The organism is Haladaptatus halobius, from assembly GCF_020618475.1.
GTDB classification, from domain to species: domain Archaea; phylum Halobacteriota; class Halobacteria; order Halobacteriales; family Haladaptataceae; genus Haladaptatus; species Haladaptatus halobius.
Genome location: NZ_CP085338.1, coordinates 403,700 through 517,578, shown reverse-complemented (window position 1 = coordinate 517,578; position 113,879 = coordinate 403,700). Strand labels below are relative to the sequence as shown.

The 113,879-nt window shown below is 54.8% G+C and carries 119 protein-coding genes and 4 pseudogenes (2 of these 123 running past the window's edge); 61 read left to right on the top strand and 62 right to left on the bottom strand.

Annotated elements, in window-relative coordinates; genetic code table 11:
* The 6 genes from LIW51_RS30035 to LIW51_RS30010 form a co-directional block, all read left to right on the top strand.
* Positions 1-699 carry the 3' portion of a Gfo/Idh/MocA family protein gene (locus LIW51_RS30035; protein WP_227379200.1) on the top strand. Its footprint begins 408 nt before the window's first position, so 699 of the gene's 1,107 nt are visible here — the last part of the coding sequence; its start codon lies beyond the left edge, outside the window; its stop codon occupies positions 697-699.
* Positions 699-1,451: a hydroxypyruvate isomerase family protein gene (locus LIW51_RS30030; RefSeq protein ID WP_227379199.1), complete on the top strand. Its 753-nt coding sequence runs from the start codon at positions 699-701 to the stop codon at positions 1,449-1,451. Before LIW51_RS30035 ends, LIW51_RS30030 begins: the two co-directional genes overlap by 1 nt.
* Positions 1,452-1,702: 251 nt before the next feature.
* The gene (locus LIW51_RS30025) at positions 1,703-2,896 is read left to right on the top strand and encodes an extracellular solute-binding protein (RefSeq protein ID WP_227379198.1); all 1,194 of its coding nucleotides are present in this window, start codon (positions 1,703-1,705) and stop codon (positions 2,894-2,896) included.
* Positions 2,897-3,398: 502 nt separating this feature from the next.
* On the top strand, positions 3,399-4,160 hold the full coding sequence (locus LIW51_RS30020) for a carbohydrate ABC transporter permease (RefSeq protein WP_438267449.1): 762 nt from the start codon (positions 3,399-3,401) through the stop codon (positions 4,158-4,160).
* Positions 4,160-4,996 (top strand): carbohydrate ABC transporter permease, encoded by an 837-nt coding sequence (locus tag LIW51_RS30015; protein ID WP_227379197.1) that lies wholly within the window; start codon positions 4,160-4,162, stop codon positions 4,994-4,996. The genes LIW51_RS30020 and LIW51_RS30015 overlap by 1 nt, the downstream gene beginning before the upstream one ends.
* A 10-nt stretch (positions 4,997-5,006) precedes the next feature.
* Complete coding sequence (locus tag LIW51_RS30010; protein WP_227379196.1) at positions 5,007-6,134, top strand: ABC transporter ATP-binding protein; 1,128 nt, start codon at positions 5,007-5,009, stop codon at positions 6,132-6,134.
* 75 nt (positions 6,135-6,209) lie between these two features.
* On the opposite strand, the gene LIW51_RS30005 is transcribed toward LIW51_RS30010, so the two are convergent.
* Positions 6,210-7,466: an RNA-guided endonuclease InsQ/TnpB family protein gene (locus LIW51_RS30005; protein ID WP_227379195.1), complete on the bottom strand. Its 1,257-nt coding sequence runs from the start codon at positions 7,464-7,466 to the stop codon at positions 6,210-6,212.
* A gap of 200 nt (positions 7,467-7,666) precedes the next feature.
* Here LIW51_RS30005 and LIW51_RS30000 point away from each other — a divergent pair, with 200 nt between their 5' ends.
* Positions 7,667-9,727: a beta-galactosidase gene (locus LIW51_RS30000; RefSeq protein ID WP_227379194.1), complete on the top strand. Its 2,061-nt coding sequence runs from the start codon at positions 7,667-7,669 to the stop codon at positions 9,725-9,727.
* Positions 9,728-9,751: 24 nt separating this feature from the next.
* On the opposite strand, the gene LIW51_RS29995 is transcribed toward LIW51_RS30000, so the two are convergent.
* Positions 9,752-9,955 (bottom strand): hypothetical protein, encoded by a 204-nt coding sequence (locus LIW51_RS29995; RefSeq protein ID WP_227379193.1) that lies wholly within the window; start codon positions 9,953-9,955, stop codon positions 9,752-9,754.
* Between the two features lie 342 nt (positions 9,956-10,297).
* On the opposite strand from LIW51_RS29995, the gene LIW51_RS39580 reads away from it, so the two are divergent.
* The 4 genes from LIW51_RS39580 to LIW51_RS29975 all read left to right on the top strand — a co-directional run bounded on the left by LIW51_RS39580 (position 10,298) and on the right by LIW51_RS29975 (position 12,701).
* Positions 10,298-10,393: a helix-turn-helix domain-containing protein gene (locus tag LIW51_RS39580; RefSeq protein ID WP_227379502.1), complete on the top strand. Its 96-nt coding sequence runs from the start codon at positions 10,298-10,300 to the stop codon at positions 10,391-10,393.
* A 39-nt stretch (positions 10,394-10,432) separates the two neighbouring features.
* A complete protein-coding gene (locus LIW51_RS39575) occupies positions 10,433-10,618 on the top strand; it encodes a helix-turn-helix domain-containing protein (protein ID WP_227379501.1) in 186 nt (61 codons plus the stop codon).
* A gap of 605 nt (positions 10,619-11,223) precedes the next feature.
* Positions 11,224-12,222, top strand: a complete 999-nt coding sequence (locus LIW51_RS29980) for a ParA family protein (protein WP_227379192.1) — start codon at positions 11,224-11,226, stop codon at positions 12,220-12,222.
* Complete coding sequence (locus LIW51_RS29975) at positions 12,219-12,701, top strand: DUF7970 domain-containing protein (protein ID WP_227379191.1); 483 nt, start codon at positions 12,219-12,221, stop codon at positions 12,699-12,701. The genes LIW51_RS29980 and LIW51_RS29975 overlap by 4 nt, the downstream gene beginning before the upstream one ends.
* A 219-nt stretch (positions 12,702-12,920) precedes the next feature.
* On the opposite strand, the gene LIW51_RS29970 is transcribed toward LIW51_RS29975, so the two are convergent.
* Positions 12,921-13,157, bottom strand: coding sequence for a helix-turn-helix domain-containing protein (locus tag LIW51_RS29970; RefSeq protein WP_227379190.1), 237 nt, complete (start codon positions 13,155-13,157; stop codon positions 12,921-12,923).
* Between the two features lie 11 nt (positions 13,158-13,168).
* Entirely contained in the window at positions 13,169-14,131 is a 963-nt protein-coding gene (locus LIW51_RS29965; RefSeq protein WP_227379189.1) for a transcription initiation factor IIB, read from the bottom strand.
* Between the two features lie 442 nt (positions 14,132-14,573).
* On the opposite strand from LIW51_RS29965, the gene LIW51_RS29960 reads away from it, so the two are divergent.
* Positions 14,574-14,963: a TRAM domain-containing protein gene (locus tag LIW51_RS29960; RefSeq protein ID WP_227379188.1), complete on the top strand. Its 390-nt coding sequence runs from the start codon at positions 14,574-14,576 to the stop codon at positions 14,961-14,963.
* A 215-nt stretch (positions 14,964-15,178) separates the two neighbouring features.
* On the top strand, positions 15,179-15,790 hold the full coding sequence (locus tag LIW51_RS29955) for a response regulator receiver protein (RefSeq protein WP_227379187.1): 612 nt from the start codon (positions 15,179-15,181) through the stop codon (positions 15,788-15,790).
* Between the two features lie 128 nt (positions 15,791-15,918).
* On the opposite strand, the gene LIW51_RS29950 is transcribed toward LIW51_RS29955, so the two are convergent.
* Entirely contained in the window at positions 15,919-16,107 is a 189-nt protein-coding gene (locus tag LIW51_RS29950; protein ID WP_227379186.1) for a hypothetical protein, read from the bottom strand.
* An 832-nt stretch (positions 16,108-16,939) separates the two neighbouring features.
* Positions 16,940-17,695, bottom strand: coding sequence for a DUF7260 family protein (locus LIW51_RS29945; RefSeq protein ID WP_227379185.1), 756 nt, complete (start codon positions 17,693-17,695; stop codon positions 16,940-16,942).
* A gap of 326 nt (positions 17,696-18,021) precedes the next feature.
* Here LIW51_RS29945 and LIW51_RS29940 point away from each other — a divergent pair, with 326 nt between their 5' ends.
* Positions 18,022-18,258, top strand: a complete 237-nt coding sequence (locus LIW51_RS29940; protein ID WP_227379184.1) for a hypothetical protein — start codon at positions 18,022-18,024, stop codon at positions 18,256-18,258.
* A 311-nt stretch (positions 18,259-18,569) separates the two neighbouring features.
* Here LIW51_RS29940 and LIW51_RS29935 read toward each other — a convergent pair whose 3' ends face one another.
* Positions 18,570-19,505, bottom strand: a complete 936-nt coding sequence (locus LIW51_RS29935) for an ArdC-like ssDNA-binding domain-containing protein (RefSeq protein WP_227379183.1) — start codon at positions 19,503-19,505, stop codon at positions 18,570-18,572.
* 573 nt (positions 19,506-20,078) lie between these two features.
* Positions 20,079-21,311, bottom strand: a complete 1,233-nt coding sequence (locus LIW51_RS29930) for an MFS transporter (RefSeq protein ID WP_227379182.1) — start codon at positions 21,309-21,311, stop codon at positions 20,079-20,081.
* A 222-nt stretch (positions 21,312-21,533) separates the two neighbouring features.
* Between LIW51_RS29930 and LIW51_RS29925 the strand changes: the two genes are divergently transcribed.
* The gene (locus LIW51_RS29925; protein ID WP_227379181.1) at positions 21,534-22,238 is read left to right on the top strand and encodes an SDR family oxidoreductase; all 705 of its coding nucleotides are present in this window, start codon (positions 21,534-21,536) and stop codon (positions 22,236-22,238) included.
* 44 nt (positions 22,239-22,282) lie between these two features.
* Here LIW51_RS29925 and LIW51_RS29920 read toward each other — a convergent pair whose 3' ends face one another.
* On the bottom strand, positions 22,283-22,774 hold the full coding sequence (locus LIW51_RS29920; RefSeq protein WP_227379180.1) for a DUF7995 family protein: 492 nt from the start codon (positions 22,772-22,774) through the stop codon (positions 22,283-22,285).
* Positions 22,775-23,250: 476 nt separating this feature from the next.
* On the opposite strand from LIW51_RS29920, the gene LIW51_RS29915 reads away from it, so the two are divergent.
* The 3 genes from LIW51_RS29915 (at position 23,251) to LIW51_RS29905 (ending at position 28,030) form a co-directional block, all read left to right on the top strand.
* Positions 23,251-23,835 carry a lamin tail domain-containing protein gene (locus tag LIW51_RS29915; protein WP_227379179.1) on the top strand — a complete coding sequence of 195 codons (585 nt, stop codon included), beginning with the start codon at positions 23,251-23,253 and terminating at the stop codon, positions 23,833-23,835.
* A 544-nt stretch (positions 23,836-24,379) separates the two neighbouring features.
* Positions 24,380-26,131, top strand: a complete 1,752-nt coding sequence (locus LIW51_RS29910) for an alkaline phosphatase D family protein (RefSeq protein ID WP_227379178.1) — start codon at positions 24,380-24,382, stop codon at positions 26,129-26,131.
* A gap of 231 nt (positions 26,132-26,362) precedes the next feature.
* Positions 26,363-28,030: an aldehyde ferredoxin oxidoreductase C-terminal domain-containing protein gene (locus tag LIW51_RS29905; RefSeq protein ID WP_227379177.1), complete on the top strand. Its 1,668-nt coding sequence runs from the start codon at positions 26,363-26,365 to the stop codon at positions 28,028-28,030.
* Here LIW51_RS29905 and LIW51_RS29900 read toward each other — a convergent pair whose 3' ends face one another.
* Positions 28,031-28,309 (bottom strand): ubiquitin-like small modifier protein 1, encoded by a 279-nt coding sequence (locus tag LIW51_RS29900; protein WP_227379176.1) that lies wholly within the window; start codon positions 28,307-28,309, stop codon positions 28,031-28,033.
* A gap of 84 nt (positions 28,310-28,393) precedes the next feature.
* Between LIW51_RS29900 and LIW51_RS29895 the strand changes: the two genes are divergently transcribed.
* Positions 28,394-28,639 (top strand): MoaD/ThiS family protein, encoded by a 246-nt coding sequence (locus LIW51_RS29895; RefSeq protein ID WP_227379175.1) that lies wholly within the window; start codon positions 28,394-28,396, stop codon positions 28,637-28,639.
* 165 nt (positions 28,640-28,804) lie between these two features.
* On the opposite strand, the gene LIW51_RS29890 is transcribed toward LIW51_RS29895, so the two are convergent.
* Entirely contained in the window at positions 28,805-29,242 is a 438-nt protein-coding gene (locus LIW51_RS29890) for an SWIM zinc finger family protein (protein WP_227379174.1), read from the bottom strand.
* Positions 29,243-29,509: 267 nt separating this feature from the next.
* Positions 29,510-30,316, bottom strand: a complete 807-nt coding sequence (dacZ, locus tag LIW51_RS29885; protein WP_227379173.1) for a diadenylate cyclase DacZ — start codon at positions 30,314-30,316, stop codon at positions 29,510-29,512.
* Between the two features lie 231 nt (positions 30,317-30,547).
* Here dacZ and LIW51_RS29880 point away from each other — a divergent pair, with 231 nt between their 5' ends.
* From LIW51_RS29880 to LIW51_RS29870, 3 genes are all read left to right on the top strand, one after another.
* Complete coding sequence (locus LIW51_RS29880) at positions 30,548-31,570, top strand: lysylphosphatidylglycerol synthase transmembrane domain-containing protein (protein ID WP_227379172.1); 1,023 nt, start codon at positions 30,548-30,550, stop codon at positions 31,568-31,570.
* 1,446 nt (positions 31,571-33,016) lie between these two features.
* Positions 33,017-33,244, top strand: coding sequence for a hypothetical protein (locus LIW51_RS29875; RefSeq protein WP_227379171.1), 228 nt, complete (start codon positions 33,017-33,019; stop codon positions 33,242-33,244).
* Positions 33,245-33,247: 3 nt separating this feature from the next.
* Positions 33,248-34,771 (top strand): flippase, encoded by a 1,524-nt coding sequence (locus tag LIW51_RS29870; protein WP_227379170.1) that lies wholly within the window; start codon positions 33,248-33,250, stop codon positions 34,769-34,771.
* Between the two features lie 673 nt (positions 34,772-35,444).
* Here the strand turns inward: LIW51_RS29870 and LIW51_RS29865 are convergent.
* The gene (locus LIW51_RS29865; protein ID WP_227379169.1) at positions 35,445-36,983 is read right to left on the bottom strand and encodes a flippase; all 1,539 of its coding nucleotides are present in this window, start codon (positions 36,981-36,983) and stop codon (positions 35,445-35,447) included.
* A 345-nt stretch (positions 36,984-37,328) separates the two neighbouring features.
* Between LIW51_RS29865 and LIW51_RS29860 the strand changes: the two genes are divergently transcribed.
* Entirely contained in the window at positions 37,329-37,637 is a 309-nt protein-coding gene (locus LIW51_RS29860) for a DUF1697 domain-containing protein (protein ID WP_255767602.1), read from the top strand.
* A 349-nt stretch (positions 37,638-37,986) separates the two neighbouring features.
* Here LIW51_RS29860 and LIW51_RS39570 read toward each other — a convergent pair whose 3' ends face one another.
* The 8 genes from LIW51_RS39570 to LIW51_RS29820 all read right to left on the bottom strand — a co-directional run bounded on the left by LIW51_RS39570 (position 37,987) and on the right by LIW51_RS29820 (position 45,820).
* On the bottom strand, positions 37,987-38,292 hold the full coding sequence (locus LIW51_RS39570; protein WP_227379168.1) for a HalOD1 output domain-containing protein: 306 nt from the start codon (positions 38,290-38,292) through the stop codon (positions 37,987-37,989).
* Positions 38,289-39,140: a DUF7344 domain-containing protein gene (locus tag LIW51_RS29850; protein WP_227379167.1), complete on the bottom strand. Its 852-nt coding sequence runs from the start codon at positions 39,138-39,140 to the stop codon at positions 38,289-38,291. Before LIW51_RS29850 ends, LIW51_RS39570 begins: the two co-directional genes overlap by 4 nt.
* 616 nt (positions 39,141-39,756) lie before the next feature.
* Positions 39,757-39,993: a DUF8158 family protein gene (locus LIW51_RS29845; protein WP_368411874.1), complete on the bottom strand. Its 237-nt coding sequence runs from the start codon at positions 39,991-39,993 to the stop codon at positions 39,757-39,759.
* 23 nt (positions 39,994-40,016) lie between these two features.
* Positions 40,017-40,175: a hypothetical protein gene (locus tag LIW51_RS29840; RefSeq protein WP_227379166.1), complete on the bottom strand. Its 159-nt coding sequence runs from the start codon at positions 40,173-40,175 to the stop codon at positions 40,017-40,019.
* 149 nt (positions 40,176-40,324) lie between these two features.
* A complete protein-coding gene (locus LIW51_RS29835) occupies positions 40,325-41,569 on the bottom strand; it encodes an RNA-guided endonuclease InsQ/TnpB family protein (protein ID WP_227379165.1) in 1,245 nt (414 codons plus the stop codon).
* A gap of 262 nt (positions 41,570-41,831) precedes the next feature.
* Positions 41,832-42,266, bottom strand: a complete 435-nt coding sequence (locus tag LIW51_RS29830; RefSeq protein ID WP_227379164.1) for a toxin-antitoxin system TumE family protein — start codon at positions 42,264-42,266, stop codon at positions 41,832-41,834.
* Positions 42,267-42,268: 2 nt separating this feature from the next.
* On the bottom strand, positions 42,269-42,805 hold the full coding sequence (locus tag LIW51_RS29825) for a DUF7342 family protein (RefSeq protein ID WP_227379163.1): 537 nt from the start codon (positions 42,803-42,805) through the stop codon (positions 42,269-42,271).
* A 207-nt stretch (positions 42,806-43,012) separates the two neighbouring features.
* Complete coding sequence (locus tag LIW51_RS29820) at positions 43,013-45,820, bottom strand: M14 family zinc carboxypeptidase (protein ID WP_227379162.1); 2,808 nt, start codon at positions 45,818-45,820, stop codon at positions 43,013-43,015.
* Between the two features lie 177 nt (positions 45,821-45,997).
* On the opposite strand from LIW51_RS29820, the gene LIW51_RS29815 reads away from it, so the two are divergent.
* The gene (locus LIW51_RS29815; RefSeq protein WP_227379161.1) at positions 45,998-46,405 is read left to right on the top strand and encodes a hypothetical protein; all 408 of its coding nucleotides are present in this window, start codon (positions 45,998-46,000) and stop codon (positions 46,403-46,405) included.
* Positions 46,406-47,349: 944 nt separating this feature from the next.
* Positions 47,350-47,655: a hypothetical protein gene (locus LIW51_RS29810; RefSeq protein WP_227379160.1), complete on the top strand. Its 306-nt coding sequence runs from the start codon at positions 47,350-47,352 to the stop codon at positions 47,653-47,655.
* 19 nt (positions 47,656-47,674) lie between these two features.
* Here LIW51_RS29810 and LIW51_RS29805 read toward each other — a convergent pair whose 3' ends face one another.
* Positions 47,675-47,908: a hypothetical protein gene (locus LIW51_RS29805; RefSeq protein ID WP_227379159.1), complete on the bottom strand. Its 234-nt coding sequence runs from the start codon at positions 47,906-47,908 to the stop codon at positions 47,675-47,677.
* 29 nt (positions 47,909-47,937) lie between these two features.
* On the opposite strand from LIW51_RS29805, the gene LIW51_RS29800 reads away from it, so the two are divergent.
* Both LIW51_RS29800 and LIW51_RS29795 read left to right on the top strand, forming a co-directional pair.
* On the top strand, positions 47,938-48,330 hold the full coding sequence (locus LIW51_RS29800; protein WP_227379158.1) for a cupin domain-containing protein: 393 nt from the start codon (positions 47,938-47,940) through the stop codon (positions 48,328-48,330).
* A gap of 49 nt (positions 48,331-48,379) precedes the next feature.
* A pseudogene (locus tag LIW51_RS29795) lies at positions 48,380-48,618 on the top strand (IS1595 family transposase); the annotation flags it as partial.
* A gap of 24 nt (positions 48,619-48,642) precedes the next feature.
* Here LIW51_RS29795 and LIW51_RS29790 read toward each other — a convergent pair.
* The 9 genes from LIW51_RS29790 to LIW51_RS29745 all read right to left on the bottom strand — a co-directional run bounded on the left by LIW51_RS29790 (position 48,643) and on the right by LIW51_RS29745 (position 55,464).
* Positions 48,643-49,077: a toxin-antitoxin system TumE family protein gene (locus LIW51_RS29790; RefSeq protein ID WP_227379157.1), complete on the bottom strand. Its 435-nt coding sequence runs from the start codon at positions 49,075-49,077 to the stop codon at positions 48,643-48,645.
* Positions 49,078-49,080: 3 nt separating this feature from the next.
* On the bottom strand, positions 49,081-49,608 hold the full coding sequence (locus tag LIW51_RS29785; protein WP_227379156.1) for a DUF7342 family protein: 528 nt from the start codon (positions 49,606-49,608) through the stop codon (positions 49,081-49,083).
* A 746-nt stretch (positions 49,609-50,354) separates the two neighbouring features.
* On the bottom strand, positions 50,355-51,713 hold the full coding sequence (locus LIW51_RS29775) for an MFS transporter (protein ID WP_227379155.1): 1,359 nt from the start codon (positions 51,711-51,713) through the stop codon (positions 50,355-50,357).
* A 16-nt stretch (positions 51,714-51,729) separates the two neighbouring features.
* Positions 51,730-52,128, bottom strand: a complete 399-nt coding sequence (locus tag LIW51_RS29770; protein WP_227379154.1) for a VOC family protein — start codon at positions 52,126-52,128, stop codon at positions 51,730-51,732.
* A gap of 151 nt (positions 52,129-52,279) precedes the next feature.
* Positions 52,280-52,993, bottom strand: coding sequence for a helix-turn-helix domain-containing protein (locus LIW51_RS29765; RefSeq protein WP_227379153.1), 714 nt, complete (start codon positions 52,991-52,993; stop codon positions 52,280-52,282).
* A 261-nt stretch (positions 52,994-53,254) separates the two neighbouring features.
* Positions 53,255-53,503: an SWIM zinc finger family protein gene (locus tag LIW51_RS29760; protein WP_368411873.1), complete on the bottom strand. Its 249-nt coding sequence runs from the start codon at positions 53,501-53,503 to the stop codon at positions 53,255-53,257.
* Positions 53,504-53,620: 117 nt separating this feature from the next.
* On the bottom strand, positions 53,621-53,767 hold the full coding sequence (locus tag LIW51_RS29755) for a hypothetical protein (protein WP_227379152.1): 147 nt from the start codon (positions 53,765-53,767) through the stop codon (positions 53,621-53,623).
* Between the two features lie 309 nt (positions 53,768-54,076).
* The gene (locus LIW51_RS29750; protein WP_227379151.1) at positions 54,077-55,318 is read right to left on the bottom strand and encodes an RNA-guided endonuclease InsQ/TnpB family protein; all 1,242 of its coding nucleotides are present in this window, start codon (positions 55,316-55,318) and stop codon (positions 54,077-54,079) included.
* A 5-nt stretch (positions 55,319-55,323) separates the two neighbouring features.
* Complete coding sequence (locus LIW51_RS29745; protein WP_227379150.1) at positions 55,324-55,464, bottom strand: DUF2080 family transposase-associated protein; 141 nt, start codon at positions 55,462-55,464, stop codon at positions 55,324-55,326.
* Positions 55,465-55,907: 443 nt separating this feature from the next.
* On the opposite strand from LIW51_RS29745, the gene LIW51_RS29740 reads away from it, so the two are divergent.
* The 6 genes from LIW51_RS29740 (at position 55,908) to LIW51_RS29715 (ending at position 58,980) form a co-directional block, all read left to right on the top strand.
* Entirely contained in the window at positions 55,908-56,177 is a 270-nt protein-coding gene (locus LIW51_RS29740) for a hypothetical protein (protein WP_227379149.1), read from the top strand.
* Between the two features lie 5 nt (positions 56,178-56,182).
* Positions 56,183-57,103, top strand: coding sequence for a DUF7551 domain-containing protein (locus LIW51_RS29735; protein WP_227379148.1), 921 nt, complete (start codon positions 56,183-56,185; stop codon positions 57,101-57,103).
* 1 nt (position 57,104) lies between these two features.
* On the top strand, positions 57,105-57,893 hold the full coding sequence (locus tag LIW51_RS29730; RefSeq protein ID WP_227379147.1) for a DUF7260 family protein: 789 nt from the start codon (positions 57,105-57,107) through the stop codon (positions 57,891-57,893).
* 7 nt (positions 57,894-57,900) lie between these two features.
* On the top strand, positions 57,901-58,086 hold the full coding sequence (locus LIW51_RS29725) for a hypothetical protein (protein ID WP_227379146.1): 186 nt from the start codon (positions 57,901-57,903) through the stop codon (positions 58,084-58,086).
* Between the two features lie 125 nt (positions 58,087-58,211).
* A complete protein-coding gene (locus LIW51_RS29720; protein WP_227379145.1) occupies positions 58,212-58,595 on the top strand; it encodes a metal-dependent transcriptional regulator in 384 nt (127 codons plus the stop codon).
* Positions 58,596-58,812: 217 nt separating this feature from the next.
* A complete protein-coding gene (locus LIW51_RS29715; protein ID WP_227379144.1) occupies positions 58,813-58,980 on the top strand; it encodes a hypothetical protein in 168 nt (55 codons plus the stop codon).
* Positions 58,981-59,044: 64 nt separating this feature from the next.
* Here the strand turns inward: LIW51_RS29715 and LIW51_RS29710 are convergent, their stop codons facing one another.
* From LIW51_RS29710 to dpsA, 4 genes are all read right to left on the bottom strand, one after another.
* A complete protein-coding gene (locus LIW51_RS29710; protein ID WP_227379143.1) occupies positions 59,045-60,142 on the bottom strand; it encodes an ABC transporter ATP-binding protein in 1,098 nt (365 codons plus the stop codon).
* A gap of 28 nt (positions 60,143-60,170) precedes the next feature.
* On the bottom strand, positions 60,171-61,805 hold the full coding sequence (locus tag LIW51_RS29705) for an ABC transporter permease (protein WP_438267447.1): 1,635 nt from the start codon (positions 61,803-61,805) through the stop codon (positions 60,171-60,173).
* A 12-nt stretch (positions 61,806-61,817) separates the two neighbouring features.
* Positions 61,818-63,002 carry an extracellular solute-binding protein gene (locus LIW51_RS29700; protein WP_227379142.1) on the bottom strand — a complete coding sequence of 395 codons (1,185 nt, stop codon included), beginning with the start codon at positions 63,000-63,002 and terminating at the stop codon, positions 61,818-61,820.
* A gap of 734 nt (positions 63,003-63,736) precedes the next feature.
* Positions 63,737-64,282, bottom strand: coding sequence for a DNA starvation/stationary phase protection protein DpsA (gene dpsA, locus LIW51_RS29695; protein ID WP_227379141.1), 546 nt, complete (start codon positions 64,280-64,282; stop codon positions 63,737-63,739).
* Positions 64,283-64,498: 216 nt separating this feature from the next.
* Here dpsA and LIW51_RS29690 point away from each other — a divergent pair, with 216 nt between their 5' ends.
* The 5 genes from LIW51_RS29690 to LIW51_RS29670 are packed head-to-tail and all read left to right on the top strand — an operon-like array spanning position 64,499 to position 66,863.
* Entirely contained in the window at positions 64,499-64,999 is a 501-nt protein-coding gene (locus tag LIW51_RS29690) for a ferritin-like domain-containing protein (protein ID WP_227379140.1), read from the top strand.
* On the top strand, positions 64,996-65,421 hold the full coding sequence (locus LIW51_RS29685; RefSeq protein WP_227379139.1) for a metal-dependent transcriptional regulator: 426 nt from the start codon (positions 64,996-64,998) through the stop codon (positions 65,419-65,421). Before LIW51_RS29690 ends, LIW51_RS29685 begins: the two co-directional genes overlap by 4 nt.
* 20 nt (positions 65,422-65,441) lie before the next feature.
* Positions 65,442-65,930 (top strand): hypothetical protein, encoded by a 489-nt coding sequence (locus LIW51_RS40135; RefSeq protein WP_438267463.1) that lies wholly within the window; start codon positions 65,442-65,444, stop codon positions 65,928-65,930.
* On the top strand, positions 65,930-66,604 hold the full coding sequence (locus tag LIW51_RS29675; RefSeq protein WP_227379137.1) for a P-loop NTPase family protein: 675 nt from the start codon (positions 65,930-65,932) through the stop codon (positions 66,602-66,604). Before LIW51_RS40135 ends, LIW51_RS29675 begins: the two co-directional genes overlap by 1 nt.
* On the top strand, positions 66,591-66,863 hold the full coding sequence (locus tag LIW51_RS29670; protein ID WP_227379136.1) for a DUF8156 family protein: 273 nt from the start codon (positions 66,591-66,593) through the stop codon (positions 66,861-66,863). Before LIW51_RS29675 ends, LIW51_RS29670 begins: the two co-directional genes overlap by 14 nt.
* Before the next feature lie 526 nt (positions 66,864-67,389).
* Here LIW51_RS29670 and LIW51_RS29665 read toward each other — a convergent pair.
* Positions 67,390-68,253, bottom strand: a complete 864-nt coding sequence (locus LIW51_RS29665) for a DNA-binding protein (protein WP_227379135.1) — start codon at positions 68,251-68,253, stop codon at positions 67,390-67,392.
* A 121-nt stretch (positions 68,254-68,374) separates the two neighbouring features.
* On the opposite strand from LIW51_RS29665, the gene LIW51_RS29660 reads away from it, so the two are divergent.
* The gene (locus LIW51_RS29660) at positions 68,375-68,617 is read left to right on the top strand and encodes a hypothetical protein (RefSeq protein WP_227379134.1); all 243 of its coding nucleotides are present in this window, start codon (positions 68,375-68,377) and stop codon (positions 68,615-68,617) included.
* Positions 68,618-68,853: 236 nt separating this feature from the next.
* Here LIW51_RS29660 and LIW51_RS29655 read toward each other — a convergent pair whose 3' ends face one another.
* Together LIW51_RS29655 and LIW51_RS29650 are read right to left on the bottom strand one after the other, a co-directional pair.
* Positions 68,854-69,816 carry a TackOD1 domain-containing metal-binding protein gene (locus LIW51_RS29655; protein WP_227379133.1) on the bottom strand — a complete coding sequence of 321 codons (963 nt, stop codon included), beginning with the start codon at positions 69,814-69,816 and terminating at the stop codon, positions 68,854-68,856.
* A 264-nt stretch (positions 69,817-70,080) separates the two neighbouring features.
* The gene (locus LIW51_RS29650; protein WP_227379132.1) at positions 70,081-70,488 is read right to left on the bottom strand and encodes a hypothetical protein; all 408 of its coding nucleotides are present in this window, start codon (positions 70,486-70,488) and stop codon (positions 70,081-70,083) included.
* A gap of 125 nt (positions 70,489-70,613) precedes the next feature.
* Here LIW51_RS29650 and LIW51_RS29645 point away from each other — a divergent pair, with 125 nt between their 5' ends.
* The gene (locus LIW51_RS29645; protein WP_227379131.1) at positions 70,614-71,045 is read left to right on the top strand and encodes a hypothetical protein; all 432 of its coding nucleotides are present in this window, start codon (positions 70,614-70,616) and stop codon (positions 71,043-71,045) included.
* 96 nt (positions 71,046-71,141) lie between these two features.
* Here LIW51_RS29645 and LIW51_RS29640 read toward each other — a convergent pair whose 3' ends face one another.
* Together LIW51_RS29640 and LIW51_RS29635 are read right to left on the bottom strand one after the other, a co-directional pair.
* Positions 71,142-71,672, bottom strand: coding sequence for a PIN domain-containing protein (locus tag LIW51_RS29640; RefSeq protein ID WP_227379130.1), 531 nt, complete (start codon positions 71,670-71,672; stop codon positions 71,142-71,144).
* Between the two features lie 9 nt (positions 71,673-71,681).
* Positions 71,682-72,410 carry a DUF7437 domain-containing protein gene (locus LIW51_RS29635; RefSeq protein WP_227379129.1) on the bottom strand — a complete coding sequence of 243 codons (729 nt, stop codon included), beginning with the start codon at positions 72,408-72,410 and terminating at the stop codon, positions 71,682-71,684.
* 534 nt (positions 72,411-72,944) lie between these two features.
* Between LIW51_RS29635 and LIW51_RS29630 the strand changes: the two genes are divergently transcribed.
* A complete protein-coding gene (locus LIW51_RS29630) occupies positions 72,945-73,490 on the top strand; it encodes a carboxymuconolactone decarboxylase family protein (RefSeq protein ID WP_227379128.1) in 546 nt (181 codons plus the stop codon).
* A gap of 363 nt (positions 73,491-73,853) precedes the next feature.
* Here LIW51_RS29630 and LIW51_RS29625 read toward each other — a convergent pair whose 3' ends face one another.
* Positions 73,854-74,192 (bottom strand): winged helix-turn-helix transcriptional regulator, encoded by a 339-nt coding sequence (locus LIW51_RS29625; RefSeq protein WP_227379127.1) that lies wholly within the window; start codon positions 74,190-74,192, stop codon positions 73,854-73,856.
* Between the two features lie 249 nt (positions 74,193-74,441).
* Here LIW51_RS29625 and LIW51_RS29620 point away from each other — a divergent pair, with 249 nt between their 5' ends.
* From LIW51_RS29620 to LIW51_RS29610, 3 genes are read left to right on the top strand one after another with little or no spacing between them, the layout of a single operon-like run.
* Positions 74,442-74,864, top strand: a complete 423-nt coding sequence (locus tag LIW51_RS29620; RefSeq protein ID WP_227379126.1) for a DoxX family protein — start codon at positions 74,442-74,444, stop codon at positions 74,862-74,864.
* 58 nt (positions 74,865-74,922) lie between these two features.
* The gene (locus tag LIW51_RS29615; protein ID WP_227379125.1) at positions 74,923-75,870 is read left to right on the top strand and encodes a ring-cleaving dioxygenase; all 948 of its coding nucleotides are present in this window, start codon (positions 74,923-74,925) and stop codon (positions 75,868-75,870) included.
* A gap of 1 nt (position 75,871) precedes the next feature.
* Positions 75,872-76,510 (top strand): alpha/beta hydrolase, encoded by a 639-nt coding sequence (locus LIW51_RS29610; protein WP_227379124.1) that lies wholly within the window; start codon positions 75,872-75,874, stop codon positions 76,508-76,510.
* 121 nt (positions 76,511-76,631) lie between these two features.
* Here LIW51_RS29610 and LIW51_RS29605 read toward each other — a convergent pair.
* Together LIW51_RS29605 and LIW51_RS29600 are read right to left on the bottom strand one after the other, a co-directional pair.
* Positions 76,632-77,243: pseudogene (locus LIW51_RS29605) on the bottom strand (dehydroquinate synthase/iron-containing alcohol dehydrogenase family protein); the annotation flags it as partial.
* A 137-nt stretch (positions 77,244-77,380) separates the two neighbouring features.
* Positions 77,381-78,430, bottom strand: a complete 1,050-nt coding sequence (locus LIW51_RS29600; RefSeq protein ID WP_227379123.1) for an enolase-like domain-containing protein — start codon at positions 78,428-78,430, stop codon at positions 77,381-77,383.
* Between the two features lie 225 nt (positions 78,431-78,655).
* Between LIW51_RS29600 and LIW51_RS29595 the strand changes: the two genes are divergently transcribed.
* Together LIW51_RS29595 and LIW51_RS29590 are read left to right on the top strand one after the other, a co-directional pair.
* Positions 78,656-78,850, top strand: a complete 195-nt coding sequence (locus LIW51_RS29595) for an NmrA family NAD(P)-binding protein (protein WP_227379122.1) — start codon at positions 78,656-78,658, stop codon at positions 78,848-78,850.
* 217 nt (positions 78,851-79,067) lie between these two features.
* Positions 79,068-80,015: a ring-cleaving dioxygenase gene (locus LIW51_RS29590; RefSeq protein ID WP_227379121.1), complete on the top strand. Its 948-nt coding sequence runs from the start codon at positions 79,068-79,070 to the stop codon at positions 80,013-80,015.
* A gap of 82 nt (positions 80,016-80,097) precedes the next feature.
* Here LIW51_RS29590 and LIW51_RS29585 read toward each other — a convergent pair.
* A pseudogene (locus LIW51_RS29585) lies at positions 80,098-80,746 on the bottom strand (SDR family oxidoreductase).
* Between the two features lie 143 nt (positions 80,747-80,889).
* Here LIW51_RS29585 and LIW51_RS29580 point away from each other — a divergent pair.
* Positions 80,890-81,312, top strand: a complete 423-nt coding sequence (locus LIW51_RS29580) for a CoA-binding protein (protein ID WP_227379120.1) — start codon at positions 80,890-80,892, stop codon at positions 81,310-81,312.
* Between the two features lie 403 nt (positions 81,313-81,715).
* Here LIW51_RS29580 and LIW51_RS29575 read toward each other — a convergent pair whose 3' ends face one another.
* The 6 genes and pseudogenes from LIW51_RS29575 to LIW51_RS29550 all read right to left on the bottom strand — a co-directional run bounded on the left by LIW51_RS29575 (position 81,716) and on the right by LIW51_RS29550 (position 87,595).
* Positions 81,716-82,315: an NUDIX hydrolase gene (locus LIW51_RS29575; protein WP_227379119.1), complete on the bottom strand. Its 600-nt coding sequence runs from the start codon at positions 82,313-82,315 to the stop codon at positions 81,716-81,718.
* Between the two features lie 656 nt (positions 82,316-82,971).
* The gene (locus tag LIW51_RS29570; protein ID WP_227379118.1) at positions 82,972-83,637 is read right to left on the bottom strand and encodes a winged helix-turn-helix domain-containing protein; all 666 of its coding nucleotides are present in this window, start codon (positions 83,635-83,637) and stop codon (positions 82,972-82,974) included.
* Between the two features lie 409 nt (positions 83,638-84,046).
* Positions 84,047-84,375 (bottom strand): annotated as a pseudogene (locus LIW51_RS29565) (DUF8158 family protein).
* A 554-nt stretch (positions 84,376-84,929) separates the two neighbouring features.
* Positions 84,930-85,436, bottom strand: a complete 507-nt coding sequence (locus LIW51_RS29560; RefSeq protein WP_227379117.1) for a DUF8154 family protein — start codon at positions 85,434-85,436, stop codon at positions 84,930-84,932.
* The gene (locus LIW51_RS29555) at positions 85,426-86,103 is read right to left on the bottom strand and encodes a nucleotidyltransferase domain-containing protein (protein ID WP_227379116.1); all 678 of its coding nucleotides are present in this window, start codon (positions 86,101-86,103) and stop codon (positions 85,426-85,428) included. The genes LIW51_RS29560 and LIW51_RS29555 overlap by 11 nt, the downstream gene beginning before the upstream one ends.
* A gap of 157 nt (positions 86,104-86,260) precedes the next feature.
* Positions 86,261-87,595, bottom strand: a complete 1,335-nt coding sequence (locus tag LIW51_RS29550) for a hypothetical protein (protein WP_227379115.1) — start codon at positions 87,593-87,595, stop codon at positions 86,261-86,263.
* 414 nt (positions 87,596-88,009) lie between these two features.
* Between LIW51_RS29550 and LIW51_RS29545 the strand changes: the two genes are divergently transcribed.
* Together LIW51_RS29545 and LIW51_RS29540 are read left to right on the top strand one after the other, a co-directional pair.
* On the top strand, positions 88,010-88,747 hold the full coding sequence (locus LIW51_RS29545) for a hypothetical protein (protein WP_227379114.1): 738 nt from the start codon (positions 88,010-88,012) through the stop codon (positions 88,745-88,747).
* A 266-nt stretch (positions 88,748-89,013) separates the two neighbouring features.
* A complete protein-coding gene (locus LIW51_RS29540; protein ID WP_227379498.1) occupies positions 89,014-89,388 on the top strand; it encodes a CBS domain-containing protein in 375 nt (124 codons plus the stop codon).
* Between the two features lie 611 nt (positions 89,389-89,999).
* Here LIW51_RS29540 and LIW51_RS29535 read toward each other — a convergent pair.
* The 4 genes from LIW51_RS29535 to LIW51_RS29520 all read right to left on the bottom strand — a co-directional run bounded on the left by LIW51_RS29535 (position 90,000) and on the right by LIW51_RS29520 (position 98,959).
* Positions 90,000-95,156 (bottom strand): TraM recognition domain-containing protein, encoded by a 5,157-nt coding sequence (locus LIW51_RS29535; RefSeq protein WP_227379113.1) that lies wholly within the window; start codon positions 95,154-95,156, stop codon positions 90,000-90,002.
* A gap of 129 nt (positions 95,157-95,285) precedes the next feature.
* Positions 95,286-97,487 (bottom strand): VirB4 family type IV secretion system protein, encoded by a 2,202-nt coding sequence (locus LIW51_RS29530; RefSeq protein WP_227379112.1) that lies wholly within the window; start codon positions 97,485-97,487, stop codon positions 95,286-95,288.
* A 2-nt stretch (positions 97,488-97,489) separates the two neighbouring features.
* Positions 97,490-98,380, bottom strand: coding sequence for a TraC-like domain-containing protein (locus LIW51_RS29525; protein WP_227379111.1), 891 nt, complete (start codon positions 98,378-98,380; stop codon positions 97,490-97,492).
* Between the two features lie 186 nt (positions 98,381-98,566).
* Positions 98,567-98,959, bottom strand: coding sequence for a hypothetical protein (locus LIW51_RS29520; RefSeq protein WP_227379110.1), 393 nt, complete (start codon positions 98,957-98,959; stop codon positions 98,567-98,569).
* Positions 98,960-99,206: 247 nt separating this feature from the next.
* On the opposite strand from LIW51_RS29520, the gene LIW51_RS29515 reads away from it, so the two are divergent.
* The 3 genes from LIW51_RS29515 (at position 99,207) to LIW51_RS29510 (ending at position 100,701) form a co-directional block, all read left to right on the top strand.
* Positions 99,207-99,743: a DUF7342 family protein gene (locus LIW51_RS29515; protein ID WP_227379109.1), complete on the top strand. Its 537-nt coding sequence runs from the start codon at positions 99,207-99,209 to the stop codon at positions 99,741-99,743.
* A gap of 5 nt (positions 99,744-99,748) precedes the next feature.
* Positions 99,749-100,171: a toxin-antitoxin system TumE family protein gene (locus LIW51_RS40520; RefSeq protein ID WP_497007407.1), complete on the top strand. Its 423-nt coding sequence runs from the start codon at positions 99,749-99,751 to the stop codon at positions 100,169-100,171.
* 98 nt (positions 100,172-100,269) lie between these two features.
* The gene (locus tag LIW51_RS29510) at positions 100,270-100,701 is read left to right on the top strand and encodes a hypothetical protein (protein WP_227379108.1); all 432 of its coding nucleotides are present in this window, start codon (positions 100,270-100,272) and stop codon (positions 100,699-100,701) included.
* Positions 100,702-100,844: 143 nt separating this feature from the next.
* On the opposite strand, the gene LIW51_RS29505 is transcribed toward LIW51_RS29510, so the two are convergent.
* Both LIW51_RS29505 and LIW51_RS29500 read right to left on the bottom strand, forming a co-directional pair.
* On the bottom strand, positions 100,845-101,138 hold the full coding sequence (locus LIW51_RS29505; RefSeq protein ID WP_227379107.1) for a hypothetical protein: 294 nt from the start codon (positions 101,136-101,138) through the stop codon (positions 100,845-100,847).
* 244 nt (positions 101,139-101,382) lie between these two features.
* The gene (locus tag LIW51_RS29500; protein WP_227379106.1) at positions 101,383-101,550 is read right to left on the bottom strand and encodes a DUF433 domain-containing protein; all 168 of its coding nucleotides are present in this window, start codon (positions 101,548-101,550) and stop codon (positions 101,383-101,385) included.
* 356 nt (positions 101,551-101,906) lie between these two features.
* Here LIW51_RS29500 and LIW51_RS29495 point away from each other — a divergent pair, with 356 nt between their 5' ends.
* From LIW51_RS29495 to LIW51_RS29475, 5 genes are all read left to right on the top strand, one after another.
* Complete coding sequence (locus LIW51_RS29495) at positions 101,907-102,458, top strand: DUF7342 family protein (RefSeq protein ID WP_227379105.1); 552 nt, start codon at positions 101,907-101,909, stop codon at positions 102,456-102,458.
* Positions 102,455-103,042 (top strand): hypothetical protein, encoded by a 588-nt coding sequence (locus LIW51_RS29490; RefSeq protein WP_227379104.1) that lies wholly within the window; start codon positions 102,455-102,457, stop codon positions 103,040-103,042. Before LIW51_RS29495 ends, LIW51_RS29490 begins: the two co-directional genes overlap by 4 nt.
* A gap of 107 nt (positions 103,043-103,149) precedes the next feature.
* On the top strand, positions 103,150-103,404 hold the full coding sequence (locus LIW51_RS29485) for a DUF7342 family protein (RefSeq protein ID WP_227379103.1): 255 nt from the start codon (positions 103,150-103,152) through the stop codon (positions 103,402-103,404).
* Positions 103,405-103,414: 10 nt separating this feature from the next.
* Positions 103,415-103,642: a DUF7342 family protein gene (locus LIW51_RS29480; RefSeq protein WP_438267445.1), complete on the top strand. Its 228-nt coding sequence runs from the start codon at positions 103,415-103,417 to the stop codon at positions 103,640-103,642.
* Positions 103,643-103,653: 11 nt separating this feature from the next.
* Positions 103,654-103,800 (top strand): hypothetical protein, encoded by a 147-nt coding sequence (locus LIW51_RS29475; protein ID WP_227379101.1) that lies wholly within the window; start codon positions 103,654-103,656, stop codon positions 103,798-103,800.
* 64 nt (positions 103,801-103,864) lie between these two features.
* On the opposite strand, the gene LIW51_RS29470 is transcribed toward LIW51_RS29475, so the two are convergent.
* Both LIW51_RS29470 and LIW51_RS29465 read right to left on the bottom strand, forming a co-directional pair.
* A complete protein-coding gene (locus tag LIW51_RS29470; protein WP_227379100.1) occupies positions 103,865-104,308 on the bottom strand; it encodes a toxin-antitoxin system TumE family protein in 444 nt (147 codons plus the stop codon).
* A gap of 2 nt (positions 104,309-104,310) precedes the next feature.
* Complete coding sequence (locus LIW51_RS29465; protein WP_227379099.1) at positions 104,311-104,844, bottom strand: DUF7342 family protein; 534 nt, start codon at positions 104,842-104,844, stop codon at positions 104,311-104,313.
* 820 nt (positions 104,845-105,664) lie between these two features.
* Here LIW51_RS29465 and LIW51_RS29460 point away from each other — a divergent pair.
* On the top strand, positions 105,665-107,452 hold the full coding sequence (locus LIW51_RS29460) for a S8 family serine peptidase (protein WP_227379098.1): 1,788 nt from the start codon (positions 105,665-105,667) through the stop codon (positions 107,450-107,452).
* 58 nt (positions 107,453-107,510) lie between these two features.
* Complete coding sequence (locus LIW51_RS29455) at positions 107,511-109,112, top strand: LVIVD repeat-containing protein (RefSeq protein WP_227379097.1); 1,602 nt, start codon at positions 107,511-107,513, stop codon at positions 109,110-109,112.
* Between the two features lie 242 nt (positions 109,113-109,354).
* Here the strand turns inward: LIW51_RS29455 and LIW51_RS29450 are convergent, their stop codons facing one another.
* On the bottom strand, positions 109,355-109,513 hold the full coding sequence (locus LIW51_RS29450; RefSeq protein WP_227379096.1) for a hypothetical protein: 159 nt from the start codon (positions 109,511-109,513) through the stop codon (positions 109,355-109,357).
* A gap of 194 nt (positions 109,514-109,707) precedes the next feature.
* A complete protein-coding gene (locus tag LIW51_RS29445; RefSeq protein ID WP_227379497.1) occupies positions 109,708-110,061 on the bottom strand; it encodes a type II toxin-antitoxin system PemK/MazF family toxin in 354 nt (117 codons plus the stop codon).
* Between the two features lie 77 nt (positions 110,062-110,138).
* Between LIW51_RS29445 and LIW51_RS29440 the strand changes: the two genes are divergently transcribed.
* The gene (locus LIW51_RS29440; RefSeq protein WP_368411872.1) at positions 110,139-111,344 is read left to right on the top strand and encodes an RNA-guided endonuclease InsQ/TnpB family protein; all 1,206 of its coding nucleotides are present in this window, start codon (positions 110,139-110,141) and stop codon (positions 111,342-111,344) included.
* A 92-nt stretch (positions 111,345-111,436) separates the two neighbouring features.
* On the opposite strand, the gene LIW51_RS29435 is transcribed toward LIW51_RS29440, so the two are convergent.
* Complete coding sequence (locus LIW51_RS29435; protein WP_227379095.1) at positions 111,437-111,808, bottom strand: MarR family transcriptional regulator; 372 nt, start codon at positions 111,806-111,808, stop codon at positions 111,437-111,439.
* A 338-nt stretch (positions 111,809-112,146) separates the two neighbouring features.
* On the opposite strand from LIW51_RS29435, the gene LIW51_RS29430 reads away from it, so the two are divergent.
* Positions 112,147-112,374, top strand: a complete 228-nt coding sequence (locus tag LIW51_RS29430) for a hypothetical protein (protein ID WP_227379094.1) — start codon at positions 112,147-112,149, stop codon at positions 112,372-112,374.
* Between the two features lie 472 nt (positions 112,375-112,846).
* On the opposite strand, the gene LIW51_RS29425 is transcribed toward LIW51_RS29430, so the two are convergent.
* Positions 112,847-113,879 carry the 3' portion of an ATP-binding protein gene (locus LIW51_RS29425; RefSeq protein ID WP_227379093.1) on the bottom strand. 386 nt of this gene lie beyond the right edge of the window, so the window shows 1,033 of its 1,419 coding nt (coding positions 387-1,419); the start codon falls outside the window, past its right edge; its stop codon occupies positions 112,847-112,849.

The following is a 113,879-nucleotide window of genomic DNA, read 5'->3' as shown; positions in this document are numbered from 1 at the left end:
CACCAGCGGCGGTTTAGCGACGCTGTCCGGACCGCGAAGGAATTACTCGACGCTGGTGAGATCGGAGATCTTCAACGCATTGAATTCTCCTCGCCAGTCGGTCTCTTTGACTATGGCAGCCACTCGTTCGACCTTTGTAACTACTTCAACGACGAGACGCCGGGCAAGTGGGTGCTTGGCCAGATCGACTACACCGAGGAGAACGTCGTCTTTGGCTCACACAACGAGAACCAGGCTATCGTCCATTGGGAGTACACAAACGGCGTCCACGGCATTGCAGCCTCGGATAGTACTGGCACGGGCGGACCGGTCAGCGCCTTCCACTCTCACAACCGCCTGATTGGGACGGACGGTGTCATCGTGGTCGGTCCTGAGAGCGAGGATGAGGAGAAGGAACCGCCGGCACTACGTATCCGTCGGGACGGCAAAGGCTGGGAGGCTGTCAATACTGAGGATGGCCTCCACGGTTGGGAATTTATTGACCGTGCAATTGCCGATAACGTGCGATGTTTGCGGGAGAATGAACCTCCTGAACTACGAGCAGAAAACGCGCTCAACGCGACGGAACTTATCTTCGCGACGTGGGAGTCGTCCCGGCGACATGGCCGGGTTGACCTCCCACTCACGATTGAGGACAACCCGCTGCAGTCAATGCTCAACTCAGGCGATCTCACGCCGGCACCAGTGGGTGAGAACTAATGGTCAATCTCTCAGTCTGTATCGAGATGGTGTACGACGACGATCCATTCCATGAGCGGATCCACCGCACTGCTGCGGCCGGCATCAACGCTGTCGAGTTCTGGGATTGGCGCGAAAAAGATTTAGACGCCATTACAACGGCCGCCACTGAGTCGGGCATCGAGATCGTCAGCTGTGTCGCTGGCGGCGTGTTAACTGATCCTAAGATGGCCGACAACGCCGTCGAGAAGATCAGTGAATCGATTCAAATCGCCGCAGAATTGGGGATTCCGACACTAATTGCGACCACCGGCCCTGATCAGGAGGGGTTAACTGGCGAGACACAACATGAGAACATCGTCGACGTACTCTCACGGGTTGCGGCCGACGCTGAGGCTGCCGGTGTGACAATTGCATTGGAGCCCTTGAACACTAAAGTCAATCACCCAGGTTATTTTCTAACGTCCAGTGACGAAGGATTTGCGATCGTTGATGCGGTCGATTCGCCGAACATCACGCTGCTGTACGATGTGTATCACCAGCAGATCACAGAGGGGAATATCATCCAGACGCTCACAGAAAACATCGATCGCATTGGACACGTTCACATCGCCGACGTTCCAGGCCGCCACGAACCCGGAACAGGTGAACTGAACTATTCGAACATTATCGAAGCAATCGACGATGCCGGCTACGACGGCTACATCGGGTGCGAGTTCTCGCCAACGAGTAATCCCGACGATGCAATCGCCGCAGTACTAGATCGGACTTAACTATATTTACGACGACAGCCACACCCAAACACCAAACAATCATTATTATTACCAATACTTTAATATACTCCTCTTCTCAATTGGGGTATTGTACTCCAATGACAGAGTCTTCAGACCCTAATGCTCGACGTAGGCAGCTATTGAACTCGCTCGGTGTTCTAGGTATTACAGGCCTCGCTGGGTGTATTAGCATAGGCGGTGACAATAATAATGGTAGCAGCGGTGGCGATGGTGCAGGAGCATCATCCAAAATGGCCAAATCCGCAACTGGTTGGGCCTGGAATATCGCGGCCAGATCACTACAGGGTGCAGCCAAGAGTTACAATAAGGAAAATAATGCGGATGTGTCGGTTGAAGAACTCGGTGGCGATGCCTGGGAGCAGCGGTTTCAGACCGCCATCACGAGCGGCAGTGGCGCACCGGCCTTCTCTGCTGTCCAGAACTACGATGTGACCAACTACGCCAGTATTGGCGGCCTAAAGGATCTCACATCTCGGATTAAGGAAGCTGACATTGAGAAAGACATCGTCAAAGGCAAATGGGAAACAGTCAGTCATAAGGATAGCTACTACGCGATTCCGTGGGACATTGGCCCGACTGGCATCTTCTATAAACGCGATATCTATGAGAACGCTGGCATCAACGTCGACGACATCAAAACCTGGGATGACTTCATCAAGGCTGGCAAGCAGCTTCCGAAAGGTGTCTCGATGGTCAACTTACCACCGCAGGAGATGGCCCAACTCTGGCGAATGCTCCTCCGCCAGCGTGGTGGCCAGGCATTCACCGAAGACGGTGCCATTGCTGTCGGCAGCGAGGATAGCGTCGCTGTCGCACAACTTATTAAGGACATGAAAGATGCAGGCATCACGACGCGCATTGAATTGTGGTCCGGTGGTTGGTTCACATCCTTCTCCGAGGGGTCACTTGCTTCCCTCCCCAGTGCAGCGTGGATGGACGGCACGCTTCGGGCAGAATTGCCGGACACGTCCGGTAACTGGGGCGTCTATAAGCTCCCGGCATTCGAAAAGGGAGGTAACCGTGCGTCGAACCGCGGTGGTTCGAACATGGCAATCCCGTCTCAGATCAAAGATCAAGGAACTGTCAACCGTGCTATTGACTTCTGTCTGTACGCGATGACTACTCCCAAGGTTCAAAATCAAATGCTCAAGGAATTCGGACTATTCCCGTCGCTGACAACAGCTTATGACGCCGACATCTATACGAAGAAACTCGACTTCTACGGCGGTCAGCCAGTCTTCAGTCTATTCGCCGAAGTGGCCCAGAAAATCGAGCCGTATCGGTACACGACGGACACACCGGTGGTCCAGGACGCTATCGAGACTGAACTCGGGAACATGCTCGACGGCAAAAAGTCGCCTAAAAAAGCAGTTGAGGCCGCTGCACAGACCGTTGCAGACCGAACTAACCGAAAACTGGCTTGATTAATACTCAAGTACATATTAATACCAGAATCCATGCAAACTGAAACATCGAGGTTGGGAAACAAGGTGACTCTACTGGCATCACATTTCCATCGCGACCGAAATGACTTCAGTCGACTACTCTCCACAGAAGCGAATGGTTTACAGATAAACTTAGAGTTCGGAACGACACCAACGGCCGCAACATTAGGGAGCCACGGTTGCCCCCATACCCAGGAATCAAATCAAGGAGGACTTTGACCCGATGGTCCTCACCGCAATCCAATCACGGGTCCGCTCGTCGGGGGCATACCGACAGCTTTCGGATCAATTCCGGTACATCCGCCAAGACATCTCCAACACCTTTCCGACGATTCCAGGGCTGCCATACGCCTATATTTCCCCGTTTTTCATCCTCTTTGGGATCTTCCTGCTATTCCCGACAGTCTACACACTCTATCTCTCGTTTTTCAGTTACTCTGGCGTCTCAAACGACATCTTGTTAACGGCCACGATGGGACCGGTGCAAGTCTCGATTCCGGAGATCGCGAACCTGGAATATGTCGGCCTCTCTCACTACCAACGGCTTCTCTTCAGGGATTCGCTATTCCACACGTCCTTGTTTAACACGTCGTTCATCTTCTTTGTCCAGGTCCCGCTGATGGTGATTCTGGGACTGGCGACTGCGCTCGTGCTGGACTCAAAGTTCATCCGGGCAAAAGGCATCTTCCGGACACTGATTGCCTTGCCCGTCGCAACCGGTCTGGTCGCGTACTCGACGATCTTCCTGTTGTTGTTCAATGATCAGGTCGGTCTGGTTAACTACGTCCTCACACAGATTGGTCTATCGCCCGTTAAGTGGCTGGGTAGTTCCTGGGGAGCCCGGATGACGCTCGTTATCGCCGTTACCTGGCGCTGGCTTGGGTACAACATGATTATTCTGTTAGCTGGCCTCCAGACCGTTCCCCAGCAATTGTATGAGGCTGCCGAGATCGATGGGGCGACGCGCTGGCAAAAGTTTCGCTTTGTAACGCTACCTCAAATCCGACCAGTGTTATTATTTGTCATCGTCTCCTCGACCATCGGAACTTTCCAAATCTTCTCCGAGCCATACGTCATCACCGGTGGTGGGCCGTCGAACGCGACGATCACGATCGTACAATTCATCTACAATCAGGCGTTCCTTCAACTGAACCTGGGATACGCCAGTGCGGTGTCGGTCATCCTCGTTCTTATCGTGAGCGCGATGTCCATCGTTCAAATCAAGTACGGAGGTGAGAAGTAATGCGCTCTGAAGAACGCAAAGAAGCGCTCTGGAAGTTTGGAGGCTACATTTTCCTGTTGACAATTACGGTCTTGGTGATGATCCCGTTGTACTGGATGATCGTCGCGGCGACGATCCCTCAGTCCGAGTTCTTCTCGTGGCCCCCACGCCTGATCCCGGGAACCCAATGGTTCCAGAACTTTAAAGCACTCCAGGAGAGCGTAAACTTTGTCAGGAGTATGAGGAACAGCATCATCATCTCGGTCTCATACACAATTCTATCGCTGATCCTCTGTTCGATGGCCGGCTTCGCGTTTGCGAAGTATGAGTTCAAGTTCAAGGAGCCGCTATTCTACTTCATCCTTGCAACGCTGGTCCTGCCAATTCAGTTGTTGATCATTCCGTTGTTCCTGCTGATGGTCCAGATCGGCTGGACGAATTCGTACCTAGCGGTGATCCTACCCTGGGCGGCAAATCCACTGGGGATTTTCCTGATGCGCCAAAACATGAAGGCAATCCCCAACTCGCTGCTGGAATCAGCGCGCATGGACGGCGCGACTGAGTTCCAGTTGTATTACAAGATCGCGCTACCCACGATGCTTCCGTCGCTGGCGGCACTGTCGATCATCTTGTTCCTCAACCAATGGCAAGCCTTCCTCTATCCGCTAGTCATCCTGCAAGATCCCCAGATGTATACGATTCCGCTTGCATTGGCAAAACTCGTCGGGCAACAGCGGGTGTACTTCGACCAGATCATGGTTGCGACGTCACTTGCCGTGACCCCGATCTTCGTCGTCTTCCTCACGATGCAACAATACTTCATCAAGGGTATTCTTTCCGGATCTGTTAAACAATAAGGTGATTAAAATGGCAACTATCAACATCACGAACCTACGCAAGGAATTCGGTAGTGACGGTGAACAGATCGTTGCGGTCAATGACTTTAACCTGACAATCGAGGATGGGGAGTTCCTCGTCTTTGTCGGTCCGTCTGGTTGCGGGAAGACCACGACATTGCGATGTATTGCAGGACTCGAGGACGTGACGGAAGGCTCCATCGAGTTCGATGGCGAGGAGGTAACCCACCAGCGCGCACGCGAACGGGATGTCGCCATGGTGTTCCAGAACTACGCACTTTACCCGCATATGACCGTCCGGAAGAACATCGGCTTCCCGCTCCGGCTCTCGACCAAACAGTCGACCGCTGATATCGACGACCAGGTCGAACAGGTCGCCGAGTTACTGGGGATTGAGCCGCTGCTTGAGCAAAAGCCCAAGGAGCTCTCTGGCGGTCAGCAACAACGAGTTGCACTCGGGCGTGCGATAATCCGCGACCCTGAACTTTTCCTGATGGACGAGCCGTTATCGAATCTCGACGCGAAACTTCGGTCGACGATGCGAACCGAACTACAGGAACTCCAGCAGGAACTGGGTGTGACGACGGCCTACGTCACTCACGACCAAACTGAGGCGATGGCGATGGGTGACCGTATCGCTGTCCTCAACGGAGGTGAACTCCAACAAGTTGGAACAGCGAGCGACGTATACCGATCACCCACTAACGAGTTCGTCGCCAGCTTCATTGGAAGCCCAAGCATCAACCTCTTTTCAGTCGACGTGAAAGGGGATACGCTCTCCGGCCCCGGCGGATTTGAGTATGTACTGGAGGATCTCTCGCTGGTTGAAGGAATGGATCAGGTCCGTGTCGGCATTCGACCGGAGGATCTGTACCTCACCTCGGACGGGAGCATTCCTGGGGAAGTCACTGTCGTCGAAGAGATGGGCAATGAGAACTTCCTCTACGCCAATATGGGAGAGGTCGACTTGACAGCACGGATCGAAAGTGAGATTCATCCTGTTGAGGGAATGACCGTCATGTTTGGCTTTGACGAAGAGGATCTTTACATCTTCAACCCCGCCACCAAGGAGGCACTCAAAACAAAGACGAGCGACACCGGCGTTGACTACGATCAGTACCTGCAGGCTGGTCAGTAAACTACCCCACCCTACTCCCTCGGCGCTTCGCGCCTCGGTCCTTGTGGGTGGGGCTTTGATGTGGACTCCCGGCAATCAGTCGCCAGCGATAGGCCGGTGACTCTCGCCGTTCAACGTCCCACCATTCACACACACGTCTACTTGTGCGTCTCCACCCCCCGACTTGGGCGAGGAACGGAGTCTGTGTGTTCGCTTTCGGGCGTAGCGTAGCCCGATATTCTTCGCTGCGTTGAAGTCTGCGTTGACCTCGTATCCGCACTTCTGGCAACAAAAGCGTTCTCCGTGACGGTTATCCTCGTGCGTGAACCCACAGTCCATCCGAGAACAGCGTTGAGACGTGTGGTTCGGCGCGACTTGCTCCACGGAGACTCCTTTCTCAGGTGCCTTGTACTTCACGTACTCGTAGAGGCGTCGGAACGCCCAGACGTGGTGCCACTTCGCGTGTGGAAGCCGCTCTCGAACGTCGGTCAGGTCCTCAAACACGATAACGTCACAATCATGTTCGATGGCTTCCGAAACAAGTTCGTTCGCAACGACGTGGATGTACTGTTTCCGCCATGCTTCTTCGCGCTTCCCGAGTCGGAGTATGGCGTTGTGCGCGGCTTGCGTTCCGCGCTGTTGCATCTTTCCACGTCGCTTCTCAAACTCGCGGCACCAGTGGTCGTAGTCACCACCCTGCCAAAACGTGCCGGTAGAGGAGACGGCGAGGCTGTTGACGCCGAGGTCGATACCGAGGACCGTTTGGTCAGGGTGCCCAGTATCGACCGAACCCGCGGCGTCGTCGCTATCCAATTCGTATTTCCGCGTCGAGATATTGAAGTAGAACTCGTCGGTTGCCGAGTCGTACCGAAGTGTACTCTTGCGGAACTCGTAGTCCTCGGGGAGAACGAACCGCTCGTAGGGCGTCGGACTGTCTGCCGGGAGAACGAACGGAAGTTCGACCCGCCCGTCCACTGTCGCCAGCGACGCTTTATTTCGATAGAAGGTCGCGCTCCGCGTGTCGTAGTCCATCGTTTCAGCGGTGAATGTCGGGCGCGAGACGCGCTGTCCTTTCTTCCACCGCTCGACAACGCCTTTGACGGCTTCGACGGCGCGGCGTATCGCGGCTTGGACGAGTTGTGCCTGCAGATCCGTTTCCTCACGGAGGTCGGAGTAGAGTGCGTCTCGGACCTGCCGTTTGTTGGTCTTGCACTCGGTGAACGACGTGTCCGACCAACAGAACTCGGCGGTTCGGTTCGCACAGTACAAGTATTGCTCGGCGGTTCGGTGGAGTGCGTCGCGTTGCTCGTCGGAAACGGTGAGTTTCACAACGGCAGTTCGGCGCACCTCCATACTTCAGAGAGAATCCGACGGTATTTGAACGTTGGGAAGTCGGTCGGGTGGAGTGTGCCGGTTGCGTCAGACTCTGTCGGTTTCCTCTCCGGCCTACTCGCTCCCTTCAGTCGCTCCTTGAGGCCGGAGGCTCCACCTTGAATTATGCTGAAACGGGACGAAACACTCTTCTTTAATCCCATCACAAGACTATTCGTAACATGAGCATTGGCGTCTGCTACTTCCCGGAGCACTGGCCGTCGGAGCGAATAGAGGACGACATCGAACAGATGGCAGCGGTGGGCATCGAGTACATCCGGATGGGCGAATTTGCTTGGTCGCGGCTCGAACCCGAACCCGATGAGTTCGACTTCGAATGGCTGGAGCGAGCAATCTCACTCGTCGACAGTCACGGCATGCGGGCGGTTCTCTGTACTCCGACCGCGACCCCACCGAAGTGGCTCGTCGACGAGCATCCCGAAATCTTGCAGGAGGAAGCTGATGGGATAATTCGACACTATGGCGGTCGCCGCCACTACTGCTTCAACTCGGAGGTCTATCGGCGCGAGAGTCGCCGGATCATCCGCAAACTGTCCGGATGGTTCGCAGACGTCCCCGTCGTCGCGGGCTGGCAGACGGATAACGAATTCGGCTGTCATGGCACAATTCGGTGCTACTGTAGCGACTGCGCGAGCGCGTTTCGGCAGTGGCTACGCGAGAAGTATGGCGATATCGACCGTCTCAACGAGGCGTGGGGGACGGCGTTCTGGAGTCAAGATCTGAATTCCTTCGCTCAGATAGATCCTCCCCGACACACAACCGCCGCCCACCATCCGGCGCGGCTACTAGACTACTATCGCTTTTCGAGCGACAGCGTCGTCAAGTACAATCGGCTTCAGACGGAACTCCTGCGCGAAGCCAACAGCGACTGGTTCGTCACGCACAACTTCATGTCTCATTTCGAGGCGCTGGACGCCTATGATCTCTGTGCGAACCTTGATTTCGCGTCGTGGGACTCCTATCCGACGGGCCACGTCCAGGTTCAGCGCAAACAGGTCTCCCGCGCGGAACTCCGTACTGGCGACCCGGATCAGATCGGCCTTGATCACGACATCTATCGCAGTGCTGCCAATGCACCGTTCTGGGTGATGGAACAGCAACCGGGCGACATCAATTGGCCACCCTACTCCCCCCAGCCTGCCGACGGCGCGATGCGACTGTGGGCACACTACGCAACTGCTCACGGTGCCGACGTGGTTTCGTATTTCCGCTGGCGACAGTGCCAGATGGGTCAGGAGCAGTACCACAGTGGTCTCCTTGCACAGGACGGCTCGCCTGATGCCGGTCTCCAGGACGCAATGCAGGCCGCGGCGGATCTCACCAAGCTCGGTGAGAGCAACGACGGCAGTTCTGGAGACGATGGAAGTCTTACGCTCCCCGTCACCGAGGTCGCGGTTCTCCACAGCTACGACAACGCTTGGGCAATCGGGATCGAGTGTAACACGCCGGATTTCGACTACTGGCAACACCTAAACACCTATTATCGTGCTCTGCGTGAACGGTCGGTGTCGGTCGATGTTATTCCGCCGACCGCTGACCTTGCAGGCTACGACGCAGTTATCGCGCCGACGCTGTATCTTGCCTCCACCGACCTCGCGACCCACCTCAACGCCTATGTCGACGAGGGCGGAGAACTCCTCATGACCATGCGATCAGGGGTCAAAGACCCGTACAACAAGCTCCACAACGCACCTCAGCCTGGTCCACTCCGTGACTTGGTTGGTGCCGATATCGACCAGCACGAGAGTATCCCCGCCAAACTGGAAAGCGAGGTCGCCTACGATGGGCAGCAATTCAACTGCAGCGTCTGGAACGAGTGGCTCTCTCCGGCCGCCGAGAGCTGCGACGTACTGGGTCGTTATGAGGGCGAACGCGCCGACGGCAAGGCGGCGATCGTCCACAACACCGTAGGTGACGGCAATGCGGTCTACATCGGGACGTGGCCTGACTCCGACCTCGCGAGTAGGCTTGTCGGTGATCTGCTCGACCGGGCGGGTGTCGAGACCACGAAGCCGCTCCCGAAGCAGATCCGGTTTATGCGACGCAACGGACTGACGTGGATCGCCAACTTCCGCGACGAACCTCTGACGGTCGCGGCACCGGCGGACGCGACGTGGTTCCTCGGTGACGCTGAGGTCGGTGCGTGCGATGTCGCAGTGACTGACGCAACACCGCCGACCCTCTCTGTGAATGGTGGTTGTGACGGAGCCGATGACGATTGAAGCAGCGGCCGAGCGCGTAGTGAGCTACCTTCGATCGATGAAACTGGACGGTAAGTCGGAGTCTCTGATGTCTTGCTCAGTACTCTCCTCGTGGAGGGCAGCGACGCGTCCTTCTACCGGCCCAAGTCGCTTTCTTCCGACCGAGTTTGCGATCGAGGGCCAGGGCTTTTCGTTGAGGAGTCGCTTGAAGAAAGACGTGATCTCCTCGCCCTCGACCAGTTCTTCCAAGTTCGAATAGTACGTCGACCAACTATTAGAACTACGTCACCACATCTCTGATATGGCGGAGAACAACACGCCACGCGTGGAAGGATTATCTTTACTCTAAGTTCAGATGATCCTTGGGTCACTGGCGGTCGAGTTTCCCATTCAGCGTACGCTTGATTTCGTCTATTTGGTTTGTCGAACGTTGCTGACCCAACGGAACAATCACTGGAGATCTCCATATTGATCCAATATTATTTACACGAATTCTTGCCGTCCTTCGTGAGAATCCTCTTAGAAACTGTTTGAATTGCTGACTGAAAACACCTCGATAATGTTGATGACGGCCACGCAACGAAGCGGCTCATAGTCGCAATCGCCTGCAAACAGGGTGTCTCGCAGACGGATGTGGCCGAGTGGTACGGCCTCTCACGCAAGACCGTGTACAACTGGCTCCAATGATTTGAAGAAGACTCTGTCCGCTACGCAACCAGCGATAAGATCCGTCCCGGTCGCCCGCCGAAACTCAATCGCGAAGAACAATTTGAAGTCTCCCAACTACTACATGATTCACCTACATACGCCGGCTACGACGTTGAGGAATGGAGTGTGTCACTTGTACAACAGCTGTTAGACGAGAATTTCGATGTCACCTATTCGCGCACAAGCGTACATCGACCCTTTTGAACATTGTGTAATTTATTTCGAAACCCATTCTTTCTATCCCACTCAGTGAGATCTACTTAAAATCATAAGCGGAAGTGGAATCGGCCGGGGTAGTGCTTTCTACGAAGCACAAAACCCCCGCCGACTACGAATTTAGTAAATTCCGGGCGAAAACAGATAGTAGCTAGTTGCCGCTGAACGACTGCACTACAATCCTCCAGACCATGCTCTTAATTACTCTATCTGCAACTCTCATATATTTATAATCATCTTCAGACAGGACGAGCGACCTCACTGTAAGCGCCTCCCATGTTGACGATGTATTCGATCATCGCTGCTCCGCTTCCTACCGACTCCCTGCTCTGGAAACCAAGACACCCCCTATATCTGTTATAGATAGTTGTCTACATTATCTGTAACAGACTACCGTAGCAGTTATCCTAAACAGGAATAAACCACAGCTAACTGCTACAAGAATTTGTTACAGATATCAGATACAGACGTCCGTTACAGATAGTCGTTACAGTCGTGCAGTACGTATGTCTATTACATATTACCGCCATGGTAGTATGTTACAGACGTCTGACGTAGATTTATGTAATAGAAAGGTAGAACAGACAATCAAGATGATAACCACAGTCGTCTATTCGGAATCCGGTGGGACATACAAAACGACGCTTACCGCCAATCTGGCCGTGCCGCTAGTTCGAATGGGACTCGATGTACTGGTCATCGACCTCGATCCACAAGAAGGGAACCTGACGAGCCTGTTTGACGCTGGCGAGAATCGTAGCGATCCCGAGGCAGACAACCTGGTCAAACACATTCTTGAGATGCCGGACGGTCCGTTCGAAGATCTCATCGAGACAAGCGACGAGGGTGTCGACCTGATTCCAAGCCACGACATGCTCGGAGATTTTACGTCAAATCTCGAGCAGAAGATCTCCTACGAAAGCGGGATGAAGAACATCAATGCGGATGAATACCCTCGCTACGAGCTACTGTACCGACTACTATGGGAAAAAGAAAGCTTACACGAAGAGTATGATGCGATTCTCATCGACCCGAACGCCCGAGCCGAGGACTTACTCTACAATGCGATATATGCGATGCGGACACTCATCGCACCCGTCAAGCCAGCTGGGAAGGGCAGTCTAAGCCTCGATGGGTTAGAGGAACTCGTCGTGAATATGCAGACCAACCTCGACATCGAAATCGGTCTTTCGTGCGTCGTTCCGTCGGGCGTGCGCCGAACAAACGCCCATAAACAATACCTTCGCTACTTTGAGAATAGCGACGCCTTCGATACCCCAGTCGTCATCGGAGACCGCGAAAGCATGATGGACGACATGTGGGAGGCACGCGGGTCAACGTTTAAAGTTATTGAGGAACGCTGGAAGACCATCGACGACGATAGTGAGAGCGGTGGCAGCAAACCCGGTGTTCGGAAGATTCGAGACCGCGAGGTCGAGACGCTGGTAGATCTCTATCAACTCGCGGCGTTCGTTGCAACCGATACCTTCGAGATGGACATTGATCCAGTGCTCGAAATCGATTTTGACGGACAGGGAACACGAACGATCGACCTCCGTGACCAGAAGAAAATAGAGGTGGCCGAAGCATGACAAAATCATTTAAATCAGGTTCCGGAAATCTGGATTTCGAGAGCAACGATAACGAGACCAGCGAGGCAGAAGAGCAGAACGGCGTTGAGGAGCGAGCAGAGGAAGAATCAGTATCGGACAAAGAAGGGTCACTAAAAGAAACGTCGGGAGATACAACTGAACAATCGATGGAACAAGCCACCACTGGAGGAAACAACCAATCAGACTTGAAGCAGGTCACGGATACAGCATCGGAGGAGTATCCATACTATATTCGCCGTAGTAAGATCGGGGATGAAAGAGACAAGCGAATTGAGCTACACGTCCGAGACACAGTAGCTAACGACAAGCCGACGTTCCGAAACAAACTTTCCGACGAGCTCGATGTCGGCGAGGTCGCAAAGACTGATGCTCGAGAGGCAGCGTTGTTGTTTGCGTTTCAAAATCCCGAGAGAGTTGCCGAATTAATGCGTGAAGAGGGATACGGTGTATTTGGATAGAGTCCTACCAAACATCACCTATAGCTCTTTTCCTCATTGTAAGTGTTTCTGCATTCAGTTTTCTTCCGCTTTGGTTGACTGACTTCTTAATTCATTACCTTCGAAGAGGGAGCTGGTATCGCCATAACCTACTGCACGGTGTGGATTCTGTGCTCTTACCCCATCCCTCTACGCCGTGGGTTCTCCTTGCATCAAACCAAAACGGAACGTGGCGTCAATTCATCCTTCACAAACACGCTCTCCGCGTTCAGTAAGGGTATAAACACCACCACTACACATCCTAGCGAGTTTTTGTTTCTGAAGATCGTTACACATTCGGTCGATTGAGACAGGATGCTCATCGATTTCCGCAGCGATATCCATTACATGGAGGCGCCCACGTGCGTTCAGCGTTTCAAGAATTGTTATTCCGAGATCGCTCATCCCGTCAGAAACCGATTTTTTATTTTCTGTCATATATTTCCTAATCAATTGTTGGTTTGAACATCAAGGAGTTCTTGATACCGATCCCGGATGGTGACTTTGCTTACCTGTGCGACCTCACTAACGCATTGTTGGGTCACTGATTCATTTGTCAGGTGGGACGCAGCATAGATAGCAGATGCCGCAAGCCCCACTGGACTCTTTCCACTGTGTACGCCCTGTGCTATCGCCGTTTCGAGAAGATCTCGCGCGACGCGTGCGGTTTCTTCGCTCAGATCGAGTTTTGAGGTGAACCGCCCAACGTACTCTTTCGGATTCGTCGGGGCAATCTCAAGTTCGAGTTCTTGTACGATATACCGGTACGCGCGTTGGATACAACGCTTCTCCACCCGGCTTACGTCACTCATCTCACTCAGACTTCGGGGGATACCGGCTTGTCGAGCGGCCCCATAAAGGCATGCTGATGCCATCCCTTCGATCGACCGGCCTAGCAGGAGTTCCTCTTCCAGAGCGCGTCGATACAGGATACCTGCAGTTTCTCGGACGTGTTCAGGCAACTCAAGGGTGCTCCCCATGCGGTCGATCTCGCCAAGTGCTTGTTTGAGATTGCGTTCCTGATTGGTCTTTGTTCGGAAGCGCTCATCCCAAGTACGGAGCCGCTGCATCTGCTTGCGCTTTCGTGTGCCGAGTGACTTTCCGGACGCATCCTTATTCCGCCAGTCGATGATCGTGCTCAATCCCTTATCGTGGAGGCGGTGTGTAGTCGGCGTCCCAACGCGACTGCGAGAGTCTTTTTCTTCAGGGGTGAATGCACGCCACTCTGGCCCATGATCAATTGCATCGGAGCTAACGACAAGTCCACAGGATTCGCAGTGCTGTTCGGCGCGTTCGGCATCATTGACGACGCTAGATTGACATTCTGGACAGGCTAGTTCGTCACTCTCTTCTGCTGCTGTATCAACCCGTTCAGTGGCGTTTTTCCGTTTGTGACTGCGGCTTTTATTCATACTTCCGGTGACTCACTCGCTGATATGGTGGCGGATTTGGTCAGGAAATGACGGTCGTTTATCTGGTACTGGGAACCTGTGTGAGCATGTCTAGCAAGATGTTTAGACTGCGAGTACAAGTAACAGACATCCAATTCTCAGATCGTGAGAATCGGGTTTATCAACCAAGAAAAGTACAGAAATTAAAAGGAAGAGATGTTTCTGAAGGTGTGGTACACATTATCTCTCCTCTGGATCGTTTCTTTTGGACTTCTACTATTGACAATGGGTAAACACTATCGCGTGAACTGTCTTTGACTCAAATTCTGTCGACCACTCTTTCGAATCTTGTAGAATTCAACTGGCAACCGCCAATACAGACATCCGCGACTTTGGACAAGAGAGCGTATCCTGTGGTGAACGCTCTCCTACTTTTATACAGATGAACCGCAATCGATAGTCCATGGTTGAGATACCCAAGAACATGCACTGCCTCTACAGTGGGACGGTGACACAAGTCGACGACAAGTACGTGATCGAAGTTCCGGCCACCGAAATCGACACCGGAACGGTTTCACCAAACGACACGGTTCGCGTCGCGATTCTTCGGCAAAGAGAATCACCTACTACGACCTCTCCTCAACCCTCCCAGTCTGCACCACCCGTGTCAGAGGGTGAGCAACGAGAGGTCACCATCGAGGATGTTGGTTCCGAAGGTGATGGTATCGCCTATCTTGACCGAGGGTATATCCTCTTTATCCCAGAGACGGAACCTGAGGAGATAGTGTCTGTTGAAGTTGTGCGTGTCATGCAACGATTTGCTGTCGCCGCCGTACTCGATCATGAAGAGTGATGGACAGCAACGCTGAAAACTAGGGATGTTAGATCTGGTCGAGCTATTGCTCTCGGCCTCTCGTTCTTAAGTGACTGACGTACTTCAAACAAGCAGTAGTTATTTAGTACTTACTATTATTTTAGTATACGATTCTGTGCCTTTTTTCGGTGCAAGCGTATCAGTGCTAACCGACAGGGTAATATGCTGCGAGTCGCAAACTCTCCCAATTACGAATGAGCGAAACCAATATTGAAAGCGAGAAAACTGACCGATTACGGAAGATTTTCATGGATGTCGCTGACGATCCTACAGTCACCGAAGCACAAGAAGAAACGCGCGGCGTACACCATGATACGTCCGCTGTCGATGAGACCCTCGGTGATATCATCCGAGAAATGGAGACGGAATACTCGTTCCAAACGTCACTTTCGACTTCTGAGTTGGTGCAACTCGTCCAACTCTTTTTTGATGGGTACTCAGATACAGCGATCGCCCGTGAGTTGGGGAATGCCAGTCGAGATAAAGCCGTTAATCGTGCTCGGATTCACCTGCAGTTGTTCCGCGAAACGGATTTCAACAGCCCCTTTGATCTCGATCGACTCCGTGACCTGCTCCGTGAAGACGTTCCAACAGCAGATATTGCGAAATCACTTAGTGTGAGCAAGAGTACGGTACGGAAATATCGGAATGTTATCGAAGCTGAGCGCGCTGCTACTGCAGTTGATCATCGCTACCGTCGTCGATTCGAAGCAACGCTTGCTGCGTCAGAGCAGGACGAATTTCTTCGTATCTCACTTGACGATGGACTCGATGATGCGATTGATGCATCACTTGGTGATAACTGACTATCGGTGCGTAAGATTCTCAGACCACCCGTCAATTAATGTATTTTTCTTTTGATTGGATGTCTGAGTACAAGACCACTATGTTAAGAAACAGTGAACAGGCACTGAAAGTGCTTGGATTGACGGTGTTACTCCGTGATGCGCAAGTCATCGTCGACTTCATAGAGATAGCCCCGGAGCAACAATGTTTCAAGCAGATCGTCGGCGAGGAGGTGTCCCATATCGTGTGTTCGCAACACGTGTTTCGCTTGCTCGTAGGTAAATGACTCATCTGGCTCAAAGCGGCCACGAAGATGGGTGAGTGCTTCTTCTGCCATCGGTGATAATGGCGTGGTTTCAGAATCTCGAGGAAACATTATGGATAGTAGGCAGTTCGATTTCCATCAAGTTAAGAATTCGGCTCAGCGAGGAACGGTTCATCTTTGCGGTAGCGAGGAAACCTCGTCGCCAAAGAACTTGATGTCCATGCGCCACTCGACCAAGCCCAACTCTCCAAAGAAACCCTATTGCCAAATCGAACGACTCGGTATGCGTTAAAGCAATTAAAGGACGCCGACCTCATGACGTCGCAGGTAAACCTGCGGGACGCTCGCAAGCACGTCTATGAACTCCGGTATCCTGAGTAAACTACCCCGCCCTACTCGCTCCCTCGCGCCTTACGGCGGTCGGTCACTCCTTGAGGGAGGGGCTTTACCGCAACGACAGTGTGCCCCGCGACCCCATGCATGGACGCGGCCCGGCTTTCTCTTTCCGTCCTGCCACCGGCATGGGTGTGTTTTTGACACGTCCCATTCCGACCGGCGACGAGGATTGTCCCGCCGATTTAATTCCCGGTGTTCTCTCGCTCTACCCCAAAATGGGGACGGAGAGGCCAAAGGCGTCACGTTCGCGGTCGTCGTTCCCGAATATAGGGTGCGGTACTCCCGCACCACAGGTGCCAGTTTACTCATGGCACCTACTGTCTTGGGCTTGTGCCAAGGCAGCAGTAGATTATCATACGGTTTCGGGTGTATTAAGCCTTCTCGAACGGGTTTCCTCTCCTCCCGACTCACTTCGTTCGGTGAGGAAGGAGGCTCCACCCTACCGAATGCTGAAAGCTGTACGCGGTATTGCTGCTTGCCTTGTTGTGCCAGTACGATCGATACACCACTAGATCTTGCCTGCCCAGTGGTGAACTTCGATCCGATCAAGTAGCTGGCGCGCTGTTGCGAGGGCCGCCAGCCCTGGATACTCAGTGTCGAGGTCTACATAGACAATCGACGAGAACAGGCCCTCATCCGATGGTTTGCGCTGGCGGAGATACACTTGCTGGTCGTATGTCAGCTCCTCAAGCTCCTCTTGTATCGTCGTAAGTCGATCGCTTCGCTCGGCAAAAAAGTACTCACCTCGTTCGATCGCCGCTAATTCATCCCCGATTTCGGCAAGTGATTCGCAAAGATCCTCAAGTTGTTGCCGTTCTACTGTGAGTATCGGGAGTGTTTGTTGACGGGTTTCGATGGCCACTTCACTTGCACTCTGGAGTTCGTTCCATAAGAGCCGTGACCAAGTTGCTGACCCGCCGGTCAGTCCGGCTGCCACATCGGCGCCGAATTCATTGGTAATACTCTCGAGGACTGTTTCCTCACCATATGCATCATCCCAATGTTCAACTGCTAGAACCGTCTCACAGTATGCGGTTTCGACGGCCCCTTGGAATGTGTGTGAGGGTGGCGATTGCGAGTACACCGTGTCGTGGAGTGGTCCTCCGTCAGTTTGATACGGATGTGGCGGAATCTCGGCGAGTCGGTTGAGAAAGTCCTCGAATGCATCGATTTCTGCTTGGAGGTAGGCTTTTTCTTCGGTGAGACATCTCTGTGCATCTGGGAGCGACGTCTGCTCGACTAATCGGTTCCTGCTCTGTGCCATTGGTACTCAATATCATACTACTGAGTGAGGGCTACTATACTTATTGGCGATGAAAAACAGTGAATTTTACATTGGGATACTCAGGAAAAATGTTGTGATTGTGTCACTAACGCACGACGAGCGTTAGGCAGTAGAAGCACCCACCACCTATCTCTATCACCCTATGCTTCACAGCAATGAGTAACCCAGTGCACGGCGTGGATTCTGTGCCCCTACCCATCCTACCACGCCGTGTGTTCCCCTTACATCATCACAACCACCACAGAGACGAACGTGCGTTTTGTCCCGAGGATTTACGTTATCAGTGCTCATCTTTGATTATATCTATGATCTCGAATCGGCGACCGCCACTCACACCACTTGCGCAAGAATCGCTTGATGCACTCGCGAGCGAACTCCCAAGTGAGGGAGAGCTCACGTACGAGCACGCGTACGCGATCCTCAAGGACCGTGAGGAGCTTGAGCAACCCGCGGCCGAAGATATCATCGAATGGCTCTACATGCGAGGCCACATCTATGAGGTTGAGGGGAAGCTTCGGCTGACGGATTATCGACCTGAATAGCGAGAATGGGCGCGGTGGTGAACTACCCCCACCTACCGCGCTCGGGGGTACTCACCCCCTTGCTTCTTGAGGTGGGGGCTTCCTCGTTCACCGATAAGACTTGCAGATTCACCGGGAATCCATAGCGGTCTCAATCTCCAAAGGCGTGGATTCGGCCCGTCCCATGCCTACTTGTCCGCACTGCGCAGTGCGTGCGAGGATTTGAGTTTTCAACTCTTCTACTATCACGCTTCGTTCGTTGAGGAAGGGATCTTACCCGCCTGCAATCCAGATAAAGCCTCATTCGGCGCTCGAATCCGACGGTTCCAAACTCACTCCCTTCTCTGTTCGACTTCCTCGATAATCTTCGCTGCCGTCCTACGGATTCGTCCAAGTCGATCGTGAATCGCATCCGAATCGTCGTCCTGCCACGCTGCGAGGTAGAACGCTGAGCCACTCGTATCCAACCCGACGTATCGACCGACGATGTACGCGACGGCTTCCGCCTCAACTTCGCGTTTTGACCGCTCACAATCGTCGTCAACATCGAAGTGGAGCAATGTGTGGGCGTATTCGTGGATGAGGGTCACAGCGAGATCCGCGTGATTTGCCCGAGCTTTCACCTCCACAACTGGCTGGAGGTCGTATAGACTCCGATGTTTGCAGACACCCTTCGCTTCTCCGTGTTCCCAGTCGTCAGCGTCAACGATGCGAACCGTCATACCGAGATCACCGGCTGCGTCTTGGAGGACGGGCACGAGATCCTCAGCGTTTCCTGTTGCCGCGGTCTCCAACTCGGGAAGCGGTTCACCCTCCGTCTGGGAGATATCGAAGACGGCAGTGGGTCTGAATCCGACCAGTCCTTTCGACCACGCTTCAGGTGGCAATTCGTCGTATGTGCAATCGCTGTGCTCGTGGTAGCTCGGTGAATTCTCACACTCGGGACACTGCTGCGTGATGATCGGAGCCCAGATCCAAATTCCGTTCTCGCCTTCCTGGACGTGCCGGTCGAACTCGGTTCGCCACGTATTGTACCCAGCAACCTTCGTCGCGTTCGGGCACTGAAGGGTAATCAAGAGCGTGTTTCGATGGGAATAATCGTGGAACTTCGATTGGACATCCAACCAGTCCTGGAACTGTTGACTCGCTCTCGCCTCGTCAGTCAAGGCGGTGAGGTCATCGATCCATCGTTCGATCGTCCTGTGCATCTCGTCACGTCGGGTGTCGGAGTCGTCAAACGACACCGCAGGGTTGGTACTCGAAGTCATTGGTTTTCGAAACGGACGCTTCTATCGAGCGCCCTGCACCCCTTCGGGGCCGAAAAATTCCCAATTTACTGGCGGGGCGATTATCGAACGTTATCTGAATTGCAGGCGGGTAAGACCCCTTCCTCAAGGAACGACCGAAGGGAGCAAGTAGGGGGGATACACCCGCCGTCTTTGGTCACTTCCACTGTCCGCCATAGCCTTACTACCGTCGCTGGCGCCCGGGGTAGTAAGACGCTCACTGCAATACGTCCGGTGTTTGAATGCAAGAACACGCATGCACTAGTCGCGCCAGTCGAGTGTCCAGCCGGTAGGAGTGGGACACTCCAAACCGCCTGTCAAGGGAAATCGCCTGCGGAGTCTGGAACCGTCCTCAGAACCGACGGTTCTGATGGGCCGCACAAGAGCTTCGCTCTTGTGAACGCTGTGGAAACGCTTTCTGCACGTTCCGACATAGAAACAGGAAGCTCCGTCCGCACCAAGTGAGGGGCGGGTAGCCCCGAACGCGGTAGGGCGGAGTAGTTCACTGGCCGTATACTAACTGTGGAGTAGATTTCGAGAAGTGCTTTTGCACCATCACATGCGCCGCATTGCGAGGAAAGCGATGGCGCCGACCGCACTTACACTCGCTACAAACGGAAATGCCGCGCCCATACCGAATCGCTCGGCGACGATGCCAAATAGCAGTGGTCCCACCGCTCCGCCGAGCGATCCCGCTGTTAGCATCACACCGAAGAGGCTCCCACTAAATGACCGTTCAGAATATTCTGACGTGATCGCGTTCATCGTCGGTAGAGCTGCCCACATCACAATACCAAGCAAAAAGAACCATATGAACAGTGCAATCGGGATCGGTGGAACAAGTACAGTTGCACCCAAGATAACCGTCGAAATCGCCATCGCTACGAAGCCAAGCATTCGTCGATCTACGGCATCTGCGAGGGTACCTGCACCGAGCGATGAGATACCCGCCCCAACGAGCATTATGAAGAAAATTCCGTTGGCGATAGTGGCGGTCAGTCCTATGTGTTCGACGAGGTAGGAAGTGATGAACGTACGAACTGCACCAAGTTCGGTTGCAATGGCGAGATTAGCGAGAAACAGCACCGCGACCCAGCGCTCAAGTGGTACTGAGATGAGCGCAGTAGGATTTGACCATCGACTCGGTGAGTCGCCTGTAGTCTTCTCAGAGATCCCGTTTGGGTCAGTTCCCCCGTCGGATTCGATCACAGGCGTACTCTCTGTGGAATCGATGTCGTGGAACAAAGTGAGGAAGATAAGCGCGTAGACGATGCCAACGGCTGCGCTGACAGTGAGGGCAAGTCGCCAGTCAACAAGCGCCGCAAGGCCGCCGACAAGTGCTGGGGCGAGAGCGGTTCCGACGACACCGCCGAGACCGTGGATTCCCATTGCCTTTCCTTCAGTATCGCCACTCTCTAGGTCACTGATCAATGACATCCCCGCTGGGTGATAGGTGCTACCGCCGACGCCAGCGATGATTTCGGCGATAACAAGGGTCCCATAGTTCTGCGCTCCAGCAGCAACGAGAACGCCTGTGGCTAACACGATCATCCCGGCGGCAAGGAGCCATCGCTGGCCAATTCGATCTGCGAGAACGCCCGCAGGTAATTGGAAGATCGAGTACGTGGCGAAAAAGACCGTGAGTAGTGCTCCTGCCTCTCCGTATGAAATAGCGAAGTCGTTTACCAATAACGGCAGAATTGGTGGAAGTGCGACGCTATAGAACTCATTGACGGCGTGGGCAACCGTGATGAGCCATACCTCACGGGGATTTGAAACGGAGAACATTCTCTGGCGGATTGAGCGCGACACATATTCATTTCTCTCTGTTACTCAATGAGAATTGTGTTTGCGGCAGTGTCGGTATTCTCCTCATTGAGGTGACTACTTGACTCTCAGTCTGCACCCCGGAATCGACACGAACAGATCTAGAACAGCGATGAGGAAAGAACCTGCAATAGGTGTGCGTTGCAGTGTTTTTATGCACGTGACCATGCTAGTCGTTGTATAATGGCTGATGATAAAGTAGCAGTGGTGACAGCAGCAGGAAGCGGTATCGGAGAGGCCTGTGCACGACGACTGACTGAGGATGGATACACACCGGTTCTGTTGTCACGGTCGGGGAGCGCCGTGGAGGTTGCGAACGAACTCGGCGGAGATGGGTTTGAAGGATCAGTGACAAATACTGATGACTTGGCGGCACTCGTTGAGACGACGTACGAGCGCTACGGTCGTCTCGACGCGGTGGTGAACAACACAGGCCATCCGGCGTCTGGCGACCTCCTCGAAATCTCTGATGAGGAGTGGCACGCGGGGTTAGACCTCGTTCTGTTGAATACTATCCGTATGGCGCGACTCGTCACACCCATCATGGAAAAACAAGGCCACGGGTCGATTCTGAACATCTCTACATTCTCGGCATTCGAGCCGTCGAGTGAGTTCCCCGTATCATCGGTGCTTCGGGCTGGACTCGGGAGTTTTACCAAACTCTACGCCGACCAATACGCAGCAGACAGAATTCGGATGAACACGGTTCAGCCCGGGTTCGTCGATAGTTACGACGTAGATGAGGAAACGAGAAAGCGAATCCCGATGGGACGACCAGCACAAACCGCAGAGGTTGCAGACGCAGTCGCATACCTTCTCTCGCCTGCTTCAAGTTATATCACCGGACAGAACATCCGTGTCGATGGTGGCCTTACAGCGTCCGTATAGACGCCGCAGGCTCTCCTAGTGTCTCGCTCCTTATCAATCCTATATTAGTAGTGGACGTCCGCCGGGATGATCCACACCTGCTCATCGGCATCGAGCACGTGATCAAGGTGTTCACGATTGCGAATTGCGTCGCCGAATTCGGTGTATAGGTAGAGCGGCGGCCCACGATATGCGCCGAGATTGTAGCAGGCGTGGCGGGCGAGATCTTTGTCGTGCATGAGTTCGTCTGTACTGAACTCGTTGACCGCCGTTCTCACCCGTTCGAGATTGCGTTTGAACTCCTGACTGATTGCCTCCCAGCCACGGTCGAGGAGTTCCGTTCCTTCGTCGGAGTCGACCGGTGCGACGACCGGGAGTTCGCCGCATCGAGCCTTCCCTGCAACGGATGACCGCTCGTCGTCAAACGTGACGTAGTAGTCAAAGATGGCAGCATTATCGGGGCCTGCTCCGATAAGTCGGTCGAACACCGCTTTTCCGCATGCAAGTGCAGTATCTTCAGTCGATGCTTCCACGAGTGCGTAAATTACCTGGTGCATGTAACTCACCTCGCCGACGCATTGGTTCGGCACAGCTCCATCATCCAACACCTCATTTGTGCACCGGCACCCATCGCCGGCGCAGATAAAATCAGTTTGGGAGTAGAGCAGACTCACACGTGATTCGCGCTCGCTACAAGGCTTGCCATTGTCTTTAACTTGTGCGGTGCAAGACGCTAAGCCTCCTTCCTCAACGAGCGAGCGAGGAGGGAGGGGATACAGTGTCCGTCTTCGTTTACTTTCACTGTACGACAGACTCTTCAGAGTAATGGAAAAGGGGGACAAAGTCGACCATCAGATGAGGGAGAGCAACGTTCTACAGACTGCTATGCGATTTGGGAAGGATGGCGCGACTGTCTTCGTCCATACGATGGTAGATGAACACAAGATAATAAATCCATTACGAACATTTATTATAGTACAATCGAATAATTCTCCTGGTTATGCAAACGGCTCGAAGAAAGATATTGAGCTCAATGGCAGCAGTAGCGGCGATTGGGGTCGGCACAACACAGGTATTCGGACAATCAAATCTCAACATCGGGATTCAAGAGGTCAATTACGAAGGAGAATACGTTGTTTTCGTGAACAGTGGAAGTGAGGATGCTGATATCTCTGGGTATATTGTCGCGTTCGAATACGGAAATGACGGCACTAACCAGAGGAGACCACTCGGGAATGATGTTGTAATCCCAGCGGGAGAAACGCTGACAGTTGCAACAGGCGCGGAAGAAATGGCAGATGCCGATGTGACGTTTGACTATGAGGGAAGTGTCCTTCGAAATGACGAGACAGATATTGTCGCACTCCTGACAGCTGATGGAGAAATGGTCGTAATGAGTGAAGAAACTCCCGTGATGACCACTACCACGACCACCACCGAAGAGAACGGAAACGACGACTCGACGACGACTGATGAATCCGACGATGGTGATTCGAACAGTGGATCTTCGGATGAAAGTAATGAGCCTGATGACGGCAATACCCAGAGTAGCGAAGAAACGAAGTCCTCGGGATCGACAGAATCATCGTCTGAAGGCGATTCCGAAGACGACTGCTAGTCAAACCATCACTCTACAGGATTACAGCGAGCGTGCCTCGGCCCTTGACCCGAGGCGGTTCACCGCATGCGTGATGCCGGTCGAACGTGGACGCACCTTGACGCTGACCTCGAGCATACCTACTTCCGAGAAGCATTCGCTGTCGGAGGGCGGTTGTATGCGGCAGCGGCCCGTTCGCCTCCTCCCTCATGAGGTGGCGAGCGTGGGCCAGATGCGGCGCTGTTCGAATCGACTGATGGCGGAGATTCCTTTGAATCCGTCTCGTATCCAGGAAAACCGCAAGAATTCTTCTTGTCTGGACGGCCCTTGATGACAGTGACGTAGTCGCAGGAACTCGGGGCGGTTACATCCTTCGTCGGACCACTACTGGATGGACAAGCGTTGGGAGGGTTCCAGCAGGTATTCGTTCACTCACTATCGCGTAGTTATCTAATTGCAGGCGCTAAAACCTCGCCGTTTACGGTGGGAGGATGTCACTGGACGTGAGTGAAAGGAAGAGATTATAGCCGTAACGGCAAAGCTGCTCCATTACGAGGCGGAAGTCATGTCTAACGGATTCGGTTTGGAGGGACGAGATGAGCCATCTCGTGGAGAAGATGACCATTCAGAACTGCTCTCCGAACTTGACTCACATGACTTGGCAGTGGCGACCAATCCCATGGACGCGGGCGGCGGGGCTGAATTCGAATTCGACTCCCAGGCCGATCCGACTGGAACGTTCCCACAGTCAGTGGCGAGCGGCGGACCGACCTCAACAGGTGTGATCCTCTGGACACGCATCGCCCCCGATGTGTTCACTGCAGGGGAACCGCTCGCCGTGCAGGTGGCGCACGACGAGGGGATGGAGGAAATCGTCTATAACGGACTAATCACGGATACAGTGGAGATTCGAGCCCACGATTACACGGTGAAGGTGGATCTCGACGGGAACCTTGATCCAGATCGGGAGTACCATTACCGATTCATCTACCGCGACGTCGCCTCTCGAATCGGCCGGTGTCGAACGCTGCCACACCCAGAAGACTCGCCGGAGTCGATACGGTTTGCGGTGCTCGCCTGTCAGAATTTCCTCAACGGCTACTTCCCCGCATACCACCACGCCGCCTCAGAGGATGTGGACTTCCTCATTCACGTCGGCGACTTCATCTACGAGTCCGATGCGGGCCATTTCAAAGGTCTCGGCTCCTACGACTATCCCAATCGAGAGAAGTCGCTACCGAGTGGCAACCACCGTGTCTGGGATCTCAAGGACTATCGATACCTCTATCGAACGTATCGCAGCGATCAGTTCCTGCAGGAGGCGTTGGAGTCACACACGCTTATCGCCGGTTGGGACGACCATGAGATGATCAACGATCTCTACTGGGACAAGGAGACTGACGCACCTGCCGGCGACCACCCACGTGGTGACGATCCGGAGTTCATGACCAAACTCATCGCCGACGCGATGCACGCATGGTGGGAGTTCATGCCTGCCCGCGTTGACTACGACCCGAACGGCGAGAAACTCCAAGAACGGTTTCAGCTCTGGCGGTCATTCAAGTTTGGTGATCTCGTGACGCTGATCTTGACTGACGAGCGGCTCTTCCGGGATCCACCACGCGAAGCCATCCCCACAGTCGACAATGTCGGCCCGCATCGCGAACCCCCTGGAAGAACCATGCTCGGCACCGAGCAGCGTGAGTGGCTCATCGACACGATTACCGGATCTGAGACAACGTGGACGGTGTGGGCTGACGAGGTGCTGACCGTCCCATTTCGGTTAGGGTCTGGACCGCTCTCAATTTACCCGGTTCAAGGAGGGTGGGACGGATATACCCGCGAACGTATGCGTATCATTGAGACGGTTGCCGCTGCGGACGTGGACAACTTCGTCACGCTCACCGGCGATCTCCATTGTTATGTCGCCGCATATCAGCAAACTTCCTATCCTGGTCGCATCACGGGCGGCGAGGGTGTCGCCCAAGGCGAGCGCTGCGGCGTCGAGTTCATGACTCCCGCCGTCACCTCGCTCAACGTCGCCGAAGCGCTTCACTTGACCCGCGGGTGGCGAAACAAGATCAGCGAACCGTTGTTTTCGTGGCTTGTTCCGGCAATGAATCCACATATCGAGTTCTTCGATAGCCACAACTGGGGCTACTCCATCGTCGAATTCACCCGCGATGACTGCACGTACGTCGGCTACGCTGTTGACAAGACCGTGAACTCGCCTGACGCCGATCGAACCGTCGTCGCGGCCTACCGCGTTCCGGAAGGAGAAGTGCACCTCGAAGACGTAACCGATGAATACAGATGAACAATATGTTAATAACTTGGTGCATATGACTTACCTTGCCGACACACTGGTTCGACACAGCTCTATCATCCAACTGTACCGATTCGTGGGCCTGCGGGGTAGCAGTCTCACGTGCACGCAAGACGATGACGGCGCTGTATCCCCACCGTAAACGGCGAAGTTTTAGCGTCTGCAATCCAGATAAAAACGGCAACCTATGGCTTTTTGTCATCGTGGTTCGTTATATCTTGCATGCTTCACGCGAAAGGATCCCTCCTCACCATCGACGTGAGCGATCGGTCCACATCGACGACCGACATCGGAGACATCCTCTCACAGTTCATCGGCGGTCGAGGAGTTGCAACAAAACTCGCACACAATCGCATCCCATTTAACGCTGATCCACTTGGTCCAAAGAATCGCGCATATATCTCGGCCGGTCCGCTCCAGCAGTCCCAGATGAGTTTCACCGGTCGGATGAATATGACTGGGTTGTCACCACTGACCGATGGCCTGCTGTCTACCAACGCGGGCGGCTACCTCTCGCGGAACTTTGTCGCATCTGGGCACAGCGTCGTCGAGATCATCGGCGCGAGCGACGAGCTGCTTGCGATTCATATTACTGACGAGGGCGTTGAGTTCGAGGAAGTATCCGAACTTGCGCAAGCAACCGTGCCTGAAGTCACCGACGCGATGAACGAGCGCCACGAACTCGAGAGTGAAAATCTCGTCACTATTGGTCCTGCTGGAGAGAATCTCGTCCGATTCGCCTGTCCGATAACCTATGACAGCCGAGCGTTCGGCCGCGGCGGTCTCGGTGCCGTCCTCGGTTCTAAAAACGTTAAGACAGTATCCTTCCGTGGCGATTCAGAACCGCCTGTTGAGATCGATGAGGACATCCAATCAGAGCTTCATAGGGAGGCAGCAACCACCGATGATATGATGAAGCGACAGGGAACCACCTCGGGGACGGAGTTCATCAACGACAACTTCTCACTGCCGACGCGGTACTTCTCCGAACAGTCCTTTGAACACGTCGAGGACATCGGCGGGGACGCCGTCGAGGAGAAAAAATACAAGAAGGAAGCCTGCTCAGTTTGCGCATTCGCCTGTAAGCTTCCAACCAAGGACGAGGATCGCGGCCTCGTGACTGAGGGCCCGGAGTTTGAAACGGTGTTTTCGTTCGGGTCGAACTGCGGTATCGGCGACGTCGTCGACGTGATGCAGTCCAACGAGCTATGCGACATCTATGGGATGGACACCATCTCGTGTGGCAACAGCGTCGCCGCGTACCTCGCGGCCCACGATGAATTCGGCAACGCCGAACGTGTGCACGAGCTGGTCGAAAAGATTGCCTACCGGAAAGATGAGGGAGATCTACTCGCAGAAGGTGTCAATCGGGCCCACGATGACCTTGATGTGGAGAACTTCACGGTGAAAGGCATGGAGTTTGCAGCCCACGACGGTCGTGCTATTCACGGACAGGGTCTTTCGTACGCTGTCGCGAACCGCGGCGCCGACCATATGTACTCGACGATGCTCGGTCTCGAGTACGATGGTGAGATTAACCCTGAAGGGACTGCAGGCAAGGCGGAAGTCCTCATCGAACAAGAGAACCATCACGCAATCCGTGATAGCGGAATTTTCTGCGCGTTCTCGGGCGACTACTTCACCGAAGAACAAAAGGAGACGATCTTTGAGGCCGATTATGATGAATTGCTCACGGTGGGCTCGCAGGTGATTGAACTCGAGCGACACTTCAACAATCAACGCGGAATAGACACAGAAGAGGACCGTCTTCCCTATGATCTGCCAGATCTGCAGGAATCGATCCTGGAGTACTACGAGCTGCGGGGCTGGAATGATGATGGAACCGTCCCCGAGAGCAACGTTGACGGCTTCGCGACCGCGGACGACTAATCACCCACCTTGAATCGATGGGGTGACACGGATGTCGTCATCTGCTTCTAGTTCAGTGTCGAGCCCATCTTGGTAGATCACATGCTTGCCGTTCCGAGTGACCGTCATCGATGCACGTAGCTCCTCGTTCTCGAACAGCAATTCTTCGAGCCCAGGATGGTCGTCGGCGATCGTCGCGAGGAGACTATCAACTGTCGTCTCCGGGGCAACCTCGCGTTTGACGGTCTTCTTGCCGACCACCTCCCGGAGCGGCCCGAAGAAGTGACATCGTACATGCATTGAACGAAGGTTGGTCTCGCGAGCACTTGTATACTGCCAATAAGCTCCCCGAACAAACATGAGTCCTCTACTCGTAGTCTGGTCATGCAGATCGAAGTCCGAACATACGGGACGGTGCGATTCGAACTCGATGATAAACAACTCACCATGAGTATCAGCGACGGTGCAACCATTGCAGACGTGTTATCAGACTTGACTGAGGACTATGACATCGACCCGAGCGACCTCGTTGTCATGAAGAACGGTATTCACGCCCAACAGCTTGACTGTGAGACGACACAGCTTGAGGATGGTGATCAACTCATCCTGGCTGATACGATCGATGAGTGACGATCTCCGCTCCTTGTCGAAGGTATCCTAGCTTTTCCATGCGGTGGATCACCTTCTTACCCTCGCCGCCCGCACGATTCCGACGAGAACCACTTGCTATACCGCGTACAACTCAAATCCAATTCTATGTAACTTAGAATGATGCGAACTCACACTCGAAACCCGTTATTCCTCCGAGAGATCGCGACGCCCGGATCGCACACAGGGCCAACAAGGAAAGCCACCAAACCCATCACAGTCACAGACCTTTGACTGGGCACTGTGGCTGTCGTCTGCATGGGTTTCACGTTCGTTCTCGATTTGAATCCCACCGTCTGCGACAAGGGAGTGGTCTGTGGCCGCTTGCAAGAGTGGTGTTCGAATTGCAACTCCGACGCGGTGTTTGCACGCCCCCTTGTAGCAGTCATCTGCAGGGCATTCGCAAGCGATGGGTATCCTGTTGTGAACAGTGACGAGATATTCGTTGTCGACTGGATTCGCGTGACTGGTATTGCGAACGCAAACACCCTCTGCACCGACTGAAAATTCGAGGACTTCGTACTGAGCGCGCTTTGCAACTCGGGTGGTGAACGTCAGGTGGAACAGGACGTTTTTACTAAACATACTCGCTCCGCGAGGCACGCAGTGTGCCCCACACCCCTCGGGGCACAAAAAACAGGTGTACTGGTCGTCCAATACGTGCAATCAGTGATCTCCGCTTTGCCAAATTCATTTACATAGTGGTCGAGACATGCGTCTATTAGTCGATGATACAACCGTTCATGAGCAGTCGAAAAAGAGCGCTTGGAGATTCGGACTTGTCGCGAAAATTATCTAGTTAGTTTCCCTTTGACCCATGTTCACGCTGACAAAGGATTTGGAAACAAGCAATCAGTACATTTCTGGATCAATATTGAAGATTAAATCGCCATTCTTGAATCCACGAACGCGACTATCGCTTTCACTGAGAACGATTGTGACAGCATCGGTCTCGTTCGTGATCGCCGCTGCCGCATGATGCCGTGTTCCAAGTCCTTTTGGGATATTGAGATCCTCAATTATTGGTTCGAGATACTGATAGGCACTGACGATTTTGCCGGCATCCGAGATAACGAATGCACCGTCAAGTCGTGAGAATTCCTTGAGCATCACCTTCATTATTGAATCGCCAACGCGAACATGAGACTGATCAAATGGATTATACGATAGTGAACGGGAGGAACTCATCACAGTGCCTGCATCACCGATAGAAAAAAGAGCACCAACTGGTTCACCTTTCTGCCCTTGCTTCCCAAGACTGATAGCTAATTTGAGCGTTTCTCCGATGACAGATGCCTCAGCACGTGAAAAAGCAAAGAAATCATAGAACTCACTCTCATTATTCCCATCAACGGAAACACGAGTGATTGAATCAGCATCACTATTGAAAAGATTTGTAACGCAAATCGCAGCAGTGTTTTCCTCAACAAACCCCTGGTCTAGTGCACCTGTAATCCCAAATCGAACGAGTTCGGTTGTGTCCTGAAAGTCGATAGGCAATTCGATAAACTGTTCCTTATCGAATTCGTTCTCTTTAGCAATTGTCACAGTATTAGTTATATCTTTATATAGATTATAACTATCTTTATTAGGTTCAAATAATAGAATAGAATCAACATTCACTACGATTTCGTTGATTAGATCTTGTATCTGCATCATTCTTAGCTGCTGTATGGAGAACCAGTACGGGTTCTCTCAATTTGAGTCCGTTGCTTGGCGGACAGTTATATTCTAATTCTTGAAACCATCACTGGGACTCTTTAAGCGGGCATCGACGCTGATACTACGCTAGCAACAAGACATATTCCAGTTATTGCGATTTCATATTCTGTGGGAATTAACGATTGATGAACCAAAAGATTGATATGAGCGGTTCGCTCTACCAATCATATGGATCGCTCGCTCGTTCAGAGAGTCCTCTTTGGGTTTCTTCTTACTGTTCCTGTATTCGCCCTCTTATTCTGGTTTGTTGATATCGAACCTGTTCTCACTGCATTACAACAGGCACAGCGGACGATTATTGGGCTTGTACTCGTGACGATAATCGGCTGGTTATTCGCCTGGAGCCAATCACTGAGAACGGTTCTTCAGACATTGGACGTATCAGTGTCCATTCCGCGGTCGTTTTTCCTGTTTTCAGGCGCTACCTTCTCAAACAATGTAACACCATTCGGCCAAGCCGGTGGTGAACCGATTACAGCCTATTTGATCTCACGAACATCAGAAACGAAGTACGAAACGGGGTTAGCGGCAATCGCAAGCGTTGACACGCTCAATTTTGTTCCGTCGTTCTTGTTTGCCATGATTGGAATTGGCTACTATGCAATCGTGTTGACGCTCACATCGCACATGAAGTTCGCAGCCGTTCTTCTCAGCGGACTAGGTGTGATTATCTTTGGCGGTGGCTACTACTTATGGACATCTCGTGTTGTTGTTGAACAGTATCTTTCATCTGGCCTCGCTGGATTACTCCGCCAAATTGCAGGCGTGATTCCACGCTTTTCTGCGCCTAGCCAGGAGGCAATTAGAGGTCGAATTAAACACTTTATTCAGACAATCGAGAAAGTTGCTAGAAATCCAATACAACTCATAACTGCACTTGGGTTTTCTAGTGCTGGTTGGCTGTTTCAAGCAGGTGCATTATGGCTAGCGTTCTACGCAATTGGAACAACAGTTCCTTTTTCGGTTGTGTTATTCGCAATCCCAATTAGCGCTATTGCTGGCGTAACACCACTTCCCGGTGGGGCAGGTGGAATTGAAACAGTTCTTGTTGCACTCCTTGCCTCAACAACAAGTATAGAATCTGCGGTCATTGTGGCTGCGGTCATCATCTTCCGTGGACTCATTTACTGGGTTCCAACGGTAATAGGGGGAGGGGTACTTGCGGTAGTAACGGCCAATCGCGTCAGCTAACTATATTCAATGGATTCCAATGATACAACGGTAGGAAAATCAATTTTGTCTTTTCCAGTAGTTGTCGCCCACAATGCCGGCAGTATTCGTCTTGTTCTTTCATAGTTCCACCGCACCCTGGGCACTCAAATTCTATATTTGAGAAAATCAGCGAATTTTTCCGAAATGACGTATAGCAAGCGGAAGCCTGGCCCTTTAGGATAGGGTCTAAGCGATAGGCACAGACACACTACCGCAAGATTTAGGCCGCTCGGTGTCGTATGTATTTCCAACTCAACCGGGAAAATTGGGGCTGGCTTGGGCTTCCCCGTCACCAACTACAGCACCCCTGCCCGTGTGGGTCTCACCGACGTGGCTTCAACGGTGAGTACGGCTGATGGCCCCGCTCGTATGCCACAAGCGAGGGAGTTCATATGAACTGGTGTCGCCACGCGCTCACCGCCTCGACGTGGAGCATACAAACCCGCAAGTTACCGCCGGGAGTGTCGGACCGCCCGACACCCCACGGGGGAATCCTCGCCGTTTACGGCGGGGAGGAGGTCAAGGTGATCTACCCTTTCGGTCGCAATGCGGGAATATCCGACGAATCTATGGGAAGTCTTCGAGTTAATCTTCAGGCGATTCACGGTGTTTGTCGTCTCTCTGTGAATATGCTATGGAGAGAAGGGTGTCACAGAATACTTGACGCGGTTACTGTTACAACCAACATATATAGCGTCACGTTAGGTGATTAGCAGTTTGTAGTACATACCCGCGTCTTGAGGCGCGGGGCGAACGGGAGGCCCGGCCGACTACCCACCGTCGGTTGCGGGGGCGGATATCCCACGGCGGTACGGTTAAGCGTCTGTACTATGTGTTTGGACATGCTACTCCGGCGGAGAGAGTCATGCCAGAGAATACACGTATGCCGATGACTCGGTCGGAGATGGGGCCTGTGTGACCGGGCCATAGCCCTAGCACGGGAGTCACACCGAGAGGTTCCCCCGGTGTCTTACGAGAGCAGAGCTCTCGCGGACTCGTCGGAAGATTGTGTCTTCCGAGATGTCGCCGGTTCCTGTGAGAGTGCGGGTTAGAACCTCAAAGGCTAGTGGCCGATATCCCATGGTGGGATGCCACGTCGTTCACGGCGTGGAGGAGGTCACTAGCAGTTCTCCTCTTCACTTAAAGAGGCCTATTTCATGGATTTCGACCGCTAGACAGTGTCGGGGTGTGAACCCTTCTGTGACGGCCTCATCAGCGCATCTCGCCTATTTCCAAAGTCATTTGCTGGGGTACGCCCGCCGTACCATCTAATTTCTTATTAATATTTTGCGATAGAGTCGATGCATCATTGTGGATTGGCCGTTCACGAGCGTTCACAAGCTGGTAAGATGTTCTTGTCTCTCTTTGACTCGGAGTATAACAAAGTGGTTTTGAAACAGCGTTTAAGGCGGTATGAAGAATTGTATGTCCGAAAAACGATTCAGCGCCTGTATTAGTTGGTTGTACCAGCAGTTCGTTTTCTCGGGAACAACAATTGGCTTCCCTATCTCAACCCAAGTGACAACCACGATCACCGGTGAACTACTACCGGTTCCGATGAACATGCTTTCCGACTTTGGATATGGAATTGAGAGCGGATTTGCTGACGATGGATGGACCGAACTCCGAATGGAAAATTTCGGCCACCTCTAATCCATGGGCACGGAACGCGAACTTCAGAGCCTCCTTTCGAGTGCGAGCCTCGTATTCGTCGGTGCCGTGTTCTATTCAGTGGGGAATCTTCTTGAACGCATCGTTATCGGACGTGGCCTCTCGACTGCGGCGTACGGCGAAGTAAGCATTGCACTTACGATCATGTCGCTGGCGGGTACGTTAGCGCTCCTTGGTTTCAGCCAGGGAGTTCCGCGCTACGTGGCTCGGTTCGACGACAAGCGAGATATTCGGGGAACATGGCTGACTGGCATCCTCTTTACTGGGGCGGTAGCCGTGGTGTTGGTTGGTTTGATAATTTTTAACGCTAACTTCATTACTTCGCAACTGTTTGATAGCTCCGCTTCGAGCCAACTGATTCTGATATTCGCGCTCACCATCCCACTCTACGTCTGGTATCAGGTTGGTGTCGGTGGAATCCGCGGGTTAGAAAACACCATTTATAAGATATTTGTCGGTGATTTATTGTACCCACTCGGTAGAGTTCTCCTCCTCGGCGTGCTGCTTTCCTTAGGCTTCGGGGCAATGGCGGCCGGATACGCGTATTTCGTCAGTGCCGCTGTGGTGTTCCTTGTCTCTCATTACCTTCTGAATCGCCTGTTCCCGCTCGTCGGGTCGTTTCGCCTCCACATACGCGAGATAGCGGTATTCTCTGCGCCGCTCGTGGTCTCGTCGGTTCTCGCGGACCTCCTGACCCGAACCGATACGGTGATGCTTGGATACTTCACCACTTCCCACGAGGTTGGACTGTATTCCTCCGCGTACCCTCTCGCAAACGGCCTCCTGCTTGCTCTCTCGTCCTTCGGATTCCTCTATCTCCCGCTTGCTTCACGGCTCGATGCGAATGGGAAACGAGATGAAATAGCTACAATTTATCAGCTCACGACGAAATGGATCTTTATCGTCACGTTCCCCGCGTTCCTCCTCTTCGTGGTCTCTCCTGACGACGTTCTGACCGTGTTCTTCGGTTCGCGCTACGCCCACGGCGCGTTAGCACTTGCCATCCTCTCAATTGGGTTTTTCACAGAGGCAGCCGGTGGCCGAAACCGTGAAACGTTGTCAGCACTCGGGCACACAAAGCTAATTCTCGTGGGCAACGCGATCGCATACGTCCTCAACCTACTCATGAATCTTGTGTTGATCCCGACTTACGGGTTCATCGGGGCTTCCGTCGCATCCGCGATCGCGAACATCACTCTCAACGTCTTCATGGTAGCCGTTCTTTGGTCGAAGTTTGGAATAACACCTTTCTCGCGCTGGACAGTTCGAACGATAACACGCGTGCCGCTACTATTGATTCCGCCGACCGTATTGCTCATGCAAACGATTACGCTCAGCATATTTACGCTCCCTCTTGCGTTGGTTGGAGCTGCTGTAGCAACTCTCACCATCATCTCCACACAGGGCTGTCTCCAACCTGAAGACAAAGTCGTCATAGACTTCGTCGAAGGGGTCATAAACACGAAGCTCCCTTTCCTGCACGGGTACGTCCCTGAGACGACCGAGTAATAGGGATTCGCGAAAGTGTTGATGCTCTCTAAGGACGTAGTAGCTTCATGACTGCGGAAGGTGAGAATTAGTCGGTGTTGATCCGGAGCAGTTGCTGGCGCAACTGCCACGGAAACGGATGCAAAAGCGACCAAACAGCGTACTGTTGCGCTCCTCTACCCGATAATGTCATATGGTGGTGTAGTTGTAACTTTGAGTAAAGATCTCTCTGCTTCACCGTTGAGGTTGAACACATGTGCGCAGTAAGCTACCACGCCCTAAAGGACGTGGCATTCCCCCGAAGGTTTCAGGCACGTCCTCGATATCGGCGTGGCGGGTTGCACGCCGCCGGTTCTTCCGGTCGGAATTGTTCTATCCCGTCCGGCGTACTCTCGCGGGGGTTGTATCCGCGAGGACCGCTGACGTCTCACACCGCTTTAATTCAGCGTGTTCTCGGGTGTTTCGCGCCACGGCACGCGTGGTCGGAGTGACACCGTCACCGTCCCGCTGTTTGGGGCCTGCCTACGGAGGCCCCTCCCCGGCGTCCGTTTTGGCCGTCGAGGAGTATCGGAAATACGCCCCCTCAGAGCGTAAATCTTCCGGCTTCGGCGTTTGCGACCATAGACGGGTGATTCCTCCCGCGCCTAAAGACGCGGATATCCTCGCCCTGCAATTCTATGAAGCTGTACATCGTTTACAAATTTTTGACATACGAAACACACATTGAGAAAAATTCATGATCTTCTTCCTCAATGCCAGCAGCCAACAGAAGAGCGCCGAAGGCACAAAACCCTACTCCTCCGCCGACAACGAGAAGTGGATACCCAGAGAGCACAGACCGTAATCCGTACATGATAAGCCCAGTGCCGAGACCTGCAACGATGGGTTTTACGAATCGACGGGAGTAGGGGAACAGATGTTCAGTGTACCAAACTTCGACGACCCGAACGAGATTTATTAGAGCGAGGACACTCGCTGTTGCGAGTGCTGCCCCAATAACTCCAAATTCCTGGATGAACACATAATTACAAATCACGTTTAGAATGCCGAGTCCCCACCGATTAACGAGTGAAATATACTGGTGATCTGTCATCATCAGCAAAAAACCGCTAGGGCCGACTGCAGCGTTCGCTAACTGGCCGAGAGTAAAGAGAATGAGGATGGAGCTACCATCTGTGTATCCCTCACCGAAGATGAACAAAATTTCCTTCGAGTAGACAATTGCACCGAGCGCGAGAAAAAGTGCGACAGTAAAGATCCAGCGCGTGATTTGCTGATAAAGTGATTGCAACTCAGCCATTTTCCCGTTTGTGTAGAGACGAGAGGCGACGGGAGGGAAGATTTGGTTGAACGCGCTCAGCGGCAGGACGAGCATTCCTGCAACGACCAGTGCTGCTTTATAAATTCCAACAGTGCTTCCCTGCGAGATAAAGATGCCGACCATCAGTAAGTCGATTCGATTCGCAAGGATCGCCCCCGCTTGTGTGAGCGTTAACGGTAGCGAGTAGTTGTAAAATTCGACGATATCGCTACGTGAGCCCCGTAACGTTGGTCGAAGCGTCATCCGAGAGGCAAAAAGTGAAACTGTTGCAATAAAAACGACAACGCCAGCCGCGACGCTCGCCGCAACGACGCCGAGAAGCTTGTATCCGAGGAGAATTGGAATAGCAATAAAGAGTAGTTGAACGCTCGGTGTCACGATGTTCATCAGAAGAACTTGATATTCAGGGAGTTCAAGCGCCTTGAAGACGGTTTGCAGGATATTGCTCAATGTTGTAAACGGGATGACGAGTGCTAAAATCCGCAAAACATTGGTCAGTAGTGGATTTTTTAGCGTTAACTCCGTAATAATCGGGGCCCCAAGAAAGATGAACCCACTAATGAGTATACCCCCGGCAAGTGATGTGAAAAGCGCTAAACCTAGCATTTGATTCTGTTTCGGTTTCTGTCCGCTATACTGCGGCAGGAATTTGAGTATCGACGTATCCGTCCCGAGGTTAGTCACTGTGCGAACGATGGATAGAATAACGTATCCGTAACTGTAAACGCCGAAAAGCGCTTCACCAAGCCCTCGCGTTAAAATAATATTGATACCCAATCGAAGCACGTTATCCGCCCCCTTTCCGACCAAAAAGAGCCCTGCACCGCGAGATACGGAAGCAAGTGATGAACTTCGTTCGCGTCTCTCGGATTGATCCGACTCAGTCGCAGTCTTTTGGTCATCGAATTCCATATCTGATCCTCGGATTATTTTCAATCGCTCATTGTGTCGTTATATCGATGCTATCCGCGGCCTTTGTTCTGCAACTGCGTTCGATTTTAAAGAAACGCGGTGATCGTCGACGGTTCGTGAATTCGGTGAACGATTTAGGAGGGAACTAAATGGCGCTACCGCGATTATAAGACCTTTTCTGCGGAAATCGGTGTCGACGTGGTCGGACAGAATCCGCTTCAAGGTGCATTCCTGAGTGTCGGAATCCGACGAAGGAGACTTCGAACATCGCCTAGATAAACATGTTCGAGTAAACAGTCCATCCACGACGCAATCGAGGACACGTTCGGCTACGACATCTCCGTGATGATCAGAACGCGAACGGAACTCCAGGACGTCGTGATCGAGCAGCCCTTCGACGTTCCAGCGGAGGATGGCATCAAACACTACGTCACGTTCCTCCACGAGGAGCCGACGGACGAGCAAGTCGAGGCACTTCTGGATGGACAACACGAGGCGGAGACGTTCGAGGTGAGCGGCCGCGAAGTCTACAGCGAACTCGACAAGGAGGCGCTCGGCGACGGCCGATTCACGGACGCCGGGAAGGTTCTCGGAATGGAGGCCATCCGACGGAACTGGGATGTGGTTACGGCGGTGCAGGAATTGAGTGAGTGAACGTATGAGCAACACGTGCACTGCGACAACATCGACGACGATCGGGGACCCACTCCGATCACCCAAACCTGGGGGGACTGAAAGGGGCCGGGCGCTCGGCGAGTGAGCCGACGCACGCACCGCAACCCGGTGAGGAGCGCAGCGAGGCGCAGCCGTCGGGCGTACGGGGCTTTCGAGGGGGATTGACACCCCAAAACCTACTCCCTACTGTCGTCATGCTGTAAATCATGATCTCCCCACTGTCTTGTACACTGACTACTATCAATCACAGTCGATGGGCTACATCAGAGTGAGGACGAATTGAAAATCGGTTCCATGACTACTGAAGGGATAGCAATCAACAATTATCTCATTCAAGAATAGACACACGAACTTCAGTGTGCGTTACGGTTACTGCACAGCCATTGAACTCGAATGAGAGTTCCGTTCGTCCACCGGTATTAGTTCTCTTCGTAAATATTCCATCAATATGATCTGGGTCAATCACATTGTATAATGGATCGAGATTCTGAATCGCCGTGTCAGTGAGTGCTGCAACGGCTCTCACGACCGCCTCACTCGGGCGCTCCTCAGTGTCAATATCGTATGTCCAGTGGGGCGATTGATTTGACTGATTACGGTCTCTGCCACCGTCGGTGAGTAATTTGGTCGTCATGTCTCGAACGGAAGCCCTTCCAAGAAGTCTTCACTTTGGTAATCCAGATGATCCAGTCGTGACCCCAAAAGCTCTCGAACAAGAACCACGAGGGGATTATCTGAGCCTTCACCGATCATCGCAATCTCTGTTTGGGTTCCATCAGCATGTGATTCGATCCAGAGACCGACGATGACTTTCTCGCGATCTGCGAAAATGAGTCGGCTTATTGTTGGATAGCTCGACTGCTTGTTTAACCAGTCTAATTGGGGTTCCCAGACTGTCGCTTCTGGAAGGTATTCTTGAAAGAATTGACGAGTATCCTGACTCTTTGCACCGGCATAGAACTCGACTCCCCGTTCGATTGCGTTCTTAGCATTAGGGAGACATTCCTCATCGAGTAAATCAACGGAGGTGTAGATGAGAAACAGTTCGTTTTCGGCCTTATCGGCCAGCTTTCGACCGTATTCATACGCTTTTTCTTTTCCCTCAAGTACTCCAATGGCACTCTCACTGGTTCTCCTTCCAGTTCTTGATTGTGACAGTAATTCGTCGATGACCTCTATCTCCCCCCACTCTACATCATTCGCCATATCGCCACTAATGGTGGCAATGTTTGTATTGCGGTCATACGTGATGAGTCCCGCTTCGTCAAGTTGGGGAAGGTGTTTATGGTGCAGTGAGATAACCGTCTGCTCAAGTTTATTTTCGTAGTCAGACGGACGAAGTGCGATAGCATCTTGTGAAACGAGTTGTTCAGCGATTTCAGTTACTTCGAGTTTGTGACTAGCACCACTGAGGGTCGTCAAAATCGCTCGATTCGTGGAGTCTGTAATTAGCCGAATGATTTGTTCGTCATCTGATTCCATTGCTTGGCTCTCGTCATTACGGTTATTAAAAATATTGGTGTATATTTATTGAATATTATCGGAAAATTCTATGGAGGGATAACACAAAAGAGGATAGAATGTCAAACAATTATCCAAACTGGAGATCGCTATTAACTGGATGTCAGAGATCACCAATACACGTCGATCGGTCAGCCGTTTCCATTACGTATGATTAGAAATTAACGCGCCTGTCGGATTGTTGTTCCTAATTGACTCCTCGGGCTGGTCGGTCGCGAGTGATGCGGAGGGCGGCACACGGCGATCGGGGCGGGCCATAGAAAACCACCGCTCCTCCTCGGTTTCGCGCGTAGTGGATCAGTTACTTTCCCTTGTGGATCGAAAGGGCGAGGCCGCCTCGGTCGTCCCCCGACCCCGCTAGCACCACAGGAACCAGGAGCGCAGCGGGATCCTCGTAAGCGCAGCGAACGAGGGCCAGCGAGACTGCGTCTCGCGTGGTCGCGGGATGCCGAGCGGCCGAGGGCTTTCAGAGAAGTCGCTCCCAATCTATTTCTGCATTCAGTTCCCTCAGAAACATAATACACAAGTGAACACAACCAGCTATCGTCCCGATTCGAGCACCGTCGATCGAGCGCATCTATAGGTCAGCAGCGACAGTCCGAAACGAGACTCCGTCGACGAGAACGAGGTGGACGACCTCCCGAACGGCTGCCTCATCATATCGATTCCCAATGGCAGCTATCGTGTCGTCGAAATCCGGATCCCGATGCTCGGCTCGCGGAGCCGCTGCTCGAGATAGAAGAAGATCACAGATGTCGTCGACCGACGCGTGATCGGGGGGTTCCAGTGCGTTCGCGAACGTCGTACAGAGCATCGGTATCAGGCGCGGACAGTCACTTATGAAGGTGCTTGCTCGGGGAAACAGTCTGGACACAGTCGGAGATCCGTCTCGCTTGGGGCGACGTCTTTCTTTTCTGCGGCCTGAATGGTGCCCTCGCTCAGACCACAGTCGGGGTCGGGTGCGTGCGCTGTCTCTGCGAGTGCGAGAATCGCCATGAGCGAGGGATAGTACTGCGATTAGAAAGGTGTTCGGGGCGTCAACCGTCGCCATGATTCACCGACCAGTTGGGTAAATTACCCTACTTCGCTCACCCCATACGGGGTTCGCTCGTTGAGGGTAGGGCTTTGATGTGGACTCCCGGCAATCAGTCCCCGGCAATAGGCCGATGACTCTTGCCGTTCAACGTCCCACCATTCACACGCACGTCTACTCGTGCGTCTCCGCTCCCCGACGTGGGCGAGGACCGGAGTCTGTGCTTCCGCTTTCGGGCGTAGCGTAGCCCGATGTTTTTCGCCGCATTGTAGTCCGCATTGACCTCGTAGCCGCATTTCTGGCAGTGAAAGTGTCCACCGTCGCGGTTGTCGCGGTGCGTGAACCCACAATCCATTCGAGAACAGCGTTGGGACGTGTGGTTTGGCGCAACCTGCTTCGCCGTGACGCCGCGTTCCGGTGCCTTGTACTCGACGTACTCGAACAGGCGGCGGAACGCCCAGATGTGGTGCCACTTCGCCTGTGGAAGCCGCTCGCGGATGTCCGTTAGGTCCTCGAACACGATTACGTCACAATCGTACTCGACGGCTTCCGAGACGATTTCGTTGGCGACGGTATGGATGTACTGCTTTCGCCACGCTTCTTCGCGCTTGCCGAGGCGGAGGAGCGCGTTGTGCGCGGCTTGCGTCCCACGCTGTTGCATCTCACCACGTCGCTTCTCGAATTCACGACACCAGTGGTCGTATTCGTCGCCCTGCCAGAACGTTCCCGTCGAAGCGACCGCGAGGCTGTTGACGCCGAGGTCGATACCGAGGACTGTTTGGTGCTCGGTATCTGCCGAAACCTCGGACTCGTCGCTATCGTACTTCCGGGTTGTGATGTGGAAGTAGAACTCGTCGGTCGCCTTGTCGTATTGCAGTGTACTCGCGCGGAACTCGTAGTCCTCCGAGAGGACATACCGCTCGTAGGGCGTCGGACTATCTGCCGGGAGTTCAAAGTCACACTCGACGCGCCCGTTGACGGTCGAGAGAGAAACATGGTCGCGGTAGAAGGTTGCGCTTCGTTTATCGTAAACCATGCTCCATGACGTGAACTCCGGCTGGCTCACGCGCTTGCCCTGCTTCCACCGCTCGACGCATCCCTTCGTCGCTTGCACGGCGCGTCGGATGGCTTCTTGAACGAGGTTTGCGGTGAGGCCTGTTTCCTCTCGTAGTTCAGCATAGAGCGCGTCCCGTGCCGTCGTGTTTGCCGTGACGCAATTTGTGTAAGAGTCGTCGTCCCAACAGAACTCGGCGGCACGGTTCGCACAGTAGAGGAACTGCCGGGCGGATTCGTGGAGGTCGTCGCGGCGCTCATCGGGAACGATGAGTTTGACCGGCGCGGTTCGACGCACCTCCATATTTCAGATTACCACCCGATGGTACGTATACCTCCGGGAGTCAGGTAGCTACTGTCGTGCGGTTGTGTCGTCCTTCGTCGGTTTCCTCTCCGACCTACTCGCTCCCTTCGGTCGCTCCTTGAGGTCGGAGGCTCCACCTTGAAGTGCGCTGAACCTGCGATGGAAAATCACGCTCTGGGCTTATGCTCTCATGCACGCCCGTATCGTCCAGTGCCACGCGTGCCGTACTTCATTACTCGTCCGATGACGACGGTTCCACCACCTATTCATCCCACAGAGTCGTAAACCGCTGTTCGATCTCGTCGAGAACAAGTGTTAAGACATCGCGATAATCGGCTGGCCATGCGGCATTCTCGCCAAGCGTCGGGGCGGTGGGTGGTGGATGAAAATGATCTCGCGTATTGTGTGGGTTCGGATGCCGATCCCATTGACACTCCCAGACGCTATCAGCGTGAACTTCTCGATAGTGGATTTTGAAGTCGTCATTCGTGTACCACCGGACAGCAAGGGTCGCCTCATCCACCGACGCTGGATAATACGGCTGAGCGAATGTAATGCGAAGCTTAAGATGGCCGTTCGAATCGGTGATAACTGCCTCTTCGACCTGATTTGTGGCGATGAATCTCGTCTGTAAAAACTCAAGGATTGGTCGATCAATCGGCACAGGACTGCCTCCATCGCCAGTTGGCGGCACCATCGCTATCCAGAAGCCTGTTCCTGGTCGGTAGCACCAGCACGTTGCTGGCGTGCTCGTTCGTAGCGCGCTCGCTCTTGGCGAGCAGTCATCCAGTCGCTGAGGTCACCGTACACATCGTCGATTGACGTGTCGACGCTCGTCTCGACAACGGCCAGCGCATCAACGTCTGCCGGGGTCACAGCGTCATACTCGTCTTCATAGCGTGCGACCTTCGCTGTCAACGTACGGACGCGCTGCTGGAGCTCCTCAAGCGAGTGGTGTGCCGCGAGCTGATTGATGTGTCGCCATTCGAAATATGCGGCATTGCGCTCGTAGGTAGCTGGATGCCCATCGTGAAGAGTGACGATCCCGAGATCCGCAAACCAGTTGAGGTATTTCCGGGCAGTTTTCGGGTCACAGTCGATCCGATCTGCGATTGCACTCGCCGTCACTGGCTCGCGCGTCTGGAGAATGGTTCCATAGATTTGCTGCTCGACGTCGTCACCGTTGAATATGTCCTCGAAGGGAGGCGGCCCGTCGGTGGAATGTGAATCGGCCATAGTAGGTATTCGAGTTGGCAAGACATAATTCTTACTTAGCGGAACTATTTCCCTCCCGGGCGAGAAAACAATCCTTCATGGTGACGCCATAGAGGTACTTTCAAACGTATCTCCCGATGGTGATAGACCGATCACCCGTAACCCATAGGGCGAGCAGGAACCGGAGACGATCCAGGAAAACAAGTGGAACGGTACCAATCGACCGCCCTATCGGAGTTCGCCCCAAGTACCGACGAGTTCGCCGTTTACGTACCGGCGCTGCTCGAAGCCGAGCGCGTTGCACATGAGCGTGTGCCCCATGAACGACAGGGTGTAGTCGGCCATGCCAAAGGGATGGAGTTCCCGCTGGTTTGCCGGCGGCAAGACGGAACCGATCACGTTGATCTCTGCATCCCCGGCTGACAGCAAACCGGCGCCGACGTCACCGTCTTCGCCGAGAATGCCGGCGATAGTTCCGCCGGCGTCCGTGAAGGCGTCAGTGTCCACGGTCCACACCGGCGAGTCGTCGCCAGTCGTGTAGCCGAGCTGGGATATTTTCCAGATCTCCTGCTGGATTGGTCTGACGTCCGTCAGCAGCGGGTGGTCGAGATCTCGGTCCATGAGATTCGGGAAGTCCGTCGTCCCGAACTCGATATCGTCAGCCTCGATGGCCGCGGCCTGGCCGACGTCGAGGCGCCCGAGGAGGTTCAACCCCGCGTCAGTGAGTACGAGGTCACCGCCGGTTTCGACGAATTCCTCGATAGCAGAGACGTACCGCTGATCGTCGACGCCGTCGTCGTGAGAGATGACGAGGTTGTCGTACCGGCGCTTGCCGGAGTTGCCCCGCATCAGCCGACCGATGCGCACGTCGTGGACGCGCAGGCCGTCGATCGTCCCTTCTTCGAGGAACGGCTCGAGATCCTCGAAGAACTGCATTGGGTTAACAACGTATTCGCGCTGGGAGTAGCCGAGAACCTCCTCGGGGTTTGGGTATTCGCCCTCGGTCTCGAGGAGGACCATCTCGACGTCGATGTCGGTGTCGCCGTCGTACTCGATCGACCAGTCGCCGTCGTCCGGATCGGGGACGTAGAAGTGACCCTGGTCATCGGACAGCGGGTCGGCAAGGTCAATCTCACGGACGGTTTGGCCGCCGGGATTGACGAGCCTGACGACGCCCTCGTCGATGCCGTGGGCATCGAACTGTACGGCCAGCGAGTGCGTTATGCGGCCCGACGATGCGCTCGCGCTACCGCCGGGTCCCGGCTGGACGGTCTCGTGGCGGCGCTGAACCCGTGTAGCGCGATCCTGGCCTTTGCCATCGCCCTTGCCTGGGCTCTCGTCGGTGTACGGGAGATCCGCCGATCGGCGCGTCAGGACATCAGAGCCGACGTAGGCGGTGTCCTGTCCGTCGGTGGCCACGGTCGCGTTGGTCTTCGCAGCAGTCATCTCGGTGTACTCGCGCATCGAGATGCGGTAGGCCATCTCCAGGCGGCGCTCGATGAACGGCTTCCAATCGTAGCCGTCCCGAAGCACCAACTCAGGAGCGACCGTCACGGCGCCGAGGCCGCCGAACTCCTCGGGTTGGCCTGCCCAGCCGAGCAACCCGCCGGTGATCTGGTAGCTTAGCGAGTCGTAGATCGTCCCGTAGTCCAGCAACCGTTCTGGGACGTAGCCCTCAATACCGTAGATAGCCTCGCTGGCGCGAGACGTGTCGTCAGAGATCGTCTCTGGGCTACCCCAGTGATCTTGCATCCCGTCGCCGATACGGATGTTGACTTCGTCTAAGTTGTGCGTCCCATCGTGATTGTATGGTGCGTTAGACTCGAGATTCAACACCATGGATTCCGACAGATCCATCATGTGGTAGTCACAGAGGTACTCGACGTTGTCGTACCCACGCAGGTGCTCGACGACCGCCAGCGCGTCTGGAACCATATCTTCGTATCCCCGGCCCTCCGGGTCGTCGGGACGCACCTCAGGTGTATCCTCGGGTTCAGCGGGCCAGTACCCGGGGTAGACCCACCCCATCGTCGGGTACTGTCGATTGGTATCCCCGACGGCCGCGTTCCCGCGGTGGTATCGGAACCGCTCCGTGCCGCCCCACCACGTCTCGAATTCGTACTGCGGCTTCCGGACGACCCAACCGTCCGGGTTGATAAAGACGAACACGATGACGATGTCGTCGAGGACGTCCTCGAAGTCGTCGGCCGTGCCCTTCGCAGCCTCCTCGATAATACGAGTGCCGGCCACGCGGCCTGCAGGCTCGTCGCCGTGGATGCTAAGCGAGAAGACAACCTTGTCTTTCTCGGCGAATGACTCCTCATCTTGGATATTCTTCATGATTTCCGCAACGTAGACATCCTTCGGGTCGGGATCTTCACCCGTGCGCAGATTCTCCCAGCCTGGACTCTGGCCGATAGCGTGCACGCGGAGGCGATCCGAGTACTCGTCCGCCAGATATTGGAATCCCTGGTCTAGCTCGTTGTGGGAAACGAAGTCGCGTGCGTCCTCGACCTCGGGAAAGACGTGGTCGTCGTAGGCATCACCTAGCTTCCAGAACGGGTTTGCACCCGGCGAGAAGTCGACGAAATCGATGCCGCCGAGATCGAGAGCCTCAGTGAGCTCGTCGGCGGTGAGATAGGCGTGGGCCGCGGGTGTTGGCTTCTCGCGGGTCACGGCTTTCGGAGGTAAATCGTCTTCCTCGATGTCCCAGTCCGGTTCACCGTACTCGTCGTAGAACGCATGGAGGGCAACCGTGTCCTCGAATTCGATGACTAGCGTTACTTGGTGGTCATTGGGTGCGGCGTTGACGGCAAACTCTGCAAGATCGGTCATCGCGTCGTCAGTGACCTCAGCAGATACCGTACGCGGCAAAGCGAGCGCGGCGCCGGTCGCAGCCGCTACGCTCAGGAACGTGCGGCGGCCGATCGAACTGCCGTCGAACGCGCCCTTCTCGAGTTCCGCTGCATCTTCGGCGGCGTATCGATCTGTTTCGTCGTGCGATTCAGTCAGTTTGTGCTGTCGTTCGTTTCTCATAGTCAATGGTTGTTTGCGTGTGAATTTCTTCCTCACACGGAGTTGATTATGGAATTTACATTTGCTTAATACCGAACAAACCCATGCAAGTTAACCGAGAAACGAATATTTATATCTATTACACATTAATATGAATAGTCGGCGAGGGAGATAGATGTCAAGCGAACTGAGAAAATAGTGGCATTTGATAGCCTTGCCTATATCGTCGCGGTCGCCGAAGTTGCCTCGATGATACGGAGCTGGAGTTCGCCCGATGAGTGTCGGTGTTACAACGTCGAATACTCCCGTGAGTCCGTCAACCAACCACCGGAACCGACGACGCAACCGAAAGTGCGCTTGGTGCTGGCGGCGAGACCAGACGCCCGGAACGGCCGCAGGCCGCAGGCCCGGACTGGTCGGTCGCGAGCGACGCGGCGAGCGGGGCGAGCCGTACGAATCTCTCATTCAGCCGATCCGACGTTCAGCCCATCAGTCATCATCCTGGCGGACTTGGAAAGGGGGAGGCCGCCTCGGCCGTCCCCCGATCCCGCTAGCATCGAGGGAAGCGAGGCGCGCAGTGTGAGTCGCGGGATATTGAGAGGCTGAGGGCTTTCGAGATCGAAGCCTGTCGCTGTATCGTCTAAACCAGCAGAATATCAGCACTACAATGAGACAGATGAATCAATAGAGACCCGCTTGAAGCTACCATTGTTGGTGAATAGGGCAGCGCTTCCGGCTGTGTCGAACCCTCCACCGTTTCCGAAGCTATCATAAAATAGAGTAACACTATGGCCTGGCGGCGTTGTTGAAACCCTCTTGCGGTGATAGGTTTCAGCGCGTGTGCAAGATACAGGGCGCGAGTTTGTCAGGGGAATCTTATTGTACTACCCGTTAAAACGTGATTTATGAGCAACACGAGGCAACTGTATCGTCGTCTTGATGACTGGATGCGAAGCTTGTCCCGTGTCCAATATGCTGTTCTCGTCGGCTTCACAGCCGCTGTGACTGTACTTCTTATTGGCACAATGCTTGGTGACTCGGTGACTTTCCAAGCGGTTCTCATGGGACTCTCGATGACTATAGTCTACTACGTGCTCAATCCCAATCACACGGGTTGAACGACGGATTTGATACTGATTACATTCTCTGTAGTCAGCAGGACGTTTGTGACAGAAGCTCGGCAACTCACTGAGCCGCTGCAAGATACAAGGCGCATAGTCAGCACAGCAGATTACCAGTCTATACAGGGAATCTTTTTGCCGACAACGCATCTCTAATTGAATAATGCCCTCTACTACTCGTTCCCCCCGTGAATTTGGCCCAATTCAGATAATTAGTATGACCCTCAGCTGGCAACTACTCGGGTACGTACTCGCAGTTATTGGGATTTCAATCATTAGCTGGGCTGTTGATGAGAATACCGTGCCCTCCTCAACGATAATCTACACGGCGTTAGGCGCGTTTGTAATCTTAAACGGATTATACCTTGGTGGGGTGCGTCTCCGATAGATATGCACGCATACTTGTACTGACGAGAAGTATCGACTACTATGGTGGGCGATACTGATCCGGTGCAGCAGTGTACAGTAGCCGAACCGGTAGATCTCCGCGCTGCACTTGAGAGAGCCGCGATCGAACATCTCGACGTTGACGATCACCGGACAATCATAATCTATCAGCAGGCGATTCTCATGGCCATCGCCACAGAGGAGCAGGCTACGGCCACGCGTGAGTTCAATGTCGAATTTTGGAAGAAACCGCCGGACAATCCTACTCGCGACCCTGATGACCTCCTCACAGCATTTATTGATGAACTGCTAGCGACTACCGACACAACCCGCGTCGAATCGTCCTAAGGGGCGAGACTTCCGCTTACTACCCGTTATCAGGGCGGATCGCTTGCTCGATGGGGCTATCGCCGCCGAAGAGCCTGATCGTTTCGCCGATCATCTCCTCGTTCGCGAGACAGGCGACGACCGTTTGGGCGACGAACGCCGTCTCAGCGAAACGAGTGCTCGGTGTGAAGGCGAAAAATGCGTGAACTGCCTCGGGGTCACGCCCCGAGGTACTCGACCTGTTTAGCCTGTAGAAGACTGCTAGTCCGAGCATTTAATCACCTTCCATCGACAGCGATAGGTATGGGTTACCATCTCATCGACCCTACCGACCTTGACCAGTGGGACGACCGTCCGACCGATGTCCGGTCGCTCAGTGTTGCAGCAGGATACGACTATCAGAACTCGAAGCTCGGTCTTCGAGTCTACGAACTCTCTCCCGGTGAGCAGTCCGGGCTGAGCTACCACTCCCACGACGAGCAAGTCGAGGCATTCTACGTTCTCGACGGGACGCTTCACGTCGAAACCCCTGACGAGACGTATGTCGTTGAGTCCGACCAAGTCCTCTTCGTCGATCCTGGGAGCCCACAGAGGGCGTTCAATCCCGAAACCGCCGAAACGGCCACACGTATCCTCGCCATCGGGGCGCCGTCAGTCGACGACGCACACCCGTACGATCCAACTGACGACGCGTGATCCGTCTCTCCACTGTACTTTTGTCGACGATGAGGACAAGGTCGTACTAGTCGAGCGTTCTGGCGAACTGCTCGACACGCCTTCCCTCCATCTCGTTGGCCCAGTCGAAATCGACGAAGTATACGTCACTGCTGGGTTGAAAGGCCGCGAGCGTGACTGCGAGTCGCGCTCGCGTGGACTCTCGACTCGCGGACGAGGAACCTATGCAGAGGACAAACCACTGGTATCCACACTCGTTGACGTGGCACCGACCAGCGGTACGTCATCCCTGCGAAATCCGCCGATGAGTGCAACAGTTCAAAAGTACCGTTGTTACACATCGTAGAGCTCTTGTACTCGCTCACCAATCCAGTCGAGGACGGCAAACAGAACATCTAGGTGGTGATCGGCATCAAGTGGTGAAGGTTCAACGGTGTCTTCTGCAGTCGGTGGTGGATGGAAGTGTCCAGTCGGTGTGTTTGGTTTGGGGTGGCGATCCCATCGGCATTGCCACGTCTCGTCTGCGGATATCTCGAGGTAGTGGACGGAGTAGTCACCACCTTCGAACCATCGAATATCGACGCGAACGTCGTGAATTGCTGTTGGATACTGCTCCGAGTCCACTTGGAGTTCGAGAACGCGCGGCGTGATCGAATCCGGCCGGAACTGCCAGTTACTGACGAGTGGATGCGTGGCTGCCCGCTGTGCAAGCACTGTGAGTGTTGGAATATCGAGTGGCCCGCTCGAGCCTTCGGGTCGCTCCGTCACGGGTCAGGCCTGTGCTCGATCATCAGTCGTGGACTCGGCTCGCTGAACCGCCCGTTTGAGGACGGTGATATCGCGACGAATCGTTCGCCACTTGGTGAGGTCATCCCAGCGTTCGTCCAACGACTCATGATCCTCACCCGCATCGTCGGAAGTGACGACAGCGTCCGGGTCGGGAACGCCGTACTCTACTTGGAAAGCCTGATCTTCCTCGATGAGGTCGTCGATTCGTGCGCGAAGATCGCTCGGACTGTGCTCATGAGCCAACTGTTCGACACGTTTCCAGCGGAAGTATGAGGGATTGCGCTGGTAGGTCGCCGGTCGGCTGTCAGTTCGCTTGGCGATCCCCATCTCCGTCAGTTGCTCGAGTGCTTGCCGCGCACCGTTCTCAGAGCAGTCGGCCCACTCGGCAAATTGCTGTGCAGACGCTGGATCGTACGTCCCGACGAGGATATCATAGACTCGCTGGAACGTCGTTCGATCAGCGTGCCACTGTTCACGTGCGGTAGACGCAGGTGGTCCATCCTCGGTCATAACTGTCTATTCGGTGCTAAAGCTCATATATCTTGCCGCAAGTACTCATATGTGCGCTAAATACATCAAGTCACCAACAGTGAACCCGAGCATGAGTGCCCAAAACAGAGCGGCCACGTCGAGTTTTCGCCGACGCTCAACGAGTCCCGTTTTGCGAGCTAATGCGCGTAACCGCCCTTCGGGAAAAGCCCTCGTGACCCGGCTTTCGATCACCGACGTTGGTGGGTGTTGACATCCTCCCCGCCCTGAAGGGCGAGGATTCCCACAACGTCGGTCGCTGGTTCGGTGGGAGTTTACGGTTTACACACCGACGAGGTGCTGGCCATGCCAAGTAGCCGTTACTCCTCTCCCGTGAGGGATTCGGAGGTACTTGGTTGTTTAGCGTCGGTACCCAACCGATCCCGAAGGGGTACTTCGAGCCTCGGTCGGGAAGTCCGAATTTGTCCGATTGTCCCGGTATGGGCGCGGATGTACCGCGTCGGATACCCAGAAAAACGCACGGAGAGCACCGAAGACTGTACCGTACAGTGAAAGTGAACAAAGACGGCGATTCATCCCCGCCCGCAAGGGCGAGGCTTTCTCGCCTGCAATCACGTAAACCAACGTTTTCTAAATGACTTGTAGCTGCGTACGTTCGCAGTCGCTCCCCTCATGAGTCGACTAGCTAATCGGAGACTTCCGAGACAATAGGGGAGCGATGCCTGAGTCACGACCTCACGACCCGATTTCTGCGCCATATCACCAATTCAGACAGTAGCATCCGGTTCCTCACCGGTTCGATACTCTTCCTCGATGGTCTCGAAGACTTGTGTATAGACGAGCACGAGCCCACACATGCCAAGGATTGCGCTAACCGCGAATGGGACGACAACACCGTACCCGACGAGAAAGCCGGCCGCGAGCGGTCCGAGTGCGGTGCCCAGCCCAAACGCCATTGTCACCACTGCCAGCCGGGTGCTCGACCCGCCCTCCTGCGCGAGGTCACCCGCGAACGCGAGCCCGGGCGCAAACACCAGCGCGATTCCGATACCCTGGATGAAGCGGGCGAGAATCATCATCAGTGGACTGAAGACAAATCCCTGTACGAGTATCGAGGGCACAAAGATGGCGCACCCGGCTATCAAGAAGGGCCGTCGGCCGTACCGGTCACTCGCCCGTCCGATCGGCACTTGGAAGACGATATTAGCGATGGCGGCGGCAGCAAACTCAACCGCGAACAGTGTCCCGCCTTGGCCCAAACGCTCGTTGATGATGGGTTGAAGCGTCGCAAATAGCGTGAGTCCGAGTGCCATGAACAGCGTCGCAACGCCGACCACGAACACCGGATCAAGCAATTGGCCACTATCGGAACCGCGAACGGCAATGGAGAGGTCCTGACTTGCGCTCGCGCGGGTCTCCGCGGGGTCGGAGACGAACAGCGTCACGAGCAGGAAACTCACGAGCGCACTGGCGGCGGCGACAAAGAAGGCGGCATCGAAGCCGCTCATCTCGACGACTCGCCCGGCGAGCGCGAACGAGTACTCTGCGATCCGGCCAGAACCCGCCCCGATGATGACTCCCGCAACGATGGGGCCAAAGCCGACGCCGATCAGTCGGAAAGTATTGTACACCCCGAAATTCCCGCCGCGGTCCTCGTCTGACGAGAGTTCGCTGACCAACGCAGCGGTACACGGGATTGTGAATGCGGCCCCGATCCCTTGGAGCATCCGGAGACCGATCAGGAGACGGTAGTCGGTAACGAACGCGAACGCGGCGTTGGCGACAGTGAGCAATGCTAGTCCGAGGAGGATGTACGCCCGCCGTCTGTCGGTTTGATCGGAGAGCAGCCCGACGAAGGGCTGGCCGAAGCTACTCAGAAATCCGAACAGTGAGAGCAGCACGCCGATGAGCAACGCCTCGGTCAGCGAGATGCCGACGACCGGCACCTGTACCCCGAGCAGTGGCTGGACGTCGACCGGCCCTATTGCAATGTAGAGAGGAATGACGATGAGAAGAAACATATTCCCGAAGGAGTCGGCCGCGCGTGCGAGCGCGAGCGTGACCACCCGGCAGTCGCTCCCCACAAAGGTCGCGGCTAGCGCCTGCCGTATGCGTTCGAGGCCCATCTCTCGGCCGCCTCCGCTATGATTCTCCCGGTGGTTCGAAGAGTTCGACCACGTTGCCGGCCGGATCTTCGAGCAGAATCTGCTTGCCGCCCTTCCCAGCCACGAACTCGTTGCGGAAGCTGGCTCCTTGGTTCTTCAGCTGTTCGACGGTGGCGGTCAAATCCTCAACCTCGATCTGGAAGCGGTTCCACCCCCCAGGCTCGGGGAGGGTTCCGTCAGGCATGGCCTGCCCACCTCCACCGGCTCCCGGCTTATTCAGCTGCAGGCGAAGATTACCGCGTTTCAGTCCTGCAAATCCCGGTGCCGGGTGCATCTGGACCTCAAACCCTAACTGATTGGTATAGAAGTCGATCGCCGTATCGACGTCGTCGACGATGTAGCGCACTGCGACTGTACTCGTGTTTGTCTGTTCCATACTCGTTGTTCGCCAGAGAACCGAATCAGGCTGTCTCTCCGTTTGGAGCGTCTTTATATGGGTAGTCCGAACTGCCGCTTGAAGCGTGCTGGATGTGTAGCGATCAGTCCATAGTCTGAGCGGCCAACGACGCCAGCATCTGCGGACGCACTCACTCGATGTTATCAGGTTGTGTGAAACTAGCGTCCTTCGGAGTGAGACGTTCGTTGGTGATTGCGGTTGCAATGATTTCTCGCTCCGCCCTGCGAAGACGGTCGGAGAGTGATCGCCGGGAAATACCGAGGCGGTCGCTCAGGTCGGTGAGGTCCGTCCCCCGCGGGAGATCGTAATATCCTTCTTCGTATGCGAGTAGTAGTGCCTCCCGCTGTTTTGGCGTCAACCCAGCGAGAGACAGTCCCTCGCCCTCGGAGTCTGTCGTCGGTTGATAGAGCCCTTCGAGAGTGAACGACATTCCCCGTTGATGGCAGGCGTCGCGGTACTCCGTGAGGGTGGTTCGATCAGGGAAGCGGGCCCGCATGAGCCAGCCATCCTCCGTAATCGTTGCATGGATTGGCGTCGTGCCACGCTTGATGAATTCCTCGGGAATCGCGACCTGCACCTCGGTCGACTCGGCCATGCGAAGCCGATACAGCCGTCGCTCCGTCGCACCTTCAAGCAGTGTCCACGCCGCAATCGACGCCTCAGCGTCAAGTGCCGCCTCAACAGTGTCGTAGGACTCTGCTTCGACCCAGCAGAGGAGTACCGAGTGATCTACTCCAACGACCTCATCGAGTTTGATGCGGGCATTTGGGATAGACGCAGCAAGGCCGATCAGTGCGAGAGACGATGAAGAGAGGCGAAATTCGGCGCTCAAATCCGGATTCATACTCCTCCGTATGCGCGTTCGCATAAAGACGTTCATGCTAAACCGCACGCAGCCAATTCCTCAACAGTCACTATTCGAGAGGTTGCTGGAGAGTAAATAGAGTGGACAAATATATAAAATAAGAACGATATCATTTCGGATGAGTCACAGGAGCACTCTCCTAGGACTTAAGCTAGAACCTATGCCGACCATCCGAACGACGAATTCTGCATTCTGAGTAACCACCTGACAGAGGACGGGTTGGCCGTCATTCTCGAAGCCTCAATGAGCGACCCCAACGCGGTGTTTGCACGCCCCGTCGTAGCGATCATCCGCAGGGCACTCACAGGCGATAGGTATCCCATTGTGAACAGTGACGAGATATTCGTGGTCGGCTGGATTTGCGTGACTGGTATTGCGAACACAAACACCCCTTGTTTTGACTGAAAATTCGAGGACTTCGTACTGGGCGCGCTTCGCGACTCGTGTACTGTACGTCAGGCGGGACAGGATGTGGGTCTTACTAGACATGATCTTTCCACGAGGCACAGTTGCTGTGCCCCGCACCCTTCGGGGGCACACAAAATCATTCGCGACGCTCCACGCAAAGGGCACCTTATGTCGAGGATTGAACAGAGACGAGCGTTCTCAGTCGAATCGGTAGATTGCGATCCCGTCGTGGCCGAAGCGAGGACAGTCGCTCGCTTCGACACTGACTGCTGTGCCGCAGTGGCGGCACTCGACGATAACGGTGCTTTGCGACCGTCCAGCAAGTCGCGTTAGGAGGTTTCTCATTCAATTTGCTCCCTCGTCGCTGCAATCTCGTTTCAAATTTGATTCCGCTGGGCGCGAACCTGTCTCGTTTGAACCACCTGCCGCGATCATCAGTCTGATCTGCATGATTGCGATGGTGCAAACACGCTGTTCGGTATGTACTGAGATGTTAAGGTAGACTGACAGGCAAGGACGAGGCCAGAAACCTCACATATCGTTTTCTGCGTATTGGTCGTCACTCGCCCGGCGCATTCGGGACACAGAGTGGTCGTCTCACTCGGTACGTCTTCGTCGAAGGCACTCGCATAGCGGTCTGTGAACTACCCCGCCCTACTCGCTCGCTTTCGCTCGCTCCTTGAGGGCGGGGCTTCCTGCTTCGACGACGCGCTTTGCAGGAACCGAATCGGTTCCCGTAGAGAGCGCAGTCTCCACAGGCGTTCCTTCGGATTGAACCACTCCTAGCTCGGAAAGGCCGCGAGAAAGAACGTTCCATGCCGCATTTGCATCCCTGTCTGCCTCGAAGCCGCAGGCGGGACACGAGTGTTCGCGCACCCACAACGGCTTCTCAGTCTCGACACCGCACTTAGCGCACTCTTTGGTCGTCCCGTCGGATTCGACCGCCACGAAGTACGTCCCCTCATGCTTGCACTTGTATTCGAGCATCCGTCGGAAGGTGTGCCACGCCGCTGACGCCGTGTTACGGCTGTTTCTCGGAGATTCGAGCATCCCCCTCACGTCGAGGTCTTCGACGGCCACGAGGTCGTACTCCCGAGCGTAGTACGCCGAGAGCCGATGGAGAAAGTCACGGCGTTTCCGCTTGATGCGCTGGTGGCACTCGGCTACGCACTGACGTTGGTTCTCCCAGTTGTTCGAGCCGTGTTCCTTCCGCGAGAGTGTGCGTTGCTCGCGTTCCAGTCGTTCTCGCTTATCTGAGAGGTCGAGCGACCCAACGGCAAACCCATCCGTATCGTGAGCGTATTTCAGAATCCCCACGTCGATACCGACACACTTCTTGGGATTCGCTGGTTTCGCGGGCGGCTCGGAATCGTGCTCGATTCCGAAAATGGCGAACCACTCGCCGGTCGGCTCTTTCTTGAGCGTGACTTCTTTGATGGTGGCGCCGTCAGGCACTGGTCGGTGCAGTGTGATGGGAATATCCGCGAGTTTCGACAGTGACAACACAGTCTGACCACCCTTCTTGTCGAGTTCGAAGCCAGACTGGTTGTAGGTGAAACTGTGGAACTCGCGTGGCGACTTCCATCGTAGCTTACCGACGGTATAGCCTTGTTCTTTGAGCTTCCCAAGTGCTTTGACGTTGTGCGCAATTCGCATGACGGTGGGCTGTAACACCTTCGAGTACACGTCGGTCAGTGCCTCCCACCAGTCTTTCAGGTCGGGAAGCTCGTCGCGGATTTTACGGACGCGCTGTTTGACGGTTCCTTCGTCTTGGGGAATCTGGTTGAAACGGTACAGGGCGTGGTTGTAGAGTTGCCTACAGGTATCGCGGTGATAGTCCAGCGTCTCGCGCTGGCTCTTCGACGGTTTGAGCTGATACCTGTAGTTGTAGTTCATATTGGTTACTCGTCGGGTTCAGACGTTCGGACGATTTTCACGTCTGCGCCACGCCACCGTTTTGGAACGAGAACATGTGCGCCGTTGCCGGTCGCTTTCACCTCGCTCTCGATGACTTCGTGCCCTTCTATTTCGTGCCTATCCATCATCTGTGTTTATACTTTGTTTCAACATAAACGTATCGGTGCATAGGCCTGTGAACCAGCAATAAGCAGGTGTCTGTAAGACGATGACGGCGCTGTATCCCCTCCCTACTGCGCTACTCGGTCGCTTCGCTCCCTGCGTTGCTCCTTGAGGAAGGGGGATTACCCCCTGTAATTAGCGAAATCACCAATCATCGAGGCGCTCATGATAGAACGCCCCGCACCCGTCAGGGGCAGAAAAACAATGACGATGAGATTATTGCCTTGGAAGGTGAGTGTCTGGCGCTTAGCTAACAATTCGATCATAAATTGTTCATTGTTGGACAATAATGAGTCAGATTGTTCGGTTGGTTTGTCATTTTGGTCTCAGAGTTCACGGAATTTCGACTCGACACTGTTTTAGGCGGGCCTAAAAATTCAAGTGCTAGCGAATATATCCTAAGATAATGAGCCTTCAGATCGACGGATTCAAGCAGTCAGATCACAACTCCCAGTTCCCGATTTTGGATGTTACTGTCATAATGGACACGTGCAACGAGGAAGGGGTTATCGAGATTGTATGCACCGATATATGGGAGGCTACAGACGAGAATGCCGATTTCGCGAAGTCCCTCACGGTATGTCTCGAAAAGCGTCTGGACGTTCATGGTGACAGACTCATGGAAACCTCAAAACAGTGTAATGTCTCCCCCGAAATCGGGATCGCTCGCAGGTGAACCGTATGGTCGGTACAACACTCATCGAAATCCGCGAACACATCGAGGCGCTTGCTAGCGATGACGGTGAGTACTACCTCATTTGCGGCCGTACAGGCGACCATCCGGTTCCAGCGGCCGGAAAACGCTTCGACGGACGTACGACCGCCCAGAGCGCCGCCCGGGCGACCGAACAGTACCGTGCAGTACTCCGTCGGTACGACCCACAGCTCCCGCACTACGACGTGATTGTCTGCCAAGACACCGGCCCACTCACATCGAATAGTCGGCCGATGAACCACTCTCGAGACGATAACGACTGGACGCTTACGGAGCCCGTCCTCGACACCACAGTTCGCGATTCAGCACAGCAAGACCTCGTCGAATTCTGTCATCGTGTCACTGCAGCTGTCTTCGAGACACTCTCAGATGCCGGCTACGACGCCGTCGAAACAGCAGTCATGGGTGCGTACTTTGATTTAGCGGAAACCATTGCTAACCCTGATCTCCTCTGTCTATGTCTCCTCGAAAACATGTCGACAGAACTTGACACGAGGTTAACACCCACCGAACAAGCCGACATCCTCGCCCATGCCTCGACTCGATTGACCGCTCCCGAGGCCACCGAGAACCCGCTCACGGCGACCCTCACGCTGCTGCAGGAACGCGGGTTGGTCGGGGGCTACACACGGTCACCGTGGTCGATCGATCTCGACGCCGGTACCCGATCAGTTGTCGTTAAGATATCAGAGTACGCGCTCTCCCCACAGCAGGGACGGCTTCCTGTTCTCCCAGTTGTGCTCGATCTCTATCGTCGGCAGCCCGACTGGCCTCCATCCTCGCTGCAGGTCGTCGACAACGGAGGAGACTGGAAAGTCACCCTTGTTCTCGCAAGGGAAGCTGAACCAAACGGACTCGCTAGTGCCCCCATCCACTCGGAGGTGTAGGATGCCAGTCGAAACCTACATCGATCACGCTCGAACGCGTGCACAGGCCGAACAAGAAGCCGTCGATGCGAAGCTCGAGGCGTTCGGGATGTTCATCGACCGAGTATCGGATTTCCCGACAGATCCAACACCGTCGTCCACATCCGGGATCACAGCTGCTGCTGGTACACGAACCCATACCGAGACATCGACCGACGATCGCTCTCGTGCGGTTCGTACCGCTTTCGCCGAAACAATCCGCCCGCATAGCGTCGCAGATATAGATGCGTCTGAATCCTTGTTAACAACCATCCAAAACGAACTCACGGACTCGATTGCACTTGCACTGGCGCCGACGTCCGAGACATCGTTCTCCACTGCGCTAAAGCAAGCGATCATCACGGAGGCCACCGCTCGACAAACCGAAACAGAGGTGTTACGTGAAGCACTCGCGCGAGAAAAGACGCATCTCAAAGCCGTCAGTGAAACCGTCGACGATATCATCGCGTGGATAGCCAACGCAAATGAGACACCGCTGACCGCACTCGACTTCGAGTCGCTGCAACAGCGACACGAGACGCTTGCGAACCATCGTACCCGCTGTGAGGAACTCGCCCAGCAGCGCCAGGAGTTCCTTCAGTCGACCACGAGCCAGAATGTCGAAGCTGGCATTCGGCACCAAAGTCTCCTCCCGTACCTCTATGAGGATTTTCCAGTCGATCACCCAGTTCTAGTGACGGTCGCCCGTCTTAATGCAACGTGCAAGCGATGTCAACGAGCAGTTCGGAATCATCTAGTCCGGAGGGCGTGATTAGACGATGAAACGAGGACTCCGTCGCACACGCGCTCGATTGTGGGGCCAACTTTACCTCGCGTTCTTTGGTGAAAACGAGGAAGATGATGAAGTTGAGGATGGGGACGCCACTGACGAACCAGAATCCGACTTACGGGCAGCATCGAATAGAGCTGACCACCGCGTTGACTGTGGGTCACAGGAGGAGTAGCGGATGGGAGCCGTCTCTCTTCGACGCTGCTGGTCACTGACCAAAGAAATTCCCCGATTCGCCCAACAGCAAACACTCAAAACTCCGTCCAATCAGAATTCACTCAACTCCTGTTTCGTTGACCGATGACTGGGGCCGCTCAATACCTCCTCGCCCTCTGCGTCGCCGAACGGGGAAATCCAGCACCGATTGCACCGGGTGAAATTGCCGAAACGGTAGATCGATCCGCCGCCGCCACGACTGAGATGCTCCAGCGCCTCGAAGATAGAGGTCTCGTCACTTACGAACCGTACAAAGGCGCAACGCTCACAACCGACGGCCGTGAAACCGCCGAAGAGCTATACGAAACCTATATCTTACTCTTACAATTCTTCCGCGATGTCCTCGAGCTCGACGACTACGAGGACGAAGCGAGAAAGTTAGCAGAGAACATCAGTCCTGTTGTCGCCAAACGTCTCGCCGCAACCCTTCCCTTGAATGGCGATATCGCGTCCGCGAACGATTCGTGATCTGGATTTCGAACGCTTACCCACGTCTTGCGGCGCGGGTCGAGTGATAGTATGATTCTGTAACTTGCCATTTTCGATAACGAGACCGACGCCAGGGATATCGATGCTGAGAATGGGACTCCCACGAGCAGACAATGCCCGTGACTCGGCTAACGCGTGACCAGTTTTGTTAACGCTGTCCAAAACCTTTTTAATTTAGGTCTACCTAATTCCGGTGATGCCTACCAGTTCCCGATCGGAACGCGACACGACATCGGATCAACCACCTGCTCTCCAGACCGAGGTTACCGCCCTTGAAAGCCGTCCCGGTCGAGTCGTCTTTCTCGAAGACGGAAACACCGATGGGTGGATTGCGGCTGACAACGCCGTCGACTCGTGGCCCTAATCTTCTGTCGGCAGACTCAGTTGTCGATTTCTACAGGTGATAGCGAACATCGCCCAAAAATCTCTCATGCCGTTTTCTCAAGCTGTGGGAAGGCAGTAAGTGTGTGGTTGGCGATGAGATCAACGCGAACCGGTGTGTTGATTTCATGCCGTTCAGTGTGATTGTGCAAACAATGAACTACATTGCCGTTCGTAAGTCGTATTCGGTAAATGAACGAGCTGCCACTGTACTGCCGGTGGATGACATACCCGTTAGAATCATCTTGGGTGGTCGGTACCGCCCGGAGGTCATCAGGACGAACAAGTATATCGATCTCCTCGTTTCGATATCCGTCAATGCAGTTGGTCTCGAGTACTCCAATTCCAGTTTCAATATGCGTGTCGTAAATGCGTCCTGACAGGAAGTTAGCTTGGCCGAGGAATTCGGCTATAAATCGCGATTGAGGGTGCTGAAACACCACTTCAGGCCGATCGACTTGTTCGACATGGCCGTCGTTCATCACGGCGACGCGGTCACCGATGGAGAGCGCTTCTTCTTGGTCGTGCGTGACTGAAATAGCGGTGACGCCGGCTGTTTTCAAGATGCGACGAATCTCTTCGCGCATCTCGATACGAAGGCGAACATCCAAATTCGAGAATGGTTCGTCGAGCAACAGAATTGACGGCTTAGGTGCAAGTGCCCGTGCAAGGGCAACGCGCTGTTGTTGGCCGCCCGAAAGTTGATCTGGCATTCGGTCGCGGAATCCAGGTAAGTCAATGAGATCGAGTAATTCGTTGACGCGTCGTTCCTTCTCATCGGTGACCAAATTACTTAGTCCGAAGGCGATGTTCTCAGCGATAGTCAGATGGGGAAAGAGAGCAAAATCTTGAAAGACGAGACCAATATCGCGCTTTTCGGCCGAGACGAACGTCTCATCGCTAGCGATGCATGTCTCGCCAAGATCGATAGTACCGCTCGTCGGACGATCCAGACCGGCCAGGAGACGCAGCGTCGTCGTTTTTCCACACCCTGATGGCCCGAGCAGCGTGAGTACTTCCCCTTTGTAAACCGATAGTGAGAGATCCTTGACGGCCATCTCCTCACCGTACATTTTAGTTATTTCGTGGAGGCGAAGTATCGGTGACCGAGTTGGATCGTCTTCCGAGATGTGAGTGCTCGGCATATCAGCGCTTTCGCTATTCCTGTGGTCATTATTCGACATCGGTAGCCTCCTGCGTGAGGATAATGAGCATCGTGAGCCCAGAAACGCCGACAAGCACAAGCGCCGGAAGTGCGGCTTGGTCATAGTAGCCAGCGCTCTGAACGAGCCAGATATACGTCACGAGCGTGTCAAACCCTGTTGGGTGGAGAAGGAGCGTCGCTGGAAGTTCTTTCATCGTCGTGAGGAACACGAGTGCTGCGCCCGCGATGACGCCCGGCGCGATCAGTGGCAGTGTCACTCGCCGAAATGCACTCGTCGATGTATGTCCCAAAGTGCGGGCGGCTTCGACGAGCGTTGGGTCAACCTGTAACACGGATGAATGTGTTGTACCCACGGCTTGTGGGAGGAACCGGACAACATATGCAAAGATCAAGAGCGGCAGAGTTTGATAGAACGTCGGTGCATAGGTCACCCCAAAGTATACCAACGACAGGCCGAGGACGATTCCCGGTACGGCATAGCCAACGTAGGTTGCCCGATCGAACACTGTCGCAATGCGCGACTGCGAACGTGCTGATAGGTAGGCAACAGGTATCGCTAGAACGATGGCGACGACTGCAGCGAGGCCAGAAACGTAGACCGAGTTCCAGCCGTAGGCCCACTGAAATGCAAAACCACTACCAATACCGCCATTTCCAAAGGCAGTGCGGAGGAACCACACAAATAGAATGCCAAGTGGGATACCGATTGTCAACAAGGCAACAGTCGAACACAGCATGAGTGCTGGCGCTGTCCAACTTCCGAGGGATATCTCGCTCATTCCACGGACACCACGGCTGACGTAAGCTGTGCGATTCCTCGGTTGGATTCGTGACTCGATTGCGAGGATAAGTGCTGTTAGTGCCAGTAACTGTAGCGAGAGCAAGGCAGCCGCATCGCGAGCAAAGGTGTTGTACTCAACATAAATTACGCTTGTGAAGACATCTGCGTGCATGATCGCGGGTGTACCAAAATCCGAGAGGGTGTAGAGAGCGACTAAAAGTGCACCGGCGGCTATACCCGGTGTGATTTGGGGGACGGTAATTCGTCTGAAGGCGCCCCATGGTGTCTGGTTCAGCGTGCGAGCTGCGTCGAAAAGCGTCATGTCGAAGGATAGTAATGCTGCACGCGTAGTGAGAAACACGTACGGATAGACGTACAATGTGAGAACCAGAACCGCGCCGCCAAAACCGTATATTGCTGGGATTTCCTCGATACCGAGTGGGGAGAGAACGTCTGCGAGGTCACCTCGTGGGCCAAACGCCGAGACATAGGCGAAGGCGCCGATATAACTTGGGATGACGAGTGGGAGTGCAATGAGTACCGTCAAAATTCGTCGGAACGGAAGCGATGTCTGCACGGTCAACACAGCAAGAGGAACGCCAAGGAGAACTGAAGTGGTGGTGACCGCAATGACGAGTGCGATGCTGTTGAGGAGTACATGAATCGTTGATGGATGAACGAGCAGTTCGACAGCGCGCTCAATACCCATATTGAGCGCCCGAAGGAGGAGCCAGACAATTGGGGAGAGGACAGTCGCGGCGATGGCGCCGCTTAACAACGTCAACCCAAGCGGAGGTCGTCGGTCAATCTCTCCGCCTGTAATGCGTGTAGTAATCCATTTTAGATCATAACGTATCATCATGTCGAATTGGTATCAGAGTACGCCAACCTCCCGCATCAGCGCGAGTGTTGGCTGCAGGTCTGAAAGCTTCATGAGGTCGATGTTCGGTGGATTTAATTCGTTAATTCGGGGGAGACCACCGACGGGCGGGACGCCCGGAATCATCGGGTAGTCGAACGCCCGAGTGGTGAAGTATTCTTGCGCCTCGACCGAGAGGAGGTGGCGGATAAACGCCACCGCCAAGGCTTTCTTTCTCGTCCCTCGAATGACCTCTGCACCGGCAACGTTGATCAGTGCGCCAGCATCGTTTTTCGTAAATGCGAGCTCAATCGGAGCCTTCGGACGCGCGGCTTTGACGCGAAGGGCGTAGTAGTGGTTCGCGAATCCGGCATCAATTTCGCCATCAGCGACTGCATTCGAGACGAGGAACTCGTCGGGATACTCAGTTGGTTCTTGATCAAGCATCCCTCTGAGCCATTGCTTCGTTTTCTGCTCCCCATTTAGTACACGCATCGCCGTGACAAACGCTTGGAACGCCTCGTACGTTGGCGCCCAGCCCATAACACCCGTGAAGCGCTCCGCTCTGGGGAACGCGAAAATATCGGTCGGGATATCCGCTTCAGAGAATCGTTCCGTATTGTACGGAATGCTCCGTGCACGACCGGCGATACCGACCCACTGGTTGTTCGGATGAAATGTCTTTGGGACGGTGTTGACCACTTCTTTCGGAAGCGTACTGGTCGCGTCGGCATTGGCGACGACATCCAAGGAGCCTGCATCGACTGCCCAGAACACATCTGCTGGGCTAGCCCCACCTCTTGTCTCTTCGATGATGGTGTTTGCGAGTTGCGGTGACGGCGCAAGGCGAATACGAGCTGTAAACTCTGGATAAATATCTTCAAATAGATTCATCAAATTCATATATATTCCGCCCTCGCCTCCACCAAGATAAATCGTGAGTTCTCCAGAGAGATCCGGTAGGGCTTCGATACAGGTTCCCCGAAGCGGTGGTCGATCTCTGATTTGTGCTCCGGAGCCCTGAAACGTTTCAGTACGAACTCTATCGAGATATTTACAATCATTTGCTGTCGGTTTAGTTTCCTGAACACTCCACGGGCGATGCATCCCAGAGACAAATCCACCGACAGCATACGATTGGAGGAACGTTCGACGGCTGGTACCCTGCTGATCACCAGTTTCGGCCCTCTTATGAGTCATTTATTTCTCCTCCACCTCTGTAGGCTACCCGAAACCATAATAGTTTAGGCTCACCTAATTCTCTTATTATCCTTCCATCATGTAATTCTATATACTCAATGAACAATACATGAACCTTGACTCTATCCCTCGCAGTCAATGAGATAAGGGAGTTTCACGGATTCAGTCGTGGAAGTAGTCATGATAATAATATGTAGTCGATCGAGATCGAATCCGTGCCATAGAGCATTTGCAAGATACGATTGCACTGACTCGTTCTCTCAAATTGTCGGGATAGTCACGCACATGCCTGTGCTCATCTTCTCATCAAGTGGTAACTCTTTAAGACAGCTGAAATACAGTTATGTTTAATGCAGGCGCTAAAACCTCGCCCGTTAGGGCGGAGATACAGCGCCGTCTTTGAGTTACTTTCACCGAACGCCAAAGCCTTCCTACTGCTGTATTTGAACGTCGTAGTAAGACGGTCGGCGCGTTGTTCTGCGTTCAAATCCAAGAACACGGATGCACAGTCCACCAGTCTCGCCAGCAGGACCGTCAAACCGGTAGGAAAGGGACGGTCCAAACCGAACGCCTGTGGAGACTGCGCTCCCTGTGCAACACACCGCCATAAAAAAGCGTGTCGTAGAAGCAGGAAGCCCCACCCTCAATGGCGGGGTAGTTCACAATTTCCTAATTCATCTATTCCAATTGATTACCAAAAGATGTATTTCCACCTTCGGATGTTGGCAACACAATTAGTGAGTTGCCGACTCAAGCACCAGGGTGTCGTCCTCAAGGTAGTGATCGATGACGTGCGCATGCTCCTCGAGATCTTCGAGCTGCTCGCGAAGCATTTCACCCGTGGCAAAGTCACCGAGCCCATCGACGAGTTCGATGTGCTCGCGGTAGCTCTCGATGATATCACCGTACATTTCGAGATCATGCTCAAATGAGGTGCGGATGTCATAGACATCCTCGTCTTCGGATTCGACCGTCGCGGCATCGGCAAGGGCAGTCATACTTGCGTGGGGAACCCCACCGAGAGCCTGCACGCGCTCGGCGATTTCATCAGCCGCCTCTTCGACATCCTCGTACGCTTCCTGGAGGAACACGTGAACATCAAGGTGCTCGGCACCTGCAACATTCCAGTGATGCTTGTGAAGTTGGTGGTATAGCACATAAGCATCGGCCAGATCCGTGTTCAGCGCGTCGATGACCTGCTCTGCCTTGTCCTTGTCAAGACGAACAGGGTTTTCTTCAACGGTACCGGCTTTCTGACGGACGATTTCTTGGGTACTCATCGTAGTCAGTAATAGGTGCGCTATCCTCTTATAACTTCTCACTACATCAACATTTTTCGGATTGCCTAAAAATTCCATCCGTAGCTGTCTGCAATATTATCATAAATATGCAAGTAAAAATAGTGGCGCATTGTTACCGATATTGGCCTGGTGAGAGCGGGGCACCAACTCTCCTCGGAAGGAATCTTTATCACCGGACGCTAACCAACAGAGGATATGAACGTGGGGAACCGTGTCACATCGGACCACCAATTGGTTCGCCTCCTCCAAATTGGAATCGTCTTGGAGGAGGTCGTCGAGGCACGGGCCAGCAACCACTACCAGTCACTCGCAACCGGTAATGAGTTTGAGCCGGATCCCGCTGTACAAGCGTTATTAACGGATGCGAACGAGGAATCAGCGGAACACCGAGAACGTCTTGAGGAACTTATTACCCAACTAGATGCAGAGACGATCCCATTCAATCGTATTCAGCAGCTTGTCACGCAGCGCTATAGCCAGTCGAAACCCGAAGATTTCGACGATATCCTCTACGATCAACTCCACGGTGAGGAGTCAGCGTACAAATTCTATGACGATTTGATTACAGCGATCGAGAACAGCGACACGGCATTCAGCATCGACCGTGACCGCCTCATCGCAACCTTGGCGGAGATTCGCGAGGAAGAAGCTGAAGGCGTCGAGGAAGTGACCGCAGTTATGAGTGAGGATCAATGAACACTGCGGATCAGTATCTGAAGGTAATTTACCTGCTCCAGCAGGTGGCCGACGAGCCAGCAGCGACCGGTGCAATCGCGGACGCACTTGACGTGAGTCCAGCAAGTGCCAACGAGATGGTTGGCAAGCTTGCGAACCAAGACCTTGCTACACACGAGAAGTACAAGGGAGTCACGCTCACTGACAGGGGGACTGAACGGGCGCGCACTGCCCTTGAGACGTACTGTATTATCGAACGATTTCTCGTCTCTGTCCTGGATGTCGAGGCATTTCGAACGGAAGCGAACCAACTCCAGTCCGTCATCGACGAGACAGTTGCCAATCGCCTCGATATGCTCGTCGATCGGCGGTCAGAGTGCCCCGACTGTTTCTTGCCGGAAGAGGACAAGTGTGTGTACCTCGACTGTTCTGGAAACGATTAGCTCAATGCAGGGCGTAGCACCTGCATCTACGAACGCTTTCGGAACACGCTATCGAAAACGAACAACTGGCCATCATCGCCGACGCCGCCGGGGACGCACGGGTCGCGATCGGCATCCTCAGAAATGCTGCACGTCGTGCCGACCAAGCGAATACTGACCAGATCACCACCGATATCGACCACGAAGCGGTTCCCGATGGTCGCCACGAAGTCCGCCAGAAAACCATCGACCAACTTAATGACCATCAGCGCGCCCTCTACGAGATTTTGGACGAAGAAGGCAAACTAAACCCTGGGAACCTTACGAGTTGTATCAGGAGCGCGTTGACGACCCAAAGACGAATCGCACTGTCAGAAACCACCTGCAGAAAATGGAGCACTATTGGCTGGTTATCGCCGAGGGAAAGAATCGCACTCGCACCTATCGACTCCGCTGATCGTTTCTTTCGGAAGGATTGGAAATCACCCTGTCTTGCCTATGTACCGTCCCAACGATATGTTGACTCGTGATGATGCGCCACGATCAACCGGAACTCCCAACGCTCGACAGTGGAATCACACTACTTGAGGCGGACGAGCGAGCGACCGGCGCGTTACAGTCGCTCGTCCTCGACCAACTGCTCCTCGCGGGTGGTTCGGCCGTCTGGGTGGACGCCCACGGCCACGGAACCACCGAACCACTGACGAGAATCGCACCGTCGATGCGTGTTCTTGACCGTATTCGGATCGCTCGGGCGTTCACGCCGTGGCAACACCAGAGTCTCTGCCAGGATCTCGCACCCGAACTCACGGACGATACAGCCGTTGTCGTTCTCCCCAAATTTGACTGGTTCTATCGATCAGAGGATCTGCCGCGTGGCGACGGTGAACGAATGCTTTCGGCGGGTGTCGATCTCATCGGCGAGATTGCGGATACGTACGACATTCCCGTGCTCGTGACCCAGCACACGGCCGATTCGCTGACTGCTCCGATTCGAGAGTGCGCAGATGACATCATTCGGTGCGAACAGACGCCGTACGGGCCACGCTTCACAGGCGACGAATACGAGACGTTGGTGTACCCACTCGAGAATGGGATGGCGCAGACGACGCTCGCGTTCTGGAAGCGCGTGCTCACGACCCATCACCCAGGGGTTGCTGGTGTGGACTCTCCAACGGAGGTGAGTGCGCATGGGTCGTACTAATCCAACCTATCGGGACGCACTCAGCGCCATGGAATCTCGATGGGCAGACTATCGCCGTGCGCTTCGACACGGCGACCAGGAGGTATTCGACCGCCTCTTTGAGGATGCCCGAGCACACGCTGACGCCAGCGGGTTGCAGAACCATCAATTCGTCGAGATTCCGGCACTCGTCTCGATGCTCCTTGAGCAACAGAAGTACATCGACGACCTCGAAGACCGCCTTGATCATCTGGAGGACGACCTGAACGCCGAGAGATGAGGCAATGGCGTATAAATTCGATTATCTCGATGGCGAGATACTGAGATGGTCGCTGACCGAGACAGGGGCTGGATACACAGTAGACGAGTCGTACACACCGACCATCTACGTCTCTGTACATGGTGCTGGCTCACTGTCCGTATGGAAGACAGTTCTTCGACGAAGACAAAGCCAACAGAGCGAGAAAATACCATCAACATCTCAAACCACATCACGAAATGTCGGTGGACTCTAGTGAAGAATCTCTAACTCGTGATCGTGAACAGGGGATTTACTGGAGGACACATAAACGAAAGTACGAATTCGAAAAGTGGCATCGGCGTAGACGGCAAAAGCGGTTAACCGTCTCTGTCTGTGCGGTTATCCTACTCCTCGCTATCACTACTGCTACGTTTCTCATTTGATGTCTCATCTAGGTAGTACGGTCGTGGCTGCGCGCGCAGCGACGCGAGCACGGAGCGGAGGGTGGGGCGGCGGGGTCTGGGTCGGCTCGGCACTCAACAAAAAGAAGGTCTGTATCAGCTGGCTACGTTTCCCACCACCGACTGCGCCCAGGGACGTGAATCTCGCTCCAGCCAGTCACCGCCACCGAGACGCGCCCCTCGTACCAATTTTTCGCGACTGATCGCAACACCACGGTCTCTCCCTCACGCACCATCGTTTTCTGTGACGCTCGCCACACGGTGAACTTGATCGTCCCCGTCTCGTCCTCAAGTAATCCCACTTGTTGGATGGCTGGACTCGATGGCTTCCACAGCGTTTTCACGACGCCCTGAATGCTCACTTCCTTCCGATTGACGTCCTGTACGTCTGCGATCGGAATCACCTGCCCGGGCGCCGTCTGCAATTCTTCGGACACCCCGACGACTGCACTCATCACACCTGCCCCATCCACGACGCGTTCAGCCAGCCGCCGACTGATCGCTGCCCGCGACCACCCATCGAGTTTCTTCGCTAACCGCATTGCCTGCTTGTTCACCGCCGCCAACTGCTCTTGAGCCAACTCCTCACGAGGATCTGCTCGCTCTGGGTCACACCACGGATCCACACTCGCCGCCCGCTCCTGGAACGCACAACGCCGCTCTCGACTCACCGCTTCCGCCACACGCCGACATTGCGCTTCCCGCTCCGAATCCTGTGACCGATCCCACCGCTCACGCGTTCGTGTGATTTCCATTTCTCGTGCCACAAACCGCTCTTTTGCCGCCAACGTCAGTCCACGTCCAACGCCATCTGGGTGATTCGTATCCACTTTTCCTTGGATTGTCTGCTCAACCGACGGCCGCAGTTCGGGTGTTTTCTCAACCCCCTCGAATTGTTCCTCTTCGTCAGATTTGATTGCCTGTTCATCGACCGAAACTTTTTCACCAATAGTATGTTTACTACTCATTGGAACTCTACCTGTTCCGAAGGCGCGTCTCCTACCGTGTCTTTTCCGTGACTCACTTCTATACGAGTCACAACTCATCCATCTCCTCCGCGCGCTCGCTTTGCGCCTTCGCGAGCGTCCCTTGGGCGCGAAGCGAGCGCGCTCTGTTGAAGGACAGTACCAGCACCGCGCGGCGATCCGCCCGACGCGAGCGGCCAGCACACAAGCCGGTTTCGTGTCCGTCGACCAGCGGGAGACGCAACCGGACGCGCGCTTGGTGCTGGCGGCGAGACCAGACGCCCGGAACGGCCGCAGGCCGCAGGCCCGGACTGGTCGGTCGCGAGCGACGCGGAGGGCGGCAGCGGCGAGCGGGGCGGGCCGTTGACGAACACCAGTCATTGAGTGAAGAATCGACCCCGGACCAGCCACACTGGGTGAGACTTTCGCCTCGCTACTCTGCAATTCCGCTATTCAATTCATGTCGTAAGCCACTCGTCCACCGTCTCGACCGACAGTTCGCCGAGGATAACCCCGCGAACAAACAACTCATCCCGGACAAATTGGGTACTGTCCCAGTTCAAGTACCGCTTACCTGCGAGAACCAGTGGCTCTCGCGGTGGACTATCCGGTTTGCGGTTCGAAGATGTTGGCGATACGGGCGACGATTGAGTTTCGTGTGGTTGGATCAGAGATGATTTCGTATTCACGTTGGAGCGTATCGTCTTTCGTCAACTGAAGGATCGTCATCTGATCATTGGTAATGAGCTGGTCGATATCTTCTCCGACGACCGTTCCAGACGTCGTGACCACTATTGCTTGCGCGTCTACGTCTAACGCGATCGCTAGAAGGTTTGTAATGTCACCCTCGTCCGGTCGTTCGTATACCGCAGCGACGACGTGGTTATTTAGCAGTTCGTCCTGCCCAAAGACGTGAACTGGAACTTCCTCGCCCGACCCATTAGTCACCGTCGTATCTATCTCCGTCCGCAGCGTTCTATTTTGCAGTGTTTCGGCGACCAACTGTCGCGCGGTTAATTGCTCTTCGATCCACTTTGCTCCCTGGTCTGTGAGATGGTATTGGTAGAGGATGTGTTCGGTTGCACGTGTCGGTTGACTGATAAGACGACAGTCTCGGCACAGGAGTCGGTGTTCCGCCGTTTCGAATACAGTATCACAGTTTTGGCAGAAATTTGCGGCCTCTGATTTCAGATAATCGTGCGATTCGAGGACTGTTTCACACTCTGGACAAACGACGCCGTCATCGTCGACGAACTGGTTGTGTATCCCTTCGAAACCACACTCCGCATGACGATATCGCTCCGTCCGAATTGTCTCTGGAGAGCTACAAGACGGACAGGCGGACGTATACTGCATCCCCTTCGTCTCGCAGTGAGGACAGATATACTGTTTCTCCTGAAACTCTCGGTGCAGCCGGTCCTGTTCTGCGAGCGTTTCCAACACTTCGAAGGCAGAGCCGTCGCGTTCGTCGAGACGAGCTTTCGCTTCAGGATATGTGACCTCGCCTGTTTCGATGTCGACGCTCGGATAAATCCCATCCAACGAGTCCTCCCAGAGGTCGGTCATTAATCGGACTGTCCCCGGTGAAGCCATGCAGTACAACAACAGTAACCAAATATTTAATTATCATCCAACTACTAACAGTGCTATTAACTTAGGTACAGGTTCCCCATCCAGGCGAATTGCCGTAGCCAGTTGGTGATGGTTGCAACGTCGTGGCCAGAAAACGAAGCGTAGAAAATGTCGATCCAACGTTTGAGTCCCTGATCCAGCGTTCGATAGTGTTTCTAAGACTGTGCTACGAATGATTCACGTAATTCCTAACCGGGTTCAAAATGGATTTTCGAGGTCAGTATCCGTGAGTCGGGCTGCCCCCTCGTGGACGGCCTGTTCGACGGCGACCTGATCAGTCATCAGAAAGCAATTATAGTCGTCGACACTCCGCTGGATGACTGACGCTTTGAAGATGTTGTCCGGATGGGCTGTATACTTTGTGACGACCACGACGAATGCATTGAGCGCATCGACCACGACCAGCCCATATCCATAGGTATCGAGAAATGCTCGGATTCCGTCGAAATCCTCAGGCGGAACTTCAAAGCGGTACTGGTGGTTGTTGTAGTATGGTTTGAGCTGAGCGAATACTTCGTCACCCTCGAAGTAGTGCTTGAACAGGTAGAGACCGTCGACGTCGAAGACGTTGACCTGTTCATTACCTGCTCGACGAAACGCGGCCATGTCCTCTGTATTCTCATAAACAGTCTTGAATATTCGCTCACTATCTCGACGGTCGCCACGGGATGGATCTGAAAGGTACAAGGCGTTAAAGAGGTGAGTTCCCAACCGGTATCTGTCGAGGAGCCATGACGACCCAGCAATCCTCACATCTATGGGTGGCAACCAGTGATGACGGAGTCGTGAGCGCATGGACGTCCAGCACAGGTGATCTCCATTTCCACACGTATGAATTCGACGACTACAACATAGAAATCATCACCTTCGATGCTGCGTACGAGCACAGAGCCGACATCAAGGCACTTGACTGGGATACAACCCACCGGCAGTGGACTGGCAACGCATGGCAGATCGATTTCGCTGCACTCGACACTGTTGTCCAGCACTTCCTCAATCGGGGCTACAGTGTTACGATCGCCGCAGCCGAACTCAACATCTATTTGAGTGACTATGACGCGTCCTTTCTTAAGACACAGCTACCCGATGAGCCGCCACCGGATGTCGAAAGCGACGCAAAGAGTGGTGAACAGACTGATTTCGATGCCTTCTCTATAGAGTAGGCAACCGTATATCGATCTGGAATCTGTTGTTCATTCATCGACGATATGGAACTCATGGTCACACGTCCGGTCGGTAGCTTGCTTTCCGGAAACCACTTAGATCAATCGCAACGAGTCACCGGGATCATCGCCGATGATGTCCGCCACTCCATATACGGAAATCGCATCCGTATAGCCTTGGGTGGCAACAGCCTGTTCAACACCCTTCCTGGCTGGCTTGTCGTCGGTAAGCACGATGACGCCTGCCGTCGAACGGTCTCTACAGAATTGGATGGCTAGTCCTGCAAGTATCGTATCCGTCTTTTCGACCTCATGTTCGGGTCGGCCAGTTTCGTTTGCAATCGTTCGTCTGGCGATATCGCTCGCTGCGACGGCATCCCCGTCCGTTGGTGCTGGAGCGTCGATGACCTCGGCCCATCCTTCCTCAAGGGCGATCTGGACACGATCTGTCTCTGGACCACCGATCTCACCGATAACCCGGTTAGGCAGCTTGAGTACGACATCGGCGGTTTGCACTGCTCGCCGGAATCGTTTGTACCGCGGGTTCGTCGGATGGCCGATCGCGATGAAGACGTTCGCATCGACGAGGACGTCCGTCTCTGGGGACAGTGGCGTGTCTCGATCCATCTGTCGTGCTCACTCGTCGCTCAACGGCGGTTCGACCGGCGTCTCCAACTCTTCGAGATCAGGGAGATCCATCTCGTCATAGACATCTGGGAACAGATATTCGAAGTAGGGATCGTGTTCACGGCCGACAGCAAGGGCTGGCACGAGAGCGTACACGATAAGCATCGCTTCCGTATCCCGCACGTCGATGTCGTCTGCAATCATTCGCTGCGTTGTATTGCCTGCAAAGTGCAGCCCCGCCCCGCGCAGTGCCGCGATGAGCTTGCCAATTCCATACCGATCGACGAAATACTCGATATCCTCGTCGACTTCCTGTAGCGCGAAGGCATGCAGCACGGTCGGCGTAATGATGATCGGGAGGCGTTGCTCGATGAGGATAATGGGATCGGCGGTTAACTGCTGTGGGCGGGTTGATTCGTCACGTTTGACGAGACCAAGTGCGGCGAGTCGGTCGACGTATTCGTATGTGGTCGATTTGGACAGCTCGAGCCCATCCATCACCTCTGGTGGCGACACAGGCCCCCAGTAGCAGATGTACACATAGACACGAGTGAGCGCTGAGTGATTGAGAAGCTCGACGACGGTTTCTAACCCAGGTGCGTTCTGTGCGAGTGCTTCCGGGGTGAGCATCGCTTCGTTCAACGCGTCGGTTGGTGGGTCGAGTGTGTCAATGCCACCATCAGGGAGGATCCGACCGGAATCGGGTGTCTGAGTCATGACCGTTTGTTCAAAGTCCATGTACTTCAGACTACCGCTGGTTCCAAGAGGATATCCTTGGTTTACCACAATCCAGACAGTGGAAAGCCAACCCTCTCACCCTAAACGGGATGGGATTGAAAGGGGCCGGGCGCTCGACGAGCAAGCCGACGTAAGCACCGCAACGCAGTGAGGAGCGCAGCGAGACGCGGACATCGAGCGCATGGGGGCTTTCGGAGTGATCCATCACTCCCGCCTAGAACTCACTGACAGATCGGCACCACTGGCAGCTGCTGTAGTAGCGGTTCGCATAGAATACCGGCCGTGTCCCTGACAGCTAGCAGTCAGACAAGAATCACTGGATTACTGTTCCACAAGGGAACATAGCGATCGCGATCAGTCCCGACAAACGAGATAGGCCACATTAGTTCCTGTCTTGTTGTGCCTGGTGACATCCTCGCCCGCCGTAAACGGCGAGATTCTCTCGCTGATGAAAAATAGCGAAAACGAAAAACGATTACGGACGTCCGCTGAGAGCAACTATTTACACATCGACGTCGTTTGGCCAGAGAATGCATGGACGACCACGTGCCTAGAGTTTCAGCTATCACGAATAGAGAGGAGATTCCGGAAGGCCACCGTCACAATTTCGACCTCATTGAAGAGAGTCGAGGGCAGGTAAGCGGGCCATTTACCGTACTTCTGAATAGTCCGGAAGTCGGTGGGAGGGTCGGTCATCTTGGGACGTACATTCGCTTCGAGAGCCAACTGTCCGGCCAGGAGCGAGAGCTGGCGATCCTTACGACCGCGAGAGAGTTCGACTGCGCCTACGAGTGGGCAGTCCACGAGCCGCTCGCTCGTGAAGCGGGTGTTCGAGACGAGGCTCTCAAGGTTGTGACTGACCGACGAAGCGTCGATGCCCTGACTGAAACGGAGGCTATAATCGTCCGATACGGACGGGCACTGCTTCGAGATCACGAGGTCCCAGAGGCCCTCTTCCGCACTGCGAAAGACTACTTCGGCGTCCAGGGAATAACCGACTTGACCGCAACGATTGGATATTACAGCCTGCTCGCCTGCGTACTCAACGCGTTTGATGTAACCCCCGATGAAGGAACGTAGCGTTGCCACGAATTGACCCTAGTTCGGAGGTGAAAGGCCCAACGTGAAATCCCTGCTGACGTTCGAACGTGTTTCGGACACTGGTTGGGACGGAACATGGTCGATGCGGCATGGGAGCCAGCAGGCATTCGCTCGCTTGCAATCTATTGAACTGATAAACGTTCGGGTATCTAGGTTTCGAATCAGTCTAGGCCCGACCGTTCGTCGGATGCATGCTCCATTTAAGTAGGATACGTCACGACACCGTACACCCATTATCCTTGGTAGCCTATTCCCACCTACAAAGGGAATACATGGTCGACCATGAAGATTCGTTTAGTGGTTGCACCGTCTTCAAAAAACGATTGGTTTTGGCCTTGGATCCTACAGCCACTCCTCAGACCAGGCTTCGATTTCTTCGAAGATAGGACAGAGTGACTGGCCTTTCTCCGTTAGTGAGTAATACGTGGCGACGGGCGCATCTTCTTCGAGTCGGCGTGTAACAAAGTCGGTTTCCTGTAGATCGTCAAGGACCCGAGAGAGAGTTCGAGAACTTGCTCCGGTCGAGCGCTTGAGCTCGTTGAAGCGTTTTTCACCGTCCTGGAGGTCATGGAGAACGATGAGTCGCCACTGGGAGCCGATCTGGTTCAGTGAATCAATAACCGAGCACGCTCCCTCGTCGTACTGTTCTTCAGCTTCGGACAGTCTATTTGCTTGAGCCATTGGTCTGCTCCTTGGCCATCCGTATGTGCCGGATTCACTAATAGGTTCGCTTCCGAACCTGGTATCGATATGAAACCTGAAGTAACACCGCCGTAACCGGCTAACACTGACTCCACCTAATATCACTGATGTCAGATAAGGTATAAATAGGTTCTAGAACGAACTAACTAACGTCGTGATACCAGCTACGATAACACAACTGCTTGCACCGCACACTGACCAGTCCCAGACGCAGGAGGTGAGCCGATAATGGCAATCGATGCTGGTCTCGGCGCGATCGGATTCCTCGTCGCACGGATACTCTTCGGCGGCCTGCTCGCGTTCCAGGGGCTCAACCACTTCCAGAATGCTGACGCGATGAGCGGGTACGCCCAATCGAAGGGCGTCCCCGCAGCCCGAGCGAGCGTCCTGTTGTCCGGCGGCATACTCATCTTCGGTGGGCTTGGCATCGTACTTGGAGTGTTCCCTGCGATTGCCGCCGGGGCGGTCGCGGTCTTCCTCCTCGTTACGACGCCGATGATGCACGACTTCTGGGCCGTGCCCGACGGCCAGCAGCAGGCCGAGATGACGAACTTCATTAAGAACGTCGAACTCCTCGGCGCGTCGCTGGTCTTCCTCGTCCTCAGCAGTGAATCTTGGGCCTACGCGCTGGGCGTCGGTCTCGGGCTCTAATTGCCCAAGAAACGTCCGACCTTCGAGATTAGATTTCGAACCCAAACACAAACAATACATGATTACCGAAACATCCGGACTCCACCACGTAACGTCCATCTCGAGTAATCCACAGCGGAACGTGGACTTCTATACGGAAGTCCTCGGGCTGCGCCTCGTCAAGCGAACCGTCAACTTCGACGACAAATACACGTATCACCTCTACTACGGTGATGATGTCGGCACCCCAGGCACCGTGCTGACGTTCTTCCCGTTCGAGGGTGCTCGACAGGGCCGCGTTGGACGTGGGCAGACGAGCGCGACCGCGTTCGTTATTCCCGAGGGCTCTGTCGACTACTGGATCGACCGGCTCGAATCGAAGGACGTCGATGTCGATACGCCACACACCCGGTTCGACGAAACAGTCGTCCCGTTCCGCGATCACGACGGACAGCCGTTGGAACTCGTGACCGGCACGAGTGATATCGAACCGTGGACCGATGGGCCGGTCCCTGCAGACAAGGCTATCCGTGGGTTCCACAGTGTGACGCTGGATTCCCTCAACCCCGAGCAGACGAGCACAGTGCTCGAGACGTTAGGATACGAATCAATTGCACAGGATGGAGATCGGACGCGATACAAGACAGCCGGTACTCGCGCCTCGGTCATCGACGTTCTCGATCGGCCGGGTGCTCAGCGAGGCCAACGGGGTGTCGGAACCGTTCACCACGTCGCGTTTCGGACTCCCGATACGCAGACCCAAGAGGAGTGGCTCGCGCCACTCTCGGAAATCGGGCTCCGGGTGACGCCGCAGAAGGATCGACAGTACTTCAAGTCGATCTACTTCCGAGAGCCTGGTGGAATTCTGTTCGAGATCGCGACCGAGGGACCGGGCTTCACTCGCGACGAGTCCGCCTCGGATCTGGGGACGGAGCTAAAGTTGCCGCCGTGGTTAGAGAGTGATAGGACGATGCTCGAAGAACGTCTTCCCGAGATTGAAACCGCCATTACGACGGGAGCGGACTAAGATGACTGGACCACACCAAGACCAACCCCTCGTGACGGCTGGGGCACCCCTCGATGTCGCTGAGGCTGCGCTCGTCCTCGTGCACGGACGCGGTGCGACCGCACAGAGCATCGTTCAGATGGCCGATGAGTTCCACCAGCACGGGGTCGCGTATCTCGCGCCACAGGCCGCTCGAAACACCTGGTATCCGAACGCGTTCACTGCCCCCGTCGAGTCGAATGAACCCGGGCGGACCTCTGGCTTACAGGCCGTGGGGGATGCCGTGGGGAAGGCTAACGAGGCGGGAATCCCGACGGATCGTATCATGGTACTCGGGTTCTCCCAAGGCGCGTGTCTCGCCAGCGAGTTCGTCGCGCGTAATCCAACACGCTACGGAGGACTCGCCGTGTTGAGCGGTGGACTCATCGGCGAAACCGTCGATCCTGACGACTACGACGGTGACCTCGAAGAGACCCCGGTGTTCCTCGGCTGCAGCGACGTCGATCCGCACATTTCCGAACAACGGGTTCACGAATCGGCGATGATTTTCGAGCAGCTAAACAGTGACGTGACCAAGCGCCTTTACGAGGGGATGGGACACGGCATCAACCAAGACGAGGTCGACCACGTCTCCACGATGGTTGCGGAACTCGTCGAATAGGACAACCGCTTTCTTCGTAACGGTTTGTCAGGTTCCGAGTCTTCTGCCACTCGTCCAGTAGGTTCCTCGCATTCACCGCGCCAGACAGATGGCTACGTTTCGTCCTTTTTCGTGGCTCGCATCAGTACGCGGCCTCAATCTCCTCCGTCGTCGGATCCAATTCACGTGGGACGTTCGCCATGAAAGAATCGGTACGGATCGTTTCTGCCACCTCAGAGAATTCAGCTGGGTCGGGACCGTCGACATCCCTGAGCTGTGCGGGGAGGCCGAGTGTGTCACGAACCTGCTCTACAGACTCGACAGTCGCAGTTGCTGTGTCAGGACGGTCACCGACACCGAACGCCTCTGCGAGTAACTCGCGCCGGCCATCGACGTTCTCGAAGAGGTATCTGAGCACGTACGGGGCGACAATACCGTGTGCGGCCCCCTGCTGGACCTCGTCAGTGCGTGTCAGCCCGTGTCCGAACGCGTGAATGATCGAGAGCGTCGTTTTCCCGCGTCTCGATATTCCGTACTGAACCAAGAGGGCCCCTTCCACGACCGGTTCGAGGACTTCTTCGGTCACGGCCTGGTCACCGAGTTGGCGGAGGCCCTCTTCGAGCAGTCGGAGCCCCCGAGTGGCCGTTGCGTCCGTTATCGGCGTCGAGTTCCGAGCGTAAACTGTCTCGAGCCCCTTGTCGAATCCGTTCATCGCGGACGCCGCGAGAATCCGTTTGGGCGTTGTAGCGAACAGTCCCGTCTGTCCGAACGCTGGGCGTATAGCCCGCCACGTCGTCGCCAAGGGTGTGGCTGAAACCTCATTGTGGGGGAATGCCACGCCCTTCAGGGCGTGGTAGCTTACTCCATGTTTTTCGGACGACGGGGGTGTCGCTACCTCCAGGAGAGACCCCGAGAAGTCGGCGGTGGTGCAAGCGGACTGGTCGGGAGATCGCTACTCGGGTTCGGATCGTTGTACGCCTGCGGAGCCACGTCGTTCGGAGCGTCCGGATAGAACAGCGATGCGATCGCGTGGATGTGTTCGCGACCGACGTCGAGTTCGAACTGCCCACCACCGAACATATGGATGTCGTGTTTCCGACAGTAATCAATGGTATCGAACAACGATTGAACCGAACCAAACCGGGATGGTTTGATGTTGAGCCACTCCGGTTCCCACGGCAGTTCTCCGACCGTCTCGACACTGCGGATCGGGTAGTCCCACGTCACGCGACCTTCGTGTCCCTCGAATAAGGGTCGTGTCTCGTCGTTTAACGCCGGATCTTCGATGAGCGCATCCGGGAACCCCTCGATGACTCGTTCGTAGAGGACAGGATCGGCAGGCTGGTCGACAGTCGTTCCGTGATACTGGCCTTTCAGATCGAGCGTCCGAACGGCGTCAGTTGCGGCCAACCGATCGACGACGTCGTCCGTCCAGTCAGAGGTAGGATCGAGTTTGAACTCCAGATCGGGATTTCGGTCGAGCCAGTCGATGATGCGGTCGCCGGTTGGTGGATCATCGAGACGCGTACTGACGACGAATCGCACTGGGTCGTACTCCTGGTCGAGTTGGTCGGCGAGATTTGTATCGGCTTGTTTCAGTGCAAGATCTAGCGCTGCGCTCTCGAACGCCCACTGCCGATAGTTTCTGAAAATGGATTGCCCTGGCTCGTCCCCGAGGAAGAAATCGATCTCGGAGAGTTGTGCCGAGAACTCGTCGAGCGTGTATTCTCCCGTGAGGGGGAATTCCACCGACGACTCCTGAAGTGTGGTATGATCTTCGTTGTCGTACGTGACGTCTTCGCCCTGTCCAGTTTCGCCGTTGCCATGCAACGAGACGATAGTCGTAGCTCGGGTGAAGCCGCTAGATGTGTCCCGTTCGTGTGGTTCGAGATCAGACCCGTCGATGTGGAGTTCGAGATTGCCGACCTGCTCGTATAGCATCGTCAGATTACACTACTATGTCACGTCATTAAAAGGTGTGACTAACAGTCACCGAATCTGGTAACGGACGTACCACCTGCTTGTGTATGGGTCTCCAGTACATCAAAGAACCTCGGCGCTCAAGCGGTATTTATGCCCACACGTGTTCTCGTCGTCGGTGCAACTGGTAACTAGGGCGGAGCAGTCGTCGATGGATTACTCGCAGCGAATGACAACCAATTCTCCGTGTATGGGCTCACTCGTGATGCAACAAGCGAGAAGGCCCAAGCACTCGCGGATCGCGGTGTCACAGTCGTTGAGGGCGATCTCAACGATATAGAGAGCCTCCGGGATGCGGTCGATGATGTTGATGCAGTGTTTGCCGTCACGAACTACTCAGCATTACGCTGGGGATCGCCAGCGATCGCGGTCACGTGTTGAAGGCCTGCAGTGGTCGGTGACATTGTGATATCCCTATTGTGGTGAAGTCGCTTATATCTCAGCTACCATCCGAAATAGTAGGTGACACCGACGTCTCTACCCGTCGAGGAGCAACGTGCACCGATCATGATGGACAAAAGCGGGACGTCCAATCACGAGCTATTCCAAATCGAAATCACTGGGTGGCTCGACTCCGAACGACCGACAACCCACGCCCATGCTCACAGACACACCAGGAATCCATCATATCACGGGTATCGTTCGCGATGCTCAGCAGAACGTCGATTTCTACACGAGCGTTCTGGGGCTTCGCCTCGTCAAGCAGACGGTGAACTTCAATGAAAAGTTTACTCGTCACCTCTTCTACGGCGACGAAACTGGCTCCCCCGGCACAGTGCTGACCTTCTTTCCGTATCCTGCCGAAGACGACGGCCGAATCGGGAAACCACAGATTAGTACTGCCGCACTCGTCATTCCACCCGAATCCATCGAGTACTGGCTAGATCGACTCACCGCACATGGTGTGGACGTCGACGGGCCGATTGAGCGGTTCGAACAGACTGTCTTCCGGTTTTCCGATCCGGACGGCACGCACCTCGAACTCGTAACCGGCGAGTCATCGGTCGAGCCATGGGACGACGGGCCCATTCCGGCTCAGCATGCGATTCGCGGAATTCACAGCGTGACGCTACTTTCGGCGAACGTCTTCGTCACCGCGAGCGTCCTCGACACGCTCGGTTTCGAGCTAATCGGACAGGAGGGTGACCGAGTTCGATATCGGTCACCAGGCGATCGGGCAACCGTTATCGATCTTCTTGACCGCGACAGTGACTTCGGCCGGGAGGGTGCCGGATCGATCCACCATGTCGCAGTGCGGGTGTCAGACAAGGATCAGCTCTACGAATGGCACGACCTCTTTCGAGAGCGTGGCTACGATGTCTCACGGGTGAAAGACCGACACTTCTTCCACTCGCTGTATGTCCGTGAACCCGGTGGCATCCTGTTCGAACTTGCAACAGAACAGCCAGGACTCACAGTCGAAGCCGACCTCGATATGCTCGGGCAGTCGTTGTTTCTTCCCCCATGGCTCGAAGAGGACCGCGAGATGATCGAAGGACAGCTCCAACCGCTTGACGTGCCCTCTCCGTCCGAGTTGAATAGATAAGTGGTCCATCCACGTCGAGAGACGATTCCCACCGGGGGCAGCCACTCGAAACTGCGGGAGTGTCGTTGGATGCGGTAAACGCTCAGATATCTCCATACACGGGGACAGCAGCGCTGCTCGTTACGTTCGCGGCATCGCTACAGAGGAACAGGATCACGCGTGCGATCTCGTCGGGCGTCGGCCAGTCGTCGTGGTCGGAGTCAGGCAGCATCTTCCGGTTTTCTGACGTATCGATGATGCTCGGCATGACCGCGTTCGCGCGGACATTTCCGAGGTTTTTCTCAGCAATTGTTTCGGTCAGGAGTCGGACGCCGGCTTTCGCTGCCCGGTACGGGCCGTCCCCTTCGTCATCCTCTAACGAGGCACGGGCACTGATACTCACGAGATTCCCGTCGGATTCGCGTAGATGGGGAATGGCATGCTTTGCGGCCAGGAACATCGTCTTGAGATTGACGTCCATGAGAAACTCGAACTCGTCGACGCCAGTCTGATCGAGATTGGTTCCGCCTCGCCACGCGCCGATCAGCGTACAGAGTGCATCGAGGCGACCGTGATCGTCGATAATCGAATACCTGGCTGACGGCGGCTTCGTCCGTGAAGTCACCACTATAGAAGTGAACGCGGTCAGCATCAAGGAGTGCGGTATCATCGTCGTCTTCTGGAAGATGGCGAGCGCTCATACAGATGGTCGCATCGGCATCGTGGAATGCTTTGACTGTCGCCGTACCCAACGAGCCACTCGCTCCTGTTACGAGAATAACCTGGTCAGTAAAATCGAATTGTGTCGATATCAGTCCTGGCTACAGGACTAGGCCGGATAAAGTGAGACGGTCTCTGGCGACACACTGATTTTCCGAGATCCAGTAGTCTGTGTATGCCAGTTGAGGATAATGACGACCTTCGGCGGATTCTTGGATACGATCGTGTTGCAGTCGTCGGCGCATCAACGTCATACGAGAAAGCAGCACACATCGTGCCGGCATACCTCCAGCGCCACGGGTACGAAATCATCCCCGTCAATCCAAGTGCGGACGAGATTTTTGGTGAGCAAGCATACGACTCACTCGCCGATGTTACGGAGACCATTGATATCGTCGAGATCTTTCGGCCAAGCGAGGAAGTCCCGGAGATTGTAGAGCAGACACTAGCTCGGGATGACGTGAAGGTAATCTGGATGCAGTCCGGGATTCGGAATGACGACGCCGCACGAACTGCGGAAGCGGCCGGTGTGGACGTTGTTCAAGACCATTGTATGAAGGTCGAACATGGCCAGCTTATTCGCCATCCCATGGACTGATCTCGGACCAGTAACTGACGGCACATGAGAGAGTATAGTATCAAGGCGGAGGGGTCTAAAATCGGAACAGGCGTTTACTAGTTACACTCCGAGCAAGATTTAGTGAGGCCAATTACGGAGCAACGTTCGCCCGCTGGATCGATAACCTCGACACCTCATAACAATGCGAGCGATTCACTGCGCCAACGTGACGGCTCGTTTGCGAGGGGTGCGATGGTCGCATTGCCCGCTATCGCCGTTCGAAGACAGTGCGCAACCCCAAGCAGTACAAATGTCGCAAGTGCGGTGGACTACTCCATGTCCAAGAGAGCACCGGCCACTGATCGAATTTCGTTTAAGTAGTTCTCGCGATAACGAGAAGATTTCTCGCGTACCGCCACGTCATGAGTAAGTCTGCACGAATTCATATCGTCTCTCGAGAGTGCTGCCAGACCTCACGTGCCTCGAATACGATCTCTTGAAAATCCCGATGCCAAGTCGGCACATCCTCAATATGCCAATACTGCAGTGCTGAACTCTCTTCTGACCCATGGAGTGTCCCACCCATACGCTCACACAAGTAGACGAGTGCAACGGTCTCATTGACGTGGTGTTCAGTTGCTGGTTGATAATGTGTCCCGACTAACTCCGTAATGCGAACGTCAAGATTCGTCTCCTCTTTCGTTTCACGGATCGCGGCCTGCTCAGGGCCTTCCTCTGGTTCGACAAACCCTCCCGGAATTGACCAGTCACCACTATCAGCCCGTTTCATCAACAGTATATTCCCGTCGTCATCGAAAATCACCGCTCCTGCCGCAATCTTCGGCGTGATATGCCCCACCTCTTCAGCAAACCGCTCACGCACGTCCTCGGGATTCAGTGTGAGCGTTTCACCGTAGTGTTCTGCGACCAGTTCGAGAATACGATTATAGCGGCGTTCGTCGTGGTGATTGTCAGCGTATCGGAGCCCGTTCTGACCGATAATTCGCAGTTCATCAAGGAGCGCGAGGATATTTGGTTTCATGCCACTGTATCTCTTTTCGACGATCTTAATTCACAGTCATCTTCGTGAGAGCATATTTTGTGATATCGGCTATCCACTCCTCACACGGTGCTACGAACGTATAATTTCCGAATGTCTGACCGCTATTCCGTCTGAATCTAGATTACAGGAAACGCCTCGAACTCCTTCATATGCATCTCTTCCTTTCTCGGAACAACTCTCTAACGGCTGTTTCTACATTTTCAATGTGGATCAGAAATAACAAAACTGGCAGTTTCTGACAAACTTCTATCACGCTTGGAATGTATATGAATCTCCCCCCTGGAGAACGCCGATGTTTTCTCTGGCGGTAGTCTAGACAGAGGTAGAGAATCAAGTAGCCACTGATAAGCCGGGGAAGGGACTTACTAGTCGACGGTGTTACTATCTGGTTGATTTCGTGGTCGTGGCTGCGCGCGCAGCAACGCGAGCACGGAGCGGAGGGTGGGGCGGCGGGGCTTGGGTCGGTCCGGCACACACCAAAAAAGAAGACCGCGTTGGCTGACTACGCTTCCCACCACCGGCCGCGATCGGGGAAATGGACAGTGGTCCAGCCGGTCAGCGCCACCGAGACGCGGACTGTTCCAGTTGCTCAAGCACTTCGATGAGTGCCTCGCTTCGTGCTTCTTGACTCATGCTTAGGCCGCCCTCTCGCGGTAGTCTGCCTCAGTGTCCACATCATTGTACATTTGGTCGAGCATATCGAGCGCCGACTCGAAGGTTGCGTAATGTGCACGTGCAAATGCCACAGTCTCTGCGAGCGGGATGACTGGCCGGCCGTCGACCAGTTCCGCGTCGACCTCGGCACGCGGGTCGAGAACGATTTGTAGTGGTCCAGCAACGTCGTCTGCTGGCTGGCGCTCTTGGGCTGTTGGAATACCGAACCGCTCGAAGAACCGTTCCCATTCTTCGAGGTCTTCTTCACGGATGGCAATAAACAAAGGATAGTCCGTTTCGTCGCGAGCAACTTGATAGCCGCCTCGTGTCCACACATAGACGGCGTCAATCGCGGTATATGCAAAGTCCAGCCCCGCAAAATGTGGCAGCATGTATGTCTCTGAGATGGATGGCGGCGAGATAGCTGCTGACGCTGCGAGAAAGGCGAGTCCTGTCTCTCGAACGGTGTCGTCGACGACAGACAATCCCTTCTTATACTGAATGTATCCGGCATTTTCCAGGCGGTTCACGGTACGGCGAATTGTCTCCCGGTTCTCGTCGATCTTTCGTGCGACTCCCGAAATGGAGTCGCCCGGATCGATCGCGAGGAGTATCTTGAGTTCCTTCTCGCCACACTGTTCAAACATTCTATAGTTGCCCATTTGTGTGCAGTAGTAAAGGGTATTACTATTGTTCGAATTGATACTCAGTCGCCGAACGATGCGCGGTCGCTTGTCGACCGCGGGCTAGCCGAACGGCAGCGCCGTGAGGCAGTGAGGGCAGTTCCGAGCACCGAGGGCGCGCAGGAACCGACCGACTAACCCGCTGGCGTGCCGGGAGGGCACGAGCGACGTGGCGGGCGGCAGCGGCGAGCGGGGCGTGCCGTAATCACCACCCCAACCCTTATCAGAGGTGATCTTGTCAGGTGATTTTCTGGTGGATTGAAAAGGGCGAGGCCGTCTCGGTCGTCCCCCGGCCCGCTAGCACCGAGTGAAACGAGGCGCGCAGTGTGGGTCGCGGGATGCCGAGCGGCCAAGGGCTTTCAGGAGGGGCGTTTCAACTGTCTTGCTCTGCGTTCAACTCTCGAAGGAACCAGCCGGCCGTCGTCCCGATCCGCACGCCATCGATGTTGCACATTTCGAGGTCAACCGTGGCTGTGCGAAACGGATAGTGTTCAACGAGAACACGGTGGATGACGACGGGACAGCCTTCGCACCATATCGACCGACAACAGTAGCCATGACCTCGTCGAAATACGCGTCTTGATGGTCATCACGCGGTTTTTGTACTCGCTCAAGTACGAGTGTAGTCACGTCATCGACCGACGCGTGCTCGGGATCGCCAGTGCACTCTCGAACATCGTACAGGGCGTCGGGATTGGGCATGACAGTCATAGATACCACAGCAGGATACCCGCGTCTTCAGGCGCGGGAGGCATGCGTTCGACATCTGTACAACTGCCGTCGGTTGCATGCGACGGTTTCGCCACATAATCGCAAGCCTTAGTAGCGTTGATAACTATTGTCATGGTAGTGCATTGAGTCCAAAACGGACTCTTTGTACGGGTCGCCGTAGGCCGACCCCAAACAGCGGGACGGTGACGGTGTCCCTCCGACCACGCGTGACGTGGCGCGAAACACCCGAGAACACGCTGAATTAAAGCGGTGTGAGCCAGCCCATCCCGTCCGACCGGCGGACGAGACAGTGCCTCTCCATGGGCCAGTGCCTTGCCGGACACAATCCCCGGCGAGAGTACGACGAACGGAATAGAACAATCCCGTCCGTCCGAACGCTGGGCGTGTAGCCCGCCACGTCGGTGCCGAGGGTGTGTCTGAAACCTCATTATAGGGGAATGCCACGCCCTTGAGGGCGTGGTAGCTTACTCGTTCTGGATGCCTCTGGCAGTCCGACAGGAGGATTGGTTCCTCTGAAGTGGCAGTCACCTAGATTTCTGACAACAGACACACTCATGTGTTAGCGACGTGAAATCCAGAATATACTGGTGGACTGCTTCGGCAAGCGACAGCATCGCGTCGGCTTGTTCAGCACTGGCGACCGTCTCACGGTAATACACCTCGGCTCGGTTCTGCTTCCAGAGCTGCATGAGGCGATCAGCAAACGTCTCGCTGAATAGATTCACTTCTCCGGCTTGTTGGTACACTGCCGTGTGTTCGTAGCGCAAGTCTTCACTGGATGCATGTCCTCGCTGGAGGAGATAGAACTGAATACTGCGCTCAACAGCCACAAACGACGCCTCGATCACCACTGTATAATACCCGTTCTGTTCACGGAGTGTTCGCGCTGCTTCGAGGAGCCGACAGGCCTTCCGCAGTTGGACGAGGGCGGCCTCAGACACGTTTAAATCTGATTCGCCTGTTTGCCCGCGTGTTTCCTGGAACGCTGCCTCGGCGTCGATGAGTGCATCGTCGACGTAGCTATCGTCCATTCGTCAGCACCTCCTCTTTGAGCTGCGTGAGTGTATCAGACGCTTTGAGCGTCAAGCCAGTGGCGAAGATCTCGCGCAGTCGATCTCCGTACCGGCGTGCGCTCTCGACGGATTCGGCGAGAACGTGGAATTTGTAGCGGTCACCATCGAAGGCTTCCTCGTTCAACTCTGCCGTAATCTCGTCGGCGGTTTGCTGGGCTGTTGCCTGCTTTCCCTCAACGAGAACAAAACAATCGATATCGCTTCGCCGATCAGCATCGCCACGGGCAACGCTTCCAAAGAGAAGGATTCCACGGATATTGTCGACGCTGTCGGTTAGCCTCGCAATAAGTTCTCTAATTGGGGCGTGAAACTCCTCCTGTGGGATCTGAATGATTGGATCCTCAGGCTTAGTGAGTCGGCTCCGATTGATGCGAACGAGTTTTTTCCGCCCGACGTGCTCGATTTCGACGAATCCAATCGCCTCAAGATCATCGATTGCCGACGAAATGCTTCGGTGGGGGTGGTTCGTTGCTCGACTTAGATCCCGAATCCCGAACGCCGTATAGGGATTGTCGACAAGCAGTGCAAGAATCTCATCAGTCGATTTGTGGCTGAAGAGATCAGTGGAAGGGACAGGAACTGGCAGCGCAAGTGATGCGCCTTTCTGGATAGTTTTACTGCCCATGGATAGAAATACTCACCAATACTTAAATAGACTACGGAAACTGCCTCTGACAGACGATTTCGATGACTGACGAAAACTAGTTACCGGAGGATATTCGAGTTGATTGCCTACTCGACCACTGAGTACCTTACCGGGGCTTAGTGCATTACCGACGAGTTCAGCGATCAGTAACCCATGTTTTTACCCGTTCCCACGGACGATTGCGGTGACTGCTGTGTTGCTCTTCATCCTGCTCGCGTTGTATCAGCTCGTCACGCAGCTCGGCCACCTCGGATTCGAGAGCGGCAATCCGGTCATGCTGTTCTGCAATCGTGGCCTCGCGCTCTTCGATCATCGCTTCTTGTTCGGCCACTCGTTCACGCAGGAGTCGTGCTTCAAGCGCACGCTCCACGTCCCCAGTCGCTGCCATGGACGCATTAGCCACTGCTGACGAGTCTGTGTCGGAGTCTTCAGCGACGTCTGCCGCCTGATACGTCGGAATGGATGCACCACGATCCCGCAGTGCGTCGACCGCCTCCCAAAAGGCGTCGCCACTCGGATAAGAGCGCTCGTCAGTGATGATCCCCTCTTCGAGTGCGACTACTTGGAGTGCATCGAGTCCGATCATACCCTCGCGATAAATCCATCCGGACTCTAATTGCGCGAGCCGGGTTCCACTCTCGGACGTCGTCCACACCGGATCGAGCGATTTACTCCCATCGCCGCGTTCTTCGGTCACCGATGAGCGGAGCCGAATGTCGTTCGGCCTCGTTTGTTTGATCGTGTCGAAGATATCGTCGATCTCGGGCGTCGAATCGATCGTCGCGAGCTCTTCTTTTGATTTTGCGGGCTCGTCAAGCAATGCGTCTGGCGTCCCCTCGACGACTGTTGCGTATTCGTCGACGAGCTGGTCGAGGAACGCCTGACTGAATCGTATCTCAGTTGGCGTCGCGACCAGATGGGTGCCGCTCATGGCGACGTATCGTGCCGAGTCATACACTTCGATCGTGGCGTCAGGAAATGCATCATCGTGTGGCAGTGTGTCTGTGAGTGTCTTCACGCCGTCAGGGAGGTTACCACGACACAGAATGTGCACGCCTGTGCCAGAGGGCGAGACATCAGCGTAGCTACCTGCCAGAGTGAGGTGCTCGCGAACTGTTGAGTGCAATTCCTCGGTGTCCAGATCGCGTACGTCATCGTAGTCGATTAAGACGAACTCTTCCCCGGGATACTCGTCGCGATCACGAATGGTGAATGCGAGCTGGTGCCCCTGGAGTTTCTGCGCCCACGTTTGTGCCGTCTCGAAATCGGTCCAGACGTCTGCATTTTGAGCATTGACGTACTGATCTGATTGCCCCGGATTCTTGTAGGGTGCCCGTGGCACCTTCCGATCGTCGTCGGTGCGCTTCCACGTGAGCCACCGTTCGACGGCTGGCTCACAGCAGTCTGCTGGATACGTTTCGTCCTCGACGACCGGTGCTTTTTGGATAGCAGCCCCCTGCTCGTCGGCCATTGCACTTCACGTACGGATCGATAGACAGGCCAACCACTAAATCATGCCGCTGCTAATCTTGAATATAATCTCTCGTGGCAACGTTGCCGCTCTAAGTAGCCTCCATGCGCACTGATGCTGTCTTCCTTCGTCTCATCTAGTGAATTGTCAGGTATCGATTGATGAGTTCGACTGTCTGTTCGCCTCGCTTCATCTAAAACGAAAGAACTGTTATCCGTCAGAAATGGCGTGATGGGCCTTGTTGAAATCCTCGTGCGATGATAGGTTTTAGGAGTCGTGCTGAATACACGGCGCGTATCTTGCACGTGGTACGGCGCTGCCACTACTGAAATCGGTCGTATCGTGCGTTCGAATCCGTTTGTGCAAGACTGTATCAAAGGATTATCTTCCCTGCCACACATACGTCTGCTATCAATGAAGACAGCTGACGCGGAGCAGATCGGAATCCTCTGTGCTGATGATCAGCCGGTGTTCACTGCCGTCGCCAGCCAACTTCGGGACGCAGGACATACAGTTCGATTCTTCAATCCGCGCTTCGAACTCTCTCCGAATCACATCGACGATCTCGCTCTGCTCGTCAACAAGCAGGTGTTCCCACTCAATCTCCCCGCTCTCAGGTATGCACGGCGAACGGGGATACCCCTGTGGAACAACCTCGTCGCGACGATTGCGTTGAGTTCACGGCTAATCGGGCTACGAGCACTAGAGACGGTCGGGTTTCGTACTCCTCAAATAACCTTCGAGAAACCCGTGTTTGAGTACATCGCAAAGCCCAACTACATCTGGCACGGCGACCCCGAACTGAACGGTGAGGGAGGATTCTATCAAGAGCGGATCCGCACGGAGCCCATCGATTACAAGTACTACGCCGTCAACGATGGAACGCGAGTCCAGACGGCGGCCAAGTGCGTTACCTCGAAGCTCCACGGCCCCAAACGATTCCTGAATCAGGTACGTCCCAAACCGACAATTACGCGACGTCTTCGCCGCCTCGTCAACCGACTCGATCTTCGTGGCGTCGGGATCGACCTTGTCCAAGATGACAAGGACCGGTTCTGGGCCGTAGACGTCAATCTCGCCGCAGGGTACCGGAACAGCAGGTTAGAACCGGCCCTCTATGAGTCGATTCGTGTAAATCTGCCCGACCAGTAATCTGAGAGCTACTTCTTCGACATAGTACCGAGAAGAGGGTTTCTGCTGAATACAAGCTCTGTATTCAGCACGTTGTTTGTATCAGCCATTGAGGGTTTCAACAGAGCCGCATGATGATGACAAAGCACGTATCTCACGATTGCCTTCAGCCGTAGTGGTGCCCTCCGTACGCAGCATACTCGTCGTGAAAAGTCACGGTGGAGAGAACGAGCACAGAGCGAGGGGTCGAAGGAACATGCATAATGTTTGAATCCGTTGGCTATAGTATGGGCTTTGATGACAAGACAACCGTGGAAGACGTGATGTCAACGCCATTAGAGACGATTGCAAAGGATGCGACGGTAATGGAAGCCGCGCAGCGGATGCGAGAGAAGGACATCAGTGCGTTGGTCGTTCCAAACACGCCCCGGGCGATCATTAGCAGTACGGACGTGATCGACGCCGTCGCCGACGGACGCGAGACCTCGGAATTACAGGTGGCCGACATAATGACGACCGGCGTTGAGACCGCCACACCAGATCTCTATATGGAGGAGGTCGCCGCCATGATGACTACCTACGGTATCAAACACCTCCCGGTCGTCGACGACGACTACGTCGGGATGGTCTCTTCGACCGACATCACTGCGCATCTCTCGTAACCAGAACCACGAGAAAACAGGCCGTCCGGTACTTCCCTCCTCTCTAATTTGCACGCGAGAAGAGAACTATCAGTATTATATATGTTCAGACCGTGTGATCCGGAACCCACAGTCCATAGTTGAAAGAGTACTAGCTCGCTCTCTAATATCGACGGTTTCGACGATCACGATCACGTGCGACTTTGTCTCTTTCATTTCGCCCATACCCATACTCTCATCCAACAGTTGGATCTCGTATCATTGCTCGTCGGGTGGAGCCCAAATGGGCGAATTATTCCTCTCTATTTTCTCCCATCAGGCTATCATAACTCTCGTCGGCACGTTCGAATCTGTTTCATCATCGAACTCGGGGTAACCCCCCACTCTTATACAGTGAGTTCGATTGGCTCGACACACCGGATCGTAAGTGAATAATCACATGACTGCGGTACGTCGATCCACTCTCACGACTGGCTCGACAGAACGCCCAGACCTAGGCGATTGGTGAATTGGCTCGACACGGCGCTGACTGGCGATTTCCGTTCCCTGACGGACGCGGCAATTGCGGATGTTGGACCATTGGCTCGACATGGTGCCGTCGGGCGATTTGGTGGGATATCGGCGAAAATTAATTACTCTTCTGAAGATGTCGTGATTTCGAGGATTTCGACGAGTTCTCCGATCCGCTCATCGTCGGTTTCGTCGATGATCTTCTCTGCGATCGTCTCGACAGTCGCGGTTCTCCACACAACTCCGACCCACCATGTATACCGCTTTCCAGATGCGGTTGGGTCACGCACTTCCTTTGATCTGAAGCCCAGATATTTCCTGAGTTCTCTCGACAGATCTGATCGCCGCTCATAGATGGGCGTGGCTTTCTGCGCCTCCACTTTCTGGTAGACATCGAGGACGTGGTCACTTCGCAACTGATCGTCCCGGTCACTTCTATCACTAGCACGCTCGTCAGGAGCAGGCTCATCCAGCAGTTTGGCAAAGTCTGCAACACCTGCTTGCTTTGGGGAGAGGTTGTCCTGATCGGTTGTTCTCGTTTTGGTTCCAACCGACCTAGTGTTCTGTTCACCGTTCATATTGGGGATACCGTGGTCCTCTGCATCGTCATCTGCTGGATCAGATACTGATGCCGTTGCTGGGTGCAATTGGCCAGTTTGGAGTGCGTCAGTGAGTCGCTCGAGTGGCTGTAGTTCCCCATCCAAATAGAGAGCAACATCGGTCTCGGTCGCTGTTCCATCCGCACCGTGAGTAGCCGGTCGATTGGCGTCGCGCACTACCAGAATTGCGTATGTGGTTGGCCCATAGTTGGGGACTGGTAGTTCACGTTCAGGGATGAACGGGTGTTTGACCGCTACCCACTCCTCGTCCACGTCAGCTTTCTTCTCGTATCGATGATGCTGGCCGTGTTCGTGAACCGTGTATTGGTTTGTTCGCAGATCGTACGTGTAGTACGCCGGGAATTGATCAAGTTGTCCTTCGTCAACGACGGCATCGAAGTCGTCAATCGTGGCCACCTCCTCTCCGTCCGGCGCTACCAGCACAGCCGTTCCATCGCGATGCATCCAGGTTGACCGTCCCGAATCGGTTTCATCGGTGATTCGTCGGACGACTGTTTCCCCACCCTCGTGAGCTCCACCATGAAACGTGAGTTTCTGATCAGCGGAGACGTAATATCGGGGCTCGTCTCGTTGCCGGTTGAGTGGATCGACGAGGATATCAGCGAGTCGTTCCGCATGGGCTGTCTTAGCCTGTCCCTCGTCTGGATTCCCAGCAGGCACGGCAAACAGTGCAACAGCATCACGTTCCTGTGCCTTCTTTAGATTCTGAAGCGGTTTTGTCGGATGTCTGAATGTCGACCGTTCGGCTTCGACTGTCAGTTTGACCGTCTCGGTGTCGCCATTCACGGTTCGTTGGAGGCCGCCCACGGCGTCAGGTTGGGCGCTTCCATCCTGTGTGACGAGCTGGATTTCACCCACGCGTTGGAGCGCCTGCTGTACCTGTTTCAGGAGGGCTGTATGCTCGACACTTCCGGCAGTGGCACCCTCTCCCGGATCGTCGAGATCGACAGCGACTTGCTGTCCCTTGGGCGTCAGGCGAACGACAACCCCAGACGTCGCTCCTTCGTCTTGCCCAGTGCCAGCCGTCGTCGATGTCGCCATGTCGGCAGCCAATGCAGTCTCGAAGTATGCTGACTCGTCCATACACGTCGCGATGTCGTCGTTATCAGGGAGCGTCTCGGTTGCTGCGGTCGCCTCGTCAGCATCGACGTCAGTGAGCGCGACATCGATCTGCGTCATGAAGCGGGAGTAGACCTCACTGACAGGCACCCACGGTGGTGTTTCGTCAGTATCGGTGGGCGATGACGGTGTGGCTGACGCATTGGGATCACCCGTTCCATTGCTCTCCTCGACAGGACGGTTCCTTACAGCGTTTGTATTGGCCGCAGGTCTCGCGTCGGCTGCGGCTGCACTATCGACAGCCGCGGCCTGTTGGGCGTGGTGCGTCATGAGCGCAAGAAACGCAGCCAAATTATCTCGAGCCAGCCCGATCGCGTCTGCCACTTCCGGAACGCCCAATTCACGCTGCTCGCGAATCTCCTGTTCGGACTCGCCTGCCGGCAGTCCGTACTCAGCTTGCGTTCGTTCCGTGATGTCGTCTTTTGCCGCTGCAAACTGCTGTCTAAATGCTGGATCCGTGAACGGCCCCTCAGTTGCAGCTGGGTGCCATTCCGGAAGTGGCCCTCGATGAAGTTCGAACACCTGTGGGCGCGTCTTCTCGCCCTGCGGCGGTAAGAGGACTAACCGGTGCGATTCCGGGAGGTCACGCACATGGGCTTGGAACTCGTCGACTTTCCAGCCAGCAGGACAGAGCCGCTTGGCCTGTTCGTCCGAGAGCTCGCTCGGGCCGAGGATCGTCGTCTGGATGTTCGACAGCACGCTCGTGTACGTCCGCTCGCCTCCCCGCTCGCGCATTTGTTCGGGATACTGTACTGCGAAGTTGAGTCCAACATTGTAGTTACGAATCACGTCGAGGAACTCCCCAAGCTGGGGTGTATCAACGAGTTGTGCGGCTTCATCGATGTGGAGATTGACGAGGAAGTCGTCCGATACTTCGCGCTCCAAGAAGTGTTGTTTTGGGCGGAGTTGAAGGTCAAGCAGTGACAACAGTGTGATCGCATACGCCCGCTGGCTGACTGGTGTGAGAGCACTCAAATCGAAGATGAATAGATCATCGGAATCACTTCCCGCAAGGATCGTGTGAAAGCCGAATTGTTCGACCGTATTGTCAAAGAGGGCCGCCAGTCGGAGGTTGTTCGAGAGAGCACGCAACCGTGTCTGCACGCCGCCCATGATATTGGCAGTTGTCCGTTGCTCGAAGGAGAATGGCGTGCTCAGGTTCCGGGCCAATCGTGAATGACTGACGTCGGGGAGACTCGCTTCAGCATCAAAGAAGTCAGTTTCACTCATCACCCTGGTCAGATCCGCTAAATCGCCAGCTTGGGCTTCAAGCTGCCAGAAGCGATAGACCCAGGGCGATTCCTGTTCTCGATGCGGCATCAGGAGTGAGTCATCATCAGGCTGCGACGGATAACAGGTTGGATCAAAGCCGGCCGCAATGAGCGCTCTGAGCGTATCTGCGGCTAAGGGGGCGCGTTCGAACGCTTCAGCCCCCATGAGCGCTTTGACCACTTCCACATACTTGTCTGCCACATCGCTCGCGGCGTCGGCCCAATTGGTCACATCCGCCGCTGAACGTAATTCCCGAATATCGAAGAATGCGAGTCCGGGCTGGACGGTTGGCACACGAAACCAATGGACGTGCTCGCGGAGATGCTCGATGCCCTCCTCGACAGCGACCGCTCGCATGATGTGATCGGCGAGATCCCCACCTGGGCCAGTGATGACAATCGTCGGCCCATCAGTTGCCCGATGATCCTCAACCACATCGTGTGCCATATCAGTGGTCTTGCCACAGTTCGGTAGCCCTTGGCGTAGTCCGTGTGTTTCCAACGTGCTAACCGGAAGTCGGAACGGTTGTTCGAGATCCGGGTCGCCATCAGCCGTCAGCAGGTAGCCGGCGGTACGGCCGATCTTGTCCTGACCGACATATTGGTTCCGGACACTGGTCGGCGGGCGGCGGAGAGGACGGGCGTGGGCTGGCTCGTGCTCGATGGCATCGACGTGTTCTGACGGGAGTGACGCCGTGCTGGGGATGGCCATCCAGGCTGCGAGTTCGTCTGCACTACACACGAGATCTGGCCAGCGCTTCCGGAAATTCACCCGCGTGTGACCGAAAAGCGGCGTCACGACCTGACGGTTACACAACCGCCGAAGTCGCTGTCTGTGGCGTGCTCCACGGACGTACAGCGCGCCAGCGATGCGCTCTTTGAGTGGCGAAGGGGGAGATGTGAGACGATAGTAGTCCTGCTCGAGATGGTCGAACCCGCTCCATATGTTATGAAGGCTGTTCGCGACAGCCGCTCGTGACTGCTTCTCGGTGGGGATAGCGGCGAATCGGATCGTTGCGACAAACGTTGCGGGCGAGTGTTTTTGGTCAAGTTGTTGCAGCCGTTTACGAGCACCTCGTGGGAGATCGGTACGTCGCGGGCGAGATTGCTGGTGATGGGTGCGGTGGTGCCGATTCTCTGTCTCATCAGATTCCGGTCGTGTGAGCAGCTCCTCGAAAATGAAGGTGCTTAGCTGCTGGCCGAGTGTATCCGTGCCCTCTTCGATTCGGCACTGTCGGGCGTCTGCTTGGACGTCCCACGTTCGAAATGACCGAGCCGTCACCTGATAGAGAGCTGGGCTAGCCATCGTATCAAGGTGGTCGATGAGTGGGCCGAGTGGATGCGAACCAGAGTGTCCCGTTGGCGAGGCAGATGTATCGGTGGATCCACCAAGGAGATCAGTCAGTCCGCGGAGACCCATCATCCAGTCCTTCCGGCGTGATGCCTGTGTTTCCAGTCGATACACGATCGGTTCACGTCCGCTGGCGGTTAGCTGTGAGACGAGTGCCTCTGTCGGATCATCACTCTTTCCAGTTTCAGGCGGCGAGTCACCATTGTCAACGTTGGAGATATTCATCTGCCCTGCGCCATCGGTGGCGGGTTGCGGCGACGACGAGTCGATCGGCAGCTCAGGCGGCGACCCAGACGGTGATCCACCCTTCGCTGTCGAACTCTCCACTACAGCCTCGGGCTGTTCCGGGTTGAGTATCTGTGCGGGATGTGTCGAAACACGATCGATATCGAACCCGCACTGCTGATAGGGCAGTGCAGCCGCAAGCCGATCAAGTGAAACCGTTCCGCCAACATAGAATTCGACGCCAGCATTAGCACCGTGGGTCGCCACGAGCAGTTCGAGCACTTCGTCGTTTTCACTGGATCTGTTCAGGCCAGACTCGGTCTTTTGGTGGTGGGTATGCAGTCGTTCAAGAGCGTGAACGAGTGTATTGGGATCGTATTTTGCCGAAGTTGGGCGAATCCGGAGATACTCGCGAGAGTAAGTCTCGTCCAGCTTACCATCATCGGCTGTTCGCCGGCGTCGGACAGCATCGACGAGGAGATCTCGTCCTGTTGTACCCAACCAAATTCCGAGGTGCAAGAAAGTACGACCGAGCCACCGGACGAGGTAAAACCCGAGGAAGAGACCGAGGAGCAGTGTTCCAACTCCGACAGCGATGAGGATCGTTGTATTATCAGACGATTGCAGCCCCCAGCGGACGAGTTGGTCAACCAGTGTTTGGAGTGTCGTTCGAACAGACGCAAGACTACCCATGAGACGGCCACCCTCTGTGATGGATGGATTCAGTCGGAGCAGTGTGTTGCATACCCCAACCACTGCACCCCAGTCTGCACACAGTCATTCTGGCCTTGATCTGAGCGGAAAGAAGAGGTTCGGTCATAGTTACGACCTCGCCTCCTCAAGTAACGTTGCTGGGACGTCGTAGTCGTCGATCCGCCCTTGTTCATCGAGATACTGCACATCGCGCGTGTCGAGCACATTCTGTTCGATGAGGTACTCCCAAGGGTCAAGGTCTTCATCAAGGACATGGACGGCAAATTCGTCGACATGCAATTGGATGCGCTTCTTCCAGTCGTTGACGAGCAACAAGCTCTCCGAGTGAGTACCATCTTCACCCGTCTGCGCGGAGGCGATGAACCGCTGTTCGCTATGGGTGAGATCGTGGGCGGCGATCATCTCCTTGCTCACGGACTCGTGCCGGAAAATCTGCTTGATATTGCAGAGATTGTAGATCTCGCGAGCTTTCTCGAGTGCGTCCGTAGACTGCTCAGTGGACTCAACGAGGAACTCATCCACCGTTTGGGAGATGAGCGTCAGTCCCGTGTTGAAGTGGCGACTATGCCGGATGAACAGATCGATTAGATTCGTTGTCGCGCCCCGGCGCAAGAGGTAGTGGGCTTCATCGATTGTCACCTGCGTCCGGCGATCGCTGCTTTGAGCACGCTGGTAGATCCAGTCGAACATCACGTGCATAAACAGCGGCGCTTGCCCTGTGTCCGAGAACATCGACATATCGATGGTCACGAGCCGATTGTCGAGTTCGACGTTCGTCCGCCCGTTCAGATTCGCGTTCTCACCGCCCTCTCGGAAGGCTTCGAGTCCAAGCAGTAATTGATAGGCGAGCCGTTCATCCGTCTCTCGAAACCGATCGGCGATATCCTCGACTTTTGGAGCAACTCGTCGTTTGTCGACGCCCTCGTGATAGTCGATGAACTCGGATGGGTTGCCGCCATCAGCGATGCGCTCAAGGATGTTGATGATATCCTGGATAATCGGGCACGTATTCTCGTGAGTCGCTGGATCCTCGGTGATGCCGTACTGATAGTACGCAAGCAGGATGGCACGCCGGAGAATTCCTTCTTGCTCATTCGTGAGTGACTGCCTATCTCCGGCAGCAAAGTGGAGGCGGAACAACTCCATCACTGACCGATACTTCTTGAGGAAGGGATCTTCGACGACGTCGTCGATCCCACGACGAATTTCGAGTGGGTTGATCGTGTTCTCGCCACCGAAGCGGATCACTTGCCCACCGAGATCTTCGGTGAAATCCACGAAATCAGCGAGTGGATCCAGGACGAGCAGCTCGATTTCTGGATCCATCATCATCCGATGAAACATCTCGTACTTCTCGGCGAACGTCTTCCCAGATCCCATTTCACCAGCAATCACCTTCGAATACGAGGAGAATCGGTAGCGATCCAGAAGGACTGGGGTATGCGTCCCGTCGAATCCGTAGTAGACGCCATCGTCATCGGCCAGTGCTGGCTCAATGAACGGGAACATGGTTGCGACAGCCGTCTCCTGCATGAGTTGGGTGGCTTTGATCGGATCGCTTCCCAGCGGTGCGAGAGCGTCCTGTGACTCGACCTGCCGTTTTTCGAGTGGGACAGCTTCTGTATTGGCCTTCGCAATGATCTCTAAGGCACGGTCAGTCGCCTCGTTCAATTCTTGTTTCGAATCGGCGATGATCTCGAAGTAGATGGCAAAACTGAACAACTTCGTTTCTCCTTGGATGATATCCCAGATGAGATCGGAGACGGCCTCGTGATCGGATTCAAGTTCGTGCGTATCGCTCTGGTTTTTCTCGTCTTTCCGATAGAGACGGGCGCGGAGTTGTGTGAGCCGCTTCCGGAGTTTCCGCAAAATCGCATGGGAATCACGTGGTCGGATGTGCTGTGTCACCCGAATATTGTCGTGAGTCGTATAGAGGTCATCAAGCCATCCAAGCGGAACGCGTTCTGGATAGCCGTGGATCGTCATGGTGCGCACATACTGGCCACCACGCACCATGTATCCCGACTCTAAGAGTTCCGAATGCTCGGTGATTTCATGCGGGGCGATGATATCCCGATCAGCCAGTGACCGTTCCGTCTCGTCTTGGAGAACGCCGAGGCGGATTTCACCGTCTTCAGCATCTTCGAGTTCGAGGAGATGTTGTGCCTGTTCGTGGATGTTTTCCTTGGCGAGCTCGTCGCCATTCGCTTCGAGGATGGCAGTCGCCCGGTCAAAGACCTCATCGTTAATCTCATCGAGTCCGGGATCACTCTCGAGGCCGGGAATGAGTGATCGGAGGCGAGAGCCCATCCTTAGATCACTCCTTCGGAAAATGTCGCATGATCAAAGCGGTCGAACTCTGGTTTCACGTGGTTGTAGTAGTGATACAGGAGTTCCATCGTCTCCTGGCGAGTGCTGACCAGCTCCGTCGTCACGTCTGTCCGCCCGAGCTTATCGATGACGCGCCGCTGGCGATTGTGCACTTCCCGGATACACAGCTCGGTCTCTGCCTTCTCGTGGTTCTTGACCCACGGGAGGCGTTCGAGGACGGCTGCTCCAGCACGTCCAACTATTGGAAGGGTACTCAGCTGATTGAGGACACTCCCGGTATCAAGGTTTGTCGTGACTTGTGCAGCAGTGACACGGATGACGATGTAGTAGTCCCGGGCTTTGATTCCAGAGCCGTCGATATTGTCCTGTGCCCATTGAATGTAATAGCGCCGTCCATACTGCAGGATCGGGGATTGTCCCCGTGCAGCGACGCTCGTCCCGCCACGAATGAACTTGTTATAGTGTTCACCGAGATCGAACTCCCGGGGATAACACGGGATAGCGATCGTCCAGTCAAGCGCCATGAGGAATGAAATGTAGTCACTCATGACCTGCCGACGCTGGTCATAGTTGAGCGTCAACCAGTTCCGTGGCTTGACTTTCACGAGGCCGATATAGTCCTCACCGTCAACCGCGATGCCATCATCACGAACGTAGTCAAAGCCAAGTTGCGCCTGTGTTGTCGTTTTCTTGTTTAGCTTGTCTTCGAGTTGGAATTGGTCACGAGCTCGCGCTTCTTCCCGAGCCGTCGGAAGATCCGAGTCAATGTCCCCAAGGGCGCCATCAACTGCCCGGAGGACATCAAGATCTGATTCTGGCTGTTCCTCCTCAGCATCAAATGCTTGATCAGCCATCCCCAGCGCTGTGCTCACGCTGGGGTTCTCAGCGTCCGTTGACTGCGGGGCGGATGACTGACTTTTCGTGGCTGTGGTGGCTGGTGCGTCTTTTTCTGACGTGGGTTCGGCTGCCTCAGTCTCATCTTCTGCGTTGTCTTGAGTGACTGACTGTGCAGGAGTAGCTGTGGGGGAATCGGTAGCAGGCGGTGGTGAATCCATGGTTCATTCCTGGGTGAAGTCGTGGTCGTCTTCTGCTTCGATCGTTTCGATGTCAAGGCCGGCGTGGCGAACACCGACCTCGTCTTGGATGCGCGTGGTTTCCGTGGCGGGGCGTGTTCGCCGATTTCGGTAGGTCGTGGTGCCAAAGTAGTAGTGAGCACAGGCTCGCGCGTAGCTCAGCGGCCGTTGTGCGGCAGGCGTGATGAGGAGAATCACAACGCCGAGACCGAGCGCAATGCCAGTAGCGATGAGAAAGAGATCGCCACTCGCACCGAGACTCTGGGCGATCCCAAGTCCAAGAAATGGAAGGACGAGTGCTTCGCCAATGTCGCGGGCAGTCAGACCGAAGATGAGCTTCGTATTGATGATCTGGCCGGCGATTGGGAACGTTTCCATTTATGGTTATCTTTTGCCTATAACTAGTTAATAATTACTCCTCGTGTCGGTTTTTGTTTTAGTTTTCACCAACACTAAGGTATTATTCTACCCACGGCATGGTTCCAGGAGTCAAGGCATACTAATGATATGAATCCGACGTGACTGACTTACTCACGAGTATTCGTCGACCTCGTTCGGCAGCAGTCTAGATCAGTATATTCTTCTATGGGTCAAATATATACTCTTCGGGCACGAAGGATCACTTATGTCCAATCCCGGTCATCCAGATGATACAGATGCCGTTGAGAAGGAGCGGCAGCGATGGGATCATGGTTCCTCGACGCGTGATCGTGTCTACGACACAGCCATCCAATTGTACGAACCAGCAACCGTTGACGACGTTGCGAGCCGTGCTCACTGTTCGGAGGGAGCTGCACGAGAACACCTTGAATGGTTGAGCGCCCGCGGGATTGTCGAACCAATTGATGGGCGGCCGAAGCGATACCAAAGAAACCATGCCTACTTCGAGTGGATTCGTGCAAACGAGCTTCGCCGTGAGCACACCGACGCTGAACTCGAAACCAAGCTTTCCACCCTCGTTGCAGAAGAGCAAGCGTATCGTGAGCAGTACGGTGTTGCTGACCCAGGACAGGTTGACGCACTTGCGGAAGCAGACTATGATTCGCTTGAGACGGTTTGGGAAGACATCGGTGACTGGAAAACGATCCGCCGTGAGCTTCGGATCATCGAACGTGCGCGGAAAGATCGCGACACACTCAGTGGTGCCGGAATCGTCGGATAACACGAATGGACGAAACTGACACAGGTCCGCTTGATGAGGACGTTTTGCGGGCGATTCGGGGCCGATTACTGCAGGACGATCGCTTCGAACACGTCAGGTTTGAACCGCCTTCAAGTCGAGTTCGGAACCTTGGTGCAGAATATGATCGATCACTCTTTCCCGATCGTATTCAGGGTGCTCGACTCGACATCCGGTGGTATATTGGCGGTGATTTTTCCATCCATTATTGTGAAGAGTGGCGAAACGGAACACAATGGGAGTGCCGATGGGACTGGCATCCAAAACCTGTCAGACTAACGCACTTTCACCCACCACCGAATGCAGGACAGGCGACAGCAGTAGACTTTCCGAGGGACTATCGCGATGCCCTCTCAATTGTGCTTGTATATGTCGCTGAACGGATCGAAACCCTCTGGAATTTGCACTAACAACGTACCATGAGCAGAAAACTCATGTCTCCATTGTCTAAGTGGGCCAGAGACTGGTACGCGAAGTGTTATTGACGGCAACTTCGAAGCTATCATGTATGGTCGTGTTTCCGGTTCGTGAGTATACGAGCTACGATGAGTTTGTTCGTGAATGGTGTGCTGAGGCTCTTGCCGACGAAGAGTGTTCATTGACGGAGGCGCGTGACCGCGGATTGATTGATGAACAAGCGACGCAGTTGCGGTGGCAATTGCTCGGCGAACTCAACCCGGATGAACTGCTCCTCACGATCCCGAAATGGCTTGCAGAAGAGAAAGTTGGGTTCACCGAGGGTGGAACCCCAACGGAGTTTGTCGGTCGAATCGGAGATGAAACAGAGAAAGCGATTTTGTTTATCGATTCTGCACCAGCCAAGCCGCTCATGAAACGCGCCCATCGCATCCACACGCTCGAAACAAATCTCAATGAGCAGAACACGGATACGCCTGATGTCGAGCAACGGGCGTGGTTGCAAGATCGACTCACCGAGTAACGCAACCAGTATGCCACAGACCGAGAAACGACAGGGCTTGTTGATGAGTGGCTCCCTATCTCACAAATCATCCAAGCAGTTCGCCGTTCAGATCCCTGATTCGAGTTCTTCGGGTTTCTCTTATTCCCGGCGCTAAACCGTCATCAGGCACTGTGTGACTCAAGACTCTCGAACACCTTCTTTCCCTTTCGTGTTGCGAGCTCCGATAGTGGTGCAACGCGATACGCGAGTTCGGTTCGTTGCTGCTCATCGGACGGTGAGTTGTCACGAAGAATCGCGACCAACATTCCATCTTGTGAGCGCAACAGAATTCCATCCTCTGTGACTGACGACCGCAAGCCCTTCAATGTTTGCTGGACGAGTTCTTGCGCTTCCTCTGGCCCAATTGTGAGTTGCACTGTGTCAAATTCTGGCCGATCTTGCGTCGCTGCTGTCATGCTTCGTGTCCACCAGGATAGGCGTCTGTAAACCCATCTCGCACATAAACTTGTGGCCGCGCGTTCTCCCCTGTCCAAGTCCTTTCAGTGCTCGCTCAAAGATGCAGCTTACATCTCATCCAGCCGGATCTTCGCTGCGGCAGTCACCGAACTGATTTCTTCGGATTGAGTGAGTTTGGACGCGCTCAAACGCGATATTGTTTTCTCGTCTCAGATCACGTATCTCATCGACGTGTGAGTAGTATCACAGTGCTTCAAACACCTCCGCAAGTGCGAGATCAAGCTGATCAGCGACATACACAGGAGACTGGCTAGTGTCAATCACTCTGGCTACGATGGGACGAACGCCAATGCGAGTTCCCTCGATTCGGGGTTCGCCGCCGAGTACGTCATCGTCGCGAGTGATCGCCATGGTTCTAACTACGTAGTAAAGTTGTTTATACCTTGGCAGCTTCACTTGCTTGCATTAAATAGCAAATCCAATATAGCGCTGTTTAGTTATGGTAATCCTGTTGAATTGAGGAGTGTAAACGGTGATCGAGGGGTGAATCAACAGCAAACTCCCGTAGCTCATTTTCGCACTCCTCTATGTTTCTCGATCTACTTTGCAATTGACGGCTGTTCATCCAAAAGAGAGCCTCTTAGGGTTCTATTTTCTCATTCCGGCGCGTATCTAGACAGTTTCAGTCTGAGCGAAACACCATGACCAATGACGTAGATTATTTTATCTGCGGAAAGATTATTACTCGTGAGTTCAAAGAAGTGAGTATGACCGAACCACCGTCTGACGGAGAAAACAGCCAAGAGCCGGCGTCTGTCGAGCGGTGGAAGGAGCACACGACTGGCTTCGATCGAGTGCGGTCGGTTGCGTTTGCACTGCAGGAACCGCGGACAGCAGGCTGGATCGCAGACGAAGCATACGTCTCTGAGCCTACCACACGCGACCATCTTGCCCGCCTCGTCGATCTCGGAATTCTCGTCACCAACGATACGAGTGGCGGGCGAACGTACTACCCCGATCCGATTTATTCGCGGCTGACGGCACTCCGAGAGCTCGTGGATGCGAATACAGCGGCCGAACTCGCTGAACAAGCTGCTGAGATACAGCGCGACATCGAGGCGTGGAAAGACGAGTACGGAGTGAGTGATTCGTCTAGCCTCCGAGCAACAGTTGCTGGTGAGGATCTCTCAGCTGACGAGGCCCGCACTCGCCTTCGCCGAGCAGATGATTGGGCATCCGCGAAGTATCACCTTTCCCTGCTTCGAGATGCGATCGACCACTACGACACCTACACTGCTCGTCCCTCTGCCTCTGCATGACTGAGTCTGAGTCGTTTGAATGGCCGGTTCTGTCGACGTCCCGTAGATCCGGATGCAACACGGAAGCGAGGGAATCGCCACTGGAGCCTCGTCCGGATGGTGGGTCACGTACTGAAAACGAGTCGGCCGAGAAGCGCCATCGCATCCTGCGAGTGCTGCGAGAACAACTCGCCCGCCACCCAGCAACCACGAACGCACACGGTATTCCAGACGGGTTTTATGCCGAAGTTCAGGCCGAGGTTGATCCCGAGTACTTCGAACGCGACGCTGACCAAGCGACGTTGCGGGTGACATGGCAGCCGAATCCGGCATTTCCACCTGGGACTGGGTTGGAAGACCGCAAACGGACGTCGCTGACCGCCAACTTTGCCTTCCATTACAGTGAATCTTCGGGGTTTGACTGGGGGTGGCATCTCGAACCGAACCCGCACGTCAGTGGCCATCTCCACGCTCAAGAACGAGAGACGCCAGATGAAAACTACGCATATTATGAGTTCACGCTTAACGCGACCTCGGCAGTCGGCGTGCTCTGGGAAGTGCTCGACGCGCTCGAAGCTCGTCTGCGAGAGAAGGAGAGATCGTAGAAGAGACCTTCTTGATTAGCAGTGAACGCAGATATCTGAACTTCTGATAAAATTATTGCACTCAACGATCAAGAGAGGAGTATGACTGACGCACTGAGAACCGACGTGTGGAGAGAAAATCGAGTGCGTTCGACCGTGTCTGCTCGCTCGCCGTGACGCTCTCGCAACCACGAACCGCCGACTGGATCGCCGATCAAGCCCTGGTCGCTGGAAATACTGCTCGCGACCATCTTCAGCGACTCGTCGAGATGAATGTTCTCCAGACCGTTTGGGGTGAGCAGGCAACGCTCTATCAGCCTGACCCACTCTACACGCGGATGCGAGCACTCCGTGACTTAGCTAGACGACCGCGACCGCGATGACCTCATTGAGTTGCGTGCTGACCTTCAAGAGCAGATTGAATCATGGCAAAATGAATACGCTGTTGAGTCGTCGGACGAGCTCCGTGAGATGGCTGCACAGGTAGAGACAGCTGCGGAGACATGTGAGTTGCGGCGGGTAGCGAATGACTGGGATATTGTTCAGTACCGACTGCGCCTTATCGAGGATGCGATCGAACACTACTCGGATTACTCTGGCACGGCGTCGGCACCTGCCTGACGTGATCTCCAATGTTTGTTACTGACGGTGGATACCAAAAGCGTGAGGCGCCTGCTGAGGAGTATACGTACGAGACAGTATCAGTTGCGAGTGAGCATCCTGTGCGGGTGCTGTGGGAGATTCTTGACCGGTTAGAGACGATACTCCAGCGTCGGTAAGTTCGGCCATCTCCAGTTTGTTAGCCCATACTGGCAATCTGTCGCCTGCTTTCGGTCGTCATTTTCATCTCTTGTCTTGTTCTGCCCAAATGATTCCAAGGCGAGTCTCCACCCATGGCAGGACAACCGTCTGAAGAAGAGCAGTCACATCAACTGGGAAGTCTCGATCTTCAGCGTCAGTCGTGCTCGCGGTCGGAAACGGGTGGAAATGATCACGTGCATTGTGGTCTTGGTCATGTCGATCCCACCGGCAGTGCCGGATCTCCCCCGCGTAGATTTCGATATACGAGACATGGAACTCGCCGTTTGTATAGACGCGCAGTTCGAATCGGACATCGTCGATGGCGTCAGGATAATACTCGTCATTGAGATGAATGAGCAGCGTCTCCTGCTTATTCACGGGGAACAGCGGTGTGCTGCGTACCTCGTCCAGCCCAGCAAGTACTTGAGCAAGATAGCGGAGTATCTCCTCGTCAATCGTCCGTGTTACAACACCCTCATCGGCCACGGTTAGGCGGCCTCCGACTCTGAATCGGCCGCCCGTTGTCGCCGCACATCGTCAAGGCGTCTGATTCGACGACGTACGGTTTCCCACTCGCTGAGTTCCATCCATACCTCTTCAACCTGGTCGTAGTCAGCGTGGTCGAGTGCATCGACATCACCTGGTCGCTCAGCGTCGTACCGCTCTCTGAGTGTCTGTTCACGACTTGTCAACTCCTCGAGCCTGTCTTGGAGCTGACTCGGCGAGAGCTGTTCAAGGCGGCTTCGCTTCCGCCACTCGAAGTAGGACTCGTTCCGCCGGTACGTTGCGGGATTTTCAGCGACGCGTTCGAGGACGCCAATATCAATGAGCCGTTCGAGGTGGCGTCGAGCGGTATCAGGCGCACAGTCAGCCCGCTCTGCGATTGTAGCCACTCGCGCCGGCTCATAGAGTTGGAGGGCGATTCGGTAGACGCGCTCGTCGGCCGGCTCTGAGGCCAAATTCGTCTCGAACTCGCTAGTGATCTCGAACTCAGTTGGCGGGCCGTCGTCCGGCGTGGGCATAGCTAGCTGTTGGAACTATTGACTAATATATTTTCCTCCCACCGATCTATTTCGCTAGCCAAATCGCTGGAGTGGAACACCTTGATCAACCAGTATTATTTAAGTGACATCCTCCCCGCCGTCAACGACGGGGCTTCCTACGCCCGATTGCGCTGGTTTGGGAACTTACGTTTACGACCCGACGCGCCGATGGGAGTGCCACGCCCCCGGTACTCCTATCCTGTACAGGACTCGGAGTTACGTGGTTGTTTCATGTCGGTTGGGTGTCCGAAGGCTTACTTATTTGGTAAGGCAAACACCAAGTCAACTGCCAATTTACGGACTGTCAAATCCGATGGGGTACCATCGAATCGACACCGAGAGATACGCAGTGTGGGCACTCAAATCTTCCGATTTCAGTGTTTGAACCCAAAGACGGCGTTGACGAGACGCGAAGCGTCTCGTTCGCACACCAGAACTCGGAGAGTTCTGGGGACGCTGTATCCCCGCCCTGAAGGGCGAGGTTTAAGCGCCTGCAATCTCCATAAACTGAACCAGCTTCTATCGAGACAATATCGAAATTTAACCAATACAGGAAACATTATTCGGGTCAGGCAGCTCGTGGAATTTTCCTACATATACTTAGATTATTTATTTTCCAGTCCACACTGGCGATTTGTTTCCCAACCAGAAGATGAGGTTCAAGCGCCTGCAATAGACATAACTGCTACTTTCGCTGGGCGCTGTTCCAACGGTAGTGAGTGGAAAACATGATTACTGTTCAATTGAGTTGAATCTCAATCATAATTATTATCATGGTTGATGACCGATGGATCAAGCTATGGGACAACAAACCATGTTCGACCGGCGTGACTTTCTGAAGACGACTGGTACAGCGGGAGCAGCTACCGTGCTGCCGCTCAGCGGAATGGCGGTTGCTACTGGCACGAACGAGACTATCGACGATTCGTTCAACTTGAGCGTGAGCGGGCTGAAGGAGGCGCTGGTCGTGTTCACCTCGAATGAGCAGGTCGATCGGCTTCGTCACCTCGACCTTGAAAGCGGCTACCACAAATTCGAGGTGCTCCCCATCGGCTACACGGAACTGACGAGCGACCAGATTCGCACCATCGCAGACTGGCCAGAGGTACGGTACGTTCAGAAGAACGTCGAACTGGAGTACTACAACGACGACGCTCGGGAGGCAACGCAGGCCGGATCGGTGCAGTCGAACCTCGGCTATACCGGTTCCAGCGTCCACTCAGTTGTTATCGACAGCGGCGTCGATGGTGACCACCCTGACCTCGAAGACGACCTCGTCGCCAACTGGCGGTACGTCAACCCACTTTCTAGCAGAGAGGACACCACCTGGAAGGAGGTCGGCAGCCTCGACAGCGACGACAATGGCCACGGTACCCACTGCTCGGGATCAATCACCGGCTCCGGAAAGAAGAGCGACGGGCAGTATCGAGGTATGGCTCCGGACGCCGACCTCACGGTTTATTCGGCGGGGCTGACCCTGCTCATCGTCAAACCCGTCGCCGCCTACGATCATCTGCTCGCGCGCCAGCAGGCGGGCGAGACTGACGTGTCGGTCGTCAGCAATTCCTGGGGCGGCGGCGATGGGACGGACTTCAACCCGGACGACGCTGTCAACGTCGCTACGTGGACGGCCTACAACCAGGGCATCCTCCCCGTGTTCGCGGCAAGCAACAGCGGCCCCGACACAAATACGCTCAACCAGTACGCGACCGCACCCCACGTTCTGGGCGTCGCCGCGACGAAGGACGCTAAGTCAGTCACGGACTTCTCCTCGCGTGGTCGAACGCCGAGCTACGACGGTCCGAACAACTACGACCGCAAGAAGGCGTTGCGGAACTTAGAGGAGTACTATGCGGCGAACAGGACCGAAACCGAGGTCGATTCCGGTTCGTACTCCGGCACAGTGACGGCCGCCGCCAGCGAGTATCACCGGTGGGACGCGCCAAAGAAAGCGGGCTACGTCGCGGCGACACTGTCGTGGACGCCGAGCGCGGAGGACATCGACTTCTACCTTCACGAAGGGAGCGAGGACGGGAGAGTGGTCGCCAGCGGCGCGACGCTGAACGAACCCGAAACCATCGCGGCCGCTATCGACGGTGGGACGACCTACTACTTCGAGGTTCGACCGTTCGCCGACGCGGCGGCGGACTATACCGTCGATTTCACGGCCTACGAAGGTATCAAGCGCAACGTGACACCGACAGGAATCTACCGCCCGGGCGTCGCTGCGCCGGGTAACTACGTGATGAGTACGCTCGCACCAGAAGACCCGCTACAGGCCTACGCCGCCGGCACCGAGCACCAAGACACCGAGGAGTACTACGGCACGATCAGCGGTACGTCGATGTCCTGTCCGGTCACGGCGGGCGTCGCCACCCTCGTCGTTGACGCATATCAGCAGAATTTCGGTGAATCCCCCGACCCTATCGACGTGCTGAACACCATCGAAACGGAGGCTAAGGTCGTCCACGACAGCTACACGGCGTGGAACGTCGGCGCAGGCTTCGTCGACGCCTACGACGCCGTGAAGCGGGCCGAGTCAGATGACTGGGCCACTTTCGGCACCGTGAAACTAGCCGATTATTGAGCTCAGTAAAGGCCACCTCGAATCGGACTACAAACATGCGACACCACATTACGAACTCATGACCAACGACCACACCACACTGACGGACACAACGAGACGCACAGTGCTCAAGACGATCGGCGGTTACGGGGCACTCGCGGCCGTGCCGACCGCGAGCGCCCACGAGTTCAATGGCGACTCCTCCGGCGACGGTACCTCGTCGGATCATGACCACACAGACGCCAACCTTCACGGATCGTCGAGCAACGTCGAACTGCTGGACTACCACAGCCTCGGCCAGCGAGGGCCATCGAGTACTAACTCGGCTGACAATCCACACTACGGCGGCATCTCCGAGATGCGCGTCATCGGGGATTACGCGTATGTCTGTTTCTTCTCCTCGAAGGATCCAACCAACAACCGAGGCATCGGTGTCATCGATATCTCGGAGTTCAACGCCCCAGACAACACCAACGACCTTCGGAACGCCGAGATGGACTTCGTCGCGTTCGTCCGCAACGACAACGACGCAGCAGCAGTGATGGATCTCAAAACGAGCGCCGACGGCGACTACGTGTTCTATACGAAACAGCCCATCTCAGCGCTGTTCGACGACCCTGACCCGACACCAAGTACAGAGGAAGACTCCACCGGGACACTGGCGGGGGCGATTACGGCCGTCAACGTGACCGATCCAGAGAACCCGACGATCGCCGGTACCTTTGCCCACGACACCGGATTCCACAACTGCTGGCACCACAAAATCGGCGGCACCGACTACGTCTTTGCCATCAAGGATATTGAATTGGATGGCACCTCCGGGGTGTATGTTTTTGAGTTCGACCGACCGACAGGTGTCCTCGAACTGGTCAACACGTGGAACCAGCAAGGAAACTTCGCGGACGGCAACGTCACTGGCGGCGACACGTACATCCACGACATTGCCGTCCAGGACGACCCCCGTCTGGAGAGTCCCGTGGGCTATCTCTCGTACTGGAACGCCGGCGTGTACGCGCTCGACCTCTCGAACCCGACGGACATCTCCGTGCTCGGGCACTTCACGATGTCGAACGCCCACTATGCAGAGCCTGCACCGACGTACTTCGACGGCAAGCGGGTTCTCGTTGCCGGTCACGAGTACCCAAGCGATAAGAACGGTCACACGGGGCACGTGAAGCTCCTCGACGCCGATGGCCTTGACGACGGGTACACGAAGGGTGAGGACAACATCGTCGAACTTGACTACTGGGAGTGGCGCGACGATGTATCCTACGACGGCACCTACACGTTCAGCCCGCACAACTTCACCGTCACCGAGGGGAAGTGGATCCACGTCGGTCACTATCACGGCGGGACTCGCTTCCTGCGCATCGACACCGAGAACTGGTCGCTCACCGAGAGGGGCTACTTCCAGGCTGCTAAGGACGTCCCGGAGGAGTCGAAGGTAGTTGGCTTGAACCACGCCGCGCCGTTCACCTGGACGGCCGTGACCCAGAACGGCGTCACCTACGCCGCCGACATCAACACCGGCATCTACGCTCTCCGGTACAAACCCGACAGCAACGTCACGAATGCGAGCGTCGGTGTGGCGGGTGTCGTCGGTTCTATCGGATTCATGACGCTGGCACGGCGGTACGGCGACGACCTGTGGGCGGCGCTTGACGCCCTACTCAGCACATAGGTGGTCGCTGTCCAGATTCTCTCATTTATCGATTGACCGATTTAACGTGGCAAAGCCGATCGAATTGTCGGTTTCCGGACTGAGAACCTCTAGTTCCGTCTCGATTGTACCTGCACCGATTATGGATGCATCAGTGGAGAGCGACAATTTGCTCGCCGTAATGATCTGTGTGTCCAAGTTACAATTCGCTTCCGCTACCGATGGGATCAGTTCACGTTGCGCTTCGATTTCTAATCGAATTTTTAGGTCGCCATTTGCATCGACACTAGAGTGTGGCGTTCCGACCTCACTCCGTCCAAGATATCGGATTGAGGTAGGTCGATATTGACGCCGTACTCGACGGCTGACGATGTGTCGGGGTCGCTCGGCGTCGCGGTCTGGGTCGACGTTTCGGTAGTCACTTCGGCCGAGACTGTTGTAGTGAATTATCTGAGAATCAAGCGTTAGATTTGTTCAACGACAATCGAGGGGATCTGCTCTCATGATTGCCTTGGCGTCGCGTTCGGCAGCACGCATTGCAGCATCGTCAACGAGTCCGACGATGTCCGTTACGCTGCGATCCGCTATTTGTTCATATCGCTAGAGAGGAGTTCTGTTACTGGAGTTCATCAACGAGAGCAGCCACCGATTCGTTGATGAGATCACTCTCGAGACGGCCTTGCCAGAAGTCGATGTCCTCTTGGTCAATTGATTGGACGCCCCACGGAACTATTCGGCTCTTGTCCGGTGTTCCACCACAAATCCAGCTCTCCTCGGAAATATTGATAAGGCCGTCCAGCCACGATTTTGATGTTAATGTCAGCTCGATATACTGCTCGCCATGGAACGGGCGACCTTCATGATTTGAGAGGATCACCCAGGGGCGAGACTCTTCTTCGCCCTTGAATGGATCGTCACCATCTTTAAACAGAGAGGGAAACCCGGCCTTTAGGCCGGGCGGGAATCGCATAAGCTCCACTACACAATTTTCTCAATCATCTGGCTAAATCATATACTTTTATGATAGTAAATGCTGTATATGGGATCGTGATTCGACGTACCGTCGTCGTGAAATTAGCCGTTCCTAACGAGCGGCGCGACGACCTCTGCGAAACTACTGCGCAGTTCCAGCAAGCCGCCCAGATGGTCGCGGACCGCGCTTTCGAGCGCGACGACGACGGTTACGTTATCACGTCGAAAACGAAGCTTCACAAACTCACATATGAACAGGTCCGCGAAGCCACCAACGAGTTGAACGCCGACCTTGTGTGTGCAGCACGAAATTACGCGGCAGATTCTGTGAAAGGCGTCACTTCAGCATGGCAGAACGGAAAGTACGCCACGCACCCGAGGTTCACCGCCAATACTGTTGTCTACAACAAGAATGCGGTGACATACCGGGATAACCACTGTACGCTTGCAGCAATCAACGGGCGCGTCAAAGCCGAGTACATTCTACCGCCGGAAGGCGAAAATCCACAGACTGAGTACCTGCGAGACAACGAGTGGGAGCTTCGAGAATCAACGCTTCACTATCGAAATGGCGACTACTACCTTCATGTCGGCGTAGCCAAAGACGACGAACCACAGGAAGCCGAGGGCGGGACGGTCCTCGGCGTTGACCTTGGCGTGAAGACGATAGCCACCACTTCGACGGGGAGAATGTGGTCCGCTGGCTACCTCAATCATCGACGCCGCGAATACGAGACAATCCGCGGGTCGCTCCAACAGACCGGGACGGAATCAGCCCACCGGACAATCGACGGAATCGGCGAACGAGAAAGCCGGTGGGCGGAAGACTACCTCCACCGAATATCGAAAGCACTTGTTCAAGAGGCGGTGACACACGACTGTTCTACAATCGCCTTTGAGGATTTAACCGATATTCGGGACCGAATGCCGGCCGCAAAAGCGTTTCACGTGTGGGCGTTCCGGCGGCTCTACGAGTACGTTGAGTACAAAGCCGCCGAGTTCGGGATAGGAACGAAACAAGTTGACCCGGCGTACACATCCCAACGCTGTTCGAAATGTGGTCACACCGAGCGTGGGAACCGGCCAAAGCAGGAACGGTTCTATTGTCGAAAGTGTGGTTACGAGGTCCACGCGGACTACAACGCGGCGAAGAACATCGGCATTAAGCATGTCCACGCAGGGCAAAAGTCTCCGCGTGGACGGGCCAACCGTCAACTGGCCCTGAAGTCGGGAACGTTGAACGTGAGCGACGAGTTTACGTCCGCCGAAGTTTCGGCTTGAACGGGAGTTCACCGACAAGCCCCGGCGTTAACGCTGGGGTAGTTGACAGATGACGTCGCCTCGTTCGAAGATTGGGATGTCGTCTTGACCGTTCACTGTTCATCCTCAACGCTCAGATGTGGTTCATCGGGTGCGTGCTCACGCCACGCTCTCTTGTTCTCTTCGCCGAATTGCTTATTGAAGAGCGCGGTCGCCCGCTCGTAGCCGCCGTACCCTTCGAGTCGGTCTCGATCGTCAGTCACCGCCCAGTACGTCGCCTTGTGCTCGACGAGAGCACGATCCTTCAATCGCGAGAGGGCTGTACTGACTGCCCCTTCGTCGAGACCAATCTGAGAGGCGATTTCGCGCGCCTTGAACGCGCGGTCATCGTGAGCCGCGAGGAATCCGAGTACCTGATCTGGAACCGAAAGTTCCTCAAGTTCGTCCTCGCTCGCGTTCTCGAACGTTTTTCGGTCGATGGACATTGGTATGTGTAGGTAATGAGTCCACCGTTAAGAGTGTTAGTGGTGAAAGCCCTGTGATTACCGTGAATACGGGGATAGAAGGAATAACGAGACTTCTCACTCCTTGAGGTGATTCGAGATCGTATCTATCTTTCTTCGAGGAGAGAATCCTGCCGTAAACGGCAGGCGTGAATCGCGCACATTCAGCTACACTACCGCCGTAAATCAGCCGGCAGGAACCCCGGGGAGGCCAACCTCGTACTGCTGATCAAAGCGACCACGCCGAGTCGCCACTTCATCAAGCAAGTCCGCACGATTCGTTGCTGCGGTGAGCAGAAAACTGGATCTTCATCGTCTAAGTGGGCGAGAAACTCGTTGACAACCTGGGCATGCTCACGGTGCAGATCGTTCCCACGACCTGCGAGGAGCGCGTCTATCTCATCGATGAGATGGTCGTGGCAACACGTACAGCCACGGACTGCTTCGAATTGGTCGATCACCTTGTCGCGGCTGGCGAGTGCCTCATCGTCACAAAATGTGATGCGGACGTCTTCTCCGATAACTACGGGGACGATCTACACAAGTGATAGCTCTTCTCGAGTGCAGCGAAGAAGTGTTGATCGCGAGAACAGATTACCGCTCTCGTTCTTTGATACGATTATAACCAAGCAGTGTAACGCAGGCCACTATACTTCCCGCTAGTAGCGCTTCAATTGGAGCAGTGTCGAACCAGAACCCGGTGACTACTACGGTCTCACCGAACAAGACTGCAATGAGAACAGGTAGATGTCGTGCAAGATGTTCGCGAAGTCGGACACCGGTCCGTAATTTAGGTTCGATATCAGTGAAGGGGCGGCTTATCATAGAACTCTCTTATCTATGGATTCCATTAAGTAATCGGGCATTATATTGAGAAAAAGTGAACTTCAGACAATTATTTATCAGATTGAACCACATGATCCACTAGGAATGTATGTTCACACGACTCGTACCATGCCGTTTCTGAGCCTGCCAGAGCCTCAACAGGGCCGAGAGCCCTTCTTTCGTGTCTGTGATTACCTATTTGGTCGACATAGAATCAGGAAACGACTTGACGAGATCATCATACGTGATTGCTTGTGCATCTCGTTCGGCGGCCTGCATTGCAGCATCATCTACAATTCCGACGATGTCCGCTGCGCTGTGATCCGCTGTTTGTTCAGCGAGCGTCTCATAATCAGTTTCATCGAGATCCGATGGGAGTTCGCGGAGTCGCACGCGGAATATCCGCTTCCGTGCCTCCATATCGGGGAGACCGACCTCATACTGCTGATCGAAGCGACCACGTCGAGTGGCAGCCTCATCGAGAAGGTCGGCACGATTCGTCGCCGCGATCAACAGAAAATTCGGATCTTCATCGTCTAAGTGCGCCAAAAACTCGTTGACGACTTGAGCGTGCTCCCGATGAAGGTCGTTCCCCCGACCAGCAAGGAGGGCGTCAATTTCGTCCACGAAGATCACACAGCGCTCGAACTGCTCAGCCTCGCTAAACAACTGGTTGACTTTTTCAGTAGATTCGTTCACCCACCGACTTTTGATATCGCCAGCGCTCAGCTCGAGGTACGGATGGCCGAGTTCACCAGCAATCGCTCGAGCGAAGTGAGTTTTCCCGGTACCAGGTGGGCCATATAGGAGGATGCCATTCGGTGGAGAGACGTTAAACCGCTCATAGGCCGCATCAGTGTGGGACAGGGGACGAAGAACCGATCGGAGGATATCACGTTTGAGGTCGTCCATTCCACCGACAGCGCCGAATGTCGTAGTGGGAGCTGGCTCCCAGCCAAATGTGAGTGTCGATAGAGATGGACTGCTAGTCTCTTTAGCCTCTTCATCGGTATTGCTAGTAGAAGGCCGATTCTTTTGAGAGTTGATTCTAGCGTGTTGGTCATATCTCTTCTGTACTGACAGTTTTTGTTGACTGGTTGCTGTATCCGTTGGACTATTTCCTTGTTCGAGGTGTGCCAATCCCATGATCTGGGCTGGAATACATGTTAACCAACTCAGAATCATTAGCCACGAATTATCAAGCATCGATTCAACTCGGAACGGTTGT

Coding starts and splice junctions, on each gene's coding strand:
- LIW51_RS29750 (WP_227379151.1), bottom strand. CDS start 55,318: ATGAACTACAACTACAGGTATCAGCTCAAACCGTCGAAGAGCCAGCGC.
- LIW51_RS29810 (WP_227379160.1), top strand. CDS start 47,350: ATGGTGGGCGATACTGATCCGGTGCAGCAGTGTACAGTAGCCGAACCG.
- dacZ (WP_227379173.1), bottom strand. CDS start 30,316: ATGATGCAGATACAAGATCTAATCAACGAAATCGTAGTGAATGTTGAT.
- LIW51_RS29600 (WP_227379123.1), bottom strand. CDS start 78,430: ATGCTATACGAGCAGGTCGGCAATCTCGAACTCCACATCGACGGGTCT.
- LIW51_RS29875 (WP_227379171.1), top strand. CDS start 33,017: ATGTCCGAAAAACGATTCAGCGCCTGTATTAGTTGGTTGTACCAGCAG.
- LIW51_RS30000 (WP_227379194.1), top strand. CDS start 7,667: ATGAGCATTGGCGTCTGCTACTTCCCGGAGCACTGGCCGTCGGAGCGA.
- LIW51_RS29580 (WP_227379120.1), top strand. CDS start 80,890: ATGCCAGTTGAGGATAATGACGACCTTCGGCGGATTCTTGGATACGAT.
- LIW51_RS29830 (WP_227379164.1), bottom strand. CDS start 42,266: ATGGTGCCGCCAACTGGCGATGGAGGCAGTCCTGTGCCGATTGATCGA.
- LIW51_RS29955 (WP_227379187.1), top strand. CDS start 15,179: ATGAGCGAAACCAATATTGAAAGCGAGAAAACTGACCGATTACGGAAG.
- LIW51_RS29950 (WP_227379186.1), bottom strand. CDS start 16,107: ATGGCAGAAGAAGCACTCACCCATCTTCGTGGCCGCTTTGAGCCAGAT.
- LIW51_RS29510 (WP_227379108.1), top strand. CDS start 100,270: ATGGTCGTGTTTCCGGTTCGTGAGTATACGAGCTACGATGAGTTTGTT.
- LIW51_RS40520 (WP_497007407.1), top strand. CDS start 99,749: ATGGACGAAACTGACACAGGTCCGCTTGATGAGGACGTTTTGCGGGCG.
- LIW51_RS29500 (WP_227379106.1), bottom strand. CDS start 101,550: ATGGCGATCACTCGCGACGATGACGTACTCGGCGGCGAACCCCGAATC.
- LIW51_RS29495 (WP_227379105.1), top strand. CDS start 101,907: ATGACCGAACCACCGTCTGACGGAGAAAACAGCCAAGAGCCGGCGTCT.
- LIW51_RS29490 (WP_227379104.1), top strand. CDS start 102,455: ATGACTGAGTCTGAGTCGTTTGAATGGCCGGTTCTGTCGACGTCCCGT.
- LIW51_RS29465 (WP_227379099.1), bottom strand. CDS start 104,844: ATGCCCACGCCGGACGACGGCCCGCCAACTGAGTTCGAGATCACTAGC.
- LIW51_RS29920 (WP_227379180.1), bottom strand. CDS start 22,774: ATGCACCAGGTAATTTACGCACTCGTGGAAGCATCGACTGAAGATACT.
- LIW51_RS29765 (WP_227379153.1), bottom strand. CDS start 52,993: ATGAATCCGGATTTGAGCGCCGAATTTCGCCTCTCTTCATCGTCTCTC.
- LIW51_RS29860 (WP_255767602.1), top strand. CDS start 37,329: ATGATCAGAACGCGAACGGAACTCCAGGACGTCGTGATCGAGCAGCCC.
- LIW51_RS29910 (WP_227379178.1), top strand. CDS start 24,380: ATGTCTAACGGATTCGGTTTGGAGGGACGAGATGAGCCATCTCGTGGA.
- LIW51_RS29760 (WP_368411873.1), bottom strand. CDS start 53,503: ATGTCTAGTAAGACCCACATCCTGTCCCGCCTGACGTACAGTACACGA.
- LIW51_RS29930 (WP_227379182.1), bottom strand. CDS start 21,311: ATGTTCTCCGTTTCAAATCCCCGTGAGGTATGGCTCATCACGGTTGCC.
- LIW51_RS29755 (WP_227379152.1), bottom strand. CDS start 53,767: ATGAGAAACCTCCTAACGCGACTTGCTGGACGGTCGCAAAGCACCGTT.
- LIW51_RS29940 (WP_227379184.1), top strand. CDS start 18,022: ATGATCTCGAATCGGCGACCGCCACTCACACCACTTGCGCAAGAATCG.
- LIW51_RS29970 (WP_227379190.1), bottom strand. CDS start 13,157: ATGACAGAAAATAAAAAATCGGTTTCTGACGGGATGAGCGATCTCGGA.
- LIW51_RS29520 (WP_227379110.1), bottom strand. CDS start 98,959: ATGGAAACGTTCCCAATCGCCGGCCAGATCATCAATACGAAGCTCATC.
- LIW51_RS29800 (WP_227379158.1), top strand. CDS start 47,938: ATGGGTTACCATCTCATCGACCCTACCGACCTTGACCAGTGGGACGAC.
- LIW51_RS29700 (WP_227379142.1), bottom strand. CDS start 63,002: ATGACTCATAAGAGGGCCGAAACTGGTGATCAGCAGGGTACCAGCCGT.
- LIW51_RS29435 (WP_227379095.1), bottom strand. CDS start 111,808: ATGTCCATCGACCGAAAAACGTTCGAGAACGCGAGCGAGGACGAACTT.
- LIW51_RS29835 (WP_227379165.1), bottom strand. CDS start 41,569: ATGGAGGTGCGTCGAACCGCGCCGGTCAAACTCATCGTTCCCGATGAG.
- LIW51_RS29915 (WP_227379179.1), top strand. CDS start 23,251: ATGGCAGCAGTAGCGGCGATTGGGGTCGGCACAACACAGGTATTCGGA.
- LIW51_RS29650 (WP_227379132.1), bottom strand. CDS start 70,488: ATGGCCGCGTTTCGTCGAGCAGGTAATGAACAGGTCAACGTCTTCGAC.
- LIW51_RS29890 (WP_227379174.1), bottom strand. CDS start 29,242: ATGTTTAGTAAAAACGTCCTGTTCCACCTGACGTTCACCACCCGAGTT.
- LIW51_RS30025 (WP_227379198.1), top strand. CDS start 1,703: ATGGCCAAATCCGCAACTGGTTGGGCCTGGAATATCGCGGCCAGATCA.
- LIW51_RS29925 (WP_227379181.1), top strand. CDS start 21,534: ATGGCTGATGATAAAGTAGCAGTGGTGACAGCAGCAGGAAGCGGTATC.
- LIW51_RS29770 (WP_227379154.1), bottom strand. CDS start 52,128: ATGGAACAGACAAACACGAGTACAGTCGCAGTGCGCTACATCGTCGAC.
- LIW51_RS29775 (WP_227379155.1), bottom strand. CDS start 51,713: ATGGGCCTCGAACGCATACGGCAGGCGCTAGCCGCGACCTTTGTGGGG.
- LIW51_RS29505 (WP_227379107.1), bottom strand. CDS start 101,138: ATGACAGCAGCGACGCAAGATCGGCCAGAATTTGACACAGTGCAACTC.
- LIW51_RS29805 (WP_227379159.1), bottom strand. CDS start 47,908: ATGCTCGGACTAGCAGTCTTCTACAGGCTAAACAGGTCGAGTACCTCG.
- LIW51_RS29710 (WP_227379143.1), bottom strand. CDS start 60,142: ATGCCGAGCACTCACATCTCGGAAGACGATCCAACTCGGTCACCGATA.
- LIW51_RS29935 (WP_227379183.1), bottom strand. CDS start 19,505: ATGACTTCGAGTACCAACCCTGCGGTGTCGTTTGACGACTCCGACACC.
- LIW51_RS29785 (WP_227379156.1), bottom strand. CDS start 49,608: ATGACCGAGGATGGACCACCTGCGTCTACCGCACGTGAACAGTGGCAC.
- LIW51_RS29960 (WP_227379188.1), top strand. CDS start 14,574: ATGGTTGAGATACCCAAGAACATGCACTGCCTCTACAGTGGGACGGTG.
- LIW51_RS29625 (WP_227379127.1), bottom strand. CDS start 74,192: ATGGCTCAAGCAAATAGACTGTCCGAAGCTGAAGAACAGTACGACGAG.
- LIW51_RS29615 (WP_227379125.1), top strand. CDS start 74,923: ATGATTACCGAAACATCCGGACTCCACCACGTAACGTCCATCTCGAGT.
- LIW51_RS29570 (WP_227379118.1), bottom strand. CDS start 83,637: ATGTTTGAACAGTGTGGCGAGAAGGAACTCAAGATACTCCTCGCGATC.
- LIW51_RS29905 (WP_227379177.1), top strand. CDS start 26,363: ATGCTTCACGCGAAAGGATCCCTCCTCACCATCGACGTGAGCGATCGG.
- LIW51_RS29685 (WP_227379139.1), top strand. CDS start 64,996: ATGAACACTGCGGATCAGTATCTGAAGGTAATTTACCTGCTCCAGCAG.
- LIW51_RS29665 (WP_227379135.1), bottom strand. CDS start 68,253: ATGAGTAGTAAACATACTATTGGTGAAAAAGTTTCGGTCGATGAACAG.
- LIW51_RS29445 (WP_227379497.1), bottom strand. CDS start 110,061: ATGCGATTCCCGCCCGGCCTAAAGGCCGGGTTTCCCTCTCTGTTTAAA.
- LIW51_RS30005 (WP_227379195.1), bottom strand. CDS start 7,466: ATGGAGGTGCGCCGAACTGCCGTTGTGAAACTCACCGTTTCCGACGAG.
- LIW51_RS29475 (WP_227379101.1), top strand. CDS start 103,654: ATGTTTGTTACTGACGGTGGATACCAAAAGCGTGAGGCGCCTGCTGAG.
- LIW51_RS29455 (WP_227379097.1), top strand. CDS start 107,511: ATGACCAACGACCACACCACACTGACGGACACAACGAGACGCACAGTG.
- LIW51_RS29550 (WP_227379115.1), bottom strand. CDS start 87,595: ATGGCCGACGAGCAGGGGGCTGCTATCCAAAAAGCACCGGTCGTCGAG.
- LIW51_RS30010 (WP_227379196.1), top strand. CDS start 5,007: ATGGCAACTATCAACATCACGAACCTACGCAAGGAATTCGGTAGTGAC.
- LIW51_RS29560 (WP_227379117.1), bottom strand. CDS start 85,436: ATGGACGATAGCTACGTCGACGATGCACTCATCGACGCCGAGGCAGCG.
- LIW51_RS29715 (WP_227379144.1), top strand. CDS start 58,813: ATGCCTACCAGTTCCCGATCGGAACGCGACACGACATCGGATCAACCA.
- LIW51_RS29730 (WP_227379147.1), top strand. CDS start 57,105: ATGCCAGTCGAAACCTACATCGATCACGCTCGAACGCGTGCACAGGCC.
- LIW51_RS29670 (WP_227379136.1), top strand. CDS start 66,591: ATGGGTCGTACTAATCCAACCTATCGGGACGCACTCAGCGCCATGGAA.
- LIW51_RS29850 (WP_227379167.1), bottom strand. CDS start 39,140: ATGGAATCAGATGACGAACAAATCATTCGGCTAATTACAGACTCCACG.
- LIW51_RS29515 (WP_227379109.1), top strand. CDS start 99,207: ATGTCCAATCCCGGTCATCCAGATGATACAGATGCCGTTGAGAAGGAG.
- LIW51_RS29745 (WP_227379150.1), bottom strand. CDS start 55,464: ATGGATAGGCACGAAATAGAAGGGCACGAAGTCATCGAGAGCGAGGTG.
- LIW51_RS29980 (WP_227379192.1), top strand. CDS start 11,224: ATGATAACCACAGTCGTCTATTCGGAATCCGGTGGGACATACAAAACG.
- LIW51_RS29675 (WP_227379137.1), top strand. CDS start 65,930: ATGATGCGCCACGATCAACCGGAACTCCCAACGCTCGACAGTGGAATC.
- LIW51_RS30030 (WP_227379199.1), top strand. CDS start 699: ATGGTCAATCTCTCAGTCTGTATCGAGATGGTGTACGACGACGATCCA.
- LIW51_RS30015 (WP_227379197.1), top strand. CDS start 4,160: ATGCGCTCTGAAGAACGCAAAGAAGCGCTCTGGAAGTTTGGAGGCTAC.
- LIW51_RS29630 (WP_227379128.1), top strand. CDS start 72,945: ATGGACGACCACGTGCCTAGAGTTTCAGCTATCACGAATAGAGAGGAG.
- LIW51_RS29825 (WP_227379163.1), bottom strand. CDS start 42,805: ATGGCCGATTCACATTCCACCGACGGGCCGCCTCCCTTCGAGGACATA.
- LIW51_RS29690 (WP_227379140.1), top strand. CDS start 64,499: ATGAACGTGGGGAACCGTGTCACATCGGACCACCAATTGGTTCGCCTC.
- LIW51_RS29735 (WP_227379148.1), top strand. CDS start 56,183: ATGGTCGGTACAACACTCATCGAAATCCGCGAACACATCGAGGCGCTT.
- LIW51_RS29880 (WP_227379172.1), top strand. CDS start 30,548: ATGGATCGCTCGCTCGTTCAGAGAGTCCTCTTTGGGTTTCTTCTTACT.
- LIW51_RS29895 (WP_227379175.1), top strand. CDS start 28,394: ATGCAGATCGAAGTCCGAACATACGGGACGGTGCGATTCGAACTCGAT.
- LIW51_RS29555 (WP_227379116.1), bottom strand. CDS start 86,103: ATGGGCAGTAAAACTATCCAGAAAGGCGCATCACTTGCGCTGCCAGTT.
- LIW51_RS29460 (WP_227379098.1), top strand. CDS start 105,665: ATGGGACAACAAACCATGTTCGACCGGCGTGACTTTCTGAAGACGACT.
- LIW51_RS29640 (WP_227379130.1), bottom strand. CDS start 71,672: ATGGATCGAGACACGCCACTGTCCCCAGAGACGGACGTCCTCGTCGAT.
- LIW51_RS29900 (WP_227379176.1), bottom strand. CDS start 28,309: ATGCATGTACGATGTCACTTCTTCGGGCCGCTCCGGGAGGTGGTCGGC.
- LIW51_RS29870 (WP_227379170.1), top strand. CDS start 33,248: ATGGGCACGGAACGCGAACTTCAGAGCCTCCTTTCGAGTGCGAGCCTC.
- LIW51_RS29655 (WP_227379133.1), bottom strand. CDS start 69,816: ATGACCGACCTCTGGGAGGACTCGTTGGATGGGATTTATCCGAGCGTC.
- LIW51_RS29540 (WP_227379498.1), top strand. CDS start 89,014: ATGGGCTTTGATGACAAGACAACCGTGGAAGACGTGATGTCAACGCCA.
- LIW51_RS29975 (WP_227379191.1), top strand. CDS start 12,219: ATGACAAAATCATTTAAATCAGGTTCCGGAAATCTGGATTTCGAGAGC.
- LIW51_RS29635 (WP_227379129.1), bottom strand. CDS start 72,410: ATGGACTTTGAACAAACGGTCATGACTCAGACACCCGATTCCGGTCGG.
- LIW51_RS29535 (WP_227379113.1), bottom strand. CDS start 95,156: ATGGGTAGTCTTGCGTCTGTTCGAACGACACTCCAAACACTGGTTGAC.
- LIW51_RS29820 (WP_227379162.1), bottom strand. CDS start 45,820: ATGAGAAACGAACGACAGCACAAACTGACTGAATCGCACGACGAAACA.
- LIW51_RS39570 (WP_227379168.1), bottom strand. CDS start 38,292: ATGACGACCAAATTACTCACCGACGGTGGCAGAGACCGTAATCAGTCA.
- LIW51_RS29590 (WP_227379121.1), top strand. CDS start 79,068: ATGCTCACAGACACACCAGGAATCCATCATATCACGGGTATCGTTCGC.
- LIW51_RS29620 (WP_227379126.1), top strand. CDS start 74,442: ATGGCAATCGATGCTGGTCTCGGCGCGATCGGATTCCTCGTCGCACGG.
- LIW51_RS29545 (WP_227379114.1), top strand. CDS start 88,010: ATGAAGACAGCTGACGCGGAGCAGATCGGAATCCTCTGTGCTGATGAT.
- LIW51_RS29840 (WP_227379166.1), bottom strand. CDS start 40,175: ATGGCGATTCTCGCACTCGCAGAGACAGCGCACGCACCCGACCCCGAC.
- LIW51_RS29740 (WP_227379149.1), top strand. CDS start 55,908: ATGAGCCTTCAGATCGACGGATTCAAGCAGTCAGATCACAACTCCCAG.
- LIW51_RS29965 (WP_227379189.1), bottom strand. CDS start 14,131: ATGAATAAAAGCCGCAGTCACAAACGGAAAAACGCCACTGAACGGGTT.
- LIW51_RS29705 (WP_438267447.1), bottom strand. CDS start 61,805: ATGATGATACGTTATGATCTAAAATGGATTACTACACGCATTACAGGC.
- LIW51_RS29865 (WP_227379169.1), bottom strand. CDS start 36,983: ATGGAATTCGATGACCAAAAGACTGCGACTGAGTCGGATCAATCCGAG.
- LIW51_RS29845 (WP_368411874.1), bottom strand. CDS start 39,993: ATGCTCTGTACGACGTTCGCGAACGCACTGGAACCCCCCGATCACGCG.
- LIW51_RS29530 (WP_227379112.1), bottom strand. CDS start 97,487: ATGGGCTCTCGCCTCCGATCACTCATTCCCGGCCTCGAGAGTGATCCC.
- LIW51_RS29575 (WP_227379119.1), bottom strand. CDS start 82,315: ATGAAACCAAATATCCTCGCGCTCCTTGATGAACTGCGAATTATCGGT.
- LIW51_RS29610 (WP_227379124.1), top strand. CDS start 75,872: ATGACTGGACCACACCAAGACCAACCCCTCGTGACGGCTGGGGCACCC.
- LIW51_RS29645 (WP_227379131.1), top strand. CDS start 70,614: ATGACGACCCAGCAATCCTCACATCTATGGGTGGCAACCAGTGATGAC.
- dpsA (WP_227379141.1), bottom strand. CDS start 64,282: ATGAGTACCCAAGAAATCGTCCGTCAGAAAGCCGGTACCGTTGAAGAA.
- LIW51_RS29720 (WP_227379145.1), top strand. CDS start 58,212: ATGACTGGGGCCGCTCAATACCTCCTCGCCCTCTGCGTCGCCGAACGG.
- LIW51_RS29945 (WP_227379185.1), bottom strand. CDS start 17,695: ATGGCACAGAGCAGGAACCGATTAGTCGAGCAGACGTCGCTCCCAGAT.
- LIW51_RS29725 (WP_227379146.1), top strand. CDS start 57,901: ATGAAACGAGGACTCCGTCGCACACGCGCTCGATTGTGGGGCCAACTT.